Source organism: Paenibacillus sp. ACRRY, assembly GCF_022346995.1.
GTDB lineage: Bacteria > Bacillota > Bacilli > Paenibacillales > Paenibacillaceae > Paenibacillus.
In genome coordinates this window covers 403,701-519,043 of record NZ_JAKRNM010000002.1, presented here as the reverse complement: position 1 = coordinate 519,043, position 115,343 = coordinate 403,701, and the positions used below count along the sequence as shown (strand labels likewise).

At 47.9% G+C, this 115,343-nt stretch carries 106 protein-coding genes, 1 other RNA gene and 1 other annotated feature (2 of these 108 cut by a window edge); of the genes, 12 read left to right on the top strand and 95 right to left on the bottom strand.

Annotated elements, in window-relative coordinates; genetic code table 11:
- The 7 genes from MH144_RS11500 to MH144_RS11470 all read right to left on the bottom strand — a co-directional run.
- On the bottom strand, window positions 1–977 hold the 5' portion of the coding sequence (locus MH144_RS11500) for an ABC transporter ATP-binding protein (protein WP_095289952.1). It extends 793 nt beyond the left edge of the window; only the first 977 of its 1,770 coding nucleotides appear in the window; the start codon lies at window positions 975–977; its stop codon lies beyond the left edge, outside the window.
- A gap of 17 nt (window positions 978–994) precedes the next feature.
- Window positions 995–1,876 (bottom strand): ABC transporter permease, encoded by an 882-nt coding sequence (locus MH144_RS11495; RefSeq protein ID WP_371859956.1) that lies wholly within the window; start codon window positions 1,874–1,876, stop codon window positions 995–997.
- Window positions 1,877–1,923: 47 nt separating this feature from the next.
- The gene (locus MH144_RS11490) at window positions 1,924–2,856 is read right to left on the bottom strand and encodes an ABC transporter permease (protein WP_095289949.1); all 933 of its coding nucleotides are present in this window, start codon (window positions 2,854–2,856) and stop codon (window positions 1,924–1,926) included.
- A gap of 189 nt (window positions 2,857–3,045) precedes the next feature.
- Window positions 3,046–4,746 carry a peptide ABC transporter substrate-binding protein gene (locus tag MH144_RS11485; protein ID WP_239299901.1) on the bottom strand — a complete coding sequence of 567 codons (1,701 nt, stop codon included), beginning with the start codon at window positions 4,744–4,746 and terminating at the stop codon, window positions 3,046–3,048.
- 151 nt (window positions 4,747–4,897) lie between these two features.
- Window positions 4,898–5,272: a DUF3397 domain-containing protein gene (locus tag MH144_RS11480; RefSeq protein ID WP_095359467.1), complete on the bottom strand. Its 375-nt coding sequence runs from the start codon at window positions 5,270–5,272 to the stop codon at window positions 4,898–4,900.
- Complete coding sequence (locus MH144_RS11475) at window positions 5,272–6,234, bottom strand: ketopantoate reductase family protein (RefSeq protein ID WP_239299899.1); 963 nt, start codon at window positions 6,232–6,234, stop codon at window positions 5,272–5,274. Before MH144_RS11475 ends, MH144_RS11480 begins: the two co-directional genes overlap by 1 nt.
- A gap of 141 nt (window positions 6,235–6,375) precedes the next feature.
- Window positions 6,376–7,026 carry an RsfA family transcriptional regulator gene (locus MH144_RS11470; protein WP_239299897.1) on the bottom strand — a complete coding sequence of 217 codons (651 nt, stop codon included), beginning with the start codon at window positions 7,024–7,026 and terminating at the stop codon, window positions 6,376–6,378.
- 313 nt (window positions 7,027–7,339) lie between these two features.
- On the opposite strand from MH144_RS11470, the gene MH144_RS11465 reads away from it, so the two are divergent.
- Both MH144_RS11465 and MH144_RS11460 read left to right on the top strand, forming a co-directional pair.
- Window positions 7,340–7,576, top strand: a complete 237-nt coding sequence (locus tag MH144_RS11465; protein ID WP_095289941.1) for a DUF2626 domain-containing protein — start codon at window positions 7,340–7,342, stop codon at window positions 7,574–7,576.
- 196 nt (window positions 7,577–7,772) lie between these two features.
- On the top strand, window positions 7,773–8,852 hold the full coding sequence (locus MH144_RS11460; protein WP_239299895.1) for a coiled-coil domain-containing protein: 1,080 nt from the start codon (window positions 7,773–7,775) through the stop codon (window positions 8,850–8,852).
- Here MH144_RS11460 and MH144_RS11455 read toward each other — a convergent pair.
- Together MH144_RS11455 and MH144_RS11450 are read right to left on the bottom strand one after the other, a co-directional pair.
- Window positions 8,844–10,127: an extracellular solute-binding protein gene (locus MH144_RS11455; protein ID WP_239299893.1), complete on the bottom strand. Its 1,284-nt coding sequence runs from the start codon at window positions 10,125–10,127 to the stop codon at window positions 8,844–8,846. The two genes, MH144_RS11460 and MH144_RS11455, sit on opposite strands and share 9 nt — an antisense overlap.
- 224 nt (window positions 10,128–10,351) lie before the next feature.
- Window positions 10,352–11,686, bottom strand: coding sequence for a PhoH family protein (locus MH144_RS11450; RefSeq protein ID WP_095289936.1), 1,335 nt, complete (start codon window positions 11,684–11,686; stop codon window positions 10,352–10,354).
- A gap of 241 nt (window positions 11,687–11,927) precedes the next feature.
- Here MH144_RS11450 and MH144_RS11445 point away from each other — a divergent pair, with 241 nt between their 5' ends.
- On the top strand, window positions 11,928–12,623 hold the full coding sequence (locus tag MH144_RS11445) for a YhcN/YlaJ family sporulation lipoprotein (RefSeq protein ID WP_239299891.1): 696 nt from the start codon (window positions 11,928–11,930) through the stop codon (window positions 12,621–12,623).
- Window positions 12,624–12,630: 7 nt separating this feature from the next.
- Here MH144_RS11445 and MH144_RS11440 read toward each other — a convergent pair whose 3' ends face one another.
- The 6 genes from MH144_RS11440 to MH144_RS11415 form a co-directional block, all read right to left on the bottom strand.
- Entirely contained in the window at window positions 12,631–13,083 is a 453-nt protein-coding gene (locus MH144_RS11440; protein ID WP_239299889.1) for a pyridoxamine 5'-phosphate oxidase family protein, read from the bottom strand.
- Between the two features lie 93 nt (window positions 13,084–13,176).
- Window positions 13,177–14,238, bottom strand: a complete 1,062-nt coding sequence (locus tag MH144_RS11435) for an LCP family protein (protein ID WP_239299887.1) — start codon at window positions 14,236–14,238, stop codon at window positions 13,177–13,179.
- 91 nt (window positions 14,239–14,329) lie between these two features.
- On the bottom strand, window positions 14,330–14,626 hold the full coding sequence (locus tag MH144_RS11430; RefSeq protein WP_095289928.1) for a YlaH-like family protein: 297 nt from the start codon (window positions 14,624–14,626) through the stop codon (window positions 14,330–14,332).
- Between the two features lie 303 nt (window positions 14,627–14,929).
- Window positions 14,930–16,777 carry a translational GTPase TypA gene (gene typA, locus MH144_RS11425; protein WP_239299885.1) on the bottom strand — a complete coding sequence of 616 codons (1,848 nt, stop codon included), beginning with the start codon at window positions 16,775–16,777 and terminating at the stop codon, window positions 14,930–14,932.
- Window positions 16,778–16,955: 178 nt separating this feature from the next.
- Window positions 16,956–17,450 carry a hypothetical protein gene (locus tag MH144_RS11420; RefSeq protein ID WP_239299883.1) on the bottom strand — a complete coding sequence of 165 codons (495 nt, stop codon included), beginning with the start codon at window positions 17,448–17,450 and terminating at the stop codon, window positions 16,956–16,958.
- A 289-nt stretch (window positions 17,451–17,739) separates the two neighbouring features.
- Window positions 17,740–18,399, bottom strand: coding sequence for a TerC family protein (locus MH144_RS11415; RefSeq protein WP_239299881.1), 660 nt, complete (start codon window positions 18,397–18,399; stop codon window positions 17,740–17,742).
- 105 nt (window positions 18,400–18,504) lie between these two features.
- Here MH144_RS11415 and MH144_RS11410 point away from each other — a divergent pair, with 105 nt between their 5' ends.
- Window positions 18,505–19,203, top strand: a complete 699-nt coding sequence (locus MH144_RS11410) for a TerC family protein (RefSeq protein ID WP_239299879.1) — start codon at window positions 18,505–18,507, stop codon at window positions 19,201–19,203.
- A gap of 113 nt (window positions 19,204–19,316) precedes the next feature.
- Here MH144_RS11410 and thiI read toward each other — a convergent pair whose 3' ends face one another.
- From thiI to MH144_RS11380, 6 genes are all read right to left on the bottom strand, one after another.
- Window positions 19,317–20,558 (bottom strand): tRNA uracil 4-sulfurtransferase ThiI, encoded by a 1,242-nt coding sequence (gene thiI / locus MH144_RS11405; protein ID WP_239299877.1) that lies wholly within the window; start codon window positions 20,556–20,558, stop codon window positions 19,317–19,319.
- A gap of 6 nt (window positions 20,559–20,564) precedes the next feature.
- The gene (locus MH144_RS11400) at window positions 20,565–21,713 is read right to left on the bottom strand and encodes a cysteine desulfurase family protein (protein ID WP_239299875.1); all 1,149 of its coding nucleotides are present in this window, start codon (window positions 21,711–21,713) and stop codon (window positions 20,565–20,567) included.
- 162 nt (window positions 21,714–21,875) lie between these two features.
- Entirely contained in the window at window positions 21,876–22,631 is a 756-nt protein-coding gene (locus MH144_RS11395; protein ID WP_239299873.1) for a lytic transglycosylase domain-containing protein, read from the bottom strand.
- 224 nt (window positions 22,632–22,855) lie between these two features.
- On the bottom strand, window positions 22,856–23,212 hold the full coding sequence (locus tag MH144_RS11390) for a hypothetical protein (RefSeq protein WP_239300612.1): 357 nt from the start codon (window positions 23,210–23,212) through the stop codon (window positions 22,856–22,858).
- Between the two features lie 98 nt (window positions 23,213–23,310).
- Complete coding sequence (locus tag MH144_RS11385; RefSeq protein ID WP_239299871.1) at window positions 23,311–23,529, bottom strand: DUF1540 domain-containing protein; 219 nt, start codon at window positions 23,527–23,529, stop codon at window positions 23,311–23,313.
- A gap of 161 nt (window positions 23,530–23,690) precedes the next feature.
- The gene (locus tag MH144_RS11380) at window positions 23,691–24,197 is read right to left on the bottom strand and encodes a YpuI family protein (protein WP_095289915.1); all 507 of its coding nucleotides are present in this window, start codon (window positions 24,195–24,197) and stop codon (window positions 23,691–23,693) included.
- Window positions 24,198–24,483: 286 nt separating this feature from the next.
- On the opposite strand from MH144_RS11380, the gene MH144_RS11375 reads away from it, so the two are divergent.
- Window positions 24,484–26,364, top strand: a complete 1,881-nt coding sequence (locus MH144_RS11375; RefSeq protein ID WP_239299869.1) for a S8 family peptidase — start codon at window positions 24,484–24,486, stop codon at window positions 26,362–26,364.
- A 116-nt stretch (window positions 26,365–26,480) separates the two neighbouring features.
- Here the strand turns inward: MH144_RS11375 and MH144_RS11370 are convergent, their stop codons facing one another.
- Window positions 26,481–26,738 (bottom strand): hypothetical protein, encoded by a 258-nt coding sequence (locus MH144_RS11370; protein ID WP_183521851.1) that lies wholly within the window; start codon window positions 26,736–26,738, stop codon window positions 26,481–26,483.
- An 86-nt stretch (window positions 26,739–26,824) separates the two neighbouring features.
- Window positions 26,825–28,345, bottom strand: a complete 1,521-nt coding sequence (pdxR, locus tag MH144_RS11365) for a MocR-like pyridoxine biosynthesis transcription factor PdxR (protein ID WP_239299867.1) — start codon at window positions 28,343–28,345, stop codon at window positions 26,825–26,827.
- Between the two features lie 109 nt (window positions 28,346–28,454).
- Here pdxR and MH144_RS11360 point away from each other — a divergent pair, with 109 nt between their 5' ends.
- Window positions 28,455–29,684 carry an aminotransferase-like domain-containing protein gene (locus MH144_RS11360; RefSeq protein WP_239299865.1) on the top strand — a complete coding sequence of 410 codons (1,230 nt, stop codon included), beginning with the start codon at window positions 28,455–28,457 and terminating at the stop codon, window positions 29,682–29,684.
- A gap of 175 nt (window positions 29,685–29,859) precedes the next feature.
- Here the strand turns inward: MH144_RS11360 and rnpB are convergent.
- The 31 genes from rnpB to MH144_RS11205 form a co-directional block, all read right to left on the bottom strand.
- Window positions 29,860–30,268: RNase P RNA component class A (rnpB, locus tag MH144_RS11355), an RNA gene on the bottom strand.
- 81 nt (window positions 30,269–30,349) lie between these two features.
- Window positions 30,350–31,465, bottom strand: a complete 1,116-nt coding sequence (locus MH144_RS11350; RefSeq protein WP_239299863.1) for a Nif3-like dinuclear metal center hexameric protein — start codon at window positions 31,463–31,465, stop codon at window positions 30,350–30,352.
- Window positions 31,441–32,199, bottom strand: a complete 759-nt coding sequence (locus MH144_RS11345) for a tRNA (adenine(22)-N(1))-methyltransferase (RefSeq protein ID WP_239299861.1) — start codon at window positions 32,197–32,199, stop codon at window positions 31,441–31,443. The genes MH144_RS11350 and MH144_RS11345 overlap by 25 nt, the downstream gene beginning before the upstream one ends.
- 183 nt (window positions 32,200–32,382) lie before the next feature.
- The gene (gene rpoD / locus MH144_RS11340; RefSeq protein ID WP_095289908.1) at window positions 32,383–33,522 is read right to left on the bottom strand and encodes an RNA polymerase sigma factor RpoD; all 1,140 of its coding nucleotides are present in this window, start codon (window positions 33,520–33,522) and stop codon (window positions 32,383–32,385) included.
- A 43-nt stretch (window positions 33,523–33,565) separates the two neighbouring features.
- Window positions 33,566–35,386: a DNA primase gene (gene dnaG / locus MH144_RS11335; RefSeq protein ID WP_239299858.1), complete on the bottom strand. Its 1,821-nt coding sequence runs from the start codon at window positions 35,384–35,386 to the stop codon at window positions 33,566–33,568.
- Window positions 35,387–35,434: 48 nt separating this feature from the next.
- On the bottom strand, window positions 35,435–35,902 hold the full coding sequence (locus MH144_RS11330; RefSeq protein ID WP_431523674.1) for a YaiI/YqxD family protein: 468 nt from the start codon (window positions 35,900–35,902) through the stop codon (window positions 35,435–35,437).
- A 217-nt stretch (window positions 35,903–36,119) separates the two neighbouring features.
- Complete coding sequence (gene glyS, locus MH144_RS11325; RefSeq protein WP_239299856.1) at window positions 36,120–38,198, bottom strand: glycine--tRNA ligase subunit beta; 2,079 nt, start codon at window positions 38,196–38,198, stop codon at window positions 36,120–36,122.
- Window positions 38,191–39,078: a glycine--tRNA ligase subunit alpha gene (glyQ, locus tag MH144_RS11320; RefSeq protein WP_239299854.1), complete on the bottom strand. Its 888-nt coding sequence runs from the start codon at window positions 39,076–39,078 to the stop codon at window positions 38,191–38,193. Before glyQ ends, glyS begins: the two co-directional genes overlap by 8 nt.
- A 237-nt stretch (window positions 39,079–39,315) precedes the next feature.
- Window positions 39,316–39,498, bottom strand: a complete 183-nt coding sequence (locus tag MH144_RS11315) for a hypothetical protein (protein WP_239299852.1) — start codon at window positions 39,496–39,498, stop codon at window positions 39,316–39,318.
- A gap of 89 nt (window positions 39,499–39,587) precedes the next feature.
- Window positions 39,588–40,340: a DNA repair protein RecO gene (recO, locus tag MH144_RS11310; protein ID WP_239299850.1), complete on the bottom strand. Its 753-nt coding sequence runs from the start codon at window positions 40,338–40,340 to the stop codon at window positions 39,588–39,590.
- A gap of 33 nt (window positions 40,341–40,373) precedes the next feature.
- Complete coding sequence (locus tag MH144_RS11305; RefSeq protein WP_175397496.1) at window positions 40,374–40,514, bottom strand: YqzL family protein; 141 nt, start codon at window positions 40,512–40,514, stop codon at window positions 40,374–40,376.
- 101 nt (window positions 40,515–40,615) lie between these two features.
- Window positions 40,616–41,518 (bottom strand): GTPase Era, encoded by a 903-nt coding sequence (gene era, locus MH144_RS11300; protein WP_239299847.1) that lies wholly within the window; start codon window positions 41,516–41,518, stop codon window positions 40,616–40,618.
- Between the two features lie 34 nt (window positions 41,519–41,552).
- A complete protein-coding gene (locus MH144_RS11295; protein WP_239299844.1) occupies window positions 41,553–41,966 on the bottom strand; it encodes a cytidine deaminase in 414 nt (137 codons plus the stop codon).
- 58 nt (window positions 41,967–42,024) lie between these two features.
- A complete protein-coding gene (locus MH144_RS11290) occupies window positions 42,025–42,393 on the bottom strand; it encodes a diacylglycerol kinase family protein (RefSeq protein ID WP_239299842.1) in 369 nt (122 codons plus the stop codon).
- Complete coding sequence (gene ybeY / locus MH144_RS11285) at window positions 42,393–42,890, bottom strand: rRNA maturation RNase YbeY (protein WP_095289891.1); 498 nt, start codon at window positions 42,888–42,890, stop codon at window positions 42,393–42,395. The genes MH144_RS11290 and ybeY overlap by 1 nt, the downstream gene beginning before the upstream one ends.
- A 34-nt stretch (window positions 42,891–42,924) precedes the next feature.
- The gene (locus MH144_RS11280) at window positions 42,925–45,174 is read right to left on the bottom strand and encodes an HD family phosphohydrolase (protein ID WP_239300610.1); all 2,250 of its coding nucleotides are present in this window, start codon (window positions 45,172–45,174) and stop codon (window positions 42,925–42,927) included.
- Window positions 45,175–45,189: 15 nt separating this feature from the next.
- The gene (locus MH144_RS11275; RefSeq protein WP_095289887.1) at window positions 45,190–46,161 is read right to left on the bottom strand and encodes a PhoH family protein; all 972 of its coding nucleotides are present in this window, start codon (window positions 46,159–46,161) and stop codon (window positions 45,190–45,192) included.
- A 6-nt stretch (window positions 46,162–46,167) separates the two neighbouring features.
- Complete coding sequence (yqfD, locus tag MH144_RS11270) at window positions 46,168–47,361, bottom strand: sporulation protein YqfD (protein ID WP_239299839.1); 1,194 nt, start codon at window positions 47,359–47,361, stop codon at window positions 46,168–46,170.
- Entirely contained in the window at window positions 47,358–47,651 is a 294-nt protein-coding gene (gene yqfC / locus MH144_RS11265) for a sporulation protein YqfC (RefSeq protein WP_095289883.1), read from the bottom strand. The genes yqfD and yqfC overlap by 4 nt, the downstream gene beginning before the upstream one ends.
- A 177-nt stretch (window positions 47,652–47,828) precedes the next feature.
- Complete coding sequence (locus MH144_RS11260; RefSeq protein ID WP_239299837.1) at window positions 47,829–48,422, bottom strand: hypothetical protein; 594 nt, start codon at window positions 48,420–48,422, stop codon at window positions 47,829–47,831.
- A 13-nt stretch (window positions 48,423–48,435) separates the two neighbouring features.
- Entirely contained in the window at window positions 48,436–49,443 is a 1,008-nt protein-coding gene (floA, locus tag MH144_RS11255) for a flotillin-like protein FloA (protein ID WP_183521863.1), read from the bottom strand.
- Window positions 49,444–49,605: 162 nt separating this feature from the next.
- Window positions 49,606–50,922 carry an NfeD family protein gene (locus MH144_RS11250; RefSeq protein ID WP_239300608.1) on the bottom strand — a complete coding sequence of 439 codons (1,317 nt, stop codon included), beginning with the start codon at window positions 50,920–50,922 and terminating at the stop codon, window positions 49,606–49,608.
- 357 nt (window positions 50,923–51,279) lie between these two features.
- Window positions 51,280–51,723: a GatB/YqeY domain-containing protein gene (locus MH144_RS11245; RefSeq protein WP_095289878.1), complete on the bottom strand. Its 444-nt coding sequence runs from the start codon at window positions 51,721–51,723 to the stop codon at window positions 51,280–51,282.
- 15 nt (window positions 51,724–51,738) lie between these two features.
- The gene (rpsU, locus tag MH144_RS11240; protein ID WP_005547957.1) at window positions 51,739–51,912 is read right to left on the bottom strand and encodes a 30S ribosomal protein S21; all 174 of its coding nucleotides are present in this window, start codon (window positions 51,910–51,912) and stop codon (window positions 51,739–51,741) included.
- A 173-nt stretch (window positions 51,913–52,085) separates the two neighbouring features.
- The gene (locus MH144_RS11235; protein ID WP_239299835.1) at window positions 52,086–52,448 is read right to left on the bottom strand and encodes a histidine triad nucleotide-binding protein; all 363 of its coding nucleotides are present in this window, start codon (window positions 52,446–52,448) and stop codon (window positions 52,086–52,088) included.
- Between the two features lie 278 nt (window positions 52,449–52,726).
- Window positions 52,727–53,074, bottom strand: a complete 348-nt coding sequence (locus MH144_RS11230) for a hypothetical protein (RefSeq protein WP_239299833.1) — start codon at window positions 53,072–53,074, stop codon at window positions 52,727–52,729.
- Between the two features lie 360 nt (window positions 53,075–53,434).
- The gene (locus tag MH144_RS11225; protein WP_239299831.1) at window positions 53,435–56,854 is read right to left on the bottom strand and encodes an AAA family ATPase; all 3,420 of its coding nucleotides are present in this window, start codon (window positions 56,852–56,854) and stop codon (window positions 53,435–53,437) included.
- A complete protein-coding gene (locus MH144_RS11220) occupies window positions 56,851–58,035 on the bottom strand; it encodes an exonuclease SbcCD subunit D (protein ID WP_239299829.1) in 1,185 nt (394 codons plus the stop codon). Before MH144_RS11220 ends, MH144_RS11225 begins: the two co-directional genes overlap by 4 nt.
- 197 nt (window positions 58,036–58,232) lie before the next feature.
- Entirely contained in the window at window positions 58,233–62,495 is a 4,263-nt protein-coding gene (addA, locus tag MH144_RS11215) for a helicase-exonuclease AddAB subunit AddA (protein WP_239299827.1), read from the bottom strand.
- Window positions 62,492–65,995, bottom strand: a complete 3,504-nt coding sequence (gene addB, locus MH144_RS11210; RefSeq protein ID WP_239299825.1) for a helicase-exonuclease AddAB subunit AddB — start codon at window positions 65,993–65,995, stop codon at window positions 62,492–62,494. The genes addA and addB overlap by 4 nt, the downstream gene beginning before the upstream one ends.
- 182 nt (window positions 65,996–66,177) lie before the next feature.
- Window positions 66,178–67,557: a class I SAM-dependent rRNA methyltransferase gene (locus MH144_RS11205; RefSeq protein WP_239299823.1), complete on the bottom strand. Its 1,380-nt coding sequence runs from the start codon at window positions 67,555–67,557 to the stop codon at window positions 66,178–66,180.
- A 409-nt stretch (window positions 67,558–67,966) separates the two neighbouring features.
- On the opposite strand from MH144_RS11205, the gene MH144_RS11200 reads away from it, so the two are divergent.
- On the top strand, window positions 67,967–68,968 hold the full coding sequence (locus MH144_RS11200; protein ID WP_239299820.1) for a Na/Pi cotransporter family protein: 1,002 nt from the start codon (window positions 67,967–67,969) through the stop codon (window positions 68,966–68,968).
- Window positions 68,969–69,020: 52 nt separating this feature from the next.
- On the opposite strand, the gene MH144_RS11195 is transcribed toward MH144_RS11200, so the two are convergent.
- The 18 genes from MH144_RS11195 to gpr form a co-directional block, all read right to left on the bottom strand.
- Window positions 69,021–69,455, bottom strand: coding sequence for an NUDIX hydrolase (locus tag MH144_RS11195; RefSeq protein WP_239299816.1), 435 nt, complete (start codon window positions 69,453–69,455; stop codon window positions 69,021–69,023).
- 110 nt (window positions 69,456–69,565) lie between these two features.
- Window positions 69,566–70,912 (bottom strand): tRNA (N(6)-L-threonylcarbamoyladenosine(37)-C(2))-methylthiotransferase MtaB, encoded by a 1,347-nt coding sequence (mtaB, locus tag MH144_RS11190; RefSeq protein WP_095289859.1) that lies wholly within the window; start codon window positions 70,910–70,912, stop codon window positions 69,566–69,568.
- Between the two features lie 2 nt (window positions 70,913–70,914).
- Window positions 70,915–71,679 (bottom strand): RsmE family RNA methyltransferase, encoded by a 765-nt coding sequence (locus MH144_RS11185; RefSeq protein ID WP_239299813.1) that lies wholly within the window; start codon window positions 71,677–71,679, stop codon window positions 70,915–70,917.
- Between the two features lie 138 nt (window positions 71,680–71,817).
- Window positions 71,818–72,498: a site-2 protease family protein gene (locus MH144_RS11180; RefSeq protein ID WP_239299811.1), complete on the bottom strand. Its 681-nt coding sequence runs from the start codon at window positions 72,496–72,498 to the stop codon at window positions 71,818–71,820.
- Window positions 72,499–72,501: 3 nt separating this feature from the next.
- Window positions 72,502–73,467, bottom strand: a complete 966-nt coding sequence (gene prmA, locus MH144_RS11175; protein ID WP_239299809.1) for a 50S ribosomal protein L11 methyltransferase — start codon at window positions 73,465–73,467, stop codon at window positions 72,502–72,504.
- A 161-nt stretch (window positions 73,468–73,628) separates the two neighbouring features.
- Complete coding sequence (locus MH144_RS11170) at window positions 73,629–74,021, bottom strand: hypothetical protein (RefSeq protein ID WP_239299807.1); 393 nt, start codon at window positions 74,019–74,021, stop codon at window positions 73,629–73,631.
- Window positions 74,014–74,193, bottom strand: a complete 180-nt coding sequence (locus tag MH144_RS11165; protein WP_239299805.1) for a YfhD family protein — start codon at window positions 74,191–74,193, stop codon at window positions 74,014–74,016. The genes MH144_RS11170 and MH144_RS11165 overlap by 8 nt, the downstream gene beginning before the upstream one ends.
- A 38-nt stretch (window positions 74,194–74,231) precedes the next feature.
- On the bottom strand, window positions 74,232–74,600 hold the full coding sequence (locus MH144_RS11160; RefSeq protein WP_239299803.1) for a hypothetical protein: 369 nt from the start codon (window positions 74,598–74,600) through the stop codon (window positions 74,232–74,234).
- Window positions 74,601–74,835: 235 nt separating this feature from the next.
- Window positions 74,836–75,957, bottom strand: a complete 1,122-nt coding sequence (gene dnaJ, locus MH144_RS11155) for a molecular chaperone DnaJ (RefSeq protein ID WP_239299801.1) — start codon at window positions 75,955–75,957, stop codon at window positions 74,836–74,838.
- A 128-nt stretch (window positions 75,958–76,085) separates the two neighbouring features.
- Window positions 76,086–77,930, bottom strand: a complete 1,845-nt coding sequence (dnaK, locus tag MH144_RS11150; protein WP_175397471.1) for a molecular chaperone DnaK — start codon at window positions 77,928–77,930, stop codon at window positions 76,086–76,088.
- A 151-nt stretch (window positions 77,931–78,081) separates the two neighbouring features.
- Window positions 78,082–78,660, bottom strand: a complete 579-nt coding sequence (gene grpE / locus MH144_RS11145; RefSeq protein ID WP_239299799.1) for a nucleotide exchange factor GrpE — start codon at window positions 78,658–78,660, stop codon at window positions 78,082–78,084.
- Window positions 78,661–78,726: 66 nt separating this feature from the next.
- Window positions 78,727–79,758 carry a heat-inducible transcriptional repressor HrcA gene (gene hrcA, locus MH144_RS11140; protein ID WP_095289841.1) on the bottom strand — a complete coding sequence of 344 codons (1,032 nt, stop codon included), beginning with the start codon at window positions 79,756–79,758 and terminating at the stop codon, window positions 78,727–78,729.
- A gap of 254 nt (window positions 79,759–80,012) precedes the next feature.
- The gene (locus tag MH144_RS11135) at window positions 80,013–80,483 is read right to left on the bottom strand and encodes an N-acetyltransferase (RefSeq protein WP_095289839.1); all 471 of its coding nucleotides are present in this window, start codon (window positions 80,481–80,483) and stop codon (window positions 80,013–80,015) included.
- Between the two features lie 116 nt (window positions 80,484–80,599).
- Window positions 80,600–81,784, bottom strand: coding sequence for a radical SAM family heme chaperone HemW (gene hemW / locus MH144_RS11130; RefSeq protein WP_239299796.1), 1,185 nt, complete (start codon window positions 81,782–81,784; stop codon window positions 80,600–80,602).
- 224 nt (window positions 81,785–82,008) lie between these two features.
- Window positions 82,009–83,823: a translation elongation factor 4 gene (gene lepA, locus MH144_RS11125; protein ID WP_239299793.1), complete on the bottom strand. Its 1,815-nt coding sequence runs from the start codon at window positions 83,821–83,823 to the stop codon at window positions 82,009–82,011.
- A 147-nt stretch (window positions 83,824–83,970) separates the two neighbouring features.
- Window positions 83,971–84,297 (bottom strand): DUF3679 domain-containing protein, encoded by a 327-nt coding sequence (locus tag MH144_RS11120; RefSeq protein WP_239299790.1) that lies wholly within the window; start codon window positions 84,295–84,297, stop codon window positions 83,971–83,973.
- A gap of 36 nt (window positions 84,298–84,333) precedes the next feature.
- On the bottom strand, window positions 84,334–85,623 hold the full coding sequence (locus tag MH144_RS11115) for a stage II sporulation protein P (protein ID WP_239299787.1): 1,290 nt from the start codon (window positions 85,621–85,623) through the stop codon (window positions 84,334–84,336).
- 140 nt (window positions 85,624–85,763) lie between these two features.
- The gene (gene gpr, locus MH144_RS11110) at window positions 85,764–86,765 is read right to left on the bottom strand and encodes a GPR endopeptidase (RefSeq protein ID WP_239299784.1); all 1,002 of its coding nucleotides are present in this window, start codon (window positions 86,763–86,765) and stop codon (window positions 85,764–85,766) included.
- A gap of 173 nt (window positions 86,766–86,938) precedes the next feature.
- On the opposite strand from gpr, the gene rpsT reads away from it, so the two are divergent.
- The gene (rpsT, locus tag MH144_RS11105; RefSeq protein ID WP_024628504.1) at window positions 86,939–87,211 is read left to right on the top strand and encodes a 30S ribosomal protein S20; all 273 of its coding nucleotides are present in this window, start codon (window positions 86,939–86,941) and stop codon (window positions 87,209–87,211) included.
- 169 nt (window positions 87,212–87,380) lie between these two features.
- Here the strand turns inward: rpsT and holA are convergent, their stop codons facing one another.
- The 3 genes from holA to MH144_RS11090 all read right to left on the bottom strand — a co-directional run bounded on the left by holA (window position 87,381) and on the right by MH144_RS11090 (window position 90,479).
- Complete coding sequence (gene holA, locus MH144_RS11100; protein ID WP_239299782.1) at window positions 87,381–88,397, bottom strand: DNA polymerase III subunit delta; 1,017 nt, start codon at window positions 88,395–88,397, stop codon at window positions 87,381–87,383.
- Window positions 88,398–88,656: 259 nt separating this feature from the next.
- Window positions 88,657–89,934 carry an anti-sigma factor gene (locus tag MH144_RS11095; protein WP_239299780.1) on the bottom strand — a complete coding sequence of 426 codons (1,278 nt, stop codon included), beginning with the start codon at window positions 89,932–89,934 and terminating at the stop codon, window positions 88,657–88,659.
- Window positions 89,931–90,479 (bottom strand): RNA polymerase sigma factor, encoded by a 549-nt coding sequence (locus MH144_RS11090; protein WP_095289827.1) that lies wholly within the window; start codon window positions 90,477–90,479, stop codon window positions 89,931–89,933. Before MH144_RS11090 ends, MH144_RS11095 begins: the two co-directional genes overlap by 4 nt.
- Before the next feature lie 440 nt (window positions 90,480–90,919).
- Between MH144_RS11090 and MH144_RS11085 the strand changes: the two genes are divergently transcribed.
- Window positions 90,920–91,222 (top strand): hypothetical protein, encoded by a 303-nt coding sequence (locus tag MH144_RS11085; RefSeq protein WP_153979478.1) that lies wholly within the window; start codon window positions 90,920–90,922, stop codon window positions 91,220–91,222.
- A gap of 87 nt (window positions 91,223–91,309) precedes the next feature.
- Here MH144_RS11085 and MH144_RS11080 read toward each other — a convergent pair whose 3' ends face one another.
- The 3 genes from MH144_RS11080 to MH144_RS11070 form a co-directional block, all read right to left on the bottom strand.
- Window positions 91,310–94,129 (bottom strand): ComEC/Rec2 family competence protein, encoded by a 2,820-nt coding sequence (locus MH144_RS11080; protein ID WP_239299779.1) that lies wholly within the window; start codon window positions 94,127–94,129, stop codon window positions 91,310–91,312.
- A 156-nt stretch (window positions 94,130–94,285) separates the two neighbouring features.
- On the bottom strand, window positions 94,286–94,807 hold the full coding sequence (locus MH144_RS11075) for a deoxycytidylate deaminase (RefSeq protein WP_095289821.1): 522 nt from the start codon (window positions 94,805–94,807) through the stop codon (window positions 94,286–94,288).
- Window positions 94,808–94,917: 110 nt separating this feature from the next.
- A complete protein-coding gene (locus MH144_RS11070; RefSeq protein ID WP_239299777.1) occupies window positions 94,918–95,508 on the bottom strand; it encodes a ComEA family DNA-binding protein in 591 nt (196 codons plus the stop codon).
- A gap of 187 nt (window positions 95,509–95,695) precedes the next feature.
- Here MH144_RS11070 and comER point away from each other — a divergent pair, with 187 nt between their 5' ends.
- Entirely contained in the window at window positions 95,696–96,541 is an 846-nt protein-coding gene (gene comER / locus MH144_RS11065) for a late competence protein ComER (protein WP_239299775.1), read from the top strand.
- On the opposite strand, the gene leuS is transcribed toward comER, so the two are convergent.
- The 17 genes from leuS to spoVAC all read right to left on the bottom strand — a co-directional run bounded on the left by leuS (window position 96,522) and on the right by spoVAC (window position 113,373).
- Window positions 96,522–98,966, bottom strand: coding sequence for a leucine--tRNA ligase (gene leuS, locus MH144_RS11060; RefSeq protein WP_239299773.1), 2,445 nt, complete (start codon window positions 98,964–98,966; stop codon window positions 96,522–96,524). The two genes, comER and leuS, sit on opposite strands and share 20 nt — an antisense overlap.
- Before the next feature lie 71 nt (window positions 98,967–99,037).
- Window positions 99,038–99,301, bottom strand: a binding site (T-box leader).
- Window positions 99,302–99,396: 95 nt separating this feature from the next.
- Complete coding sequence (locus tag MH144_RS11055) at window positions 99,397–100,353, bottom strand: phosphotransferase family protein (protein WP_239299772.1); 957 nt, start codon at window positions 100,351–100,353, stop codon at window positions 99,397–99,399.
- Window positions 100,354–100,522: 169 nt separating this feature from the next.
- On the bottom strand, window positions 100,523–101,293 hold the full coding sequence (locus tag MH144_RS11050; protein ID WP_239300598.1) for a class I SAM-dependent DNA methyltransferase: 771 nt from the start codon (window positions 101,291–101,293) through the stop codon (window positions 100,523–100,525).
- A gap of 112 nt (window positions 101,294–101,405) precedes the next feature.
- On the bottom strand, window positions 101,406–102,311 hold the full coding sequence (locus MH144_RS11045) for a CvfB family protein (RefSeq protein WP_239299771.1): 906 nt from the start codon (window positions 102,309–102,311) through the stop codon (window positions 101,406–101,408).
- A complete protein-coding gene (gene rsfS, locus MH144_RS11040; protein WP_095289811.1) occupies window positions 102,308–102,655 on the bottom strand; it encodes a ribosome silencing factor in 348 nt (115 codons plus the stop codon). The genes MH144_RS11045 and rsfS overlap by 4 nt, the downstream gene beginning before the upstream one ends.
- Window positions 102,656–102,672: 17 nt before the next feature.
- The gene (gene yqeK, locus MH144_RS11035; RefSeq protein WP_239299769.1) at window positions 102,673–103,239 is read right to left on the bottom strand and encodes a bis(5'-nucleosyl)-tetraphosphatase (symmetrical) YqeK; all 567 of its coding nucleotides are present in this window, start codon (window positions 103,237–103,239) and stop codon (window positions 102,673–102,675) included.
- Window positions 103,223–103,813, bottom strand: a complete 591-nt coding sequence (locus MH144_RS11030) for a nicotinate-nucleotide adenylyltransferase (protein WP_239299767.1) — start codon at window positions 103,811–103,813, stop codon at window positions 103,223–103,225. The genes yqeK and MH144_RS11030 overlap by 17 nt, the downstream gene beginning before the upstream one ends.
- Before the next feature lie 13 nt (window positions 103,814–103,826).
- Entirely contained in the window at window positions 103,827–104,117 is a 291-nt protein-coding gene (gene yhbY / locus MH144_RS11025) for a ribosome assembly RNA-binding protein YhbY (RefSeq protein WP_095289806.1), read from the bottom strand.
- 84 nt (window positions 104,118–104,201) lie between these two features.
- On the bottom strand, window positions 104,202–105,071 hold the full coding sequence (gene aroE / locus MH144_RS11020) for a shikimate dehydrogenase (RefSeq protein ID WP_239299765.1): 870 nt from the start codon (window positions 105,069–105,071) through the stop codon (window positions 104,202–104,204).
- 41 nt (window positions 105,072–105,112) lie between these two features.
- Entirely contained in the window at window positions 105,113–106,240 is a 1,128-nt protein-coding gene (gene yqeH / locus MH144_RS11015) for a ribosome biogenesis GTPase YqeH (RefSeq protein WP_239299763.1), read from the bottom strand.
- Window positions 106,237–106,764: a YqeG family HAD IIIA-type phosphatase gene (locus MH144_RS11010; protein ID WP_095359536.1), complete on the bottom strand. Its 528-nt coding sequence runs from the start codon at window positions 106,762–106,764 to the stop codon at window positions 106,237–106,239. The genes yqeH and MH144_RS11010 overlap by 4 nt, the downstream gene beginning before the upstream one ends.
- A gap of 109 nt (window positions 106,765–106,873) precedes the next feature.
- The gene (locus tag MH144_RS11005) at window positions 106,874–109,087 is read right to left on the bottom strand and encodes a transglutaminase TgpA family protein (RefSeq protein ID WP_239299761.1); all 2,214 of its coding nucleotides are present in this window, start codon (window positions 109,085–109,087) and stop codon (window positions 106,874–106,876) included.
- Window positions 109,084–110,319 (bottom strand): DUF58 domain-containing protein, encoded by a 1,236-nt coding sequence (locus MH144_RS11000; RefSeq protein WP_481857349.1) that lies wholly within the window; start codon window positions 110,317–110,319, stop codon window positions 109,084–109,086. Before MH144_RS11000 ends, MH144_RS11005 begins: the two co-directional genes overlap by 4 nt.
- 15 nt (window positions 110,320–110,334) lie before the next feature.
- Complete coding sequence (locus MH144_RS10995; RefSeq protein ID WP_095289796.1) at window positions 110,335–111,291, bottom strand: AAA family ATPase; 957 nt, start codon at window positions 111,289–111,291, stop codon at window positions 110,335–110,337.
- 208 nt (window positions 111,292–111,499) lie between these two features.
- Window positions 111,500–111,850: a stage V sporulation protein AE gene (spoVAE, locus tag MH144_RS10990; protein WP_239299757.1), complete on the bottom strand. Its 351-nt coding sequence runs from the start codon at window positions 111,848–111,850 to the stop codon at window positions 111,500–111,502.
- Window positions 111,851–111,853: 3 nt separating this feature from the next.
- Window positions 111,854–112,870 (bottom strand): stage V sporulation protein AD, encoded by a 1,017-nt coding sequence (gene spoVAD / locus MH144_RS10985; protein ID WP_239299755.1) that lies wholly within the window; start codon window positions 112,868–112,870, stop codon window positions 111,854–111,856.
- The gene (spoVAC, locus tag MH144_RS10980) at window positions 112,867–113,373 is read right to left on the bottom strand and encodes a stage V sporulation protein AC (RefSeq protein WP_239299753.1); all 507 of its coding nucleotides are present in this window, start codon (window positions 113,371–113,373) and stop codon (window positions 112,867–112,869) included. The genes spoVAD and spoVAC overlap by 4 nt, the downstream gene beginning before the upstream one ends.
- A gap of 630 nt (window positions 113,374–114,003) precedes the next feature.
- On the opposite strand from spoVAC, the gene MH144_RS10975 reads away from it, so the two are divergent.
- Window positions 114,004–115,077 (top strand): M42 family metallopeptidase, encoded by a 1,074-nt coding sequence (locus tag MH144_RS10975; protein WP_154895081.1) that lies wholly within the window; start codon window positions 114,004–114,006, stop codon window positions 115,075–115,077.
- Between the two features lie 188 nt (window positions 115,078–115,265).
- A protein-coding gene (locus MH144_RS10970) for a hypothetical protein (RefSeq protein ID WP_239299751.1) crosses the window boundary here: on the top strand, window positions 115,266–115,343 show its 5' end (the start). Its footprint extends 240 nt past the window's final position; 78 of the gene's 318 nt are visible here — the first part of the coding sequence; it begins with the start codon at window positions 115,266–115,268; the stop codon falls past the right edge of the window.

Here is a 115,343-nt window from a genome sequence, read left to right as displayed (position 1 = left end):
CCACATCCGGATTCACCTACAACCCCGAGGGTTTCGCCTTCAAAAATATCAAAGCTGACATCATTAACCGCTTTGAGAATGTTTCCTTTACCCAAATTGAAGTATTGTTTCAGGTTCTTCACTTCAACTAGCGGCTTGTTGGCACCTTTGATAATACCAACCGGAGTCGGTTTTTCTTTCTTAGGCTCGTCCAAACGAGGCAAGGCGTTCAACAATTTGATCGTATATGGATGCTTAGGATTGCTGAAAATTTCAGCTGTCGTTCCCGTCTCCACAACTTCGCCTTCCTTCATAACGACAACCCGATCACACATACCGGCTACTACACCAAGGTCATGGGTAATGAGCATGATGGAAGTTCCAAGCTTTTGCTGCATATCTTTCATAACGTCCAGAATTTGTGCCTGAATCGTTACGTCGAGTGCCGTTGTCGGCTCATCCGCAATCAGAAGGGATGGACGACATGCCAGGGCAATAGCGATCATTGCACGTTGACGCATACCACCGGAAAATTGGTGTGGGTAGTGATTCATGCGGATTGCTGCATTTTTGATACCCACGAGCTCCAACATTTCCAGAGCGCGTTTTTCCGCTTCTTTTTTGGACATGTTTTGGTGTTTGCGAAGCACTTCGGTAATTTGTTTACCGACTTTGATTGTAGGATTCAATGAAGTCATTGGATCCTGGAAGATCATCCCGATATCTTTACCGCGGATCGCTTCCATTTGTTTATCTGTTTTTCCAAGCAGGCTCTGCCCGTGAAAAGTAATCTCTCCACTTTTGACCTTCGAAGGCGGGGAGGGAATCAACTTCATGATGGTTTGGGCGGTAACACTCTTACCACTACCGGACTCACCAACAATCCCCAGCGTCTCTCCTTTGCCAAGTTCAAAACTAACATTTTTAACGGCATCAAATTCACCAGAACGTGTTGTAAATGACACGCTTAGGTCTTTGACTGTTAAGATTGGCTCCATAATCCCACCTCCTATTTCTATTTACGCAATTTCGGATCGAGTGCGTCACGCAGACCGTCTCCGAGCAAGTTAAATGCAAGCATTGTAAGTACCATCAGACCTGCAGGGAACCACATCCGCCAAGGATACAGCGTCCAGCCTGTCAATGCGTCATTGATCATCGAACCCAGGGAAGATTTCGGTGCAGATACACCCAATCCGAGGAAGCTCAAGAATGCTTCAGCAAAGATGGCATTTGGAATAGATAGAGTCAGCGTTACGAGAATTGGTCCTACTGCATTTGGCAGCAAGTGGCGGAACAATTGACGTCCTGTGCTTGCGCCCATGGACCGCGCTGCAAGAATAAAGTCTCTGTTTTTCAATTGCATAATCTCACCACGTACAATCCAGGACATGCTGATCCAGCCTGTGATCGTAAGGGCAATGATGATCGTCGTAAGACTTGGTTCCAAAACAACGAGCAACAAGATTACAACGAGCATGTATGGCAAGGAATAGAGAATCTCGGAGAACTTGTTCATGATACCATCAACACGTCCACCGTAGAAGCCCATAATCGCTCCGTAGATTACCCCGATGACAAGGTCAATCAAGGCAGCAGCCAAACCTACAGTGAGGGATACACGTGCACCTACCCACGTTCTTACCCATACGTCACGACCGAGCTCGTCTGTTCCGAACCAGTGCTCCGCACTTGGCGCTGCATTGGCATTAAGCAAATCATTAGAATAATAATTATAACTTGTGAATAACGAAGTTGGACCAATCAAAGAGAAGATGACAACAAGAACCAGAATGCCCAAACTGATCATCGCGGCCTTGTTGGTTGCAAGTCTGTACATGGCGTCTTTCCATAACGATACACTTTCTTGCGATTTCACCGCTGCCTGACTATCCAGGGCAGTGTTCGCCGTTTCTTTATTGTTATTGTTCGTGCCAGACAACGTTATGCCCCCTTCCGGCTTTCCAGCTTAATTCTAGGATCAATCAGCACATATGCGATATCTGTAAGGAAACGTGCCAACATCAGGAGGATACCATAGAAAATCGTAATCCCCATGATCATTGTATAATCCCGGTTCGTGATACTTTCTACGAATACTTTACCAATTCCCCCGATGTTAAAGATTTGCTCAATAACTACGGAACCCGTGATGATGTTAGCTGTCATCGGACCCACATAAGTTACAACGGGAAGAATACCGTTACGAATAACGTGTTTAAACATGATTGCAGGCCATTTCAGACCTTTGGCTTTCGCTGTCTTGATGTAATCCGCGTGCAGTACTTCGAGCATGCTGGAACGCGTCAAACGTGCGATAAAGGCAATCGGGGATGCAGACAATGCCGCAACCGGAAGTACATAGTCAAGCGGTCCGTCGAATCCCATAACGTTAAACCAGCCCAGTTTGAAGGCGAAAACGTATTGAAGCAGAGATGCGAGCAAGAAGCTCGGTACCGCGATACCAATAACCGCCAGGATCATCGTGACATCATCTATCAGCTTACGATGGTAAACTGCAGCGATAAGTCCTAGCAAAACCCCAACGACGACAGAGATCACGATTGCAAAGATCCCCAGTTTCAGAGATGCTGTAAACGTTTGAGTGATCATGTCGGTTACTTCTTGATTCAGATATTTCATCGAAACACCAAAATCACCTTTGAGAATTCCACCCATATACTTCAGGTATTGTTCATACATCGGTTTGTCCAGCCCATACTTCTCTTCCAGTAGTGCCCGAATCTCAGGCGATACTTTTTTCTCGGATGTAAAAGGGTCACCCGGAATGGCCTTCATCAGGAAGAAGGTTGCTGATGCGAGTATGAAAAGCGATAGCAGCATAAATAGCAATTTTTTCAGCACGTACTTAACCAACCCTTGCACACCTCCAAAAACAATATTTTGTATACAAATCGATTGTAGAATTAGACATGAATAAAGTCCAATCCATTTATCGGAAATTTCAAGAATTATAAGGAAAATCGGTGCACATACAAAAAAATCGGGATATATATGGAATTCCACATATATATCCCGAAGTAATCATATAGACTTCAGAACAACTTATTTCTCTTCCAGATATGCGCGAGTGAAGTCAATTGCTCCACTGAAATCAAGTTGTACGCCTTTCAGGTAAGGCTTAGTCAAAGATACGTTAGTGTAGTAATAGATTGGCATTACAGCCATTTCGTCTTGAATCAGGACTTTCTCAGCATCAGCAAATGCAGCCATACGAGCAGCTGGATCAGCAGATTTCACAGTCTCTTTAACATCTTTGTCATACTGTTCGTTGCTGAACTTGGAATCATTATTTGTGTTACCAGTAGTCCACATTTCCAAGAAGTTGTACGGATCGTTGTAGTCTGCAGACCAGCCTGCACGAGCTACTTGGAAGTTTTGGTTTTGACGGTTCTCAAGGAATACGCCCCACTCTTGGTTTTCAGTTTTCACGTCAACACCAAGGTTTTTCTTCCACATATCAGCAATAGCAAGCGCGATTTTCGCGTGAGCATCACTAGTGTTGTAGATCAATGTAACAGCTGGCAAAGTTGTGTATCCTTCTTCTTTCATACCTTCAGCAAGCAATGCTTTTGCTTCTTCAACATTTTCAGTGAAGTAGTCATCTTTGTGCTCATCACGGAATTCGCCGTTTTCACCGCGGATACCTGGAGGTACAAATCCAAATGCAGGAACTTGTCCACCTTGTGTAACTTTGTCAACGATCAATTGACGCTCGATTGACATTGCGAAAGCTTTACGGATTTTAGCATTGTTGAATGGAGCTTCATTAACGTTGAACTGGTAGTAGTAAGTACTTGCAATACCAGTTGCTTTGAACTCATCCGGCAATTCCGCTTTTACAGAAGGAATTTGGTCAGTTGGAATTTCACCGTTAGGTGCACCAGTGTAATCCAGTTGTCCAGACTTGTAAGCTTGCAGTTCGGAAGCACTGCTGCTTGTCAGGGACATGTTGATTTCAGACAATTTGATGTCGGAAGCTGCGTGGTAGCCTTCGTTTTTCTTAACTACGATTTTTTGACCTTTAGCGTATTGATCCATTACAAATGGTCCGTTAACGATCATGTTTTTGTAGTCTGTGAAGAATTTATCGTTTGTGTCAGCAGATTGATGTACTGGGTAGTACGTGTAGAATGCTGTCAGACCCAAGAAGTAAGGTGTTGGGTTTTCCAACGTTACTTCCAGTGTGTGCTCATCAGTAGCTTTTACACCCACTTGGGAGAAATCTGTGATTTTAGTACCTTTGTATGTTTCGTCTTTGCTGAGGTTGTAACCTTCAGCACCTTTGATGTAGTACAGTTGGTAAGCGTACGGGGAAGCCGTTTCCGGTTTCAATGCACGTTCCCAAGAGCGAACGAAGTCTTCAGCAGTGATTGCATCACCGTTGCTCCATTTAGCATCCGGGTTCAGGTTGAACACATATTTCAAACCATCTTCGGAAATTGTCCAGTCATTCGCAACGCCTGGTGCTTCTTTACCATTCTCATCGATGCGAACAAGACCTTCATACAAGAATTTCAGAACAGTGTTGGTTTGGCTGTCTTTTGCCTGAGCCGGGTCCAACGTAGGAGGTTCAGCTGTCAGGTTGATTTTCAGCACTTGATCTTTTGCGAGACCGCTTTCCTCGCCTGCAGAGCCAGTTCCCGTGTTACTTGTTGTGCCTTCATTTTTCGATCCGCACGCTGCAAGTACGGTACCGAACGCCAGAATCAGCGTCAAAAGGACTAATAGACTTTTCCTTTTCATCTAACACTTTCCCCCTAAATTGATGTGGTTTATGTTTATAGATTATACAACCACCGGTCAAAAAAATCTACATTACTTTTTCAGAAAGTAATGTTTTTTTCAGTTTTCGACAAAATCGACACATTTTTTAGCCGTTTTGCGTTATGTAACCTTACATCTGTTTCATTAAGTATCTAAATAAGCCAAATATAGTAAATGAGACATACCCAAAACTCATCATAACAAAGGCCATGCGCCAAACGGCCCGGAACATTCGACCCCCATCGACCTTTCCTTTCAACCTATTTTGAGCCCCTCCAATCAATCCAAGTGCAATTAGTATGAGTATCATTGTTAAATAAAATCCAAAATTCGAATCAAATGTTAAGTTGAATAACGCCGAAACAGAGAAAATCAGAAAAACCGTAGTTACATCCATCGCGGTGCGAAGTGAAGCTCGTTTATCCTTTTTCCACCCATACATGGCCCAGTACACAATAAGAAACGGAAAAAACGGTAGTATGCTCAGCACGATAAAAAAACCCATTAACTCACTCCTTCCGGCCTAATTCCTTCGATCAGATGAAGCATTAATTCATGTTGCGGAGCAGTCAACCCACACCGATGCGCCAGTTGTACCATTTGCCCACTGATTGATTCCACTTCGGTACGCCGTCCTTGCATTACATCTGCGAGCATTGAGGATGTGTTCGAAGCCGTCGATCGACAAACGGATAGAATTTCCTCCCACATGTCGATACCCACAATAATATCGCTTGCCTTGTAAATGGCTGAAGCTTCATCATATAAATGGCGCATAACCTTTAAGCGATAATCATTCTGAAGCAATTCTCCATTGGGTATTCTCCATATCGCGGTAAGTGGATTAATGACAGCATTGATCAGAAGCTTCCTGTATATCAGCTTATCGATTTGATTCGACGCTGTACAGTTAAATCCTGCCTGCTGCAATAGTGCTTCCAACCGAACTTCTTCCAGATTCCCTGAGGTGTCTTTTTCTATTTCTTTCGTATGTACATCTCTACCAAACCAGGTTTCCCCCTCACCAGCCCGAATAACCCCGTACTCCACTCTCTTGGCACCTTCAGTAGTTACCGCCCGGTATATACTGGACAACGGCAAGGCAGCTTGTATTTTCTCTATATGGCCCATTCCGTTCTGGAAGCAGACAATATTAAGGGTATAATCTCTCATTGTCTCCATGATATGAATAACATCATCTATACTTGTCTGCTTAACCATGAGGAGAAGCCAGTCACCAGGCTGATCATGCCAGTGAGCAGATAATTCGGTTATCGGATAAGGCTGAATATGCTGAGGAAGCAACTTCGTCTTCTTACCTTGCTCTGTAATCGTTAGTCCGTGCACACGCAGTTCTTCCGCTTGTTCAGGCGTCCTTGTCCAAAAACGCACTGCATGACCTGCAGCCCGAAGCTTCCCTCCATATAAAAGACCAAGTGAGCCTGCTCCTACAACGTCGATTACCATGAACATCCCTCTTCCACTCTCAATAATTACTTCTATATATAATAGAACAAATACTTCAAACAAAAAACCCGTCTTACCTGCCGTTTGTAACGGAGATGTGACGGGTCTGATCAAATATCGTCATTCTTACAACTTGATCCGTTATTCAATTCGTTCCAGATTGCCGTTGGCATCCATTTTGAAACGAGTTTTTAGCTCCTCTTCTTCTTCAGCCAGAAAAGCAAGCCTGCGTGCACGATCCATGATCTGAATCAATGCTTTGTAATCATCGTTTACTACACGGTAATCGGTTTGCACTTCATTCACTTCTTTGGATAAACGATCATTCTCACAGCGAAGCTCATGGAGTTCATCTTCTTTTTCACGAAGTTCCTTTTCGAGCATTTTGAGTTGACGTCCATTTTCTTGAACTGTCCCTTTCCACTGGCGCAAAAAGCGAATTACTGCATCAATGGATAGAGAGTCTTCTGAAACTCCATCTGCCTTGTACAGGTTTTCTTCCGTATCAAGTGTAGCTAGAGCTGCGACCTGTGGTCCAAGCAAAGCTGGCTGTTTTCGGAGATAACTTCTCTTTTGACGCTGTGCCTTCGCATTGCTGATCGCAGACTCATACTTTTTACGCACACAGCTGTTCCAGCGAAAACCGCAAGCGGCAGAGGTTCTGCCTATTTTTTCGCCTACTTCCTCGAAGGCCGCGAGTTGTGTGCTGCCTTCCCGAATATGCCGCAAAGTCACCTCAGCCAAGATCAAATCGTCCTCTGTACTCCAAGCATCCTGTCTCACTGCAGTCATGCTATAATACCCTCCTAACAACATCCTAAAATAACCGTCCTCATTACCGGTTTCCCGGTTTGTGAATTAGGTATAAAAGCTGCTTCATTCATTCTTATGCCTCTCATAGAGTTCATAGAATTGATTTCATACTAAAATGTATATCCATATTTGCGAGCACTCATACCTTACATATGGAAAAGATGACCTATTTGCTCACTGTTTCGATAAAAAAGAATTCGCTTTCATATCCAATTCTGTTTACACCTTTTTCCTTTCCCGGTATAATGTTGTGTAGACAATCTATGATCGTACATAGAGAGGAGGACTAACCGTGGCACGCATGTTTCGGGTACTCGGGTTCTTCACGCTAACGATTGGCCTGATGGCTTTTGCGGGAGATTTGGTCGAGATGGCTTTGCTTTTTTTCCTGCAGACTGCGTTTTTCGTCATTTTGGGGTATTTAAAATTTACCGAAAGAACGTACATATTGCTCTTCTGGGGTTATATGATCGTTACCTTCACAGGGTTCAGCTACTGGACTGTGTTCCAAATGGGGTTGCCGCTTTAATCCGCCAACAGCATCAAAGCGATTCGGGCATTTGCCGTTTCGCTTTTTTGTTTTTCCTTTATGGCTGTCTGATTAATGGGTTGTTTTCAGTGTTATGTATCCACTAAGGATATTTCAAGATTTCATTTCATATATTGTCTGGAAGACAGAAGCCTGTACAATGAATATTGTACTTAGAGGAAAGGAGAATGATACGGTGAACCGTCGATATAGCATTTGTGCTCTAATCATATGCATGTTACTATTTGGCCAACTTACATCGACATATGCCTATGGAGAACCTTCACCTGAGGAAACACGTGAAATTTTGCAGAAGAGTCTGTCCATCGTGGAGATTGATCATGAAATTGAACGTATTGCCATAAGGCAGAAGGAACTCAATCAACAGCAGGAAGAATTGAATGTTCAGCTTCAGGAACAGGAAGATCAAATACATATCCAGCAAGATCGGGCAGGAGCTGTGGTTAGGTCGTATTACACTGGAGAACGAGATAGCCTTCTCATGACGGTTCTCGGGGCCAGATCGTTCAAAGACTTGTTTATCCTATTTGACTACTACCAAATTATTATTGGCAGAGATCAGGCAGTGCTAAGCAAATATCAGGATCGTTATCGCAGCATGCAGGAAACTTCAACGAAAATAAGTCAGACTTCGGCTGAGCTGGACGAATTAAAGACCAATTTGGAAAGTCAGCGAGAGCGTGTGGTTGCATTGCAGAAGGAAGTTGATGGACAGGTATCGGCAAGCGGGAACCCGGCAGCCATTCAAAAGTTAATGGAGGAATTGACCATTTATTGGGAGAATGTTGGTATATATGAGGTCAAACGTTATTTCAGAGTACTAGCAACGGCCATGCAAAATCTCCCTGAGTTTATACAAGAACAGAATGGCGGAATTTCCACAACTGGAACAGCTTATACCATTCGCATTGGACAAGAAGATCTGAATCAATTCCTGCGTGAACAGAACCCGATCTTCGAAGATTTTGCCTTTCAGTTTGACGAGGACCGAATTACCGCCTCCGGACAACGTGATCAGTTACAGCTCAGTATTGAAGGTCATTATACGGTAGAAAATGAACCTCAAAATTCGATTCGTTTTCATGTAGATAAACTTGTTTTCAACCAGTTGGAACTACCTGATACGACAAGACGTATGCTTGAAAAGGAATTCGATCTAGGATTCTACCCACAGAAGATTCTGTCCTTCGTGAAAGCTACAGATGTATCGACAAGCAAAGGGGTTCTTGAAGTTAAACTCGCCATATCATTTTGACGATTGCTGTATATTTAAAATGTCATTCGCATACTGATTCGCTGAAATCTTTCCATGAAGAAACTGTTGAACTTTCTCATTGAATTGCAATACTTGCTCCGGGTTCTCCATCACAGCGGTTTCAGATGTTTTGGACATAAACCATTCCTGACCATTACTACTCATCATTTTTTCTTCGACTGAGAGCTTTCGGGACTCTGTGTTCAATTGCTGCTGTTGACCAGGCAAATGATGAGCCTGCTGGTACCAGTCTGATTGCACGGAAGCAGATGTCATGCCTTCAATCCATCGACTGGCCTGCTCTGCTTCATGTGAACCCGACGTAATCACGAAACTCCTGGATGGTACAGGTGCAAGGGGTTTAAACATGATCCGATTCGTTAGACGATCTTCAGTTAATACCAGATCATCCTTCACCAGTTGAGAAAACGGTGTCACAATCATTAATGCTTCTTCCTGCATGTCTTTATCAGCAAAACTCAGATTGGTATTTTGGACCTGGATATAAGGCTGAACTCGGTTCAGCACCTGCAGCGCTTGTTCATATTCCCCGACTGTATGCGACTCCGTTGCCGTTCTTAACGTACTCGGAGCGACTCCAGACCCAAACTCATTTAACCAAGCATCTGCAGCGTAAGCATCATTGATGTTGATCGCAAGTAACTTCCGGCTCTTATTCTCCATTTGATTAATAACCCTAGTCCACTCATCCAGGTTTTGCGGTAACCGTTCCAAACTAGCATCAGCAAGCGATTGGGACCGTGATGCAAGGACGTAAGGGTCAAAATCAAATGGCATTCCCCATTGATAACCATTCCACTCTGTCTTATCCCGTAATTGAGATACCGAGTCACCTAGCGCCTTCGACAACGTTGTTGCATTTAAAGGGTACAGATGCCCTCTTTTGGCGTAACCCTGAATTTCCGCACTATCAAGCAGGATAATATCCCCGCTGTCCCCTACAGCCAACTCGTCATCCAACACCTTCTGATATGTATCCGATTCCAGATTCCGTAGATTGATTTTCACCATCCGCGCAGCAGCTACTTGTTTTGCGATTGTCGAGAACACCTGAAACTCACTTTCAGACATCGAAACGACAATCTCAACCGGCGCCTGTTGATTCTCACTACGCGATATAGCATTGGGAAATGCATCATTCTCCTGATCTTGATCTTGGCTCTGTGGTACTCCTCTAAAATCAAAGCTTGGAGATAGGATCGTCAATGAAAGCAGCAGCACTGCAAATAAAACAACCTGATGTCTACGCTTCATTAACTCTCCTCCTCGCTCCCTATATTTTTCCTGTAAAGTTTATTGTAACAAAAAAGTAGTACTCCTGTCCTATCCTGCCAAAAAACATATTTTTGAGATTTTGCATACTAAGAGAATATATAGTTCTGTGCAATAACTCTTATTAAATATTTCAGCAAAAAAAAGACCGGCTCCAGTGAGCCGATCTTTTTTTATATTTTCCCGGGAAATATATCCGCTTAAACTTATAACAAATCTGCTGCCAATTGAGCCAGTTTCGACCGTTCCCCTTTTTCAAGCATGATATGTCCACTAATGCCCTCTTGTTTGAATCGTTCCACAACATAAGTCAGACCATTGCTCGCAGAATCCAGATATGGATGATCGATTTGCTCAGGGTCACCCATCAGAATTATTTTACTGCCTTCACCTACACGCGATACGATGGTTTTTACTTCATGACGCGATAGGTTCTGGGCTTCATCCACAATAATAAATTGACCAGGTATGGAACGTCCGCGAATATACGTTAATGCTTCCACCTGTATACTGCCCAGCCCCATCAAAATTTTATCGATGTCTCCTGCCTTTTTTGTATCAAACAAAAACTCCAGATTATCGTATATAGGCTGCATCCAAGGTCGAAGCTTCTCTTCCTTTTCCCCTGGCAGATAACCGATATCCTTACCCATGGGAACCACTGGCCTCGCAATCAATAACTTTTTATATTTATGGTCATCCTCCACCTTAAGAAGACCTGCAGCGAGGGCCAGTAACGTTTTTCCTGTCCCGGCTTTTCCCGTAATGGTCACTAGTGGTATATCATCATTCAGAAGTAATTCCAGAGCCATACGCTGTTGAGCGTTTCGAGCGCTAATCCCCCACACGTTATCATTGCTTAGGAACAGCGGCTCAAGTTTGGTTCCCTCCGTGTTCACCTTCAGCAGCGCTGATTTGTTGGTGCCCATTTCATCCTTAAGAATCACAAATTCATTGGGATACAGCTTATAGGACAACTGCAATGGTTTAATTGGCAGAAAACGATATGTGTAAAACTCATCGATTACCGACGGGTGAACTTTCAAGGCCGTATAGCCTGGATATAGTTCACTAAGCCCTGCTGTCCGATCGGACAAGTAATCCTGAGTGAACAGACCGAGTACATCTGCTTTGATCCGCACGAGTACATCTTTGCTAACCAACACAACCTGCCGTTCCACAACCTCTTTCTCATTTTCTTCAATTTGATAATTCAGGGCAACCGCCAGGATTCGGTTATCATTGGTGATTTCACCGAACATTTCTTGTACCCTTACAAAGCTGCGATGATTCAGTTCGACCTTCAGGTTACCTCCATTGGCGAGAGGAACACCACTGTGCAGGTGACCCAGCTCACGCAGACCATCAAGCAATCTCGATACATTTCGGGCATTGCGACCAATCTCATCAGCATTTCTTTTTTTGGAGTCGATTTCCTCCAGTACAACCGCGGGAATGATTACCTCATGTTCCTCGAAGGCAAAAATGGCATTGGGGTCATGCAGAAGCACGTTGGTATCCAATACAAAAATCTTTTTCATTCAATCCCCTCCAAAGCGGCGTCGTTAAAGGCATGGTTTGGAACGTGAACTCAGGAATGCCGGATTAGATCATAGGTTTTCCATGCACAAGCAGTCCTTTTTTTTTCATTCCCAAGTTCATCTGTGATCGTGTGATCTTTCAGCAGCGGCATGGACAATCATGCTCCCATACATAAATGTATTCGTCTCGGACAAAATAATTGCAACCATTCTGAAAAACTCCAAGAAAGGATGAACATTTATGAAATATTGGGTTAGCACACTGCTTCTGATCTTTATACTTACAGGCTGCAACAACACTACACGCAACGCCTCTCAAGAGCAGCAAGGGGCTCATGCGAGGGGTTACGGAGGGAATGTTACAACACGGCAAGATCAACAAAACGGATCCCACATGCTCTATACAGAGGATGATCGAATGAATCCTTCACGCCTTGATCGTTTCAATGAGAATACGGGTGAAGTTCATGAACTGAACGTTGCCGATGATAACCAGACAGGCCGCATGACCAATGAAAATCGAATCACCCATCTCAAGACACTTGCCAAGCAAGTGGAAGGTGTGAAAGACGCCAATTGCGTTATTCTCGGAAATACAGCGGTCGTTGGCATTGATGTAGATGGTGAACTGGAACGTGCCCGTGTAGGAACAATTAAATATTCCGTTGCAGAAGCTTTGCGCAAAGATCCAGAAGGTGTTGATTCTATTGTTACCGCTGATGCGGATGTTACCGAACGAATCAGGGAGATCGGAGAGCATATCCGCCAAGGACATCCCATATCCGGTTTTGCTTCTGAACTAGCTGATATGGTGGGAAGAATTATTCCACAGCTCCCGAAAGACGTCAAGGTCCGTCAAAACCCAGATGATCAGGCTCCTGAAGAGCAGCAAATGCAGCAGCATACCACCGACAAAAAGCAACAAAAAGCCCAGTGATTTCTCACTAGGCTTTTTTCATGGCAGCAAAAACCTGCTCATCTAATTTCTCAGCAGCACGCTGATCGTATATTTTGACATATTGAGGCATAGAAGATAGCTGGGCTCCATAAAACAGGGCATTTCTGACCGCTTCAATGGAGATGTCGAAACAGCACATATTAAAGGGTACATCTGGCAATGGATCCTGTCGAACGGAAGCACGTCCATTGATCGCATAGACCGTTTCTTCTCCAAATACCGTAACCGTAATCAACGGATTTTGTTTCATATTGTTCACAAGACGTGAACGATGATCCAAAGCGACCCGAAGTGTGGACGCATTCTCCGCATAGATCCAGGAAATTGCAGTGGATGTCGGGCCTCCAGATTCAATGTCTATCGTATTCAGGAGTACGAACGTTTCGTTCTTGAATTGCTGCAAAAGAGATTCAGTCAATTGTGTGACGGCTTCGGACATTAAACCAGCCCTCCCTAACCTTCTTTATGCAATTCTTGATACTATGAATGATGTTATTATAACATACCCGGAAACTTGCTTCCAATCCCCCAGCTACTCCGCCGCCGGAGTAGCTGTTACTTTGCCTGAGAGCGTATCCTGTAAGGCTTGCTTCGCATTGGCCAACTCTGTCTCATTCACATAAACATAAGGACTTCTCCAGTCCCCGGTCACAGGCGTATAGTGCACATCAGATTTAGAAATGTTCCAGTACGTCGAAATAAAGTTTTTCATCTGTTCGGATTCCACGTCGGTTGTCATGTTGTCATCAACCGCACCAATTACTTTGCTGATCTTCGTCACACCACCAAGCGACTTCATCTGATCCAGCATGGAGTTCAGTACCTGGTTTTGACGCTTGTTACGGTCAAAGTCATTGGATTCAGCCGTTTTGGGATCACAGTTGGATTTGCGGTAACGCACAAAGTCGAGCGCTTGTTTGCCGTCCATATGCTGGTCACCTGCAACCAGGTTAATATCTGTATTGTCGGCCGTATCCCGGTAACACATATTTTTGTCGACCGTCACATCCACACCACCCACGGCATCAACAGCATCGCGGAATGCCTGGAAGTTAAGCACCGTTGTGTAATTGATATCGACATCAAAATATTTGCCCATCATTTCTTTCATCTGATCCTCGGCATTCTTACCTGAGGTCTTCTCCTGGGCTTTAAACTTAGGATAGTATGAATTCAGTTTGTTTGCCTTATATCCTTCAAGTTCAATCCGCGTATCACGCGGCAAGGAAACAATCGTGGCCGTTTTGGTATCCGGGTTCAGAGCTGCTACCATGACAACATCGGACAGGTACGTTCCTGTTTCAGGGCGGTTATCTGTACCCAACAGCAGCATGGTAATGGGCTTGGTCTTGGCCGACATCCCTGGAGGCACTGGTTTATCAATGCCGGTGTCCGCCACCTGATTATATACCCAGTAGAGATATCCCCCACCTACAATGATGGCAATCACCAAAAGGCTCAAAACGAATTTAGCAAATGTGCGCATTCGCTTTTTCTTTTTGGGTGGCTTACCTTTACTGTTGTTAGACCCTGAAGCTCCGGAATTGGCTGGTACCTGTCTACGCGGAGGCAGTCCGTTCGAATTCGAGTTCATATCTTCAACACCTTTATCACATCTGTTTTTGTCCAAATAAAAGACAACCGCTTTCCCGAAGGAAAACGGATGGTCTATACAGAGACAGATTTTATGAATTTCTGGCGGCAGCTTCCGCCTTTTTCTTTTGACGACCTTCGATGAAATAGCGCACTCGCACTAACAGCATCAAACCAACGGCTACCAGCAAACATTGAATAATCGGGAGCTTATCGATCTGAAAAATAAGAAGCATGAATGTGCCCATCGCCATCAGTAGATAAAGAAAGATTTCCTTAACGAGCGGCAATTTCTGACGTACCCGAAACACCTTATTATATACGTAAGTAATCAGCACAAAGATGACGATGTAGGCTACGATCGGGTGTGATGCGAACCATGCTTGCATGCACAGTCAGCTCCTTTCGTTGTTCATGCTTGTATAAGTAAACCGGTTGATGGTAGTACCCTAGCAGCTTAGAGAGCCAGTACGTGCTATTGTGACCGTTTCGGTTTCAGATCGTTCTTCCAATCGCTGTTATCCCCAGATTTTTTAATCCATTTACACAATGGTAAAATCCGGGGATAAACGCGAACGCTTCGCTTCTTCAGAATCGATTCTGATCCCTACACTACTTTAGCTCCACAAGCTTTCATTACTTACCGGGCCCATCAAACGTTAACTTATACTACTATTTTTTGTTAGTTAAAATTAAGCGTTATTTTGAGCCATTTTGCGTTGTTTTTCTGCACGCTCACGCTCGGATTTGTTCAAGATCTTTTTACGAAGACGAATAGATTTCGGTGTAATCTCACAATATTCATCTTCATTCAGATATTCAAGCGCCTGTTCCAACGAGAAGATAATCGGAGTTTTAATTTTAACCGTATCATCTTTACCGGAAGAACGAACGTTAGTCAGTTGTTTTTCTTTACAGATGTTGACAACGATATCATTGTCTCGTGTATGCTCACCAACGATCATACCTTCGTAAATTTCTGTTCCTGGCTCAAGGAAGAGCGTACCACGATCCTCAACACCCATCATTCCATAGAACGTAGATGTACCCGTTTCAGTTGAGATCAGTACACCTTGGTGACGTCCACCCACTTGACCAGACACTACTGGAGCGTAGCTGTCAAATGCATGGTTCATAACGCCATAACCACGAGTCAATGTCAGGAAGTTGGTGCTGTATCCAATCAGACCACGTGCGGGAATCAGGAACTCCAGACGTACTTGACCGCTACCCGTGTTGACCATGTTAACCATCTCTGCTTTACGTGCGCCCAGGCTCTCCATGACGGAACCCATGCTTTCTTCAGGGATATCAATCAACAAACGCTCAAGAGGTTCCATTTTCTTACCGTCAATTTCTTTGACGATAACTTCTGGTTTGGATACTTGAAGCTCATATCCTTCACGACGCATATTTTCAATCAGGATACCGAGGTGAAGCTCACCACGTCCGGATACGATAAATGCATCTGGGCTCTCTGTTTCTTCAACACGAAGGGATACGTCCGTTTCCAATTCCTTCAACAAACGCTCACGCAGTTTACGGGAAGTTACCCATTTACCTTCACGGCCTGCGAATGGACTGTTGTTTACGAGGAATGTCATTTGCAGTGTTGGCTCGTCAATTTTCAGAACCGGCAAAGCTTCAGGGTTGTTCGGGTCAGCAATCGTTTCACCGATGTTGATATCCTTAATACCCGCGATCGCAACGATGTCACCTGCGCCAGCTTCCTCTGTCTCAACACGTTTCAGACCTTGGAAACCAAACAGTTTCTCGATACGAGCTGTTTTGCTTTTGCCATCACGCATAATAACAGTAACGGATTGGCCTTGACGAATCACACCGCGGTTTACACGACCGATAGCGATACGTCCGAGGTATTCATTATAGTCCATCAGTGTAACGAGGAATTGCAGTGGCTCTTCAACGTTCTCTGTTGGATGAGGGATATGACTTACGATGGTATCGTAGATCGCCATCATGTTGTCATCTTGTTTGGCAGGATCGTCTTCCATGCTGGATGTTCCGTTCAATGCGGAAGCATATACGACAGGGAATTCAAGTTGTTCATCGCTGGCACCCAGTTCGATAAACAGGTCCAGTACTTCATCAATAACCTCAGCCGGACGAGCCGCTGGACGGTCAATTTTGTTTACAATAACGATTGGAGTCAGGTTGTGCTCCAGTGCTTTACGAAGTACGAACTTCGTTTGTGGCATACAGCCCTCATAAGCATCAACAACGAGCAACACGCCGTCAACCATTTTCATGATACGTTCTACTTCACCACCGAAGTCGGCGTGTCCTGGTGTATCTACAATGTTGATCAGGAAATCTTTATAAGTTATAGCCGTGTTTTTGGCCAAAATCGTAATACCGCGTTCACGCTCCAAATCGTTGGAGTCCATTGCGCGCTCCTGTACTGTTTCGTGATCACGGAAAGTACCGGATTGCTGGAGCAACTTGTCGACTAGCGTTGTTTTCCCGTGGTCGACGTGGGCAATAATCGCAATATTGCGAATGTGTTCTCTTGAATGCATGGTTTGTATCCATATCCTTTCCAATTTCAATTCTTATCTACTAAACTTCCCGCATTTCTGCAGGTTACTCACCCAAAATAAGCGTCGGTGATATCCCGACGCATGTCTTTATCCCTTATATTATAGTTGATCATAGCTAAAAATCAAGATATTTCGCTTGGAACAAGGTCGGGCAATGTTACCAACCCTTCCTCCCACGCCCTCGTCCAAGCAGCAACCAGACCCCACCCAAAATCAAAAGGATCGCCAGTACATAAATAATTCCGGTTTGAAGCAGGGTGAATCCGAATAAGACAATGGACAAAGCACCAATGCCCCATGCTGCAGGCAGCACAAACTCAGGTTTATAGCGTTCAACAAGTCCGTACTCGAGTAAGCCAACGGCAATTCCCAGCAATAATGCCGGCCAGAGACTGCTCATCAGCCCTCCGCCCCATGTATTCGTAATTCCGAACAAAATACCATACACCGTCAATATCCCTGCTGGAACAAGGGACCAAGTAGGAGTAACTCTTGCATAATACAGGGCATGGAGAGCAATTCCCGGCAGCAATAGAAGCAAAGGCCAGAAATGGCGTCCAATAAAGCCAAATACCCCAAGTTTACCAAGCAAAATAATGATACCTGCTGCAACAATAAATATGCCGATCGCTTTTTCATTTCTCATTTTCATCTGCAATCACCTCTTATATCAATTAGGCTATGTAGGTTGTAAGCTTCAACGAACCGTTTCATGATGACCAGCTTTTGTAGACCTGCCTCTAGTGTAGCCCATGTTTTTGCAAAAAACTATACTCGATGTCGCATTTCGTCGCCACTCTATTGTGTATTACCCGTTAAGCATTGACCCGTCCCTTATTCCTCAATGTTCACAACATGATAAGATTCAATTCAACAAAAAAACCGTCCTCGGCAGACGGTTGTCTTCCACTCTATTTTTCTGCTGCATACCCAGGACGGAATTACACATTCCGTCTGACAAACTTATGTGCTCCCCCCACTGCTATGACTAGACCAGCCATCGCCACGGGTAGCAGCGTGTGTGCTTCCGCTGTCAAGCTGCCAAGCCACTGACCCAGCTTCGGGTCACTCATGACCATTTCACCTGCCGTGAATGCCAGGATTCCTGAGCCCGCGAATACCAGAATCGGAAATCGTTTCAACAAACCGACAATTAGGCCGCTCCCCCACACCACAATGGGGATGCTGATTGCTATTCCGATGACGATAAGTGCCAGGTCTCCATCTGCTAATGCCGCTATGGCAAGCACATTGTCCAGACTCATTACAAAATCGGCAATCAAAATGGTCTGAACCGCTTTCCAGGTCGTAGAAGCTTCCCGAATATGTACTTCGTCTTCGTTTTGAAGCAGGAGCTTCACGGCGATCCAAAACAATAAAATCCCGCCCGCTGCCTGTATAAAAGGAATTCCGAGCATTAACACCGCTGCAAAAGTTAGCACACACCTTAGGACAACTGCACCAAAAGCCCCCCACCATACCGCCTGCTTACGTTGCTTCTCCGGCAGATCCTTACTCGCGAGAGCGATGACTACAGCATTATCTCCACTCAAAACCAGATTGATCATTAGAATTTCAGTCAACAGCCACAATGTATCCATGTTTCTCCTCCCCCCACTCTTACTTGTATGTCAAAGTTGTCCATGCTATTCTTAACGATTGAACAAGCTTTTCTAGGTTCGGACATATAGAAGGAGTGACAGCATATGGAGCTTTTTAGCGCTGTTTTTTGGCTTGCTTTGGTGAAAATTGTATTTATTGATCTCATGCTGGCTGGCGATAATGCAATCGTTATCGGTCTTGCTGCACGTAATTTGCACCCTTCAGTGCAGAAAAAGGCGATTCTCTACGGGACAGCGGGTGCCCTAGTGATTCGGATTGTTGCCACAGTGGTTGTACTCTGGCTGCTTAAGGTGCCTTGGCTGCTGCTTGTAGGTGGCGTTTTGCTGATCTGGATCGCTTATAAACTATTGGCTGACCAAGGTGAAGAACATAATGATATTAAGGCAGGCAGCTCCCTATGGGTTGCAGTTCGCACCATTGTCATTGCAGATGCCGCCATGGGACTGGATAATGTCATTGCAGTGGCTGGCGCGGCTGAACAGCATCTGGTACTTGTTATCATCGGACTGTTGATCAGTGTGCCGATCATTGTATGGGGAAGCACGCTGTTCATCAAGTTAATCAACCACTTCCCATGGATTATATATCTGGGGGCCATTGTACTTGGCTATACCGCATCCCACATGATTACAGAGGAACACCGGCTTGTGCCGTTTTTCACCGAGCATCCTGCCCTTCGCATTCTGTTTATCGTTCTGGTCGTTGCAGGTGTGGTATTCGCAGGATACCGCAAACGCGCCAGCAGTAGACAAGGTGGAGAGCACCAGCGATCCTATTCGTAAAATAAAGATACACACAAAAAAGGACCAGCCGATTTTCATCGGCCGGTCCTTTTTTTTCTATTACAGGTAACATAGCCCTTATTATGTCATTCTACCAATACAAGGAAAAATAATCAGAACCAGTCTTCCTTAATTTCGTTCTCCGTGTTTTCACTGGTTGCAGGAGTTGCTTCGCCTGCATGCAGAACAATGGTTTCTGTCTGAGCTACAGCTTCATCTACCCATTCAGGCAAATGGCTCATCGTTGCTTCAATTTTGTCCACAATGCGAAGATTCGGATTCGTTGTTGGTGATTTGGGCACGAACAGGGTGCAGCAATCCTCGTAAGGCAGTATCGATATATCATATGTTCCAATCTGTTTGGATAACGTAATAATTTCCTGCTTGTCCATCATGACGAGGGGCCGCAAAAGCGGAAGCTCCGTTGCACGTCCGATGACATTCATACTCGGCAGCGTCTGGCTTGCAACTTGACCAAGACTATCTCCGGTAATTAATGCAAGTGCCCGCTCGCGTTCAGCGAGCTTCGTCGCAATTCGCAGCATGGAGCGGCGCATCAGGGTGATGATGAGATTATCCTGGCCCAGCTGGGTGAATGCCGTTTGGATCTCCGTAAAAGGAACCAGGTGCAATTTGATGGTACCGGCATGATCAGCCAAGGCACGAGCCAGATCGATAACCTTTTCCTTGGCACGCTGGCTGGTGAACGGATAACTGTAAAAGTGTACACATTCCACTTCCAGTCCGCGCCGCATGGAAGACCAAGCCGCTACAGGACTGTCAATTCCACCCGACAGCAGCACCATCGCTTTGCCGTTGGTACCGAGAGGGAACCCGCCGACAGCTGGAATCACTTCATTGAAGATATAGGTTCCCTGATCTCGAATCTCCACGCGCAGTTCAATGTCCGGATGACGTACATCCACACGAAGCTGTTGGAACTTTCTTAATATCGGGGAACCCACCATGTGGTTCATTTCGTGTGAAGAATGAGGAAACTCTTTCCACACCCGGCGAGTATTCACTTTGAACGTCGTACCTTCCTTGAACTCGTTTTCTCTCTCATCCATGAAAGCTACAGCTGTTTCCACGATATCCTCAAGCACAGAAGGAGTTACTTTAACCGGACTGATGGACATTACCCCAAAAACCCGTTTCAGCACTGCGATCAGCTCTGTATGGGAATGACCACCGAGATCTACATATAGCCGTCCAAATTCCTTGCGTAAGCTTGCACCTGGATATGGCTTGAGCAGGGCCCGCACCTGAGTAATAATTGTTTTTTCGAATCGTGCACGATTTTTGCCTTTTAACATAAACTCTCCAAAACGGAGAAGCAGCATATCATATTTCATTTGACTTTACATCCGCCTTTCCAACGGGCGCAGCTGCGCCACCATCTGATGCAGCGCTTGTTCCAGCAAGGCCACATCCTCTTCTGTATGTTCGTTACCTAGACTAATCCGCAATCCTCCTGAAGCGCTCGCCGCATCTCTTCCCATGGCAAGAAGGACTCTGCTGGGCTCCGCAGATCGGGAGGAGCAGGCTGATTGGGTAGATACCGTTATTCCAAGCTGCTCCAGTGTATGAAGCGCCACTTCAGCCTTCATCCCCGGATAGGAAAAGTGAATAATGTGAGGAGCCCCATCCTTCCGGCTGTTCAGTCTAAGTCCGGGAATGGTTTCAATGGTTTCCATAATCCGATCTCTCAGCGCTGTGGCACGTTCAGCAAACGCGAGCTGCCGTTCTGCCGCAAGACGCATCGCTTTCGCCATACCTACAAGCAAGGGAACATTCTCTGTTCCTGCTCTCATGCCATGCTCCTGCGAACCACCAGACAGAAGGGGGGTAAGTTCCACCCCATTTCGTACGTATAGGAGACCCGCTCCTTTCGGACCACGGATTTTGTGGGCAGATAAACTGTACAGATCAGCTCCCCACGAGGCGGGATTTGCTTCGAGTTTGCCAAACCCCTGCACCCCATCCACGTGAAAAAGCACACGCGGTGCGGCACTTTTCAAACGGTTGCCTATCTCTGCAACAGGATGGATGATCCCTGTTTCATTGTTTACATGCATCAAGCTGACAAGAACCGTGTCGGGTCTTAATGCATCCAACACCTGCTGAGTGCTTACACGGCCATCCGAATCCACGGGCAGCCAGGTTACTTCCCAACCCCACTGCTGCAGCTGCAAAAAACTCTCATACACTGAAGCATGTTCGGTAGCCGTCGTAATGAGATGTTTTCCTCGGGTCTGATACTTAAGTGCTGCTCCTTTTATGGCCAGGTTGTTGCTCTCCGTTGCCCCGGAAGTAAACACGATCTCTTCAGGTTTAACACCAAGGGCTGCAGCACAGCCGGATCGTGCACGCCTCAGTAATTGATCCGCTCGTTCTCCGTACCCATGAATGGATGACGGATTGCCATAATGCGCCTCCATAATTTCAGCCATCGTTCGGACCACGTCTGAATCAGGAGGAGTCGTTGCTGCATAATCAAAATATTTCAAATGAGGTCAGACCTCCTTCAGATGTTCTCATAAACCTACAGTGAGCATTGTAACACGATCCCGCCCCAACACAAAAAGACCAATCAGGAACAGGCTGGCTTCCCAAGCATGCTCCTGAATTGATCTCCTCCTGAACTCGCTGTAAAATAATATTCTTTGATTCTAGACCGTATATTTCGACTGTGCTTTTTCCACTTTGGAAATATACGCCTGTGTCTCATCAGGCAAAAGGTTAAGTACGCTCATCAGTTCACTGTCATTAGACACACCCAAACGGGAAACGCGCCCTGGTCCAGCATTATAAGCGGCGAGCGCCATCTTCACTTCGCCACCAAAACGCTGAAGCTGAAGGGAGAGATATTTGGTTCCGGCATCAATACTCTGAGCTGGATCAAAGGCATTCGTAACACCGAGTCCAGCTGCAGTCCCATCCATTAATTGCATCAAGCCTTTGGCACCGGCAGAAGATACCACGTTGGGATTGAATCCGGATTCCGTGTCAATGACAGCCTTGATCAGAGATTCAGGTACATTGTACTTGGCACTTGCCGTTGCGATCAGAGATTCAAAATCGGTTGGCACAGACCCTTTGGCATCAGCACTTACCGTGCTGGTATGTGTCGACAAAGCCACATTCTCACTGCTGCTGGAAGAAGTCACACTTGAATCCGTATTATACAAACTGCCCAGTTGTAACCACAACAAGCCGTCACTAGATCTTTTGGAGATGCCAATTGACGTTGAAGAAGATGAATCGCTGCTGTTCGAAGCGTTAGTACTCGCACTCAACAGCCCGTCCATCATATCGGCGAAGTCTGACGATGAACCTGCAGTTTCACCTGACACATTCGTTTGGTTGGCAACATTGGACAATTGAAGTTCCAGTAACTGCCGTGACCCATTTGGATCAATCTGCATCTGTTTTCCCACTCCCGTATAAATAAACGTATATTATGCCTATATTCTACATCGTTTTACAAAAATCTGCCATGGTTTTCAGAAAAATAAACCCATTTAATCGTTTGTTTGCGCAAATATGAAAAACCTTCACCCATATCCCGTTTTTACGGGAAGGGAGAAGGTAAAGATTTGCCATATTCAGATAAAAGTTATTGCTCTACCACGTATTCGTCAACAAGAATTTAACGGGCAAATGGAATCATGAAGAAATAACTGATCGTAGCGAGTGCTCCCAGTCCAATGGACCAAGCCCCGGCTGTTTTACGCCCATTTACATAAGCGTAATAACCAAGCACAGCTGCAGCCGGACCAAGTACAATAGACCACATAAATAAGGACGCAATCCCGCAAGCTAACCCAATATAACCAGAGACTTTACCGGTTGACTCCATAACGCGATCTGCTTCATGCTTTTCCGGAGCTGCTGCGGCCGGTTCAGCACGTTCTGTACGTACTACAGAAGCTGGGGGGGCTACCTCCGCACCATATTCCTCACGATGTTCACGTCGCGGATAATCCACTCGTTCACGTTTTTTCACATTGGCAGGGGTGGCCGTTTTGGAACGATGAAATGGATAATCCTCTTTATGGTCATTCTTCACTTCAAAGCACCTCCATTATAAATAGGGATGACTGCTCATTTGGGTTTGAATGTGTGACAGCATGTTGCGGAGGAAGTACGTGCATGATCCTGATGATCCGAATCAAACGTTTCTCCCGCAAATTCTTCATGCAAGCGGCGGGTAGCATGTTGGTCAATGTCAATCATGATGGCATCGGCATGGCAGAAGTTGTTTTCTCCCCAGAAATGACAGTTGGACACACTGCATTTGACAACGGGCTTGTCTTGGCTCATATATTTATCACCTCGAGATCTATTGTCTCCCCAGTGTAAATCGGCTATTCTCTGGCGAGATGTCAGATGATGACATGAATTCGGGCTCTCTTTTCTTGTCTGAAAACGCCAAAAAACCGCCATTACTGGCGGTTTCATCCATTTTATATTAGAACACTGAACTATGCGTGATTGCGTTGATTCTGCATCCGGCGCTGGGTCAGATAGTCACTTTCATAAAAGGCCAGATCATCGCGCAATTCTTCATACGTTTTGGAAACTTCAAGAATAACATCGCGCACTGCACGAACCGGCTTGTCACGGAAGCGAATCGCATCCTGACCTGTGTACGCATATCTTCCATCTTCGGAATAACATTCATTTTTGGGATAGAAAAAGCTGTTTACGCATTGATGATACGTATTATAGAGAGCCTTTTCGGCAAAATCGACATCAAAATTGGCACGACGCAGCACAACGCCAAGTTTTTCGTAAGAAACTTCAGAAAAAACAAGCAAATGACGGAGATCCGAAAGAAATCCTTTGTAGAAGGTTGTCGATTCCTCAGTCTGGTTCTGATCCAGTTCAGGCAAGGCATTTTCATTCAAAAATTGTTCGATCCGATCGATAGCAGGTTTTAACTTTTCCCTAGTTGACTCACAAGTTTTCTGTACATTGGCTGCTGACATAAAGGTAGCTCCCCCTTAAATAAGTCCTTACATATAGGTCGGCCACGGTGGTTGTCCCCTGACCTTGGATTCTCAGCTACTATCCTACCATAAAAAGATGACGAGCGGTATCCCTTAATCATCCTTTACATAACCGCCACGATCCGTACCCATTAAGCGAAGTCTGCTCCGTTTTCACCTGCATAAAAATAACCGCTTTTCCTAACGATAGAACTATGCCAAGGACAACGATAATACAGGAAACTCATGACTGCTGTCCAAAATACAAGAGGAGGTTATATCCCCCATGTCCAGACCTAAATGGATAAACTGGGCCATTGCCGCTGGTGCAGGAGCGCTTGCGCTGACCTTGCTGCTTCCGACATCCAACCGTCCTGCACCCGAGCCGAGTGCCATGCCCGATGCTCCTCATGAGGAACATGCGAACAAACAGCGTTTAAAAGTACAGGATGTGAAAGCGACAGATTTGTTGACTCGTATGGATGCCAAGCAGCATCTCAGCCTGATGCTCGAGAAGAGCGCCACAATGAATGAAGCCGAGTTTGGTCGTTACGTTCAGGATTTACAGCGTACACACGATCATATCCGTTCCATTGATGTGCTGGATAGCAAAGGCACAACCCGTAAACATTTCGCTAAAGAATCTGATAAAGGAAGCAAAATAGAGCAGCAAAAACTCGAGCACTCCTTTAACCTTGCGAAAAAAGCGGTTATGAAACGCCAAAGCTTCGAATCTTCCTCATTTCCTTTAGGCAAAGAAAAATATTTCGTAATGGGACTGTCCTCCAAGGATGGGAACAAAGCGGTTATTGCACTCTTTAGCCAAAGTGTCTTAAATGCTGTGGAACAACATCAGCGCAAAAATCTGCGCATGATTCCTTACCCGCGTGAGGGCAAATTTAAAATCGAATCCGTACACCCCGATACCCTCAACGAAGTCACGGTGAAAACAGGTCATGATAATGCCAATGCCAGCCATTTTTACGAAAATGAAATCGTTATTCGTTTCCGACAGGATCCGGGTGAACGGGATATGCGGATCATCAAATCCGATTTGCGTACCCAATCTGCGCGTAAGCTGGGATACACTTATGTTTTTCGTTCAGAACACATGAACTACGAGCAGCTGCATTCCTATTTTGAACGCAAATGGAATCCGCTGTATATGGAACCCCACTACATGTATTTAACCAATGAAGCCGCACCTGAACAAACCGATACGGATGTAACGATTCCCAACGATATTTTGTTCACTGATTATCAATGGAATCTGCCCGCCATTGAAACCAATCGGGGCTGGAATATAACAAAAGGGAAAGAAGACGTTATTGTGGCAGTGGTCGATACCGGAGTGGACTTGAATCATCCGGACCTGAAGGGCAAGTTGCTGGAGGGATATAATGTCGTTGATCCGAAGAGCAAGCCGCTTGACGATGTGGGCCATGGTACACATGTAGCCGGAATCATCGGTGCTATTGTCAATAACAGCGAAGGCGTGGCCGGAATGAGTTGGTATAACAAGGTTCTTCCCGTGAAGGTACTAGACAATTCGGGTTCAGGCACCACGTATGCAGTGGCTGAAGGCATCATTTGGGCTGCGGACCACGGTGCCAAGGTTATCAACATGAGTCTGGGCAATTATGCAGATGCCCAATTCCTCCATGATGCCATCAAGTATGCCTTCGATCGCGATATTGTCCTGATTGCTGCAACCGGGAATGATAACACTGAACGGCCTGGATATCCTGCCGCTTATCCCGAGGTATTCGCAGTTTCGGCGACCGATCCGGATATGAATAAGGCTTCGTACTCCAACTACGGGGATTATGTGGATGTAATGGCGCCTGGCACCAGCATCGCAAGCACCTATCCCAACAATCAATATGCCGCCTTATCCGGTACGTCAATGGCCAGCCCCCATGTCGCTGCACTTGCTGGGTTAATTCGTTCGTTGAATCCGGATCTAACCAATACGGAAGTCATGGACCTGATGCGGCAGAGCGTTATCGACCTCGGTGACCCTGGTCACGACAAGTATTATGGTTATGGTCAGGTCGATGTCTACAAGGCCCTTCAGTCTGCTTCAAGCAACAGTGCACCCTTACAGTTCTGGCCTCAACATGTAAGGCAGCAGATGGATAACACGATGAAAAAATATAACAAGTAGCCATTCGTGGAATGTTTCTCCGATTTTGCTTCGTGTAAAAAAACAAAAGCAGCTGCGCCCCGGGGCGTATGCTGCTTTTTGAGCTGTTCTCTATTTCCCCGGGGCACCCGCTGCGACTAGCGTTTGCGGGACGTTGTGCGGGCTTTGCTTGATTTTTTTACGGATTTTTTCTTGCTGTTATGGCTGGATACATAGCAAGGATCTTCTTCTTTGACAACTACAGGATACAGGTGGTGATGAACCGGCACGCAGTGCGTTTTTTTGATGACTTCAATCGGGTGAATGACAGGTACGATTTGCGGAACGTAGTAATCCTCAACAACCTGGATCGGGTCACATACAATCGGGCAAAGCGGTGGACAGTAATGGTTCATTTCAAAACCAACTCCCTTTCAAGTGATACTATAACGTATTGCATCAGGACGAAAGTGGATTGGATGTATGTCCTTGTTCCGCAAAATTAAATGAGCGGGAGCCTGTCCGCTGTTGTTCCCCCCTGCCTAGGCATGACCTTCTGCATAACTCCGCACAACACACGAAGCCCTTCACACAACCCCTTCAGATTCGTTACCGTAAAGCAGATTCGCAGGCTTGCCGTATCCGTCTCACCTACATAACAAGCAGATCCCGGCAGAAAAGAAACCCCCGCAGCCAGAGACTGACGGTGCAGCTCCCGCATATCCAGACCATCTGGCAGCTGGAGCCACAGGTTTAACCCACCTTCAGGCAAGACCCAGTACATGCCAGGTACACGGCATTCCTCCAGAACATCTGATGCTGCCTGAAGTCTGGCGTACAGCTCTTCGCGTAATCGAACGATATAGGAGCTATACTGGTGCTGAATGAAGGATTGAAGTGCCTTTTGTGTAAGTAAAGGGCTACCCAGATCTGCTGTGGATTTGGCTGCGACCAAACGGGTCAGCACACTCCCTTCAGCGATTGCACAGGCTACGCGGCAGCCTGGAGACAGGACCTTGCTAAAGCTTTTAATATAAACGACATGGCCCGTAGCATCCATCGATTTAATCGACGCAGGAGGAGAATCGCGGAAATACAGATCGGCGAATGGATCATCCTCCAAAATGAGACAGTGATAACTCTGAGCCAGATTCAACAATTGTGCCCGTCTTCTGGCACTCATCGTTACACCTGTCGGATTGTGATATGTAGGGATGGTATAAATTAACTTCGGCGGGTACGTGTCGCAGAGGCGTGTCAACAGATCAATACGCATGCCTTCACCGTCCATTGGCACGGTAATGATTTTGGCTCCCCTGCTCGTAAATACATCAATTGCACCTGTGTATGTAGGAGCCTCCATATAGACCACATCTCCAGGCCCAACGAAGGTGCGAGCAACTAAGTCGATTCCCTGCTGTGTACCACTTGTAATTAGCATCCGCTCTGGGACGACTTGCAGACCCCTTTCGGCAAAATGTCCTGCAAAGGTCTGGCGAAGCTCCCGGTCCCCCTGAAAAGAGCCATACGCTGCCATGCGTTCAGGGTGATCGGAGGATAGCCTGTACGCACTATTAATAATTTCAGTCGTTGGCAGCAGCTCCGGCTGGATGGCTGACATGTGCAGTTCATACTGAACCTGAGGAGAAGCATCAAAATGCCGCCAAAGCTGCGCACGCGGTAAATAATCCACAAGTGCCATCTGCCAGTTCCACGGGGTGTTGTTATCGTGATTTCGCTCGGCTTGCTGATTTTTATCCATACCCTCCGTTTGCTCCATCTCCTGGGCCCCGCGTACATAGCATCCTTTTCCCTGTGAACAGGTTATCAGTTGAATGGCCTCCAGCTCGGCATACGCCTTAGACACGGTAACGAGACTTACGCCCAGATCCGCGGTCATTTTACGTACAGACGGCAGACGTGTTCCAGGCTCAATCAAACCGGAACGGATCCGGTCTGCGAGTGTAAGCGCGATCTGAATATACAACTTGGTACTGCTTCCCCGTTTTAATTCAATGTGCATCTGCCCGCTCCCCCAACTGTTATCATCCACATTTTACTGTTATATCGCATTCAGGCTATTATAGTTTATAATATCAGTATAACAGTGAATAACAGGAGATGAGAACACTATGAGTATCCCTTGGTCCAAAATGGCTTTAAACACCCCGTCCTCTGTCGTTCGCGACATGCTTCAGGCTGCACAGGCGCCTGGAATGATATCCCTTGCCGGAGGTTTGCCAGCACAGTCATCATTCCCGGTGGAAGCTATCCGTGACGCATATCAACAGGTGTTTATGAGCGGCGCCGCTGCCCTTCAATATGCAGAAACGGAAGGCTACAGACCGCTTCGCGCCAAAATTGCCGAGCGTCTGGAATCCAAGGGCATTCCCGCTTCCCCCGATCATATGCTCCTGACTACAGGATCACAGCAATCCATAGATCTGGTCTGCCGAATTCTGCTTGATCCAGGTGACAGCGTACTGGTTGAATCACCAACCTACCTGGCTGCTCTTCAAGTTATCCATTCCTATCAGGCCGAATCTCATGGTGTAGCCTGTGATGAAGAAGGTATGCTTCCTGAATCCCTTGAAGAACAGTTAAAACGGCATCAACCGAAACTGGTATACATTAATCCAACGTTCTCCAACCCATCAGGCAAAGTATGGAGTCGCACCAGAAGACAGCAGGCTGTTGACCTATGTCGCCAATACGGAGTACTCATTCTGGAGGACGATCCTTATGGCGAAATCCGTTTTAATCCGGAACAATTGGATGCACCTTCGCTCGTCGAACTGGATGCAGCGTCCTACGATGGACCATCCAACGTCATCTACACGAGCACATTCTCCAAAACAGTAGCCCCAGGTCTTCGTACGGGTTGGATTCTTGCTTCTGCAGATATTGTTAAGATCGCTGCACGAGCGAAACAGGGAGCCGATCTGCATTCCAGCAGCATCGACCAGAGAGCTCTTCATGCCTTGCTCGAAACGTTTGACCTTGATGGGCATATTCGCAGCATTTCCAAGGACTATGCCAAACGGATGCATACCATGACTTCACTTATGACAGAGAAGGCTTGGGAAGGAATCACTTGGAATTCTCCGCAAGGCGGCATGTTCCTGTGGCTCGAACTGCCTGAAGCGATGGCAGCCAGCAATTTGTTTACTTACGGTATTCAGGAAAAAGTGTGTATTGTACCTGGTGATTCCTTCTATGCCGGAACTCCTGAACTGAACCGCATGCGTATCAACTTCACACATACAGATCCTGAGCTGCTTCCTGAAGCCGTTGAACGTATGGACCGAGCTATTCAGCGCTGGCATGCTTCTGTACAATCCGATACGGCGGTTACACTGTAATAAACTGTCATTAACTGTATTATGACTAGTGTCCATCCACAACTTTAACGAGTAAAAAAATAAGGCGGCAGATCCGAGAATATCGGGTTCTGTCGCCTTATTGATGTTTTAAATTTTTAGGAAGTACAATTGCATGTTCATGTTCAGTAAATAGTCCAGTATATGTTGTTGCAGTTTGGAAAGCTTACCGTAAGCCGGGTTCTGTGCTCTTCGTGGTTCAAACGGGAACTACCCTCCCACCACAAGCGACAATCATCTATCTAGGCCATACATTGCTGCACAGCTCAAGCGACCAACCTAGACACACCTCGGGCTAAGGCTGCCTCCTCCGAAGAGTCGGCTGTGTCCCATTAGGTCTTGCTCCAGATGGGGTTTACCAGGAACGAAGTCACCAGCGTTCCTCGGGGTCTCTTACACCTCGGTTCCATCCTTGCCTGTGCCGGAAAATCCGGCCATCGGCGGTCCATTTCTGTGGCACTATCCTTCAACTCGCGCTGACTGGACGTTATCCAGCATCCTGCCCTGTGGAGCCCGGACTTTCCTCTCGTGGCAACAAGGCCACCAGCGATTGTCTGTCAAGCTTTCCGAACAACATTACATAGTATACAGGGATTTGAGTTTACAAACAAGCTTAATATTACTGGAAACGGGTTATCCCGATAGTACTACATAAACTGGAATACTTCCGTATTGACTTCCGAAGCCGTCACTTGGGTCTCATAACGCTTTTCCGCCAATCGTGTACGCAGCCAGTCTGCTGTTTTGGGCTTCATGATCTTCTCGGCATTATGACCAGCATCTATGATGCACATGCCAGCCATCAGCGCATCATGAGCGGTGTGGTAATCAATATCTCCCGTTACAATGACATCGGCGCCCTTGAAACGAGCAGTCAGGGTATAACGGCTTCCTGAACCGCCAAGGACTGCCGCTTTTTTGATCGGCCGGTTCAAATCTCCTACTACACGAACGTATGGCACGTTTAATTGGGCCTTCACGACCTCTACCAGCTCACCCAGTGTCTTAGGTTGCTTAAGAGGTCCCAGACGTCCCAGGCCGAGTGTACGGCCTTTTAAATCCATCGCATACAGGTCATAGGCCACTTCTTCATAAGGATGAGCCTTCAGCATGGCCTGTACAACCTTGCTTCGTAGGCTCTGCGGTACGATGGTCTCAATACGCATCTCTTCCACACGTTCCAGCTGCCCCTGTTCACCGATGAAAGGCTGTGTTCCCTCTCCTGGTACAAAGGTTCCTGTTCCTTCCGTATTGAAGCTGCATTTGCTGTATTGGCCAATGCTTCCGGCTCCAGCTTCCAGAATGGCCTGAAGCACCTGTTCGTGATGCGTGCGCGGAACAAATACAGCCAGCTTGTACAGATGGTCTGTATGTACATCTTCCAGTGACTCTTTACTCTCAATGCCAATCGCTTCAGCCATCCAATCATTCATGCCACCTTCAGCCACATCCAGATTTGTGTGACTGATATATACGGCAATATCATGCTTGATCAGCTTCTCATACAATTTCCCCATCGGTGTATCTGTATTGAACGATTTTACCGGCCGGAAAATAATAGCATGATGTGCAATAATGAGATTGGCACCGATTCGAATAGCTTCTTCAACAACTTCATCAGTCACATCGAGAGCAATAAGAACATGATTTATCTCTTTTTGCAGACTGCCCAGCTGCAGTCCGATCCGGTCATCGGGTACAGCCAGGTGTTTGGGAGCCAGCTGCTCCATCAATTGAATTACGGTTTGACCTTTGGCAAACATTCGAGTACCTCCTTCAGGTTTGCAATCAGACGTTCCACCTCGGCAGCCTTTTCACGGGAAGAGTCCTGGTCCGATTTTGAGATGGATTGCACAACACCCTTCAGCTTAACGATCTCACTTTCCCATTTTGCAAAGAATACATCTGTTGGTCTGTCCACCAGATATGGACCCATACGCAGCAATAGATCTTGTGTCAGAACGACTCCACCTTCAAGCGGACGGGCGAGATACACTTCCTCATTCGCAATTGGACTGGATGCCTGCGGCATGGCTGTAATAATTTCATAGATCTTGCCATCTTCCTCAAGCAATCGTTCCGCCACAACCACCCATTGATGATCCAGCAGCCAGCGTCTGAGAATATCCTCACCCACATTAGGTTGAAGGATAAGCATCTTCACTTCTTCCAGTTTGGAAAGGCCTCGGTCCAGTATGGAAGCAATTAATGCTCCACCCATTCCCGCAATCGTAATGACGTCTACCTCGCCTGCAGAAACCACTTCAAGCCCGTCTCCACGACGAACGGTAATTTGCTCCTGCAGCCCTGCATCACTCACCTGTTTGCGCGCGGCCTCGTAGGGCCCCGGGTTAACTTCTCCGGCCACAGCACTTGCAGCCTTCCCACTGCGAACAGCAGCTACCGGTAGCAAAGCATGATCTGAGCCTATATCGGCTATACGGCTGCCTTCGGGAATTTGGTCATGTATTTGTTGTAATCGATTCGAAAGTTTCATGAAGCACCTGCACATTCATTTAATTTATTGATTTGCATTGGACAACGAAAAGCGATAAAATGAAATCCAATCAAACATTTCAAGGATTAATTACCAAAACCAAGCAATTAAGACATTCCATTTAAAAATAAAGGAGACCTCGCCGCCGCCTGAGCGGCCTGCGAAAAGTCTCCCGTAGTTCTGTTATTCGAGGAAATCCTTAAGCCGTTTGCTGCGGCTTGGGTGGCGCAATTTACGAAGAGCCTTAGCTTCGATCTGACGAATACGCTCACGCGTAACTCCAAAGACCTTGCCCACTTCTTCCAGCGTTCTCGTCCGTCCGTCGTCCAGACCAAAACGAAGGCGAAGTACATTCTCTTCACGCTCTGTCAACGTATCCAGTACGTCTTCAAGCTGTTCTTTCAGCAATTCATAAGCAGCAGCATCCGCTGGAGCCAAAGCTTCCTGATCCTCGATAAAATCGCCCAGATGGGAATCATCCTCTTCACCAATCGGTGTTTCAAGGGAAACCGGTTCCTGTGCAATCTTCGTGATCTCACGCACTTTCTCCACACTCAGATCCATTTCAGCTGCAATTTCTTCTGGCGTTGGTTCGCGTCCAAGTTCTTGCAACAACTGACGGGATACCCGGATCAGTTTATTAATCGTTTCGACCATATGCACCGGAATACGAATGGTACGCGCCTGATCGGCAATAGCACGTGTGATCGCTTGACGGATCCACCATGTTGCATACGTACTAAACTTATAGCCTTTTTTGTGGTCAAACTTCTCAACTGCCTTGATCAGACCCATGTTTCCTTCCTGAATCAGGTCAAGGAACAGCATACCGCGTCCCACATATCGCTTGGCGATACTGACAACGAGTCTGAGGTTGGCTTCAGCCAGTCGGCGCTTCGCTTCTTCATCCCCGTTTTCAATCCGTTTGGCGAGCTCCACTTCATCGTCTGCAGACAACAAAGGTACGCGACCAATTTCCTTCAGATACATCCGGACTGGGTCATTGATTTTGATACCTGGAGGCAAGCTCAGATCATCATCAAAGTGGAATTCATCGTCTCCCTCTCTGCTGTTGTTTTCTGAGTCATCATTAGGGCGAAGCGTAACCTCTTCATCATTTTCGTTTACCACGTCGATACCCAGGTCACTTAATTGTTCGTAAAACTCATCCATTTGCTCCGCATCCTGCTCAAACGGGGAGAGTTTCTCAATAATTTCCTTGTAGTTCAATGAAGCTCTTTTTTTGCCTGATTCAATCAGTTGATCCTTAACCTGATCCAGCGTCAATTCTGTTTCTAGTTCAGTATGCTGATCATTCGCCATAACTCGACTCCCTCCTCCCTAGAAACATCCAACACACGGACATTTACTGTCTCTCTAGGGCAATCATTTCAATTGCGATTTGTGCTGCGCGTACAAAATCACCTGCACGCTCTGCAGCAATCATTTCTTCTTTTTTTAGATCGTACTCTTTTTTGCGCGGATATTTCAGCACTTCCCTGATACAATCATCGAGTATCTGAACGTTCCATTCACCCGGGCCATCCATCATTGAGATTGAGCTGACGGTTTTCTCCAATCGGTCATCATGCAATGAGGACATAAAACGGCTTGTATCCGGCGATTTGCCTTGCGCATAATAGGCATATAGATAAGCAGCAATAGCTGCATGATCATCCAAGTTAAAAGCTTCACCAAGATGCTCATTCACATACTGTGCAGCCTCGTCATCCTGAAGCATCCAGGCAAGCAATTTGCGCTCAGCAGCATGGTAAGCCGGCAATAGATTGGGTGTAGGCACCTGCCTATTTTGTTGCCTACCATTATTCCACCTTTTCGGGTTATTATCCCCATACTGCTCGTTATTTTTCATGGACTGGCGCTCTTCATTACACTCCTGCTTCAGTGTCTCAAATGACACATCCACTTCGGCTGCCAGTTCACGCAAATACACTTCGCGTTCTGTAGGGGAAGATAATGGCGCGATGAGCTTCACCGCTTCCTTGGAATAGGCGATCAGACCGCCGCCTTCTAGCAGTATATGGTTTTTTTTAAGGTTTATAAGCTTAAATTTTGTTGTGGTCACAGCACCGTCTACAATCTGGTTGCGAAACCGTTCACCACCGTACTTGCGAATAAAATCATCCGGATCAAGTCCTTCGGGTATAAGAGCAACCTTAACCTGCAGCCCAGCCTCTTCCAGAATGGGAAAGTTCTTAAGTGCAGCGGCCTGCCCCGCTCGGTCTCCGTCATAACAGATAATAACTTCGTCGCACATGCCCTTGAGCATAAGTGCCTGATTCTCGGTCAATGCTGTGCCCATGGCCGCTACTCCGTTCTGGATCTCTTGATCCCAGGCGGAGATCACGTCGCCGTAACCTTCGAACAAAATAGCTTGTCTTTGTTTGCGAATCGCATTTTTGGCCTGATGCAGATTGTAGAGAACTCGGCTTTTATTGAATAACCGGGTTTCCGGTGAATTTAGGTACTTCGGCTGCCCGTCTCCCAAAATGCGACCTGCAAATGCAATCGGTTTGCCGCTTCTGCCATTAATCGGGAACATGACCCTGTCTCGGAAGCGGTCCACATAGCCCTGACCTTCATTCCGCTGCGACAGAAGACCGCCCTTTTCCATCTCTTCAAGTGGAAAGTTGCGTTTCTCCAGAAATTGCACCAACGTGTCCCATCGATTCGGCGCATAGCCAATCTGGAACTGGTCAATCAGCTTGTCGCTAAAGCCCCGCGAGCGTAAATACTCCATGGCTGCTTTTCCATGCTCTGTATTTTTCAATAAGAAATGATACAGTTTTGCAGTTAGCTCATACGCTTCCAGCAGACGTTCGGTCTCTGGATTTACATGAGCGGATTCACGCCCTTGCCAGTCCCCCATGGAGATGTGACTTTCTTCCGCCATCGTCTTGACAGCCTCGGGAAAGGATAACCCTTCGATTTCCATCCTGAATTTGATGGCATTTCCACCCGTGCCGCAACCGTAGCAGTAGAAAATTTGTTTCTCTGGTGTAACTGTAAACGAAGGCGTCTTCTCGGAATGAAAAGGGCAGAGGCCTTTCATGTATTTCCCCTGCTTGGTCAGATGCACAAATCGGCTCACCGTATCGACAATATCATGCTGCTGTAACACCGATTCAATAATGCTTTCGGGTATACCGCCTTGTCCGGTACTCATCTCTGGCCACCTTCATCTCTTTCAGCACGTAAATATAATTCGCTAAACTTACACATTCTCCTGCAAATCTTTTAAAAGTTTTGTCAGTTTATGTTGAAAAATTTCCCGATCCTGCTCTGTGAAAGGCTTTGGACCCTTCCCGTAATGCCCTCTTTTCCGTGCTTTGGCAGCAGTATGGCGGGAATCGAGCATAAAATCAATATCACGATCATTAAATTCGCGACCACGAAATGATAAAACATAACAACGTTTGCCAAGCGCGAGTGCAGCCAGTCCATAATCCTGTGTAATGACTACATCACAGGGCTTGATATGATTGGCGATGTACAGATCCGCGCTCTGATCACTGCGGTCCACCTGCACGGTACGCACCCCTTCTCCTCCCTGAAGCAAATGATCAAAGGAAGATACCAGCAATACGGGGATATCAAAACGGCGGGCCGTTTCTGCAATCTCGGCTTTCACCGGACAAGCATCTCCGTCCACAACAATCTGGCGTACATTCAATTCACTCAACCTCAGGATCACCCGGCTTCATAAAATAGCTGCATATTGTTATATACGACTTCCGCCAGCGAAATTCCTTCTGACCAGTCAAGGTAAATCAAAGGCTAAAATACGGAACGGCTGTTAAAAATAAAATTTCACAACCCGTTCCGTATATTTATACCCTCATATATCCTTCTTTAATACTGAATTTAATGCGTATCCTCTAACCCGTTTGGGCGGGATATTATACTAACACCAATTTGGAGAAATCGGCAAATCCTTTCAAGTCACGATCGATAGCTGCAAGCAGAGCCAAGCGGTTAGCACGGACTGCTTCATCTTCAGCCATAACCATTACGGAATCGAAGAATGCTGTTATGGCTTCCTTCCAAGCGGATGCAATCGCGAGTGCTTCCGCAGCAGCATGCCGCGACAAGGCTTTGCGATATTCCTCATTGGTTCTGTTCCATGCTTCATGCAGCTGCTTCTCTCCCTCTTCGGTAAACAGTTCAGGATGAACAGAAGCATTGGATGCTTTGGCAGCTAGGTTACCCACCCGGTTGAACGATTCCACTGTCGTTTTGAACGCATCACCGGTTTGCACAGCGGCCATCAAAGCCTCACCTTTTGGAACAATGGCACTAATATCATCGAATCCAGCAGAGATCACGGCATCAACTACATCATAACGAACAGTCTCGGACAACAGTTTTTTCACACGAAGACCGAAGAAGTCCTGCAAATCTTTACGAACCTCTTCATCCGCACGTTTCAAAAGGTTCATCTGAGCATGCACCTGAAGCGCGACCCCGAACACATCGGAGAGGGTCAGTGGAAGTTGGTGATCCAGCAAGATCTGTACAATACCTGCTGCCTGACGGCGAAGTGCATACGGATCCTGGGATCCTGTAGGGATGATATTGATGGAGAAGCAGCCCACAATGGTATCCATCTTATCTGCAGCACTTACGATTGCACCTACGAGCGAAGCAGGAGATTGGTCTCCGGCAAAGCGCGGCTGATAGTGTTCAAATACTGCTTTGGCCACTTCTTCCTTCTCGCCTGCCTTGCGAGCGTAATCCTCACCCATGACACCTTGCAATTCAGGAAACTCGCCAACCATCAGCGTAACCAGGTCAAACTTGCAGATATCAGCAGAGCGGCTCACCGACTCGGCAACGTCAGCAGAAACCTGCAGCTTGGATGCCAGACCATCCGCAATTTTGCGAATGCGACGCACCTTGTCACCAACGGTACCCAGTTCCTCTTGAAAGACAATGCTCTCCAGTTTGGACAATGCATCCTTGATCTCGAGCTTCTGATCTTCTTCGTAGAAGAACTTGGCGTCGGACAGACGGGCACGCAGTACTTTTTCGTTACCTTTGGCGATAACATCAAGTGAATCACTGCCTCCGTTACGAACCGTTACGAAGTAAGGAAGCAATTGTCCTGCACTATCCAGGACAGGAAAGTAACGCTGATGCTCACGCATCGAAGTAATCAATACTTCCTGAGGGATATTAAGGAATGAAGGATCGAACGTTCCGAACAATACGGTTGGCGTTTCCACCAAAAACAGAACTTCCTCCAGCAAATCTTCCTTGATAGCGATATCCCAGTTCTTCTCGGCTGCCAGTGCCTGAATCTGGGAAACGATCATTTGCTCCCGTTCCTTGATATCTGCAATAACATGTTCGGAACGCAGCAATTCCACGTATGAAGCAGGGTTAGTAATCACGGTTTCCTTACCAAGGAAACGATGTCCCCGAGTTACATTCCCGGATTTCACTCCTGCAACTTCAATATCAATGATCTCACTGCCGAGCAGAGCAACAATCCAGCGAATCGGGCGGACAAATTTGAAATCATATGAAGCCCAGCGCATGAATTTAGGGAATGTCATGGCGTGCAGAATCGACAGCAATCCTTCACCAATTACGGATGAAGTCTCTACACCTTTGCTGCTCTTGGTTGCATAGATATACTCGACTCCGCTGAGTTCCTTAAATGTAAACTGATCCGGATCAACACCTTGACTGCGCGCAAATCCGAGTGCTGCTTTGCTCCAGTTGCCGCTCTCGTCAAGTGCAATTTTACGGGAAGGACCTTTTACTTCTTCTTCCACGTCCTCTTGCTTCTCGGCAACATCCTGAATCATGACAGCCAAACGACGTGGTGTAGCATAAGCGTTTACCTTACCATGTGTTATGCGGGATGCATCCAGCCATTTCACGATACGATCCTGCAGCTGTTCAATCGCCGCGCGCATAAAGCGTGCAGGTACTTCCTCCAGACCAATTTCAAACAACAGATCCTTAGACATGCTCCGCTCCCCCTTTCTTGATCAGCGGGAAGCCAAGCTTCTCGCGCTCTTCCACATATGTTGCAGCCACTTGACGTGCCAGATTGCGGACACGTGTAATGTAACCGGTACGTTCCGTAACACTGATTGCTCCACGAGCATCCAGCAGGTTAAACGTATGGGAACATTTCAGCACATAGTCATATGCCGGAAATACCAGATGCTGTGCCATAGCCTTATTGGCTTCTTCTTCATGCATATTGAAGAGGGTGAATAGCATCTTCACATCAGATACTTCAAACGTATATTTGGAGTGTTCAAACTCAGGCTGCAGGAATACATCACCATAGGTGATTCCCTCTACCCATTCCAGATCAAACACATTTTCTTTTTCCTGAATGTAAGAAGCAAGGCGCTCCATACCATACGTAATTTCGACAGCCACCGGGTTCGTCTCAATTCCACCGACTTGTTGGAAGTATGTAAACTGTGTAATTTCCATACCATCGAGCCATACTTCCCATCCCAGGCCTGCGCAACCCAGAGAAGGATTTTCCCAGTTGTCTTCAACAAAACGAATATCATGTTTATGCGGGTCAATCCCCAAACGTTTAAGACTTTCCAGGTAAATTTCCTGAATGTTGTCTGGTGAAGGCTTAATAATGACTTGGAATTGATGGTGCTGATACAGACGGTTCGGGTTTTCTCCATAACGTCCATCGGAAGGACGACGGGAAGGCTCTACATAAGCTACTTTCCAAGGTTCCGGTCCAAGCGAACGCAAAAAGGTCATCGGGTTCATCGTACCTGCCCCTTTTTCCGTATCATATGGCTGGACAATAATACAGTTGTGCTCGGCCCAGAATTGCTGCAGCGTGAGAATCATCTGCTGAAAATTCATAATCATGCTCCTTTTCAATGGGTTTATTGGCAAGCTTACAATACTTCCGATCGCACAAGCGTCAATCGAAGCCCGGCTTAGAACGGACATACCGCGTTTTGCGAGAGATTTCCGGAATTTATCGACCAGCATTTCTGGAAAATAATTCCACAATCAAAAAAAGCCCTCGCCCTACGCCTGTTGTCCAGACGTAGGGACGAGAGCTATTCCCGCGGTTCCACCCTACTTGGCTTGTGTTCAAAACAGGATAACCTGTTCACGCAAGCCCACTTTTCCGTGTCCATTCATGCTCCCGAGTGCCATTTCACAGACTGATTCATCCCGGCTTACACCATCCCAGGCTCGCTCAATTATCGTAGTCAAGACCGTATGGCCTATTTTACGAGAATAATAAATCAGGTCTCCTACTCTCTCGTTCAATGCATGTCTCCAAAAAGAGAAATTATAGTCCATAATAAATAAAAAAGAGTGCAAAGTCAAGTAACTCTTGTCATCCTCAAAAACACACATTAAATCCCGTATTTCTCCATCTGATCGAGAAAAGAACGGGATTTCAAGTTTAGACCCAGCTGGTGATCCATGAAGGCTCTCATAATCTTCTTCATTTCATCTCTAGTGGCCTCACTTACAGATATATTGCCCAGTCGCTGCAGATCCAGCTGAGCAAATAACCGCAGTAACCTTAGAGCTTTGGGACTTACGGATAACGCAGGTGGATCAAAGTGCTTACAGGCTCTGCACAGAACACCACCGAGCCTTGGACTTACAAACAACTGTTCATCCGGCCGTTCCTGGCCACATGAAATGCATTCATCAAGCGACGGGCCGTAGCCCGCCGATTGTAATATTTTCATCTCATATAGACTCGTAATGACGCTAGGGTCCTTCTCTTCCTTTAACGCCTGAAGACAAGCCTTAAGTTGCTTGAACCAAAAAGCACCTGTCTCCTCATCCTGCAGAACCCTATCCAACAGTTCACATGCATAGGATGCATACGCTGCTTTAACCAAATCTTCCCGCAGCTCATGATATGACTCGATAATTTCGCCCGCATTCAGTGTTCCCAGGCCCGTGTTACGGAAATATACGTATTGACCGTACGTAAACGGCTGCACCAGCGCAGCATGTCGGCTTTTGGGCTTTTTGGCACCACGGACGAGTACGCCTACTTTTCCACCACTTTCGGTGCAAAGCGTAATAATTTTGTTTCCCTCGCCGTAGTCCATGCTGCGGATGACAATCCCTTCCACCCTGTATAGCATGCCTCGTCACCTAACCATTCCCGAATCAGCCAATTAACCTTCGGCTTCTTCATCTTCTATCACTTCCCCTGCAGTATCAGACTCCTGTCCTGTTGAGGCACAAGCCTCGGTATACAACAAATAGGACTCCACATCCCCCGTCATTGCAAAAACCTTCCACGAAAAATCTCGCATCAGAATTTCATCCTCTCTTCGGAAATGACGTCTGCATCTACCAGTTAGGATGGAGTCTTGCAAGGTAAACTATGTGTTGCAATTAATGGATACCTGTTGGATTAAACGTCACGGTGGAAGCCGAGATCACGCAGAACGCGATCCTGATTTCTCCAATCCTTTTTCACCTTAACCCACAGATCCATAAAGATTTTTGAACCCAAAAGGTTCTGAATATCCGTACGCGCACGTTTGCCCACTTCTTTTAACAAGGCCCCCTGTTTACCGATAATGATCCCTTTTTGAGAGTCACGCTCTACAAAAATAACGGCCGAAATGTACACTACCCCGTTGTCCTGAACCTTCATATCCTCGATGGTTACAGCAATGGAATGAGGAACCTCTTCCCGGGTCATTTGCAGAATTTTCTCCCGGATCAGCTCCGCACAAACGAACTGTTCCGGGTGGTCCGTAACCTGATCTTCCGGGTAATATTGCGGTCCTTCCGGCAAATACTTGCCGATCTGTTCGAGCAGTGTATTTACATTGCTGCCAAGCTTGGCAGAGACCGGTACGATTTCTGCAAAATCAAGCAGCTTGCGATATTCCTCAATAAGCGGAAGCAGCGCTTCCGGTTCGATTTTATCAATTTTGTTCATCACCAAAATGACAGGAGTTCGTACATTTTTCAGTTGTTCTGCGATGTAACGGTCACCACCGCCCATTCCTTCGGAAGCGTCAATCAGGAACAAGGCTGCTTCAACTTCCCCAAGCGTATTCAAGGCAGTCTGGTTCATATAGTCACCCAGTTTGGATTGCCGTTTGTGAATACCTGGTGTGTCCAAAAAGACAACTTGCTTGTCTTCGGATGTGTAAACACCATGTATTTTATTACGAGTGGTTTGTGGCTTGTCCGACATAATGGCAATTTTCTGTCCAATAACCTGGTTCATCAAAGTCGATTTACCAACGTTAGGACGCCCAACAATAGCTACAAAACCCGATTTAAATGCTTTTTTCTTCATATGTTCCTCCTCAGGCGCCTAGGCCTGGAATAGTTTATTTTTTGGCAAAATCCAAATCCGACGGACCAAAAGCCCAAGGCAGCAGCTCGGCAACCGTCGTTTCCTGCAGGTCACCCTTCAAGTTGCCCATAATGACTTTCATGTCCGGCTCACACAGCTCAACCATAACCTGGCGGCACACGCCACATGGTGCGATTGGACCTTCCGTATCACCTACAACAGCAATGGCCTTGAAACTACGCGGCTTCTCTCCCCCTGCAATCGCACTGAAAAGTGCTGTTCGCTCCGCGCAGTTGCTTGGTGTATAGGCAGCATTCTCAATATTGCATCCGTGATGCACATTGCCTTCACTATCCAGCAGAGCTGCTCCTACGCCAAAATGGGAATAAGGTGTGTATGCTTTTGCACGTGCCTTAATGGCTTCTTGCATGAGCTGTTGATTATCCATAATCCAAATCTCTCCCTCAGGTTATGACTAAAATAAATTTCTTTTTATAGCAGGCTTATCAATAACCAAGCCAATGTATAACAGGTTTAAAGAACACCATACATCCGATGACTACGGCGAACACCGCAGCCAGCAAAACTGCGCCAGCCGCGGTGTCTTTCGCCGCTTTTGCAAGCGGATGAATATGCGGATGTGCCAGATCTACCGCTGCCTCTACAGCCGTGTTCATTAATTCGGTCACCAGAACCAGAAAGATGGCAGTCAGCACAAACATCCAGTCTGTCCTCGAAATCCCGAAGATAAATCCAGCCGAACACATGATGACGGCTACTCCCGAATGAACCCTTACATTTCGCTGTGTCCGAAAACCGTATACGATTCCTTCTGCCGCATTGCGGAACACCAGACTCCAGGAGCGCCTTTTCATTATCGTGTCAACCCGGCCTGGGCGAGTACAGCTTCCTGTTTACCCATCATCTCGGCTTCGCTTGCTTCGTCCTGATGATCATATCCGAGCAGGTGCAGGAAACCGTGCACAAACAGGAAACCAAGCTCACGTTCAAATGAATGCCCGTATTCTTCACTTTGCAGGATCGTACGAGGGACGGAGATAATGATGTCACCGAGAACATCTGGCATTTCCTCCATCTCTTCATCCTCATCCAGTTCGTAGATGATGTCCAGTTCCTCGTCCATGGTTTCATTCATGGCAAATGACAGCACATCTGTCGGACGATCAATTCCGCGGTAATCGCGGTTCAACTCATGAATCTGAGCATCATCCACAAATGTGAGAGCAACTTCTCCATCTGCCACGCCTTCTGCTTCTCCTGCAAGGTTCAGCAATTGCTCCAGCATTGCAATCATCTGTTCTGTAATTTCTTTATCCTGTTGATCATTATTCCATGCCAGGTTAAGACTCATTCTTTCATAACTCCTGTCTGCTCATATTAGTAAGTCAACCTGCTTCAGGTGAGGTCGGCTTCGGTTTTTTGATCTCTTCCGGGTATTCAATCCGAGAGTGGAAAATTCCCATTACCGTCTCTTTCAAGGTCTTCGCTACGATGTCCAATTCACGCATGGTGAGATCACAATCGTTAAACTGATGATCATCGAGACGCCCCTTGATAATCTTCTCAATCATGGATTCCACTTGTTCCACGGTCGGTTTGCGCAAGGACCGAACTGCTGCTTCAACGCTGTCGGCTATTCCAACAATAGCCGATTCCTTGGATTGGGCTTTTGGACCCGGATAACGGAAATCTTCTTCTGTAAAGTCAGGCTCCACTCCCGCTTCCTCGGCTTGGCGCAGCGCTTTGTGATAGAAGTAATGGAGGAAGGTTGTACCATGATGCTGCTCCGCGATATCCCGGATTGGTTTCGGGAGCTTGTAATCCTTCTGCATTTCCACGCCATCCCGTGCGTGTGCAACGATAATTGATTTACTCAATTTGGGATCGATGGAATCATGCGGGTTCTCCATATTGTTCTGATTTTCAATGAAATATATTGGTCTCTTGGTCTTGCCAATATCATGGTAATACGAACCTACTCGGCAGAGAAGACCATTCGCTCCTATAGCCTCGGCCGCGGCCTCGGACAGGTTTCCTACCATCACACTGTGATGATACGTGCCCGGTGTTTCCGTCAGCAGTTTGCGCAATAACGGGTGGTTCGGGTTAGACAGCTCCACCAGCTTCAGTGCTGATAGTATACCAAACGATGTTTCAAAAAATGGCATAAGGCCAATAACGAGAATCGCCGTTAATACACCACCTGCAAACGCAAATCCAACGCCATACAGTGTTGTTGTACGGTTCCAATCCCCTGTATCAATCAACGATAGTGTAAAGACAGCAATCGAACCAAACAGGCAGACCATGATGGCCCCCTTTAAAATGGTGGATCGCTGGCTTGCCCGGTATGTGGCAAAGATGGCGACAAATGACACCAGCACCGCAAAAAAGCCGAGCTCAAAATCAAAAATCTGACCTTGATGCGTATTCAAGATGATACTTGACAACATGCCAATGATGATCGAGCAAACAAATGCAAGCGATGTATCCAGCAATAAGGCAATCAACATCGCCCCCACTGCAACTGGTGCAAGGAAGCCGACATATGACCTGTCTGCTGTCTGGATGAATGCCGTCACATGCATAAGCACAATCGTAATAATGAAAATGAGTACAAGCATCAACAACTGTGCATTATTATATTTGAAATGCGTTCCGCTGAATTGCTGAATATACATCAGAATTGCTGCTGACAGCAGACAAGAAAGCATGAGAAGACCCAGCTGCGGCCAGTAGTTCACTTCGTTTTTCAACAAATCGTTCTCATCAAGAAGCGCGTACATCTCGGGAGTTATCATCTCGCCCTTCGCAACTAGTGTATCACCTTGCTTGATAAAGACCGTCTGTGTATTTTCACGGGCCTGCACCTTGGCTTCTTTTGTCCCCTCTTCATCATAGAAGCGGTTGGACGTTACTACAAGGCGGGCAAGCTCCTGAACAACCTCACGCTGAGTACGCTTGCTAAGGGAACTTACACTGACCATTTCGGCTACTTTAGCACGTGCTGTCGTAGCATCACTGATCTGATCCGTCATCAATCTGGACACGATATCCCGTCCAACGGACTTCATCTCCTGGATATCATCCGAGGTCAAGCGAGATATCTTGATATAGGTTTCTTCCGGAATTCGGTAGCTTTGCTCCTGCACCACGTTTCTGATCTCTTCCAAAAGAGTTTCGGAATATGTACCCGCTTTCCGATTGTTATTGATAAAGTTGGACACAAAATCCTTCTGCCGCTGCGGAATCTCATCACGATAGATATCAATCTTGTCCTGACTGGAAATCTGGTCATCCTGATTCAGACGATCAATACGGTCCAGCAGGGTGGTCATCAGATTTTCGTTTCGCAGCTGCACAATCTGATAGATCGGCTGTACACGCTCAGCAGCTTCTTCCTGTGCTTTCAGCGTAGCCTTTGTGTTCGGAATCTGCATGGGCGCAGCAATATCTACTTCGCTTCGTGTGCCTTCCTGTATATCATACCGCTCGGGAAGCAGCTTGGAAGCCAGACTGAAGTAGAAGAGAATCACCAGAAACAAAAACAGAAGATAGCGTGCCCACACGCTATACTTCCATCCTGTGGTTCTATTCTGAAAAGATTTGCCTTTTGACAGTTCCTTCGAGGTCACTTTAGACAATCCCTTCTATTCTTGATTTTCTGCGGCGTGGTTGTATGCAACGATAATTTTTTGGACGAGGGAATGCCGTACAACATCTTGCTCGGCAAAATAGACAAATCCAATTTCTTCGACTTCACTGAGTATCGTTTTTGCTTCCACAAGTCCAGACTTTTTGCCGCGAGGTAAATCAATTTGCGTCACGTCTCCGGTAATGACCATTTTGGAGCCAAAACCAAGACGGGTCAAAAACATTTTCATTTGTTCAGGCGTCGTATTCTGAGCTTCGTCCAAAATGATGAACGAGTCATCGAGTGTACGCCCCCTCATATATGCCAGTGGCGCAATTTCGATCAAACCGCGCTCCAGTGCCTTGGCCGTTTGCTCTTGTCCCATTACGTCATACAAGGCGTCATACAAAGGCCGTAGATAAGGGTCAACCTTTTCCTGCAGGTCACCAGGCAAGAAGCCCAGGCTCTCTCCGGCTTCGACAGCAGGCCGTGTAAGCACGATGCGCTTGACGCTGCCTTCCTTGAGAGCAGCAACCGCCAGTACAACGGCCAGATAGGTTTTACCCGTACCGGCTGGACCGATACCGAATACAACATCACGTTTCTTAATTGTCGTTACATAGTGTTTCTGTCCAATGGTTTTAACACGAATCGGTTTGCCCCGGTAGGTGGTCGTAATCTCACCCTTGAACAGATCAAGCAGCTGGTCTGCACGCAGATCCTTGGCCAGTTCAATGGCATAGCTGACGTCTCGTTCGGTTAGCACATACCCGTTACGCACCAATTGCAGTAACACATCGAATAATTGTTCAAGCGATTCCACATTCTTTGTATTGCCATGAATGACAATCTCTGCTTCGCGAGAAGCGATCTGGGCGGGAATCTCGGATTCAATCAGTTTCAGAAATATATCTTGGGGTCCAAAAAGAGATTGACCCTCTCCCGCACTCTGGAGGGAGATTCGTATGCTGCGTGTTTGTTCTGACAAATAGCCTCATTCTCCTTGACTATGGACTAACGGAAGTTCTTCCGCAATGCTTTCTTCCACTTCAAATAATACTTTCATATAAACTTTACCATTCTCTTTCTTCTCATGCAAAATTTTTTCACTTAAAATTTTTGTTCCTTTGCCGTTTTTGGCGATAATATCGTTTCTGGCCCCCTCCAGTCCTTTCGTTCTGGCCCACTCAACCGTCTTTTGTTCCTCTTGCTGCGTGGTCTCCATATCGGTCTCCGTCAACCATCCCATCGGAAGCGTGAAGGATCGCCACGTCAGTGGCTTATGGTCACTGGCCGTATTGAAGGAACTGAAAGGTGTCTTCCCATATCCCCAGAGCTGAACAGCCCAATCCCCAAGCACAACATAAAAACGTTCCTTACTCTCTCCTGTCATGGTGTTATGCTTCTGCACGAGAGGCACTTCCACCTGATATTCACGCCATACGAGTCCACGAACCTCGCCTTTGGCTACAACATTCTCAGTATTCTCTTCATCACCCAAAATACCCGATATTAATACCTGACCTTTCTTAACACGCATATCCTTCTGCACGACGGGACGCCCCTGTTCCGCGTATATCTGAGTAACGACTGCATCCGATTTGCTCACCAAGTGCCTTGGATTCAGCAGCGGTTCACGCTGAGGCTGTGCAGACTCTACAACCTGAATGGTAATGGTTGTCCCCTCTTTGCTCACACCGATCCAGGTTACGTCGGGAAGTGCCAAAGCCATCTGTCTGGAAAGCTTGTCCTGGCTCTGGAGCCTGAACACCCACTGGAAAGGATATATCCCTTCTTTTTTTGCTGCAGCAAGCACCACATCGGTGGGGATTTTCACATTCCCCTTCACCTCAACATTCCACACCATTGATGATAATGCAAACATGGCTATCACAAAGAGCACCATGCCCCCAATGAAGAACTTTCTTTTCAATAATCTGGCCATAAAAAAAGGAATCCCGCTGCGGTGTGTCACCTTCACCCTGCAGCCTGTCCGCTTCAACAAAGGACGCAGCCTAAAAAAATGCGGCAGCAGAATATTCATCTCTGCCTTGCGTCCATCATGGGCACGCAGGTTCCACACTTCCAGTCCCTGCTCTGCCACCATGTTGATCAGCGCTTCGATGTCTCCCCCAGTGACCGTTATTCGGACTGCACCTCGCAGTTTGTACAGACTGGGCTGTTTCATCCGTTTCCCTCCGCTCCATTCATATGTATATCCAGAATTGTTCCTTCCACCGCCACTTCATCTGGCAAAATATTGCGAATCATCAGATCAACACCTTTAATCTCGAGCTGACCCTGGGTCAAAGCCAGAACAATGCGATTCGGCGTAAAATGGATCACACCGCGATGATTTTCGATATACAATTGCTTGCTGCCGATCAGGGTTAACCGTGGCATATCATAAAGCACGTCCTGCGGCAAATCCAGCACCTCACTGGTCCATCTGCGCAGCTTGCGGCTGATCCGGGTCATACGAAGGTCTTCCCCCTTCCTCTACAGTTCAACTTATGCGGAGAAACATGATTTTATGAAAACTACAGCTTCTGTTAGATCATTAATTCTTCAAAAAGACGCACAACACAAAAAAGCCGTCTCCGGCATATTGCTCACCAGAGACGGCTCTTTGCTGTTTATGATAGGAATCGCATCCTACAACTTACCTCTTGTTCCAAAAGGCTGTTTGGAACGCGGAGCCCCCAGAACTTCGGCCCACAAAACACCAGTACGGATATCCTCCGGACGAAGTCGAGACGTTCCAGTTTCACCCGATGCGCTCTCATCCCAACTCGTGTTAGATACAATCGGCGTGTCCGCAGAAGAGATCCGATTCAACCTCTCCTGAATCAGGCGCTGCTGCTGCTCCATTTCTTTCATTTGCTGTTCCAGGGAATTTTCCATTCCCATTGAGCTGCGACTTCCAAAATCGTCCTCTCGACGAGACGATGCCGCAGGCTCCGAATACGGCTGATCATATTGATCATCATATGAATCGTCCTCATACCGATCATCGTCATAAGACTCATCGTAACGGGTATCACCCGCAGATTGCTGGGTAGTTGTTTGCGACGGGGATCGCTCACTACGATCCCGCTCTCCGCTTCCTCCGAACGTAGGCATCCCGTTTCCTGGACGCTTCTTGTTTGGATCGACTGATTTGGCAGCTTTTCCAAGGAAGGAGAAGAGTGCGAAACCAATAACCGCAACAATGTACAGATTATCAAATATCCATTCAAATAGGCCCATATGCACTCACCGCCTATCTTCCGTTTTTGGAGTCACCCTGATCGTTGTTCGAATTGTCACCAGGTTTTCCCAATGTGTTACGCATTTGAGTGTCAGCCTCAATATTTTTCAGGTTCATGTAGTCCATAACCCCGATTTTACCGCTACGAAGCGCTTCGGACATTGCCAAAGGTACTTGAGATTCGGATTCAACCACACGCGCTCTCATTTCGACTACGCGCGCTTTCATCTCTTGCTCTTGGGCTACGGCCATTGCACGACGTTCTTCCGCTTTTGCCTGAGCGATTCGTTTGTCAGCTTCTGCCTGTTCGGTTTGCAAGAAGGCACCAATGTTTTTACCTACATCCACATCCGCGATATCAATGGACAGGATTTCAAAAGCTGTACCTGCATCAAGACCCTTGGACAATACAGTACGAGAGATCAAATCTGGATTTTCCAGGACGTCTTTGTGAGAATTGGAGGAACCATTCGTACTTACGATACCTTCACCGACACGGGCGATGATTGTTTCTTCACCGGCACCACCGACGAGGCGATCAATGTTGGCACGAACCGTTACCCGCGCTCTAACTTTAACTTCAATACCATCTTTGGCTACCGCAGATACAATTGGCGTTTCAATAACACGTGGGTTAACACTCATCTGTACGGCTTGCAATACATCACGACCAGCAAGGTCGATTGCTGCAGCACGTTCGAATTCGAGTGGAATGTTGGCACGCTGTGCAGCGATCAAAGCGTTGACTACACGGTCTACATTACCGCCGGCAAGGAAGTGACTCTCCAACTGGTTAATGGTTAACCCAAGACCTGCCTTGGTTGCTTTGATCAAAGGATTTACGATACGACTTGGCGTTACGCGTCTCAGTCTCATGGCTACCAGGGTAATAATTCCCACGCGTACACCGGATGCAATGGCCGAAATCCAGAGCATTACCGGGAAGAAGCTGAAGAATACGCTCAATACGATAATGGCAACTACCGCAACGAGCAAAACCGTAATCAAGGTTGGTTCCATAGTGAAATTTCCTCCATTTACGCTATAATTTTGTAAAAATACATTTTAACAGACCTTGAAACATTACGCTGCTATTTTGAATCAGACCACTCGGCAGGCAGCACAGCCATAATGGTTATGTACTTTGCCGAAGCTCGAAGAAGCTCCGGCAATACAAGCGGCTTACACCGGCAAGGCTTGTTGAACTACAATCCGGGTACCTTCCGCTTTAACCACAATAATCGGTGTATCAATGGGAATAAAATCTCCGTCAGTCACAACGTCAACACGCTCGCCATCAAACATCGCAGTTCCCGATGGACGAAGAGGCGTCAAGCTAATCCCTTGTAACCCAATGAGTTCCTTACGCTCCGTTGCCGAAGAATATCCTCGGTCAGAAGACAAACTGTCGTTCAAAATGAATCGATTCCATATGCCTCTGTCCTTAAACAGAATTACCACGATGGCAATGACCACGAGCGCAGCCCCAAAAGCAATACCCAATGATACAAAAGCATCACTTGTGTCATATGCAGCACGCACGACACCGGCAACAAGTGCAATGGACCCCAGGATGCCCAGGATTCCAAAGCTTGGAATGAACATCTCCAGAATCATCATGATGAGTCCTACCGTGAACAACACCCAAGTTTCTGCTCCTGCAAATCCAGCAATGTAGTTCCCTGAGAAATACAGGATAAAACAGACGATCCCCACAATACCAGGTACTCCGAATCCAGGTACAATCAGTTCAATGATTACGCCCGCAATTCCTAGGAACAAAAGTATAGTCATCACCACAGGATTCGTCAGAAAAGAAGATATATTCTCTGCTGCGGTTCTCTCAACAGTAAATACATCGTCCTGACCATAACCAAGCCACGCTGCTGCCTCTTCCGGAGTTGAGCTGATGTGGTCCGCATATCCCACTTTCAGCGCTTCCTCGGCTGATAAGGCAATAATTTCACCCTTTTGCTTCGTCTTGTTGATCTCTGGCATCTCCACAACCATGTTGACATCTGTCATTCCGGCAGCAATACTGCCATCTCGGCCGCCTTGTTCTGCCGCTCCCTGCATTTTGCTCTTCCAGAATGCAACCAGCTTCGGATCATCGACATGATTACCTGTGCTGTCTACCATCGCTGCCGCACCAATCATGCTTCCTGGCGACATTACGATCTTATCTGCATTCAAGGCCAGAAAACTTCCAGCCGAAGCAGCATCTCCGCGGACAAAAGCAACGGTTTGAACAGGACTTTCCTTAATCAGGGTACCCAGTTCTTCTGCCGTATCGACCCGTCCTCCCGGTGTATTGATATCGAGAACTATCAGGCCAGCATTCATTGATTCAGCTTCCTTGAAGCCACGCTCCATAAACTTGCCTAACCCCTGCTCGATTGGTTTATCAACCGGAATAATATATACGGCGCCGCTCTTTTCAGCTGCATGTGCAGACGGCGATCCAACCCAGAGAGGAAGCAGCAACGTCAGCAGCATCATGAGCAACAATGGCCCCGCAAGCCTCTTCCGGCGCTTTCCCTTCACAATAATCCCCCCTTTTCCATTATTGTTATACTGTCCAGCTTATGGTATTTATTACGTACAATGCAACATTTCGTTTCAAAATCTTAAAATTATATTTGAAAGCCCAAGCAATTGCAAGATTTTAAATCTAATTTTATGAATAATAACCATTTTAAAGTAAAATTCTTGTCTGTTTTGAAAATTGTACTGTCTTACCAACCTTTACATCGAGTTCTTCCATGCTAGATCTAATGAAGACTGAAGTGTTGATTCGGTAACATGCAAACAGGAAAAAACACCCCCTGACAAGTCAGGAGGTGTTCATTGATTGCTTTATTGCAGAAATTGTTGAACTGCTTGATTAACCAGTTTGCCGTCCGCTTTGCCTTTAACTTTCGGCATAAGGGCCGCCATGACTTTCCCCATCTCGGCTTTCGAAGAAGCACCGGTTTCCTGGATGGTCTGCTGTACAATAACTTTAATTTCTTCTTCGGTAAGCTGTGCGGGAAGGTACTGACCAATTATATCAATTTCCGCTTTTGCATTTGCCGCGAGTTCTTCACGGCCCGCTTTGTCAAATTCTTGGAGGGCATCTTTGCGCTGTTTGATTTCACGACTCAGGATATCAAGCACTTCGTTGTCATCCAAAGTTCTTTTCAAATCTATTTCAAGATTCTTGATCGTCGAACGAATCAACCGAATGGTGGAGAGCTTGAACTTGTCCTTGCTCTTCATCGCTTGCTTCATATCTTCGTTCAATCGTTCGCTAAGATTCATGTTGTTCAAATCCTCCTAAAACTTTCTCTTACGAGCAGCCTCGGACTTTTTCTTGCGCTTTACGCTTGGCTTCTCATAATGCTTACGTTTCTTCACCTCAGCCAAGACGCCATCTTTAGCGATGGAACGTTTAAAGCGACGAAGTGCAGCATCAATAGTCTCGTTTTTGCGAACTTTAGTTTCAGACACCAGTTTTCCCTCCCTCCGACCAGACCGTCCAAGAGCAATAACACGGTTCATCACCTTTCATTATAGGCGAAAGGTAATAAAGGTGTCAACCTTAACGTAATGATCACTTTATTTATGCGAATCACAGTGCTTCTTTTTCTCCATTGAATAGGAAATGAATAGCACAGGATCCATTATGATTTGTGTGAATCCGATAGGCTTGTAAGCGCACCGAGTCTGGTACCTCCAAGCAGATGGTAGTGCAGGTGATGGACGGTTTGTTCTCCATCTTTGCCGCAGTTATTAATCAAACGATAACCGGACTCATCGACCCCAAGGCGTTTCGCTGCTTCCTGTGCTGCCAGATGAACCTCACCAATCAGCGCTATATCATCTGCCGTCACATCATTCATGGAAGCAATATGTTTCTTCGGAATAACGAGGACATGTGTCGGTGCAGCGGGCTGGATGTCGTGAAAGACAACCACATGGTCATTCTCCAGAACTTTATTGGAGGGAATGCTGCCCTCTACAATTTTGCAAAACAAGCAATCCATTGTTCATACCCTCCTTTGGTTTGCAAGATTTATGTATGCCTCTCTATCATACCGGAAGTGAAAAGTGACGTCCAATCTCACATGAAAAATAGTTTTACTCAATAAGCTAGCCCTATGCTAGCATGCCAATAATTACTCCGTACGATCCTCATTATCTGTTCGTTGATGAATATCATAAAAAAAGACCTTTCTACATCCAGATAGGCAGCAGTCTGCTATCAGGATGAGAATGGTCCGTAAGATTGTTTTGAATCCTAATCCGCCATGCATTCACTTCATCAATAGTATGGCAGCAATGTTAATGCAGTCAGCCCAATCAAGGGAAGCACCAGTCTGTTAAAACGTCTGCGACCGTAACCATAGTATGGATAGGGATATGGATACGGGTAACCGTATCCCGGATAAAATCCACGAGCATGAGACACGGGATAGCCTGCTCCCGGCATCGCGTTTGGTCCCCAATTTGCATGATGCGGTGCTTCAGGACCGACAGGCACTGCCAAATAAATCATGTCATCATCCACATTTTCTATAATACCGTCATAATGGCTTCCATCCTTCATCTGTACACATACATATCGATGAATGTGTTCCTTACAGATCTTCTTCGCTTCCACCTTCTCCACTTCAGTACGCCTCCCTTATCGTGCTTCATCACCCTTTCATGGTATTCAGATCTGGGCGAATTGACACTAAGGAACAGGGCAAAAAAAAGAAGCACCCCATGAGCGGATTCCGAATGAAATCAGCTGCCGCGGACGTCTGACCGGGAAACTTCCTGATCAAACGTCCGCCGGGGTACTTAACATAAGGTATGTCGGCTTGACTGTAGTATAACAGCTGGTTGAACCTGTATCTGTGAGGTAACTCACTCCAATTTAAAATCCCTCTTGTTTTACACTGGAATCAAGTCAATATCGATTCTCCTGCTGGCAAAGTCAGATATCTATATATCTCTTTCGGAGCAGCCAAATAAAAACCGTATATTAGAGACTCTCCAATACTACCCGGGAACCGCCTCCTGCTTCGCTCGCAGGAATAACAACCAGCTTGCGCGGCAGACGAGCCCGCAGTTCCGGTACGTGGCTGATGACCCCGACAGCCAAACGGTCATCATGCAATTTCTCCAATGATGTAATGACAGTGTCCAGCAGATCCGGGTCCAATGTTCCAAACCCTTCATCCAGGAAAAAGAATTGAAGTGGGTACTGGCCGCGCAGCTGAATCTGTGCGGACAAGGCGAGTGCCAGAGACAACGAGGTCAAGAAGGTCTCTCCACCGGATAAAGTGGATACCGGACGTTTAACTCCGCCGTTGGCATCATCGCAGATGACAAATCCACCACCCGAATCTACCTCGAGTGAATAGCGCTGCTTCGTAAGAAAACGCAAACGCTGTGAGGCAGCTTGGCTAACCTGCATGAGCTGCTCTTCTGCAATATACTCTACAAATGCATTACCTCTGAAGGCAGCCTGCAGTTTGCTGAGCTGCTCCCCGTGATGACTAACTTCTACCCGTTTGTTCTCCAATTCGGTCCAGCGAACGTGACGCTGCTGAACATCTTCCAGATCACGTTCTGCACGAGCCTTCGCACTTAGCGCAGCTTCATCCTCAGCCCGTCTTAACTTCAGACGTTCTGTGCAGGCTAACCACTGCTCCTCGGACACTTCTGCTCCATCCAGCTTTTGCTCCAGTTCCCGCAGCTGGGATACCAGCTCACGTTCCCTTTCACGATGATGCTGAATCTCTACTGCCAGTCGCTCAGCCTCGTCTGCAGGAATCGCCGCTTCCAGAACGGCTTGTTCAGAGTCAAATGGAGATTGATCAAGCAATTGATGCCAACGTGCCTGCGCCTGCTCCAAATGTTCCGATACTGAAGTCAGGGCTTGTCTGGCCATAACGTCTTGCTTGGCAGACTCCTGTTTCAGGTTGTCCGCTTCCTTGAAGCGCCGGGCCGAGTCAGCTGCTGCTTTTCGCAGCCCATCCAGCTGTGATTGCGCGACAGCGATGAGCTCCTCTACACGTTGTTCGCCCACCCACTGGCGTAGCCGTTCTTCCTTCTCAGCCAGCTGTTTACGGTTTCCCTGCCACTCGGTCTGCCACTGGATCAGCTGTTTGTCCAGTTCAACCAGCTTTTGTTGGAGAGACTGCACGGACTGTTCCTTTTCTTCCAAAAACGTGACACTCTTGTTCAGCCGTTCCTTGATGTCTTCGGCACGTGCATCACGTTCCTGCATCGCCTGATGAAGAGCGACAGCCTCCTCCGGGGCGATGCCGGGCAGTTCTGCGGCCCAGCGGCCTTGCAATGCAGCCGCTGCTGCCTCGCTTTCGGCCAGCTTGCGCTCCGCCTGGACGAGACCGGCACGGCCGGCTTCCTGCGCGGCTGCCGCCTCCATGCGGCGCTGCTGCGCACCCACAGCCGCCTGCTGCAATGCGGCGGCTTCCGCTTGCACTTGCGTCGCGGCGTCAGCCAGCGAACGCGCGGTCTCGCGCAGCGCAGCGGCACGCGCCGCCCAGTCCGCCGGTGAGTGCCCGTGTGCGGGCGAACCGGCGGGCTCTTGCTCCGCTGCCGCAGGCGCGGCCTCGGCTGCGGCCGGTGCTTCGCCGGCCGCGGCGCCAAGCTGCGTCAGCAGGCTGCGACGTTCGTGCAGCTGCTGGCGAAGCCCGAAGCGCAGCTCCTGCAGCTCTGCCTGCAGGCTGCGCAGCAGTTCCAGGTCCGCATCGCCTGCGTGCGGACCTTCTCCCGGCGGCGCAGCTGGGAGCGGGTGGTGTGCGGAGCCGCACACCGGGCATGGCTCGCCGTCACGCAGCTCGGCGCGCAAGGCGGAGGAGAGCCGGTGCAGCTCCTGCTCGCGCATCGAGCCGCGCAGCTGCTCCTCCTCCCCGGCCAGCAGGCTTTGTTCACGGCCGATGTCCTGCTCACAGGCAAGCATGGCCTCCAGACCCGCCGACGCCTGTTCAATCAACAGCTTCCGCTGTTCGTTCAGGCGTTCCTCTTCGACTGCCGCCGCCTGAAGTTTGCTTTCTGCCAGATTCGCAGACTGTTTGTACGTTTCCATCTCGGTCTGATTCTGACGCAGCTGCTCTGCTGCAGTATCCAACCGATGCCGAAGCTCCAGCGCAGCTTGCAGTTGTCTTCGCTCCTCTGACTTGACTTCATTTGGCTTCAGACTTTCCTGCAATTCTTCCCGCCGTTTACGTCCACGCTGCTGTAGTTCTTTTTCCTTTTCCAGCTGCTGGCCATGAACCTCCTGCTCAGCCTGCCCTTTCTCCAAAAGCAGCTTCAAACGTGCGCTGTCCTCCTGAAGACTGTCTCGTTCCCGCTGCAGCTCTTTGGCCTGTTCCAACTGTTCCAGCCGAAGCAGCAGCTTGGGTTCACCCTCAGCCAGCTGTACACGTGCCGTTTCAGCCTTTTCTGCTTCAAGCACAGATAATCGTTCGTGTTCCAAGGCTTGTTCATGTGCAGCAGAGGATGCAGTTTGTCGCAGCTTCTGCTGGGTAACTGCATCCCGCATCGTCTGAAGCGCGGGCAATATGGCATCTGCTGAGCCCGCCTGTTTCAAGCGCTGCTCCCCTGTTTCGATCTGCGGTTCGAGAGCTTTGAGCTTATGCTGTTCATCCAGACGCTTCTGGCGTTCATGACTTAATTCACGTATTTTACCCAGCTGTTCTGCTTCCTTCGCAGCTTCATCCAGTGTCTGACGGGAGAGCTCCGCATGCTTCACCGCCTCTTGCACAAGGCGTTTGGTTTCTTCCAGTGTCTCTTGGCTTGCATTGCCAAGACCCTGCTGCTCTGCCAAGAGCGCTTGATGAACCATATCGTTGTCCTTCACACGCCGGCTGAGCTTGATGGCAAGCTGATCCCCGTACTTTTCCAAATGAAATAACCGCTGCAGCATCTGGCGTCGTTCGCTGCCTTTCAGCGATAGAAACTCAGCGAATTTCCCTTGAGGAAGCACTACGGCTCGCGTAAAATCATCCATTTTGAGGCCGATCACTTCTTCCACACAGCGGTTCACATCGGCTAGCTTGTCAGCGAGCACCTGTTCCTCTCCGTTTACGGTCTCAATAAATTTGCTGATCGTATTGCTTACTGATATTTCGTTATTACGCTTAAAACGCCGTTCCACCCGAAATCTTCGCGTTCCTTCAGCTGACGACAGTTCGAAGGTAAAAGCGACTGCCAGGGCATCCTCAGCATGATTCATAATCCCCTGAGTTCCGTTAACCGCCCGCTCCACTTTTCCGTACATGGCAAGAGTAATGGCATCCAGCAGGGAAGACTTTCCGCTACCCGTTGGGCCGAAAATTCCGAATAATCCGGTTTCGGTCAGTACCGTAAAATCAATCTCCTGAGCCTCACGATAACTTTGCAATCCGGCCACTTTTAATAAAATCGGCTTCATCTACCTTCAACCTCCTCACGCACGCCTGGCTCGTCTTCGTCCACCAGTTCAAGGAACAACTGTACCAGACTGTCTTCCGGCTGAGCCCCACCCGTCTGACGCTGGTAGAACTTACGGAACAATTCATGCACAGGCAGCTCGGAACGCTGCTCCAGCAATCCGGCAGCGGCCATCTCCGGATACACCGGACGGATATGAATAATGCCATCATGTGACTTGCGCAGCTGCTGGATCTCTTTGAGTGACATGGCATCGTCCAGCCACACTTCCATGTCAATGAATGCTTGGGCGTCTCTTCCCTCTTCCAACCAGCGATACACTTCAGCCAGACCTCCGCGTGCCTTCCAACGCACAAGGGGGCGTCCACAGGATAATAGCACTTCTTCTACATTCGGAGTTCCGCCTGGTGCCAAATCCACCATCGTTACAGATTTGCTTTGTCCTGCTTCGGAGAAACTGTAGGCCAGCGGGGATCCACTATACCGAATCACGCCGTCCCCCTTCACAGCCTGAGCGCGATGAAGGTGTCCGAGTGCCGTATATTGGGCACCGATCGATAGTGAAGATGGATCTACGGTGTAAGCTCCCCCCACTTGAATTGGGCGCTCCGAATCGCTCTCAACCCCGCCCAGCACATAAATGTGACTCATCGCCAAATTCACCGTATCCGGACCAAATGAGTCAGCCAGACGCTGCATGAGCATGCCAACCCGGCGGCTATAAGCTTGACGAAGCACGTTTTCATCACCATCCGTGGTGAGGACTTCATTAAGTCTCGCCTCTGAAGGATAAGGCAAAGCAGCAATTTTGGCAGTCTCGCCTGTTCTAGGCGCATGAATGGTCACCGCTTCCGCCGTCGGCATACCCACAAGTGTAATCCCCTGTCTGTTTACAAGTGGTGTCACTGAGGCTACCCGTTCTGGCTGATCGTGGTTACCTGCAATGACCACCAGTGGTCTTCCTCGCTCGGTAAGCCTGGCTGCCGCCTCGTAAAACAGCTGCTCTGCCGATGCAGGCGGATTGACCGAGTCATACACGTCACCAGCCATCAACACTGCATCAGCCTGCTGCTCATCTGCCAGTTTAACGAGTTCATCGACGAAATCCTCCTGCTCACGCAGCCTGCTTCTTCCTTCCAATGTTTTTCCCAAATGCCAGTCCCCGGTGTGCAAAATACGCATATTCCGTTCATCCCCTCTCCCTACAAAAACTTAATCATAAGAGTGCCCTGTCCCCAATCTTGGCAGCTCATATCCTAATGGCACTAGCCAATGCGGAAACAAAGGGGACACCATCGTTTCTAAGAACCGATTCGTCCCCTTCATGACTTTCGTTGCAAACACATATAGCGAATATATCTTCGGTTTCAACCGTTCATTTAAAGCTCTACAGCATGTCCACCATCAAAGAAGTACAGCCACTTCCGATCTACCTTGCGCCCCAAAATATCTTCAATCGCCCGGCCATACAGCTCCAGCTGAAAACGATAGTTTCTGGTCAGTTCATTTACTCCTCCGCGATGTTCCAGCACCCGATCCGTTTTGTAATCCAGCAGCGTAAGCTCTCCGTCCACCTCGTAGAGACAATCAATGATCCCCTGCACAAGTACAGTTTCATTATCCAAAGAAGCCTGTAGTCCGCTGTCTTCATCCAGGGATTGCATTCCTGCATTCGATGACAGCTGCTGCAGCCATTCGGCGGGAGATTGCTCTGCTGGAAGTCCATAGATAAAAGGGATCTCCCGTTTTACCCAATCAGCACGGAGTAGCTCAGTACCTGGTCCCGTATGAAAGAATTTAGCCAAATGTTCAGGTTCAATTACTTCTGCCTGATGAGGCAACAAAATCTGAAGTTTGGTCAGTCTTGCAAGCGTCTGTTCAACAATTGAGGCATCGACATTCGCTCCATCCAGTGGTAAATGCTGCATCAGCGTGTGATACACGGTCCCGCGCTCAGCTCCCGTCAATTGTTTCTCTTCCATAAACTTCGGGCGGCGCAAATGCAATTTGAAGGAGTGTTCGTTCGTGACATCCGTCCGATCATGACGTGTTTCACTGATTTGATCTTCTGACTGCGGGTTTTCGAGAACCTCCGCATCATCCATTTGTCTTTCCAACTCTTCCATTACATGGAGAGGCTGATGGTCCTGAATCGCAAGCATTGTCTTTAATTCTGAGACGGATGTGCTCGCTGCTATCCGGGTTGCCGCTTCATATGGGTATGTCCATGATAGGCGACGCTCTACGTTTTGCATCCATTCGGTTTCCGTTACGACCCGATCAACCTTCACGTCTTCTCGTGAAGGTTCATCTTGCGAATCTCTATCCATCTCGCCAGTGATTGTGGAGGGGTGTAAAATTACCGGTTTCACAGCTTGCAGCGCGTTCATTCGCTCTTGGCGAGCTTCTGCCAATTCGTCTTCCTCATCATGTTTCGAATCCACAAAGGTCTCCCTGGATACCCAATCGGCAGACATGATGGAAATGCTCCAGCATGATTCATCATCCATCAGACAAGCAGCATAGGAGTCTTGTACACCAGCCAGTTCGCGTAATGATGCTGCCGACGGATGGCGAATTAGAGACGGTCCGATCCAATCGAGATAACTTCGTCCTGCCGCGAGCAGATAATCCGGCAGAATCAGTTCCGAACTGTCTTTGATCTGTGACCAGGCGGCTGCTTTTTTGGCAGCATCCTTAACCGTCCCAACCAGAATCATTTTCTCCTTGGGCCGAGTCAGTGCGACATATAGCACCCGCATCTCCTCAGCCAGCAGCTCAAACTGGGCTCTGCGTCGAATCGCTAGATTAGCCAATGTGGGATAAGCCACCCTATTTTCCCGATCCACAAATCTTGGACCGAACCCAAGCTCCTTGTGCATCAAGAACGGTGCATTCAAATCCTGCTGGTTGAACATTTTGGAGATGCCAGCCACAAATACAACCGGAAACTCCAACCCTTTACTCCGGTGAATGGTCATAATTCGGACAGCATTATCCTGTTCGCCTGATCCGGCCACTGTTCCCAGATCCCCACCATTCTCACGAAGTCTGGAGACATAGGTCAAAAAGCGGAACAACCCCCGATTCGACGTCGCTTCTTCATATTGACGTGCACGGTCATACAGGGCTTTCAGGTTACTTTGACGCTGTATACCTCCCGGAAGACCACCTACCCAGTCTAAATAGCCGGTCTCCCTGTATATACGCCAAATGAGCTCACTTAGGCTGCCTTGACGTGCCTCAAGCCTCCATTGCTCCAGCTGGCTCATAAAACGAATTAGTTTCTGCTGCAATTCCGATCCTGCACTGGCTGAGTGCTCTTCTGGATCATGATTACCTTCACTTTCTTCATCCTCATTCAGAAATTGCTGTTCAAGCACCTCGGACTCTGCTGTAACAGCCGCTTCCCGCTCTGCCTGTTGAATTTCTGACCACACTTCCGGCCATTGCATCTGTACCGCTGACGAATCATCATTGGGCACTTGTCCGATCTGGACAGCAGATACCACTGCGTCATAGAAAGACTGCCTTTTATCCCCCAGACGGATTTGTGCCAAATCCTCTTCATTTAAGCCCAAAATCGGTGAACGAAGGACTGAAGCGAGCGGAATATCCTGTCTTGGGTTGTCCACGATCTGAAGCAGGGATAACATGATCTCCACTTCCGTTGCCTGAAAATACCCCTTGCTCTGCTCCCCACCGGCCGGAATTCCCTGTTGCCTGAATTCTTCGATCATTAACGGAGCCCACATTAAAGCAGAACGCAGCAGGATCACAATGTCGCCGTAACGGACAGGACGCATTGTTTTCAACGCCTTATCGTACACATTCAGAGCTGGCTGATCGGTATCGCCAACCATCTCCCGAATGCGCCGAGCCATAGCCCGTGCTTCCAGTTGAGCCGTTTCCAGTTCGACACTTTCGAGTTCAGCCGACGCCAGCTGATCTCCATTTTCATCTACACTCTCGCCCAGATCCGGTCCCCCGCCTTGCCGGTCAATCAGCAGCAGCTCCGGTGTATAGGCCTCATCTCCCTCGGTTTCCGGTGGAAACGAAGCTCCGTAGGCAAGCTGGGCCCGTTCGTCATAAGCGATCTCAGCTACGCCCTCATTCATGAGCTGCCGGAACAGCATATTTACCGAATGAACCACCTCAGCACGACTGCGGAAGTTACGTGCCAGGTCAATGCGTCTGCCTGCACGCCGCTTGCTTCCTTCTCCTTCATCGCTTTGGGTGCCAGAGTTGTATTGACGGTATTTATTCAGAAATAGTCCCGGCTCAGCCAAGCGGAAACGGTAAATACTCTGTTTCACATCCCCTACCATAAAGCGATTGCCCGGATTCTCCCTGGAAATTAGCTTTACGATATCTTCCTGAACGGTATTGGTATCCTGATATTCATCCAGCAGCACTTCATCGAAACGCGCTCTATATTCCATTGCAGCATTTGAAGGCATGGAGAGCTCTGGCGTGGAATCCTCATGACGCAAAATGTGAAGACAATAATGTTCCAGATCGCTAAAATCAACCTGCCCACGTTCTTGTTTGGCCAGCTTGTAACGTTCGCCGAACTCACTTACAAGTTTGGACAGTTCCTGCATGAGTGGAGCAGCCTGCTCCAGCTCCTGCCAGAAGGAAAATGCACTCCGGCCAAAGAGCGAGCCTTTCAGATCGGTGATTGCCTTTTTTGCTGCCTCCCGCAGTTCCTTCACTTGTTCCTGCAGCGCCGGATCGGTTTGATCCTTTTTGCAGGGTTTCAGCTTGCCAAAAGCTGCGGGCTGAAAAACTTCAGGCAGTCTCTCCCATGGCATAACCTCCACTGCAGACAGAAGCTCCTCCACCATGGCCAGATCTTCCTTAAGTGTATCCGCGTAAGGTTTAGGCCCTTCCGGCTGCATCGCAATGCCGATACCTTGACGCAAGAGCCCCGCTGCACCACTCAGGGTAAGTGCGGCATCACGTAAAATGCTCTGTACCCATGGTGAATGACCAAGGGCCTCTACGCTTTCAACTTGAAATGCAGACGCCATTTCCGATAACCAGTGATCCGGCCAGGAGTGACTGCGCGAGAAATCATACAGGCGCTGTACAAGCCGGTGCATGGCATCATCGTTCCTTTCACCACTGAACCAGTCCACAAGCTCACGAAATGTGCTGCCTTCGCCTTCTTCTCCGTATTTATCTTCAAAAAGTTCTTCCAGGAGCTCCTGACGCAGCATTTCGGCTTCATTCTCGTTCAATATCCGGAAAGCCGGGTTAAGCGGAATTTGCTGATAGTAACGGCGGATGACTTCCATACAAAATGAATGCAGCGTTGTAATTGAAGCTCGTCCAAGCAGCGATAACTGTTTGCGCAAATGCTCTTCCTCAGGCTCTTCCTCGAGTGCACGTTCAAGTGCTTCCCGAATACGCTGCTTCATCTCAGCAGCCGCTGCCTTCGTAAAGGTAGCCACCAACAATCGATCCACGCTGAAGCCACGAGAAGGATCGGCTATTTTACGAATAATCCGTTCGACCAACACAGCTGTTTTACCCGACCCCGCTGCTGCAGCAACGAGAATGTCTTCACCGCTCTGGGAAATTGCACTCCACTGGTCATCGCTCCAGAAACTGCCTTCCGGTTTTGGCATATTCGTCATGACGTCTCCCCTCCCTTGTTGTGTGACAGCATGTCCCAGATTTGCTGTTTGCCCGGTTTGGACAACAGATTATATTCATTGCCTTCAATATTCTCATCAAATTGACAGACAGGTTTAAACGGACAGAATGTGCATGCAACCTCCTGCTGAATACGGTAAGGCTCTATGGCCACATCCCCATCCGTTATTCGGGTCCCGATCTCACGGATATTGCCTCGAACCGATGCGAGCAGCGTGTCCCACTGGTCTGGCGTAGCTACGGCTGCGCTGCTGTAGAAACTGCCGTCCGCCTTGAGTGCAACAGGAATGATGGCCGAGTAGCCTTTATCCAGTGTGTTATCCATCTGTGCGATGGCATCACGATCTGCCAAAAGCAATCCCTTCATTTTGAAGCGTTTCAGCAGTTCCTGTCCCGCCTGTTCTGAGGTCATGCCGTTCGCAGATTGCAGCAATGGGTTATGCACATGAAAATACAGTGTTCCTCCAGGCATTGCCGATTCTCCCAGCCACTCTTCGGCAGCACTAAGCAGCACTTCCAGATACGTAAGCATCTGCAGGGACAGTCCGTAGTACACTTCATGCAATTTGAGATCCGTCTGGCTTGATTTATAGTCAATAACCCGAAGCAAGAGTCCATTTTCGCCCTCTGCCACATCAACTCGGTCAATCCGGCCCACAATCTCCATCACACACCCGTTCTCCAGTTCGAAGCGAAGAGGCGGCAAAGGTTTGCCTGGCCCAAAGTCCAACTCAAGACCAATAGGTTCAAAACTCCCCCGTCTGGATTGCTCACCCAAAATGACCGAAGCCCGGCTTACAATGTCCTTCAGTTTGCGGAAAATGTAGCCGTAACGCTTTGTGCTCAGCAAAATTTCGCCCTGAAGCTGCGGTGCAATCTGATCCACCGTTTGCTCCGCTTCCTTGCGGCATTGTTCTGGAGAGAGGCTTCCCCAGCTGCGGTTCTCTTCACGCAATCGTATAGCCAGCTGACTCAGCGCAGCATGGAACAATTGACCGATGTCCGGAGCCTGAAGACGATATAATTGACGCTCCTTCAATCGCAACCCGTGTGAGGCAAAATGGGAGAATGGACATGCCACGAATCGTTCCATTCGCGAAACACTTGTCCGCACCTCCGTGCCATATAATCGGCGACTTGTTGAAGTACGCAGTGGTAATGCCCGATTGCGATAGAAAATGGAGCCCAGCAATCGCTCCAGCTGAGGTCTGAGGCTCTCATTGGAGCAGTGCCAGTTGTAGACCGACCACCAGAGTTCAGGAATCTCTTCACCCCTGCGCCATCTGCGGAGCTGCCCAATCAGAACCGACAGACTCTGCTCTGGATGAATAACGTAAGACCAGTGAGCTTCTTCCAAACCCGTTACTGGCGGCTGCGCAAGAAGTGGCACTTCATTCAATCCGAACATCTTTCGTACATGTCTCACAATTTCCGAAGCCAAAAGCATTTTGCCCTCATCATCAGCCACAGGGTAACTTAACCACAACTGCTTACTTGCAGCAGTCAGCGCGGTATAGATCAGAAAACGCTCGTCCAGCATCCGTCTTGTTGTTCCAGGTCCAAGACCGAGGCCTCTTTCGGTCAACAGTTCCCGCTCCTGCTCCGTTAACACGCCATCTTCCTGGGGCACAGCCGGCAGTTCACCGTCAACGGCTCCCAGGATGAATACATATTGGATATCCTGCAGCCGCGTCCGGTCCATGGAACCGACCAGCACCTGATCCAGCGCCGGCGGGACAAGTCCTAGCTTCAGCTCGGTCAAACCCGTCTCCATCAGGCCCGCGAACAAATCGATGTCCAGTCGTTCGGCTCCCATCATGTCCACCATCTGGTCCAGCAGATCCAGAACAGCTCCCCACATCTGACGATGTTCCCGCGAACGCTCCGGGTCGCCCTGAGCTGTTGCCTCAGCAGACATCATTTCCAGCTTCCAGGGAATTTCTGCGTCTTCGAGTAGTCCATATAATGCAGCACACTGTTCTCTTGCCGTCTTGGCTTTGATCATGCGTTTCTCAAACACAGCCATCGGATCCGTAATGACCGTTCGGCATTTTTCCATGAGCGACAGCATTTGTTCCCGCCCGCGGCTTCGGCCGTCCTGTCCATTGTCTTCCAGAGACAGACTCGGGACGTATTTCCAAGGCTTACCGTCGGTCCAACGGTATCCGTGGATTCCACAGGCGAGTATATAGTTTTCGAGCTGGTCCATATCTTCACGAGTGATAGAACCATCACGAGGAAGCAGCAGATCTGTTTTGACACAGCGAAAGACATCTTCGTAACGCCAGCGGCGACGAACGACATCAATTGCAGAACGAATAAATTCGGAGAGCGGATGATGAAGCTCACTTCTTCTGCGATCTAGGAAAACGGGCACATCATAGTCCCTGAATAGCGGCTCGGCAATATCGGCATAGGCATCCAGCTGACGAACGAGTACGGCCATGTCCCGGTAACGCACGCCTTCCTCCTGAGCCAATCTACGCATTTCACGCAGTGCACCTTCCATCTCAGCCCTGCGATTTTCGGCTGCGAATAACTTCACGCCCGCATCGCGGCCATCACTTTTCCAACGAATCCGTCGGTCGAACCCAGACTCCAGATGGGCCAAACCAGGGCTGTGCTCATATCTTGGCAAAACATCCGGCTGCAGCACTGTTGTTTCGCTCAAGACTCCCAGATCATCAGCCATACCTTTGAGCCTCGCATATGCGCTCGCTGTTGGATGGAACAGATCCAATTCGCTGGGCAGTGCCCCGTGATCATATGGCCGATCCAAGGTCAACGTAATGGTCACTGAAGAGGACTGAAGCATCAGTCTTCCAATCACGCTCATTTCCTGCGGTGTAAAGCCCTGAAAGCCATCAATCCAGATTTGTGCATCCTGAAGAAGCTCACTTTCTGCTAAACGGTCGTTCAGTTCTGTCAGTGTGTCTTCATCATCGATGTAGAGTTCCGTTAGTTCCTGTTCATAATCTCGATATATAAGAAGCAAATCATGTAATTTATCACCCAGGATCGGTGCCGAAGAAGACGTATTCCAATTAGAGAGGCCTTCTTCCAACAAGCCGGGATCTAGTTCATAACGCTTAAACTCACTGTATAAATCATTTAAGTGCCCTATAAAACCCAATTGATTGCCCGAAGCACCAAAAAGCTTCAACTCTTCCTTGCGCCGCTGAAGTACTTTATAAAGCAGCATCTTTTTCCCCTCGGCTCCGATTGGAATTCGAGCAGAACCACCCGCTTCCTGCATGATACGATAGGCTAATCGGCGAAAACCCAATACTTCTGCACGCATGGTGCCTTTGATCGCGCCAGAAGAAACCAGAGCCTGCTCGGTGCGAAACGAGCTTTGTTCCGGAACCAACCATATGAGTGGTTTGCCTTGAGGCTCCTGTTGAAGCAAAGACGTAATTTCCCGGGTAATCAGCGTCGTCTTGCCGCTGCCTGCCCGGCCAATAATAAAGCGTACAGACATGTCTAATCCTCCAAACCATCACGAACAAGATTTTAATTCCCAGTATAACATAACTGACCTGGTTCGGAACATACGTTTGCCACAATCCGGTAAAGACAGAATGATTTCCTGTAACACGAAACAAGCCCACAGCTTTTACACTGTGGACTAGTTTCTTAACGTCATTTTTTAACAATGGCAGATCAGTTTGTTTTGCTGCGCACTTCAAAAATTGCAAATTTTAAGTAATGCCCTTCATCCACACCCAAAATTTGCAGGTGATCCTTGCCGGCAGCTTTCCATTCAATCAGTCGCAGTACCTTACCCGCATCTTCAGCTGCATCCGCAATCGTTTCCAGGAAGAGATCAGGACGCATATGATACGAACAGCTCGCCGTTACCAAATACCCACCTTCATTAACAAGCTTCATGCCATGCAGGTTAATATCCTTGTATCCACGGCAGGCGCCTTTGACTGCTGATTTGGTTTTGGCAAAGGCAGGTGGGTCAAGAATGACCACATCAAATGTTTTCCCGCCGCCAGCTGCAAGCGCTTTGGAGGTATCCACTTTCTGTTCGGCTGCCCGTGCACGTACGGAACGCTCTTCTACTCCCTTGACCTGCTCACGCAAATACTGGAAAGCATCAGCGACAACAAATTCTACCCGATCCGTAAAACCATTCAATTCTACATTGGTGCGGGCACTTTCAATAGCATGCTCTGAAATATCTAGGCATGTGACTTTTTTGGCTCCATATTTGCAGGCGTTCAACGTGAAGCTGCCGGTGTGCGAGAAGCATTCCAGAACAGTAGCCCCATCCCAATAGGGGAAAGTCACCACTTTACCGCTTTTATTTACAGGCAGCAGCTGAAGGCTTCCCTCTTGTTCCACTTCCTGCAAAGCAATCCCGCTTTTATAGCCCCAGCCCTTCATAAGCGGTTCAATCGCCGCCCGATTCTCACGCTGGTCGAAGAAATAGCCTGTTTTCTGGCCTTCCACGATATCCACTTTAATAAGCAATCCATTCTCGGTAACTGTAACATGACGTGGGCACTCCCCGTACAGCGGTCCTTTGGTCTGCTCCAGTCCTTCCAGCTCCCGAATCGGCACATCACTGCGCTCATAGATTCCCTCTGGCTGCATCAATTCGATCAGAGCCTGTACGATGGCTTCACGGCAGCGATCCATTCCCAAGGTAAGCAACTGTACAACAAGAATACTGCCAAAACGATCCACGATCAGACCCGGCAGAAAATCAGCTTCTCCATAAACCAAACGGTAGGCCTCTCCATCCTGGATAAAACGCTCCCGGTGACGCAGACAGTCGCTGAAGCGAGCGGCAAAAAAGGCAGTGTCCATCTGCTCAAACTCCAGCGGTTGATATGAAACGACTCTCACTGTAATCTGTGAAGCCGGGTTATAGTATCCTGTCGCCAGATAACGACCTTGATGATTCAATACGTTGACCAGATCTCCCGGTTCAGGGTTACCGTCAACCGAGGCAATTTCGTTGTTATATATCCATGGATGTGCATGTTCAAGCCGCTTTTTGCGACTGCGTTCCAGTGTAACCGATGGCAAGGTAAATCCACTTCCTTTGTAGTTAGTTAGTTTGATTGAAAAGATAGGTTTAGTGCAGAGGGAGACCGCTACGTGGACGGATTGGTCTTCCGATCGCTGTTATCCCTGGATTTTTTTGATTCCCTTCCTACAAAGGGAAAATCCAGGGATAAACGCGAACGCTTCGCTTCTTCTGATCCAATTCCGTCCCCTCCGCTCCGTTTGCACGAATCACCGTATCTTTTGAATTATGAGGTGAGTAGGTTAAGAACAACCCTAAATTACAGAAATTGTGAAGAACAAGAACATATTGATGAATCAGTCTTCTGATCCAATTCAGTTCGCATCAATTATCTCCGGCTGTCATGGTTGTCCTCTCTTATTCATAAGATGAGATAACGACTAGGCACGGAAGGAATGATGGAACGAGATGTTCAGAGACATTGTGCTGCCACTTATATATGGGCTGATTATCTTTTTTGGTGGAATGAAACTGATGGAAACTGCTCTGCAGCGAATGGCTGGGCCGATGCTGGCCGGATGGCTTAACCGAGCTACCTCGGCTCCATGGAAAGGCATGGCTTTCAGTGCAGGAGCCACGGCAATACTACAGAGCAGTACCGCCGTTACGGTGCTCACCATTGGTCTCGCGAATGCAAGATTGATTACCTATGGTCGCACACTTGGCATTATTCTGGGCACGAACATCGGTACATGCCTGACAACCGAGTTGATTGGGTTACAGATTGGACGTGCTGCCCTGCCCCTGCTAGTCATTTCCCTTATAGGTTGGGCTGTCTTTGTTGTTCTTAGTGAACGCAATCATGCAGCCCCCGAACACACCCGAAGATTCCTAATTAACTCACAGTACAGCTTTCTTGCAGCTGCGGGTTTTGCTCTGGTGATGACCGGTATTCAAGTCATGCAATCCATCGCCGTCCCCCTGCGCAGCATGGGTGTATTTCAGTGGTTTTTGGATCGCTCGGCTGACAGCTTGTGGTGGGGATTTTTGGCAGGTGCCTGCCTTACAGCCCTCATTCATAGCAGTGCAGCTGTCATCAGCATGGCGATTACGCTGGCGGCTACAGGAGTGCTGCCTGTTGAGATCGGTATTGCCATCGTGATCGGGTCCAATGTCGGGACCTGTATCACGGCTGTCATTGCAGCCGCAGGCGGAGCGTCCGCAGGCAAATTCGTTGCAGCCTCCCATGTCGTATTGAACATTGCGGGAGCCTTGCTTTTTATGCCGCTGATCGGTCAGCTGCATGCAGCTTCAGCATGGCTGTCAGCGGACTACGGGGCACAGATTGCGCATGCCCAGACCCTTTTTAACATCATTAGCTCACTGCTTGCATTACCCCTATGCTATCTGCCCATCTGGCACAAAAAACCACCGGCACACGCCCCATCAGCGAAGTCGCCCGCGGCTTGATGCTTGGCTCCTCTTCTTGATAAGAACCAAGCATCACTGTGTTCGGCAAGTATTATACGTTAATGCCCAGCTTGTTCAGTGCCACACGCAAAATGTTATCGTTGTTGTCGTAACCGTTCTGCTGCTGTCTTGACCAGGCTTCTTCTGGTGCGTACCAATCGACACCCTTGATCTCTTCGATCTGCGGCTGCAGGTCTCCGCTCTCTGCTTCAACCAGATAATAGTGAACTTCCTTGTCTACTGGACCAAACTCAACGTGCTGATATGTGTAGGCAATGATATCGACAGGCTCCACAATTCGACCGACCATGCCTGTTTCTTCCAAAATCTCGCGCAAGGCGGTTTCCTCTACCGTTTCTCCTGCTTCCATCTTGCCTTTAGCAAGTGTTGTTTTGCCATAACGATCCACAATGAGCTGAATCTGAAGACTGCCGTCTTCCCCTTTACGATAGACTACACCACCTGCGGATATTTCCTTTTTGTTCATTCTGATTTCCCCCGTTCACAGATATGTCTTGCCTTTAGTTGAAAAACAAGGACCTCATCTCCCCGGGTACGCTCCCCAAGGAAATGAAATCCTTGTTTTTGACGCCACGATTACATCGCTGCGGACTTCAGATTGTCTTCCAACACTCGAACCAGTGTAGCCTGGCTTTCGTTCACACCAGCTTCGGTCACTTTAACGCGGCACACTTTGCCGATCATGTCCGTAGAGCCATCAAATACGAGCTGGATATAGTTATCGCTATAACCATGCAATTTTCCGCTGCCTTCACGGCCTTTTGCTTCACCTTCCGGAATGACATCCAGAACCTGGCCTACAAACTTCTGCGCATAAGCCAGCTGCATTTGTTCAGACAGGTCGATCAGTTCATGCACACGGGCATTCTTGACTTCTTCATCCACCTGGTCTTCCATCCGGGCTGCCGGTGTTCCTGTACGTTTGGAGTACGGGAATACGTGCATCTCCGAGAAACCGATTTTTTTCATCAATTCATAGCCATTACGGAACATTTCGTCTGTCTCACCCGGGAAACCAACGATAACGTCCGTTGTAATAGCCACATCCGGCATTGCTTCGCGAATGCGAAGCATTTTGTTATAAAACTCCTCGGTTGTGTACTTGCGGCGCATGCGTTTCAATACCGTGTCATCGCCTGCCTGCAGCGGAATATGGAAGTGGCGTACAAGCTTGTCCGAACGTTTGATAACGTCGAGCATCCGATCATCGATCTGGCTGGCTTCAATGGAACTGATACGGATCCGTTCCAGCCCTTCCACTTTATCCAGATCCCACAGCAGGTCGGTCAGATCGTAGTTCTCCATATCGTCACCATATCCACCTGTGTGAATGCCTGTCAGGACAATTTCCTTGTAACCGGCATGTACAAGCTGATGGGCTTGCTGAACAATGCTGTTTGCTTCCCGGCTGCGGGAGAGCCCGCGTGACCATGGAATGATGCAGAACGTGCAGAAGTTGTTGCAACCGTCCTGAATTTTCAGGAATGCACGCGTACGATCCGCGAAGTCCGGCACGTCCATTTCCTCAAATACACGAGTTTTCATAATGTTCCGTACGGCATTGACTGGCTGGCGGGACTCCTGAATTTCGCGAACGTAAGGTAAAATTTTGTCCCGGTCCTGTGTTCCGATGACGAGATCCACTCCAGGAATGTCGAGAATCTCTGCTGGCGAAGTTTGGGCGTAACAGCCCGTAACCGCTACAATCGCATCCGGGTTGCGACGAATGGCACGACGGATGATTTGACGGCTCTTTTTGTCCCCGGTATTCGTTACCGTACATGTATTAATCAGATATACATCTGCTGTCTGTTCATCGAAGTCTACTTGATCATATCCTTCATTTTTGAACAATTGCCAGATCGCCTCTGTATCATAAAAGTTAACTTTGCAGCCCAAGGTGTAAAACGCCACGGATGGCATAATTACATTCCCCCCATTTCTCCGGATTCATATAAAACACAAGTCAGCGCTGCCATCCCTGCGGTCTCGGCACGCAAAATTCGCTTGCCCAGCCCTACGGATACCGCGCCTGCCTGATCGGCTTCCAGCGTTTCTCTCTCGGAGAACCCGCCTTCAGGTCCAACCACAATCAACACGTCTGCAGCCGCATCAGATGCGAGCTGTTCAATAAACGGCTTCAGCGCATCGCGCAGCTGCATACCGTTCTCCTTTTCATAACAATAACATACTAAACTGTAGCCCTCAAAAGAAGACAGCAGCCCTTTCCAGGAAAGTGGCTGCTCGACGGATGGAATGCGATTCCGATGACTTTGTTCAGCGGCTTCCTTGGCAATTTTGCGCCACCGCTCCAACCGTTTGCCTTCTTTCTTGGCGTCATATTGAACAATCGTCCGTTCCGAGAGGAAAGGTACAAAGGCTACCGCTCCGATTTCGGTACATCTCTGAATAACCGTCTCCATCTTGTCGCCCTTCGGCAAGCTCTGGGCCACCGTTACGCGAATACGGGCTTCATGGTCCATTTTCAGAGATTCCACGATATTTGCCGTTACCTGGCCAGCTTCGATACTTTCAATCTCCACCAAAGCCTCACGACTCTGTCCATCACTGACAATCAGTTTATCTCCAGGCTTGCCACGCATCACTTTACCGATATGGCGCGCATCATCTCCCAGAATGACAACAGAATGCTCTGTAAGCTGTTCTGCAGATACAAAATAACGCTGCATGGGTTTATCCACCTATTCTTTCCTGTTATGACTGGCATTCACCCTGCCTTGCGGCAGGCATGAATCCAATCGCCACAGATGATCATACAACTTTTATGTCCTTCTGACTAGCATTTCAGTCCAAAAAGACGAGCGATATTATCGATATAATCCAATGATTCCTTTTGCCAAATTAACATACATATTCTGCGCTAATTCATATAATGGCTGAATTGTAGCGTTCTGCAGCGGAGGAATAATCAGAATTAAGAGAAAAATAAAAATGGACCATTGTTCAACGCCTTGCAGTTTGCGGCTAACCGAAGGTGGCAATACATCTTCAAGAATCCGGTAACCATCCAGTGGCGGCAATGGGATCAGGTTAAAGAGGAACAGGAAAAAGTTTGTCAGATTGAAAATGGAGAAGAACATGGAGATCGCCGTGAATAACCGTTCATTCTCAATTCCACCTAAAACTCCCGAACCTACAAGAGAAGCATAGATAATGGTCCCCACAATAGCCAAAAGCAAATTGCTAAGCGGTCCAGCAAACGATACAATAACTCCCATTAATCTGGGCTTATCAAAATTCGCACGATTGACCGGAACAGGGCGCGCCCAACCGAACCCGGCAATCACAAGCAGCAGCACGCCAAACAAATCAAAGTGAACTGCCGGATTAAGGGTGACCCGACCCAGCAGCTTGGCGGTCGGATCCCCGAATTTATTGGCAAAGTACGCATGTGCAAACTCATGTACAGTGAAAGCAATCAGAATCGTCAGCAGGAAAAACGGGAGCTGATCAATGGGATAACGAAAGAACGAATTCAGAAAGTCCATCCGTTACCTCTTTCTGGCAACGTAAGCCAGCCAGTCCTCATCACGGTGGACCGCACTAATTTCAAAGCCGGAAGCAACGAGTGCATCATGCACAACCTGCTCTTTGTTTTTCCAGATACCTGAAGCAATATAGACACCGCCTGGTTCCAGTGCATTGTATACATCATCAATAAATAGCATAATAATCTCGGCCAAAATATTGGCTACGATTACTTTCACAGGCAACTGAACACCCAGTGCAGGATCCTGGCTTCCAAGAACAGATAGGAGATCACTCTCTTTAACCGTAACTTGCTGCTCCAAGCCGTTCAGATGCACGTTCTCCTTCGCACTCGAAACGGCGACCGGATCAAGATCCAGTGCCAGAACATGCTTTGCACCCAGCTGAATGGCACCAATCGCCAATATACCCGAGCCTGTACCCACATCGATGACTTCCTCACCACCCTGGATTACCGTTTCCAGTGTCCGCAAGCAAAGGGAGGTTGTCGGATGTGTACCGGTACCAAAAGCCATACCTGGATCCAGTTCGATGATCTTCTCTTCCGGACTTTCGGGTGTGTAGTCTTCCCATGTCGGTTTGATCGTCAAACGATCAGATACGCGGACGGGCTTGAAATACTGTTTCCAGGCATTAGCCCAGTCATCTTCATCCACCGTACGAACCTCATACCGGATCTCACCTGCATCAATATCAAATTCGGAGAGCTGCTCAATTCTAGGGTTAACCTCGGCTTTAAGGGATTCCATGTCCGTACCTTCCGAGAAATACCCTTTAATAACAGCCAGACCTTCCGGAATATCATTCAAAGGCAGCTCATACCACTGGCCATAAGACGTATCACGCTCTTTATTTAATGTGCCAGATTCTTCGATCGAGACCCCTCCAGCACCTGCTTCATGCAAAAAATTCGAGATCATTTCCACAGCTTCTTCTGTGGTATGTATTGTTAGTTCATGCCATAACATACTTGATTTTTCCTCCTCATTTTTCAAACATCCCAATCATTGTACTACACAAGGGAGCAGGAGCACAAAACCGTTCCTGAGATTTAAATCAAAAAAACAGGACATCCGCAGCTAACTGCTCGGATATCCTGTTTCGATTGTGCCAAGAAAAGGGAGAGCTCTCAGCAGAAACGTCCACCGTTCTGGGTAATCATCTCAGCCGCTTGAGGGAGATAGTCACTAGGTACAGAAACGGTCAACAGTATTTCTTGCTTCGAGGGAACAGATGCACGCTGTTCTGTATTATCCATGACCTCGCCATTGGACAAGATCTCTGTCTCGTCACTGATGAGTGCAAGTACATTCAGCTCCCCACTGAATCCCCCAGTCAAGGCAGTAGGTGCTTCATCCATACGCTCGTGCGGTTCTGCGCTTCTGGAAAAGGATTCGCTCGTAAGACTCTCGATGCTCAACTGATTCGGATGCAGCAATGCCAGAGCTCTTCGTGCAGATTCTGCTTCAGTCCAGCTGGTGAAGACCGCCTCGATGGTTACAGCCGAGCGTTCTTCATTCATGAAGCTCCCGTCCCTGACGACGATCAGCCGCTTCACTGCGCCGCAATGCCTCTACGTCATCATGGTCCGCAATCTCGGCGCTGAATTCAACATCTTCGTTTTTAGCGGATTGCATCCGTTTCATCTTTTCCGTTTTTGTCAAAATCTTGCCTGGGCGTTCGTGCTCAGCCATCGTTATAATCCTCCTTCAAAATAGGTTAGTCCACTTCCCTAGATCATTCCACCAGCTTGTTCAATAATGGATAACGCCCGGTGATGTACAGCTTCGTCAACCACAACCGTTAACAATACATCTCTACCGGTAGGACCTTCTTGTCCACCATCACTCATACCACTCGCAGAGGGATCTGCTGCGGCCATGATTCCCGCTGTTGCATTCGTACCAAGCGCACCAGGTACCCATGATGAGAAGCTGCCAGAAACCCCTGGCGTATAGGAAGCGCCACTGGGTCCAATCCCTGCATAACGGCTGAAACGATTAATGGACAGGCCTTCCACACGCAAGGCTTCCAACTTTTTGGCTGCCCCCTCGGCCTGCTCCGGACTATGAAAATAGGCCAAAATGTTTTTTTCGGTCATTCGGTTCACCTACTTCCCAATATTGCGCATACAGTTATGCATGATCATTCTCGCCTTGCTATCTTTCCGCAGTATTGCTCATATTATGCAGGATTCTCTCACGTGGAACACCTCTTATGGAGAGCTTATATCATGTAACTTAGTAGCAAAAGTCAAGCTTGAATCCTATATATGTAAAAAAGGACACCACGCGATTTATCGCCATGGTGTCCTTAAACATATTATATGTTGATGCTTAGTCTCCGCGGAAAGCCCGTTTCACCCGGTCAAAGAAGGATTGCTCATGTTCATGGGTTTGCTCTCCATCCAGTGCAGCGATTTGACGAAGCAGATCTTTCTGCTCATCATTCAGCTTGCTTGGTGTAACAACAACCACTTTTACATGTTGATCCCCTTGGCCCATACCACGCAGGCGTGGAACCCCTTTGCCTTTGAGACGGAAATACGTTCCGGTTTGTGTACCCGCTGGAATTTTCAACTTCACTTTTTCAGTCAACGTTGGAATCTCAATCTCGTCACCCAATGCTGCCTGAGCAAATGTAAGTGGAATTTCACAGTAGATATCATCGCCTTCACGCTCAAAGAAATCATGTGATTTCACACGAATGACGATATACAGGTCTCCTGCTGGTCCACCTCGCAGACCACCTTCGCCTTCACCAGTCATGCGCAGTTGAGCGCCGTCATCCACACCTGCCGGAATGCGAACATGAATTTTGCGCTGCTTGCGGACTTTACCACTGCCGCTGCATGTTGTACATTTTTCTTCAATGATTTGACCAGAACCATTACAGTTCGAACAAGCACGACGATTGACCATGCGGCCAAATGGTGTGTTTTGCACGACTTCCTGTTGACCGCTACCTTGGCAGACCGAACAAGTCTTCGGCTTCGTACCCGGTTTGGCACCTGAACCATGACACGTATCACAGCTTTCGGTACGCGGAATGGTAATGTCGGTTTCTTTGCCGAACACCGCTTCCTTGAACTCAATGGTCATGGTGTACTGCAGATCATTTCCCCGTTGCGGAGCATTCGGATCACGTCGTCCGCCGCCACCACCAAAGAACATATCGAAGATGTCGCCAAATCCGCCGCCGCCGAAATCACCGCCACCGCCGAATCCACCCTGATTCGGATCGATATGACCATACTGATCATACTGAGCCCGCTTCTGGCTGTCGCTGACTACATCATAAGCTTCTTTTACTTCCTTAAATTTGGCTTCCGCATCTTCTGCCTTGTTTACGTCAGGGTGATACTGACGGGCAAGCTTACGGTAGGCCTTTTTGATTTCCTCGTCGCTTGCATTTTTGCCAACGCCGAGCACCTCATAATAATCACGTTTTTCAGCCACTCTTCCACCCCCATAACATTCACCTTATCGCACATCGTGACAAAAGGAAAGTCAAAGCACGGAAGACCCGGCTATGACTTTCCCCTCGATCCGAACGTCACCGATGATTAATCCACAAAAACCACAGATTAGTTTTGTTTTTTATCTTCATCCACGACTTCGTAATCAGCGTCTACGACGTTGTCACGTTTAGCGGAACCTTGTTGCTCTTCAGCACCTTGAGCTGCTTGCTCTTGTGCTTGTGCTTGCTCATACAGTTTAACGGACAGTTGTTGCACAATCTCTGTCAGTTCTTCTGTAGCTGCTTTGATATCTTCCAAGTTGTCGGAAGCCAGCACGCCTTGCAGTTTTTCTTTTGCAGCATTGGCTTTCTCAACTTCGCCAGCATCTGCTTTTTCGCCAAGATCTTTGATCGTTTTGTCCACAGAGTAGATCAGTTGATCTGCACTGTTTTTCGCTTCAACGAGCTCTTTGCGTTTTTTATCTTCTTCAGCGTGCAGCTCAGCATCTTTCATCATTTGTTCAACTTCAGCATCGCTCAAACCGCTGGAAGAAGTGATGGTGATTTTTTGCGTTTTGTTCGTACCTTTGTCTGTTGCAGATACGTTAACGATACCGTTGGCATCAATATCGAAGCTAACTTCGATTTGCGGAACACCACGTGGAGCCGGTGGAATATCTCCCAGCATGAAGCGTCCGAGCGTTTTGTTGCCAGCTGCCATTTCACGTTCCCCTTGCAGGACATGGATCTCAACGCTTGGTTGGTTGTCTGCATATGTGGAGAACACTTGGGACTTGGATGTAGGGATCGTTGTGTTGCGCTCGATCATTTTGGTAAATACGCCACCTGCAGTTTCGATACCCAGGGACAGTGGAGTTACGTCGAGCAATACAACGTCTTTTACGTCACCTGTCAGTACGCCCGCTTGTACAGCTGCACCCAAAGCTACAACTTCATCCGGGTTAACGCCTTTGTGAGGCTCTTTACCAGTCAGTTTCTTGATCGCTTCCTGTACTGCAGGAATACGTGTGGAACCACCAACCAGAACGATTTTGTCGATATCATTAGCAGTCATGCCAGCATCGCTCAATGCACGTCGAGTTGGTTCAAGCGTACGCTCAACCAGACCAGCAGAGATTTCTTCGAATTTCGCACGGCTCAGGTTCAACTCCAAGTGCTGAGGAACGCCGTCAGCTACAGTGATGAACGGCAGGGAAATCGTTGTAGTCAATACGCCGGAAAGTTCTTTTTTCGCTTTTTCCGCTGCATCTTTCAAACGTTGAACTGCTGCTTTATCTTTGCTAAGGTCAATGCCTTGATCTTTTTTGAATTCACTTACGAGATAATCGATGATAACTTGGTCAAAGTCATCGCCACCCAGTTGGTTGTCACCACTAGTTGCTTTAACTTCGAAGAAGCCGTCACCCAGTTCAAGGATGGATACGTCGAATGTACCGCCACCCAAGTCATATACGAGAATGGTTTGGTCTTCGGATTTCTCCATACCGTATGCCAAAGCTGCTGCAGTTGGCTCGTTGACGATACGCAAAACTTCCAAACCTGCGATTTTACCTGCATCTTTGGTTGCTTGACGCTGGCTGTCATTGAAGTAAGCCGGTACCGTGATAACCGCTTGTGTTACCGTTTGGCCAAGGTAAGCTTCGGCATCGGATTTCAATTTTTGCAGGATGATGGCAGAGATCTCTTGTGGAGAATAATCTTTGCTATCGATTGTTTCTTTGTGGGAAGTACCCATGTGACGTTTGATCGAGATGATCGTACGATCCGGATTCGTGATTGCTTGGCGTTTAGCTGTTTCACCAACAACGCGCTCTCCATCTTTTTTGAAACCCACTACAGATGGGGTTGTACGTGCACCTTCCGGGTTAGGGATAACGACAGCCTCGCCGCCCTCCATTACCGCTACGCAAGAGTTGGTTGTTCCTAAGTCAATACCGATTACTTTGCTCATCGGAAAATTTCCTCCCTCAACTATTTAAAATGGATCAGGTTGATCCTTATTTGCAATTCATCCTTATCGTGCTCTATGTGTGTAAACCTTTATATTAAACTTCGTCACAGCTTACATCCCAATGGAGCGAGCCCAGTATTCTGAAACAAAATTATGAGCTGACTTTAACCATGGCAGGACGAAGTACTTTATCCTTCAGCATATAGCCTTTTTGGACTTCCTCCACAACGGTACCTTCTTCATACTCGTCGGACTCCACTTGCATAATGGCTTGGTGGAATTCAGGATTAAACGGCTGTCCAACCGTGTCCATTGCAGTCAGACCTTCATTGTTCAGCACCGTTTCGAGCTGGCGGAAGATCATTTGAATGCCTTTGGAGAAAGATTCGGACTCCGTACCTTCCGGCACAGTAGCCATGGCACGTTCGAAGTTATCAATAACCGGCACCAGTTCGGTGACCAACTTCATTGAAGCATACTTCGCCAGTTCCTCTTTTTCCTTTTGTGTACGGCGACGGAAGTTATCAAAGTCAGCTTGAGCACGGACAAAGCGCTGCTGTGTTTCCTCAACCTCTGCCTTCAAACGTGCGAGCTCATCTTGCCCCTGATCTGCCATCTCCTCAGCTTGCGCTTCTGCAGCTCCTGCTTCGTTAACAGGCCCCTGGCTCTCGGCCGCTGTTGTTTCCTGCTGTTCCTGTTCTTCTGCTGCGAATGATTGCTCCTCTTTCAAGATGTTCACCTCCTTATACTAATGAATTCGTTCAATCCCGTATCCTTATGGCTTGCAGCATGTTTCCTATTTGAAGCGATGCGTTAGCATAGCCGTTAAATCACGAGATAATGTATTTAAAATATGAATGACACGTGCATAATCCATCCGTGTGGGTCCCAGTATCCCGATTGATCCCAAAGCTTCTCCATCCAATGAATAGGATGCTGTAATCAAACTGCAGTTGGCGAAGGCTTCATGATCATTCTCGGTGCCGATACGCACCTGAATACCTGATCCACCCGGTACAGGCATCATTAATTTCATGAGTGTTGGTGTCTCATCCAGCAGGTCAAGAATATCTTTTACCTTTTCGACATCTTTGAATTCCGGTTGGGTTAACATATTCGTTGCACCACTAAGGAAAAGACGGTTATCATGTTCGTTGTCAAAAGCACTGTTCAGCACCTGCATAACTTCCTCGTAGCGTGAAATGTGCCGTTCCATCTCTTGCCCCAGCTCGGTGTAGAGACGGGATTTTAATTTGTAGATAGGCACTCCTACCAGTTTGGCGTTAAGCAAGTTAACCACTTTCTCCATCTCGGCTACCGAGATCTCTGGAGGAATTTGAACAGTCTTATTCTCAACTTGACCCGTGTTGGTCACAATAATAGCCACGGCCGTATTTTCATTTAGCGGAAGCAGTTGAAAGTGGCGCAGCGACGTGTGAAACACTTCGGGTCCAAGCAGGATTGAAGTATAATTGGTCATGTGCGACAAGATGACTGATGCATGTTGAATCACTTGCTCCATGACATTCAGTTTTTCGGCAAAGAATGATTTTAGATCATCCAGCTCTTGCGGCTCCACCTGATTCCAGGGAACCAAATGATCGACATAGTATCGATAGCCTTTATGCGAAGGGATACGGCCTGCCGAGGTATGCGGCTGTTCCAGAAAACCCATATCTTCGAGATCCGCCATTTCATTACGGATCGTAGCCGGACTGTATCCAACATCTCCCCTTTTGGAAATGCTTCGGGACCCTACGGGCTCAGCTGAACGGATATAGTCATCCACTATAGCGTTCAGAATCATACGTTGACGCTCTGTTAACATGGTGAGTATTCCCTCCTTCTGACTGTACTGTCCCATGTCGTTAGCACTCCGGTTAGATGAGTGCTAAGCGGTAATACAAAAATACCAAACTGACGTGAAGATTGTCAAGTCAGTTTGATGAGTGCAATCATCTATTTATAGTATAGACCATTCTTGGCCGGTCATAACACCATTAGTCACTAATGACTATAAAAGAAAAGGACCCTGCTCAGACGAAATTTCCATTCTTCCGAAGCATGCGGTCCTTCATTATTTTATGCAGATACATTCAATTCCTTCAGCACCGCGATCTCATCACAGCAGTCCTGCTTGCTGCAATGAACGCAGTCTGTCCACACTTTTTCCGGGAATATCTCTTTGTTCACCACGGCAAAACCATTTTTGAGGAAAAAGGAAACTTCGTATGTCAGTGCCATGACCTTGGGAATTTGCTGCTTCTCAGCTTCCTCCACCAAACGGTCCAGGAGCAAGGAACCAATACCCATACCTTTGTGTCCTTCGGAGATGCCAAGCGATCTAACTTCCACCAGATCATTACCCAGACGGCACAGCGAGCCGCAGCCCACCACCTCACCGTTCACTTCGGCTACAACAAAGTGTTCCAGCTGCCGATGCAGTACTTCCCTTGATCGCGGAAGCATGATCCCACGTTCAGCATATCCCTTAATCATTTCAAACAATGGTTCAACATCTTCCGGCACGGCTTTTCTGCATATCGCCGACATCCCGCTCTCCTCCTATACAAGCTTTCCAGAGGAAAGCTGACTTCGTAGTTGTTATCCAAACACGCTCTGTAAAATCAATATGAATAAATATACAACAGAGTGTATGGAATTTCAAGCTACGAATTCAGCGATATTGACCCGATAAACTCGGCAAAAACGTCGTTACCGAACAGGATCCCCTGTTCACTGAGCCGGAAGCCGTCTGACGTCCGTTCAAGCAGTCCTGCATTCAGCATTTTGCCAAGCGGCTTAGCAAACACGTCTTCGATGGATTCACCAAACTGTTCACTGAACCGCGAAGCGGATGCGCCCTCCAGCATTCGAAGTCCAACCATCAGATAATCTTCCATGGCTTCCGCACGGCTGATCTCAAAATGATCCAGGCGAGGCAGTCCCCGGCGGGAAGCTTCAACATAAGGATTTATACCTTTAATATTCATATGACGCTCACGGCCCACGTAACCATGCGCACCAGCTCCAAGACCATAATAGTCCTCATTACGCCAGTACGTAATGTTGTGCCGACTCTCGAATCCGGGTTTGGCAAAGTTACTGATCTCGTATTGGCCGTACCCCGCTTCTTTCATTCGCTTCATTAATAGAAGATACATCTGCAGCTCATCATCCTCATGAGGGAGCGGCAGTTGATTTTTTTGATACAACGTATGGAACAGCGTATTCTCTTCCACTTTCAAACTGTATATGGAATAGTGAGGCAAATCGAGCGCAAGCGCCTTATCAATACTCTCATTCAGCATTTCCACGGTTTGATTTGGCAGGCCAAACATCAGGTCGATGGACAGATTCGTCAATCCTGCCTTGCGGGCATTCTCCAGACTACGGTATACATCGTCCGTATTATGAATCCGACCAATGCCTGTCAGCAGGTCATTTTGAAAAGCCTGTACGCCGAAGCTGACGCGGTTCACTCCGCCTTCTTTCATCACGGCTAGCTTCTCGGCATCTGTCGTCCCCGGGTTGGCTTCCATCGAAAATTCAATATCGTCCGCCCAATTCGGGAAATACGTTTTAACTGACCGCAGGAACACGGCCATTTCGTCCGGCTTCAAAGCCGTAGGTGTGCCACCACCCACAAAAATGGTTTTGATCTCTCCTGGTGGATTGGCCTTGACGGTATGCTCCATCTCCCGCTCCAATGCTTCAAGGTACTGCATTACAGGCTGGTCCTTCAGTACATAGGAATTGAAATCACAATAGAAGCATTTATTTGTGCAAAAGGGAATGTGAAGGTACACCGCTTGGGGTGCACCTGTTTTCCGGCTGTGTGCTGCCAATGTCATGGCAAGTCCCCCTCTATTTGAAAAAAGGAAAGCCATCCGGCTTCCCTTTCAGCTTGGTTTATTTAGTATTCTGCAATTCACTTTGATACACACACTCTGTGATGTACCTCAAATTAAATTGGTTAACGCATTCTCTGATACACAACGATTGATGTCCCCAGAGATTGCGTTATTAATTCAATTTTCATACGAACAACTCTGTGCTGTACTCAAAATTGAATTGTTTAGTCATCAATTTTCAGCACCGCCATGAACGCTTCCTGCGGCACCTCAACGTTACCAACCTGCTTCATCCGCTTCTTACCTTCCTTCTGCTTCTCCAGCAGTTTCCGTTTCCGCGAGATGTCACCGCCGTAACACTTGGCAAGTACGTTTTTACGCATAGCTTTTACAGTTTCACGTGCAACGACCTTTGTACCTACGGATGCCTGAATCGGCACCTCGAACATTTGCCGTGGAATCAGCTCGCGCAGCTTCTCACAGATAATGCGGCCGCGGTTGTATGCACGGTCACGGTGAACGATGAAGGAAAGGGCATCGACCTGTTCACCATTAAGCAGGATGTCCATCTTCACCAAATTGGACTGACGATAACCGGACAGTTCATAATCGAAGGATGCATATCCTTTTGTACTTGATTTCAATTGATCGAAGAAATCATATACGATCTCGGACAACGGAATCTCATACGTAAGGGTAACCCGAGTGGTATCGAGATATTCCATATTCACGTATTCGCCGCGTTTGTTTTGACAAAGTTCCATAATGGTACCTACATAATCATTCGGCACGATAATGGAAGCTTTTACATACGGTTCCTCAACATAATCAATCCTTCCCACCTCAGGATAGTTGGATGGGTTGTCGATATGCAGGACTTCACCATTAGTCAATGTGACGTGATAGATTACGCTTGGTGCCGTCGTAATCAGCGGAATGTTGAACTCGCGCTCAATCCGCTCCTGAATAACATCCATATGAAGCAATCCCAGGAATCCGCAGCGGAATCCAAATCCGAGCGCACTTGAAGTCTCCGGTTCAAAGCTGAGGGATGCATCGTTCAGCTGCAATTTCTCCAGCGCTTCACGCAGATCCACATAATCGGAAGTCTCAATTGGGTAGAGACCGCAATAAACCATGGGATTGATTTTACGGTAACCCGGCAAAGGTTCCGGTGTTGGATTTTTCGCATCGGTTACGGTATCCCCGACTTGGGTGTCACCTACATGACGGATACCTGCAACGACGAAACCAACATCGCCGACGTTCAGCTCGTCCACAATGGTCATGCGTGGTTTGAACGCGCCTACTTCAATAACATCAAACGATTTTCCTGTTGCCATCATTTTGATTTTGGAACCCGACTTAATTTTGCCGTCAATGACACGGATATATACAATTACGCCTTTGTACGGGTCATAGTGCGAGTCGAAAATCAGCGCTTTCAGCGGCTGGTCAGGATCACCCTGTGGTGCAGGCACGCTCTGTACCACCTGTTCCAGGATCTCTTTGATCCCGATGCCTGCTTTTGCCGAAGCCAATACTGCATTACTCGTGTCCAAACCAATAACATCTTCAACTTCCTGCTTCACCCGATCCGGATCTGCACTTGGAAGATCGATTTTGTTAATGACTGGTAAGATTTCAAGATCATTGTCCAATGCCAGATACACATTTGCCAGCGTCTGCGCTTCAATTCCCTGAGCCGCATCCACAACGAGAAGAGCGCCTTCACATGCAGCAAGGCTGCGAGATACTTCGTATGTGAAGTCTACGTGTCCAGGCGTATCAATCAGATTAAGTAAATATTCTTCACCATCGTCGGCTTTGTAGTTCAGGGCAACAGCCTGCAGCTTGATCGTAATACCACGTTCGCGTTCAAGCTCCATTTGGTCCAGTACCTGCTCCTGCATTTCCCGAGTGGTGAGCGCACCTGTGTACTCCAAGATCCGGTCCGCAAGCGTTGATTTGCCGTGATCTATATGTGCAATAATTGAAAAGTTACGAATTTTACGTTGTCTTGCCCGAATGTCAGTCATTCCTTACCCCCAGAAACAGCCTAGTGTCAATCACTTCATTATAACAGTTGATGCAGGGTGCATCAATCCCGCGTTGTCTCAACTTTATAATAATCATCACGTTTTGTGAATCTCCAGGGGTTTATTTTACCTATACCGAGCAGCTTTTTATTCAGCAACCCCGCTAAACAAGGAAACGACCCACTTAATTCCATTATGAGACAGATTTTGTAGCAGCCCAGCGGTTTTATCTGCAAGTACATCCACGGGTGCTTTGTTCTGTTCAGCCCCAAGTACCTGACTCGGCGTTTGTACAGGAACAATCGGTGTCTCTTTTTCTTCCTGTTGCACGGGAACAGCAGGCTCCGATTCGGCAGCGGGCACCTCTGGAATGTTACCCACCTGAAAGTTACTTCCTGCCAGCTGCATCCCCAGCAGAACCCCTAATAACATGAGTACAATAACAGTTAACATTTTTTTGCCGAATCTGGACACATGCTTCCCCTCCTATCAGGTTACATTCTGAAATAATCAACTGCCCTGTGACTTGGTCCCCGTACTGGCTTTATCCACGTTCTGATCTTCCCAATATACTTCGGCAATCATGTCTGCAAGGACTTGTGAAGTTCGCTTGAGCTCAGCGCCTGTATTGTCGATCCCTCCGATTTCAATCAGAATGCTGTTGGGTGAGAGGGTTTGATTGTACTCGCCATTATTTGCTCCTCCGCCATCCTTGCCCCAGACTCCTCTGGAGACACCTGGATATTTTGCTTCGAGTTTCTTGTGTATCTTTGCAGCGAAGGCTTCATTTTGTTGCCAGTTCGGATTCTCATGCCCGATGATGAAATATACTTTGGCATATCCCTTGCCATCAATGGTTGTGGTTGTTTTGTTATGACGCTGGGAATCCCGGTGAATATCAATGAGATAGGTTAAATCATCATTTTCGGCGAGGGCAGCCTTTACAGTCTGGCGCGAATATTTATAGGAATAGTTCCAGTTATAGTCCTTCACTTTGGTCGGGTAATCGTCCGTTGCATGCTCCACTCCCACACCAAGCTTTTGCAAACTGTTGGAAAGGTACGTCCCTACTTGAAAAACGTTGCCTGTTGCTTTTCCGGAGGAAGGGTTATCACTCTTGGTGCCAAGCAGCGGATTGTATCCTTCACGGGGATGGGAATGATAGATCAGCACGGCTTTTTTACCCGTTGTAGCTTCACCTGCCTGACCACCGCTCTTCGGAGGAGGATCTTCTTTTACTTCTCCACCCTCAGGCTCGTCCGTTTCGGAATTATCCGGGTCATCCTGACCTGGGGGAATATGCAGTTCGCCATCTGTTTTGCCTCCTCCAGCAGATGCGGTATCCGTCAGCCCTGGTCCTGGTTGATAATCTTCAGGCGCTTCGGCCTTCTCGTTTCCTGAACCTGGCCGGAGCAATACCGGTTGATTGCTGCCCATGCCAGGCATTTCTCTTGCAATTAGGCTTTTGGGGTCCTGTGGATTAACATTCGTAAGAAGTTGAAATACAAATGTAGTCAGGTTTTCGCCGGAGAATGCCGAAGTTTGCTCCTTTTGGGTCAAGTGGGGCATCTCCATGCCGAGCATATCCACAAAAAAGCGGCTGGATACAGCACTCGCAAAACCTTTCATGGAAGAAACCGGCGAGTTGTTCAACCTTTTCTCTGCCATGCCCCCCAGACCAAGTACGACAAAAAACAACGCGGATATAATCATAAGCAGCAGCAACGTACGGCCCATGGCCAGCACGTGCAGACATCTTTTTTTCCACTTTCCGATATTCCAGGCCAATATTTTGTTCATTCTTCTGTCTCCTTCCCTGCTGGACAACTCTTATACTTCAACTCTATGAGCCTGCAAGATTTGATAGAACAGAAAGTAGAAGAAAGACAAAAAAAGAAAGTCCGATAGATTCGGACTTTCTGCCTGTGATGGTTTACTGTTTAATGAGTATACGCCGCAACGTTATCCGGATTCACCGCATCATGCAGGGCAGCATTCAAGCCTGTCGCAATAACGTTGGCAATTCCCTCGATGAATTCATCAATTTCCTTAGGAGTAACGATCAAATCGTGACCGAGTGGCTCCAACACCTCTTTCACCAAACTTAAACGATCCTGCTCACCGATATCGTCCAGCATGCCCATAATCTGCTTCGTTTGATCCGTCTCCTGACGGAAGTGTGCACTCATCATTTCAATGACATTATTTACTATAGTAGAAGCGTAGCACACTGTTGGCACACCGATGGCAATACATGGTACGCCCATAATTTCTTTGGTAAGTCCGCGCCGTTTGTTGCCGATACCTGAACCAGGATGAATCCCGATGTCAGCCACTTGAATGGTGGTGTTGACACGTTCAAGTGAACGAGAAGCCAGTGCATCAATGGCAATAATGGCATCCGGTTTGGTCCGATCTACGATTCCCTGCACGATGTCGCTCGACTCAATCCCTGTAGTACCAAGCACACCAGGGGCGATGGCACTGACTTCACGATATCCTGGAGCTACCTGATCCGGTACCAATTCAAAGTACTGACGGGTTACCATCAAGTTCTCGACCACTAATGGACCAAGCGAATCAGGAGTTACGTGCAAATTACCAAGACCTACAATAAGCACTTTGGATGTCTTGTTAACTCCCGCCTTGGTCAGAAAATCCTCCATCTCCCGCGTGAATTCCGCTGCGACACGTTCCTGAAGTTCGGTGTCCCCATTACGTAGTGACGGAACTTCCAGCGTGACGTAATGTCCTTTGACACGTCCGATGGTCTTTGCAGCAGCCTCGTTCAGCACATCAATCCGTGTGATGGTTATGCCGTCTTTTTCTTCCACGTCTTCCCGCAGCCCGGGAATCGTTTGTTTCTGTGAACCCTGAGCCATCTCCTTCGAGTCGATTGCCAAGTCAGTGCGAACGGTATAGTTCTGTAAATCAAGCGTCATCTGTTCCTGCCTCCCTTACCGCATTTGAGCATATTGTGTGGGGAAAAGGGGTTCTTTATGCAATGCCGAGAACACTATAGAATATTTGTTGCATTTTGCATGCTAGCGTGCTAGAATATTTTAAGTTGTGAAACGTTTGTATTCATGCGAATGCCTTACAGGAGGTGAATGTAATGCCAAACATCAAATCCGCTGTTAAACGCGTAAAAACGAGCGACAAGCGCCGCGCACTCAACGCTTCCCAGAAATCCGCACTCCGTACAGCTGTTAAAGCTGCTGATGCTGCTCTGGTAAGCAACGAAGTTGATACTGCAAAAGCTGCGATTCAAGCTGCTTCCAAAAAGCTGGACAAGGCTGTAACTAAAGGTCTGGTTCATAAAAATGCTGCAGCTCGCAAAAAGTCTCGCTTGGCGAAAAAACTGAACGCTCTTTCCGCACAAGCGTAAGAAGCGTTACTTATACGATCCAATGGAAAAATCCTGAACAGCACCGTGCTTTCAGGATTTTTTAGTATCTGGTCTAATAAGTATCCAAATAAAAGAACCCGTAACCGGTGTCTGACGACCGGATACGGGTTCTTTTATTGCGAATCGATTCTATCTTACGGCGCTGCCTTTATGCTCCAAGTCTAAGCAAGAACAACTCCAAACCAAGCACTTTATCGACTGCACCTGTCTTCATCTGGTAATCCAGCTCGCTAAGATGACTCAGAATGTTTCTCAGCCGTTCGGGCTGAAATTTGCGAGCCTGCTCTCCTGCAATTTTAACAGCGTACGGATGCAAACCAAGCTGGCTGGCAATTTGCTGCTGCGAATAACTTTGCTGCCCAAGCTCTTTCACTTGTATCATGATTCGGAACTGACGAGCGATCAGTGCTGCAATTTTAATGGGCTCTTCACGCTGTTTCAGCAGTTCATAGAATAGTCCCAGCGCTTTCTCCAGACGCAGGTTGGCTAATTCCTCCACCAAGGCAAATACATTCTGCTCGGTACTGCGCGCAACCAATGACTCAATGTCGGCACGGCGGATGGTTCCTCCGTTACCCGCATACAGGCACAGCTTGTCTACTTCAGCAGACAGTGTCTGCAAACCTGTCCCCGCAAAACTCACAAGCGTATCAGCAGCCCCAGCTTCAAACGACACATCGCGCTGCTTCGCAAGCTTCACGATCCAATTCAACAATTCTTCTCCGCTCAGTGGAGCGAAGGCCAGAACAACGGCCTGTTTCTTGACTGCCTTCACCAACTTCTTACGCTCATCCAGCTTGTCTCCCTGCGCGAGGAAAACAATGGTACTGTAGTCAGCCGGATTATCCATATAGGTAAGCAGACGATCCACCTGGTGATCAATCTTGGATTCTTTACCTGCCGTAAACAAGCTCGCATCTCTTACAATAATTAATTTCCGAGGAACCAAAAAGGGAACCGTCTCCGCTTCCTCAATAACTACCTCTACAGGTGTTTCGGACAGATCATACGGAATAATCGCAAAATCCCGATGCTCTTCCTCGATTACCTGTTCTTTTAACATATCCGTAAATTGCTGTATCTGGTATTTCTCCGTTCCGTACAGCACATATATCGGAGCCGTCTCCCCATTTCGTATCGCCTTTGTTGCACTTTTCACATCCATCACGGTGCCCCCTATCCCTACTATCCTACCAGAAAACAGGACAGACAACAAAGGGACCTTCATCCTTTATAACGAATGAAGGCCCCCTGGTCCTACATCTATATAAACGAGGACACCAGCGATTCTAGAAATAGCTGGGCCCCGGTCATACGACGTCAGTTGTTTCAACTGAGATAGGACGTTATTGATACGTTCAGTATATTCTTGCCAAGCTTGAAATGTTCTGCTGATTCGAGAGAGTAGGCTCACATTCTCCGAATTATTTTGCAGACGTTTCACCCGAAGCTGAAGGTACAGTAAATGAATTCTTTACCGTAGTTCCATCCTTGTCTGTCTCGTAGTTAAACGAGGTACTGTCGCTGGACCAGCCGGCTGTCTTCAATGTACCTTCCAGATTGCGCTGTTCCACCAGATTAAGAATGTCTGAATCCGCAGCTGATTTGGAATACACACTTAATTGGTTGTCGATCAGCATCACCACATAAGATCCATCAGGTGAACTCCATTCCTTCGACGTCATGGTAGAGGTTATCCCTTGATCCGGTGCAACAAATTCTTTGCTGCCACTCGTTGCCGCAGTTCCCGAATCGGTACCAGAAGACTGATTGTCTTCAGTCGATTCCTTCGTATCTACCTCAGGGGCGATCCCCTGTGTGTTGTATGATTCAGGATTTCTACCGTCACTTGTTTCTGTTGTTTCTTTTTCATCTGCACCTGCAGGCGGCACCATAGCTGTACTTGAATCCTGATTTTTGGGCTGCGTATCCTGTCCTTGATCCTGACTCTTCTGACTATTGGAAGCATCGGGAGTGGAGGGCGTATTTCGCGCTTCGGTACTATTATCCGTTTCAGACGTTGTGCCTGACTGGTTTGACGTTTGGTTATCTGTCATCTTAGGTTCCTGTACGTTATCTGATTCATTTTCATCAGGAACAATCTCTGGATCCATCTTTTCTGCCATGGAAGACTTATTCTCAGTATCATCCACGAATGGACCGTTATTGCTATCAGGCGGTAAGGATTCGTCGTTCTCCAGCTCCCGACTTAGCGGATTTTGTTCAACCGCACCAGTTTCCTGAGTGCTGCCCGAACTCAACATCATAGACTCGGCATTCTCCACCTTTTCAGGTTCATAGCCCCAAATCGCCACGCCCAGCACCACAGCCGCAGCTGCAGCACCCATTGACATCCGGCCGACCATGGAGTTTAGCCACTTCTGCTTCGGTTTGCGCTCACTTGAACGTTGTAAATTCTCGAATGCAGCAGGGACAGGAGTCATTTCCTGTATTGTACTGCTTTGTTCCCTACGCGCTTCATCAATTGCATCCAATTGAGGCATAATAGCATCAACCAAACTGAATTTTGGGGTCACTTGCGGCAAATCTTCCAATTCTCTGGAAAGAGCTCTAAGCAAACTAAAATTCTCGGCGCACTCCGGGCATTGGGCCACGTGCTGTAGCATCTGCGCAGTTTCCGCGTCGCCCAGATCATGATCCAGATACCGGTGCATCCATTCCACCACCTCTTCGCATTTCATCCTGTCACACCACCTTTCTGATACTCCTGAAGTAGATTTTGCAATTGCTGTCTGGCTCTGAATAAATACGATTTGACTGTATTCAGCGGAAGATCAAGACAATCCGCAATTTCGTTATACGATAAATCCTGCAAATATCTTAGTACGATTACCGTTCGATGATGTTCTGGAAGCTTGTTGATCGCATCCTGAATATCTTTGGCAACATACGTGGACATGACTTCAAACTCCACATCCTGATTATCCTGAAATACCATCTCATGCTCGTCAATGGAGACCGAGGGCTTGGTTCTTCTGAATTTATCAATACAGATATTCGTTACGATGCGCTGCACCCATGTTTTGAATTGGGCTTTTTCTTCATAGGAATTAATTTTGGTATAGATTCGGATCAATGCTTCCTGAGCAGCGTCCAAAGCATCCTGTTCATTATTTAAAATGTAATATGCGGTTCGGTATACATGCTGTTCTATGTCCCGCAATAGGGTAATTAGAGCGTCGCGATCGCCCGATTGAGCGGCTCTGATGAGTTCCGGCTCTACCACAAAGGATCCCCCTCTCCCTGCAACCTTACAGACGTGTTCATCAATAAAATTGTTGCAAAGTTAAGTATTTTTTTAGACAGAAAAGGTAAAACAATGGAACATTCACACTTGTTATCGCTTACTAAGCTCAGCATGTCCCTAGAATACGGTACTAGATGTGAATATTACCACAACAAAATAACGGCTTATGTATGAAGGGCCGCTGAAACTTATCTTAGAATAACAGAAATTGCATACTGAGTCACCACGCCGCTTCAACCAGCCATTCCATTACTTACACGACTCAATTCAATTGCAATGGCATACATTATAGATAAGCGCGTGAAAGTTTTCAAAAATAAAAAAAGTCGAAATTTGTCCAAATTTAAGCTCTTTTTAATGCAATTTTCATGAAAATAGTGTATTGTAAATTTACATTCATAATACGAGGTGATGAGCGCATGCCAGCTCTTGCGAAAATTCAATTATTAAAAGAACAAATGCCGAAGGAATATCAAAGCATTTCTCATTTTGTAGAACATGCACTGCAATCCATTGATACTTTGGTTGAGGAACACCGGAAATACACCGCTGCACAGGCGTTATACGGCGATAAAATCGTCGGATCGGAAGAACGTCTGTACAGAGAAACTGTACTTGATGTCAGAGAGCAGCTTCTCCTCACATTGGAAAAAACAGTGGAAGACCTTTTGCACAAAGGTGACAAACATTGGAACAAACATTTTAAGGACGGCGTTGAATAATTATTTTTCATTAATAAATGGCCCGTTTCGGCTATACTCCATCTGGGAGACTAGCCGAAACGGGCTTTTTGCATTAATAAATACTAATCAGTTTAACTCATCCATAATCAATTTTTGACGTACCTCAATCTTGCCGTCCTTTATTCTCATCTGGATTTCGCCCATCTGATCTGTTCGGTAAATCTGCGAACCTACAGCTTGCAGGCGTTCGAGTACACCGGGGTTGGGATGCCCATATGTATTGTTGGCTCCTGCCGAAATGACCGCTGATTGGGCATTCCAATACTCCAGCCACGCTTCGGTCGACGAAGTTTTGCTGCCGTGGTGCGCCACCTTCAGTACATCGACCGCCGCTCGGGTGGAGGAAGGCAAAGAAAACGAATTACTCTCTTGTTTGAATGAAGCTGCAAGAGATCCGTCTTGAATTATATATAATAGATTCTGTTCTGCCGCCGCATCCATGTCTCCTGTGAACAACAGGGAAGCCCCTGCCATCTCCAGTAAAAATACAACCGAATCATGATTCTGGTGTTCAGACACAGGCAGCCTGTCTCCTTCATTTACTGAATGATCCAGATCCGGTGATATGAAATGAAGCTTGGTCTCTGCATCAGGTGCATATGACATTCCTTGTTGAATGGCATATAACGGTATATGTCGTTCTACGGCTGTATCCAGCAACTTTTCGAAATTGTCTTTGCCACTTGTTGTACCGTTAAACATGAAGCGCTCAACCGGAATCTGCTCAAGCACGGCCTGCAAGCCCCCGGCGTGATCCTGATCGGCATGAGTCAGAATGACCGCATCCAGTCGGTGAATACCACGTTTTTTCAATAAAGGTACAACCACTTTAGCTCCCACTTCGTAAGGATCCCGCCGAATTTTCCAGGATTCCTGGTTGCCAAAATGAACTGTGCCACCGCCATCCACCAAAATATGTTTACCTCCAGGCGTAGTAATCAGTGTGCTATCTCCTTGGCCAATATCCAGAAACTGAACGACTCCAGTGCCGGGAGGCTGTGGAGTCCGGTAAGCCCAGCCCAACCCGGCAACAAGAATCAGAGCCAGCAAACCACACATCCCTTTATGGAACAAACTCATCCGTTCACCACCATAGTAGCCTGCACCTCTTGCCGTAAACGCACTGGTATATTCAGGCCACACAATACTTGCACTCAGTGTCGTCATCGATCCAGATTTATTACCGAGAACCTGGTTACTCCTACGTTGATCTTCCGTCGGTGTATCGATCACACCAGGCTGAACCATTTCAGCCAAACGACGTTCCCCAGAAGCATGACTCAGTGGTACCGTGTCTCCTTCAACGTTCAAGGCATGCTGCATGTCTCCTTTTCCACGATGAAGAAGGTACAAAAGTAGATATAAAACCGCATAATATGCAGCAATCCATAACAGGGAAGGGGTAGCCCAGATGAGTACAAAACCCGGCAGGCTGTTCATCCATTCCACGCTCACAAATGTCAGTTTGTTTAGTAAAATCGCAACCCAGGCAAGAGGTTTGGCCAGAGGCATCCATAGGAATGACAATAGAAGTGCGACCGTACCAAGCGGCAGTACAACAGCGCTAATTAAAGATACAAGCAGAAAATTGGCGACGAAGGAAAGCAGCGAAAACTGGTTGAAATATAAAATAGTCACTGGAAAAGAAATAAGCTGTGCGGTTACCGTCACCGAAGCTGTCGCTGCAATGGCTTTGGGCCATCCGTTGAATAACCGGTTTATAAGAGGCATATAGATCATCAGCCCTGCAGTCACAAGAAAGGAGAGCTGAAAGCTCACGCTGAGCAAGAAGTAGGGATTCCACCACATCATCATCAAGGCAGCTGCGCTGATCATCTGCAGTCCGTCCCTGGCCAAACCTCTTCGGGCCATATACAAACCGATCATGGACATAATCCCTGCACGAATAACTGAAGGCGAACCCCCAGATAACAATACATAGGCAGGAATTAACAACAAGACTATGGTAAGTGATGTTTCCCGGGTTAGCCTCAACCACGACATCAGAAGTAATAGTGACGCCACATACACCGCAACATGCGTACCCGAGATGGCCAGTATATGCGTAAGTCCCAATTGTGAAAACTGACCATACGTATCCGGATCGATGTCGCTTGCCATACCTATAATTAGCCCTTTCATATAACCTGCGTGTGGTTCCGGAAACAGTCTGTCTACCGCAGTGCCCAATTGGTTTCTGACCAAGTCATTCCAGCGAAGTATATTAAACTGCCCAAGCCCTTCAGGAGAAGTGGCTGTTACCGAACTGGCTCCCTTTACTTTGAACAACCAGTGGATGTACTGTGTCTTTAGATAATTCCGATAATCAAAACCGCCAAAATTCCTCGCTTCTCCAGGCAGCGCCAGTGAACCAGTCAACGTGATTGCATCACCTCGTCGCCATGCTGCCGCTACCTGCTGTTCTTGCTCTTCAGCCAATCGTACCTGCACCATCAGACGTTCTTTTTTGGTGGGCAGCTGTATAATCTCTGGATCTGTCCCGGATTGGTCCTCTACCAAAGGTTCTATGGAATCAAGCTGAACCTGAAAGTCTGCCCGGTCACCATCAATCCGGACGTCTGAATCCAATGTTCCATGAAGCGCTGCAGCGTACCCATCCAGCTCTTCAACTGCCATATGAGTAACCTCGGGCAAACTGCTTACATTCCGGGCCTCATTCCACTCCCAGTGCACAGCGCCACCTATTAGCGACGCAATTAACACCAAGATGGACCAGCCACGCATTCCAATCCACCGAAGCAGGAACGGCAAACAGGCAATAGCACCGATCATCCCCCAAAAGAGCGTCCATCCTGTCAACGCACAAGCCAACCCGCTGCCGCATAACCAACAGACGGTGAATACTACCAAAGGTCTGCCCTTCACTAACTTATTCCTCCCTCCACCCTAAATAAATGAACGCAAAGAACCCCCGGCAGCTGAAACAGCTAAACCGGGGGTTCTTCCCCATAAATGCACGAAGCAATATTTTTTTAAAAAGTCCTGCCTATGTTTACGATATTTAGTCACATTAGGTAATCACTAATCACTAATCGTCATCATGGTCTCTCGCGGTGGTTGGTAATTCTCCAACCTGCGAAACGTTATCCCCTTCTGAGCCATCATACGTGTTACTTTGCCTGTATCCTTAGGATACGGGCGGTGAAAAACAATCTCCGTAATGCCGCTGTTCGCCAGCATATTGGAGCAAGTCCAGCAGGGTTCATCCGTCACGTAGACGGAAGACCCTTCACGGTCATTCCGATCGGTGAACAAAAGCAGATTTTGCTCCGCATGTATCGTCCGTATACACCGCTGCTTTTTGATCATTTCTTCCTGACCATCCGTTACCACCAGCTCATACTCTTCAGAAATCATGCATCCCGCTTCGGAGCAGTCGGGAACGCCCATGGGTGCACCGTTATACGCTGTTCCAAGCAATTTTTTACCTTGAACCAGTACGGCTCCCACATGGCGCCGCGAACAGCGGGAACGGGTTGAGACCATATAAGCGATGTCCATGAAATAAGTATCCCAATCTTTGCGTACGTCTGCTGTACTCATGTTCGTTTCCTCTCCCGTTCGTTAATAAGTTACACTTTGTGCAATGCATATTTAATGACTTAACATAAGAAAACTTTGGTTTACTGCTCGTAATCATTTTATTAAAGCAATTATCGGATCTGAACATAGGGGGCCATTTTCTCCAACATTTTCATCCCAATCCCCTTGACCTTTGTCAGATCACTCACTTTGGTAAATGGACCATGGGCATTTCGATAGTCGATGATGGCCTGGGCTTTTTTCTCCCCTATGCCCGGAAGCTCCGTAAGTTTGGAAGCAGGTGCTGTATTGACATCAATTTTGCCATTATCGATATCCTGTGCAGGCTGAGCAGTTTGGTTATTTTCTTGTGCAGCTTCCGCAGCAGGTACCGTATCAGTTGCAGTTGATGAAGGTACCTCTGATTGGTTTGATGCGCTATTTGAATCGGCCTCTTCAACAACGGGTTTTGCCTGTTCAATCTGCCCCGCAACAGCGACATCAGCAGCTTTCTTAGCTTTTTCATCCGCAGTAACGTTTGCTTCGCCTTGACCCAAAACAGCCGACTGCACAGCAGAGGGTTCCTGCTCTTTCGTCGGCGTCTCGGTGCCGAGCTGTATGGGTTCCCAGCCAGAAGGTGGCTGTTCACTTTTGCCCGACCATAATATTAATAGACTTCCTAGTACCGCAGCAGCAATGGCTACTCCCTGTTTCCATTTCATGTCTTCCACACCTCTCCCTGTCTTCAAAATAAATATTCTGAACACGGGCGGTGCTTCCGAACCGTTAAATGTTGCTGATGAAATCAAAGCTTTGCTTTTTTCATGTCATGTCATACAAGTCCTGGTGCATAGACTAGAAGGAACGAACTGCGCCAGTACCGTAAAGCATGAAAGGAGGCCTGAAACAATGAAGGTTGGATTTATCGGAACCGGCAGCATGGGAAGCCTGCTGATCTATGCCATGATTCAATCCGGAGCACTCGAGCCCCGGCAGATCGCCGCAAGCAATCGGACCCCTTCCAAAGTGCGTCAGTTATCCCTCCGTTATCCCGGTCTGCATGAATCACAGAGCAATCGGGAAACGGTCATCCGAAGCAACATCATATTTCTATGCGTGAAACCACTCGAATTCAAGCATGTTATTGACGACATTCTGCCTGTTGTAAATTCCAATCATATCATCGTCTCGATTACAAGTCCCGTGCAGCTGCGCCATCTGGAATCTTCACTTCCTTGCAAAGTCTCCAAGATCATCCCCAGCGTTACACACCAGGTCGGCAGCGGAGCATCCCTGTGCATTCATGGCGAACGCATGACCCCTGAAGACCGATCCGTTCTGGAGGGACTTCTCAGTCACTTCAGCAGACCTTACCAAGTCGATGAAGCCTGCACCCGGATCACATCCGACTTTTCCAGCTGCGGACCTGCATTCATATCCTTCTTCCTGGAACAATGGATCGAGAGTGCCGTCAAACTTACAGGGATCAAACGCGCAGACGCCTGTGCTCTTGCAGGTGAAATGCTCCTCGGAACAGGCAAGCTGCTGACGGAAGGAGGATATACACCCCAAGAACTTCAGGCTCGCGTTGCCGTTCCCGGTGGTATTACCGCCCAGGCACTTGCTTTAATGAAGAACAGCCTGGACGGTGTATTTGACAGCCTTATCCATACAACCCACGACAAGTACGAAGAAGACTTGTTGAAGCTGGATGAAGTATTTAGAGCCGGTGAAATTAACCGGCAACAATATTAACGAGTTTGCCTGGAACGGCAATGACCTTGCGAATGGTCTTGCCTTCCAGAGCCTGTTTGACAGGCGCCAGTTCCATTGTAAAGTCTTGCATGCCCTGTGCATCGAGATCTTTAGCAATCGTTGCACGAGTTACAATTTTGCCGTTGACCTGTACAACAATCTCCACTTCAGCATCTACCGTCATGGATTCATCATACTCCGGCCAAGCTACGTAGGAGATTCCTCCTTCGTGTCCAAGACGGCTCCACAACTCTTCCGCCATGTGCGGTGCCAGTGGGGACAAGAGCTGTACAAAGTTTTCCATCGCTTCACGTGGCAATGTATCGGCTTTGTAAGCATCGTTGATGAAGATCATCAACTGGCTGATCGCTGTGTTGAAACGCAGATGTTCCAGATCATCCGTAACTTTTTTAATCGTTTTGTGAGCTGTGCGTTTGAATTCTTCCGTTCCGCCATCCACAGTAATCTTGTCGTTGATTGCTCCAGTGTCCTCGTTGATGAAGAGACGCCATACGCGTGACAGGAAGCGGTACATGCCCTCTACCCCGTTAGCGTTCCACGGTTTTGTAGCTTCCAGAGGTCCCATAAACATCTCATAGAGACGCAATGTGTCGGCTCCGAATTCATTCACAATTTCATCCGGATTAATGACATTACCACGGGATTTACTCATTTTCTCGTTATTGGTTCCCAGAATCATACCTTGGTTCACCAATTTGTGGAATGGCTCTTTGGTATTAACCACGCCCAGATCATACAATACTTTGTGCCAGAAACGAGCATACAGCAGGTGAAGTACGGCATGCTCGGCTCCCCCAATGTACAGGTCAACCGGCAACCACTGCTGCTGTTTCTCCTGGGAGATCAGCTCTTTGTCGTTGTGTGGATCGATAAAGCGCAGATAATACCAGCAGCTTCCCGCCCACTGTGGCATCGTATTGGTCTCGCGGCGTGCTTTCATTCCCGTTTCTGGGTCCACCGTATTAACCCAATCCGTTACGTTCGCCAGTGGTGACTCCCCAGTACCTGAAGGTTTGATCTGGTCGATATCCGGCAGCAGCAAAGGAAGTTGATCTTCCGGTACAGTCTTCATTGTGCCATCTTCCAGGTGCAAAATTGGAATCGGCTCACCCCAGTAACGCTGACGACTGAACAACCAATCGCGCAAACGATACGTTGTTTTACCTTCTCCCTTACCACTCTCTTCCAACCATGCGATCATTTTTGCAATCGCTTCTTCGTTATTCAGTCCGTTCAGGAAGTCGGAGTTCACATGCGGTCCATCGCCGGCATACGCCTCTTGTGTTACGTCCCCACCCTGGATAACTTCAATGATGTCCAGACCGAACTGTTTCGCAAATTCCCAGTCACGACCATCGTGACCCGGAACCGCCATGACCGCTCCTGTGCCGTATCCCGCGAGCACATAATCCGCAATCCAGATAGGCAGTTTTGCACCATTGACCGGATTAATCGCATAGGCACCAGTGAATACGCCTGTTTTCTCTTTGGCCAGATCCGTACGTTCCAGATCACTCTTGCGAGCAGCCTGCTCCTGGTAAGCCTTAATGGCTTCACGCTGTTCCGCTGTCGTAATTGCATCAACCAATTCATGCTCAGGAGCAAGAACGGCAAAGCTTGCACCGAACAGGGTATCCGCACGTGTTGTAAATACTTTAATAACTTCTTCACTGCCCTCAATGGCAAATACAACCTCTGCACCTGTGGATTTGCCAATCCAGTTACGCTGCATATCCTTGATGCTCTCGGACCAATCCAGCTCTTCCAGATCTTCCAGCAAGCGCTCAGCATATTCTGTGATTTTCAGTACCCATTGACGCATCGGTTTGCGCACAACCGGATGACCACCGCGCTCACTTTTGCCGTCAATAACCTCTTCGTTAGCCAGTACCGTACCCAGCGCTTCACACCAGTTAACCGGCACTTCATCTACATATGCCAGGCCTTTTTTGTACAGCTGGATGAAGATCCATTGTGTCCATTTATAGTATTCAGGGTCTGTTGTGCTAATCTCACGATCCCAGTCGTATGAGAAACCAAGAGACTTGATTTGACGACGGAAATTGTCGATGTTGCGGAATGTAATTTCCCGCGGGTGCTCGCCTGTGTCCAGAGCGTGCTGCTCAGCAGGCAAACCGAAAGCATCCCAGCCCATCGGATGCAGCACATTATAACCACGCATACGTTTGAAACGGGAAACGATGTCCGTTGCCGTATACCCTTCCGGGTGACCTACGTGCAGACCTGAACCGGATGGATAGGGGAACATGTCGAGTGCATAAAACTTCGGTTTACCTGGGTCCTCACCTGTTTTAAACGTTTTGTTCTCATCCCAGTACTGCTGCCAACTTTTCTCCATAACCTGCGGCTGATAGCCGTGCTTCGGCTGGTGATTCTCACTCATCTATTGTTCCTCCTCTTGGTTATTCACATTTATTGCAACAAAAAAACCTCAGCATCCATAGCGTTTGCAGCGCTAGGGACGAGAGGTTGAATTCCCGTGGTACCACCCTAGTTAGCGGACGAACGTGCTTCGTCATCCACTCCCTTTGGACCTGTAACGGCGGTTAACCGATGCGGATTTCCATTCCTGAACGAATGCCAAACATTCAAGCCAGGATGGTGTAATCACCGCATTTCTCCAAGGCGAGTTCGTGAAATACTGTCAATCGGCTTGCACCAACCGCCGACTCTCTGTCATGTACAGGACCCACTACTGTTCCTTATCATCGAAATATGTATACAATATCGGGACCATTATATAAAAAAGCAAGACTAAAGTCAATATTGCGTGGTTTTTTGACTATATATAATGCTGTTCTTCCTCATTCGGCTCAGGACAATCGAAATCGCTCGATTCCTTCTTCCAAGTTATTAAGCGCCCACTGGATGTGTTCCTTGTTATCATATTGACGATATTCGCATTCGATCCACAGGATCAGATCAAAATACAAATCGTACAAGCTTCTTCGTTTTCGTTCACTATCGGTTGTGATGGCCCTGCCATAACCCTTCACAAATCCTTTTGTATAATTAAAATGACTGAAATAGTGCTCCATCAGGGGATCCGCCCAAAGGCAGCGCTCAAAATCAATAATAGCTGTAATCCGTCCCTGTTCGACAAATACATTGCCATCCCACAGATCCCAGTGAATGAGTACCGGTTCGTTGACATCACTCAGCACATCCGACTTCTCGCTAATCAATTGGGCAAGTTCATCATAATCCATAGGAAGTTTTACGCCAGCCTCTTTTCCATCGGCAAGCAAATCATCCATCAGACTCAGAAATGCTTCCTTCCAGGTGTTATACTTTGGTTTCTTGTCTGAAAAATAACCAAACTTTTCACCTTTGATCTCGTTGATCCGGCGATTGAATGCACCAAGCTGCTCTTCAATCTCTTCCTGCTCTGCTGCACTATACTGATCTTTCACCTTGTTATAAGGCGTGCCGCGCATATATTCCATAATAAAGTACTCTGCCGGAGCAAGACTGTATGTTGTATCACACGCCATTACACGAGGGACAGGTACATCTCGAAGCTCTTCCACGAGACGAAGTGCCTGAACTTCTGCCATCAGGAGATCCTGCTCACAGCGCAATGGTTTATCTACCTTGGAAGGAGCGATTTTGAGCACTACCTCTTGCCCGTCACCAAGCGAGATAGAATAAGCATGGTTGGCCCATCCGTCAATCATTTCCCTATATTCCTTGATACCTGTATTAAAATGTTGCTCGGCAATTGCATTCAGTTGTTCTGAAGTCAGCCTCGTTTTATATGTACTTTCCATTCAGCACCACCTTTTTATAAGTACGAACTCTATCCATCAGGATCTGGTAAGCGTTTCCTATTCTCGTCCATTATGGCTCTCTCCACCCTTGCTGACAATGCATTTCATCATAAAAAACAAGAAAAAACCGCCCTCACTGTTACAAGGACGGTTCCCTATTTCTACAATCCTACTTCACCGCGACGTAAAATAGCCGCTGCGCGCCTTCTCCAGCTTCTTTCCATGTGAAATCAGCATATACACGGACATCCCTGAATCCAGCTTTGGTCAACTCCAGCTTCATCCATTCCGGGTCGTATGCACGCTGAACGTGTACCTCTTCAAATCGCTGGTACATGTCCTTGCCGCTATCATCCACCCGGGAGAAGATGCTGAGATGATGCTCAATCTCACACCGTTCACGATCCATGTCGCAGGTCCAGATATAAGATACGGAGCGTTCATCCAGAACAAAAGGCTGCTCTTCTTCATAACGGATCAAGGTGTCAGGATGGTGTACATCAAACAGGAATGTCCCTTCCGGCTTCAGCATCTCGTAGGTACGCTGGAACGTACGAATGACATCTTCCTTTTCTAGCAGATAATTAATGCAGTCACAGAAGGAGATTACCGAATCTACTGGTTCAGGCACTCTCCAATCCCGCATATCCTGCTGAACCCAGCGAACACTGCCTTCCCGGTACAATCGATGACCTTGAGGGGTTCCCTCCATTTTGCTTCGCGCTACAGATAACATATCCGCAGACAGGTCAATACCCGTCACTTCAAACCCCGAGTTGACCAGCGGGATCGTAATTGACCCTGTTCCACATCCAAGTTCGGCTACGCTCTTGGGCATGCCGTGCTGCTCCCAAGCTGTTCTTGCAAACCTTATCCAGTCCGGATAAGGCATATCTTCCATTAATTCATCGTACACATAAGCAAATTTACGGTAAGACATGTCAGGCACCGCACTTTCAATTTCATTTTCCGATTCCAAAAGAAAAAGCAGGGGCGTCCGGAGTTCACCCAGCCTTGCCCTGCCCTTCCTCATTCCAATATGTCGTTAACGATTACTTGTCTTCATTCGATTCCTTGGGAGCCGAGTCCGCCAAGTACGTCCAGTTTTCCTTCTGCGTCACGAGTCCGTCTTTCATCAGCTTGCCCAAAGCACGCTTAAAAGCAGACTTGCTGATTCCAAAGCGCTGCTTGATGATATCCGGCGGAGTGGCATCCGAATAAGGCATACCGCCCATAGGGCGTTCTTTCATAAACGCAAGAAGTTTGTCCGCATCTTCGTTACGGCCTACCTCTTTGCGAGGGGACATGGCCAGGTTAACACGCCCGTCTTCACGAACCAGCGTTACCCGGCACTTCACTTTCTCACCCAGCCGCAGCATTCTGTTGCGCTCAGATGAATGGATCATACCGATAGCACCGAAGCCAAGTACTCCACCTTCTACAAGCACAAAAGTCCCCATCTGCAATGGTTTGTACACCGTTGCTTCCACCCATTCATTCAACCATGATGTTGGAGCGTGGAACGACAGGGGAGCAAGCTCGCGTTCCCCGGCCAATTTGGCACGAAGACGTCCCTGCTTGTCATGTTCCATAATAACAAAAACTTCATCGCCCACGTGTGGACGTAGTTCTTCCAATTCGGGCAATTCACGGATGGGGAGCAGCAACTGCCGTCCAAGTCCCATCTCAAGGAAACAGCCAAGGCGTGGGTGTATATCTGCCACAACCAGTCGTGCCATTTCGCCGAGCGTGAGATGTGGTTTTTTCATCGTTGCTGCCAAACGGTCCTCTGTATCAAAGAACAAAAAGACCTCAAGCGTCTCCCCAATTTTGACATCCCGTGTGAGTTCCGTATAGTGAAGCAGTACATCTTCCGATCCGGTCGTCAAAAAGTATCCAAAGGGCGATACTTCGCGATCAACCGGCAGGGAGATGACCGTGCCTGCAATCAAACTCATACCGTTTCCACCACTTTGGCGTCAGACCATAACCGTTCAATGTTGTAATACTCGCGCTCATCACGATGGAAAATATGCACAACCACGTCGCCCATATCCATCAGCACCCAACGTGCGGAATCCATGCCCTCGATTCCTTTAATGTTAACGCCAGCTGCATGTGCCTGTTTGCGAATTTCTGTTGCAATGGACTGTACCTGTGTATCGGAATTACCGTGACAGATTACGAAATAGTCTGCAACCAGAGAGATGCCTTTCAGATCGAGTGCTACAATGTTCGATGCCTTTTTATCGTCAGCGGCGGTTACCGCCATATTCATAAGTTCTTTCGATGATACTGTCATGAACCAACCTCCATATTTTATAAGTGTGCAATCAGATCATTCCGCGACAACATCGTTAGCGGATAAATGACGCGGCGCTGCGAGATCAGCAAGCTGATCGTGGAATCAAAACCGGCAATCAGTCCCTCTTCCAAGCTGCGCTCTGCCTGCTCACGAATGTGATCTACGCCTGGGAAATCTCTTCCCGGTTCAATATAGTCAGCAAGACATACGACCTTATCGAGCAGACTCATACCTTCACGCCCGGAAGTATGCCAGCGGATTGCGTTAATGATTTCCGGATCATCAATACCATAATCACGCTGTGCCACGAAGGCACCTACTTCAGAGTGCCAGAGCTGCTTGTCATGCTGTAACAGTTCTTCGTTCAATCCGTTTTCACGGATGACCGCTTCCATCTCGGATACAGGCCAGTACTTGGCGACGTCATGCAATATGGCTGCCAGATCGGCTTTGACGGGATCCGCCCCATACTTCTCTGCCAACTGGACGGCCTTTTCCATCACGCCAAGCGTATGCTTCCAGCGCTTCTCCGGCATCTGACCGGAAACGGCCTTAATTAATTCTTCACGGCTTAGTCCCATATAAACCGCTCCTTACAATATATTGATGAACTGCATCAGGGATCATGAACCTTACCGAATGCCCCTTAGCGAGTCTCCTGCGAACAGCTGTGGATGAAATGTCCACCAAGGGCATTTCGGCCAGCAAAACGCTGTCCTGCACTTCTTCCGGCAAGTCATCCAGATGCAGCTGAAACCCTGGCCGACCCACACCGATAAAGGTTAATTTCGCTGCCAGTTCTTCAATCTGTTCCCACTTCGGAAGATAGTTCACCATGTCCGCTCCGATAATGAAATAAAATTCATGCTCCGGATAACGGCGCCAAAGTTCCTTCATCGTATCGATCGTATAGGACACACCACCGAGTTCCATTTCGATGCCCAGTACTTCATACTGTTCTACACCTTTTACCGCAGCCTCAGTCATATCCAGCCGCTGCTGTCCCGAAGCTCCAGCTCCACGTTTATGGGGCGGAACATGGGAAGGCATAAACCAGATCTCATCCAAGGCATGTGAATCTCTTGCAGCTTCGGCTGCGAGCAGATGTCCCATGTGAATCGGATCAAACGTCCCGCCCATGATACCAATCTTCACCCGTGTCACCGTCCTAAGGAAGTTCGATTTGTTTGTTGTCGCGTGATTCCTTATACAGGATGATCGTGCTTCCGATAATCTGCACCAGTTCGCTGCCGGTTTCCCGGGCCACTTCTTCAGCGATTTCGTTTTTGTCATCCAGACAGTTGTTCAATACTTGCACTTTCATCAATTCGCGTTTCTCAATTGCCTCTTCGATATGACGGAACAGATGATCATTGGTGCCCCCTTTACCGATCTGAAATACAGGGGTCAGATGATGTGCTTGTGAGCGCAAAAAGCGCTTTTGTTTACCGTTTAACATAATTACTCCAAAACTCCTTAAGCCCGGCAGGCCACTATAACAGCTTTATCGTCTGTCTGTTGCCTGACCGTTCAATGATATTTTTCACTTATTAAAACTATCCAATACAGCGCGTCTCATTGTCTCAACTGGCGCAGGAATGCCGAGCCAGTGTTCAAATGCGACCGCGCCCTGATACACAAACATGCCTAGGCCGCCGTGCACGATGCATCCACGCAAACGTGCTTCTCGGAGCAGGCGTGTCTCCAGCGGATTATAGATTAAATCACTCACGGCCGCACCTTCCCGAATCAGCTCCGGGTTCACAGGTACATCATCGATATGCGGATGCATGCCTGCCGCCGTAGTGTTGATAACGATATCAGCCGAGGCTAACACAGCTGCAGCTTCTTCCATGCCGCTGCCCGTGATGTCCCCCAATCCGTGCCCTCTCAAATCGGAGGCAAGACTCTCTGCTCTCTCTGCTGTACGGTTCAAGATGCTAATCCGTTCCGGCTTCTCCAGTGCCAGAGCATAGATGACGCCTCTTGCAGCGCCTCCTGCCCCAAGAACTGCAATCTTCTTGCCTAAGAGTTCCGGTACTGCTTCTTCCTTCAACGAACGAACATAACCAATACCATCAGTATTGTACCCCGTCAGTTTACCATTATCGTTGACGATCGTGTTAACAGCACCAATCAGCCGCGCACTTTCATCAATGACATCGAGGTATTTCATTACTTCTTCCTTGTGAGGGATTGTTACATTAACACCCCGATATCCCAAGGCAACAATGCCTTTAACAGCTGCTTCCAGCTGCTCTGGAGGAACATGAAGCGGCATATACAATCCGTTCACACCCGCTGTCGCCAGAGCCGCATTATGCATGGCAGGTGACTTGGAATGTCCAATCGGATCCCCAAAGACTCCAAGCAAAACAGGAAGTGAAGTACAGGTATTCTTTTGTTCTGACATGCGTCCGCCCCCGATCTATTGAGAATCAATTTGCCATATAACTAGATCAAAGATGGACGAACCAGCACTCGAATACCTTTTGGTGCATGTACAGCGACAAGCGCTCCATTGTCACCATTGACCTTGATCCAACCCAGACCAGATATAAACACATCGGACTGGCTACCACGTTTGATACGGAACTCATGCCGTGTCCATTCAGGCATGTCCGCTGCATCCTCACGGCTTGGCGGGGACAGCAGTTCTCCGGCGTGGTCACGATACAGATCGTCTGCACGCTCCAGTTTCGTCCGGTGAATATCGATTGCATTGCTTGTATAACAAGTGAAGGACTGGCGATCACCTTCAATGAAATCAAAACGAGCCATGGCACCAAAGAACAGCGTCTGACCGGCATTCAATTGATACACGGCCGGTTTAAGCTGCTTGTCCGGCATGATGGCTGCCAGATCCTTGCGTGATACAATCTCACTAAAACGCCATGGATACACGATTCCCGGCGTATCAATAATATATTTGCCATCATCGAGTGGAATGTTGACCATATCCAGCGTCGTTCCCGGATAACGGGACGTTGTCAGTTCCTGCTCCAAATCGCTGTAGTCGCGGATCAGACGGTTAATCAACGTCGATTTGCCCACATTGGTACCGCCTACCACGTAAACGTCACGATCCTCGCGATACGTACCAACAAGTTCCAGCAGACGATCGAATCCCTGATTTTGCTTGGCACTGCACAGTACGATATCCACCGTACGCAAACCTTGCTCCTTAGCCTGCTTCTGTACCCAATTACGAACCTTGTTCCAGTTGGTTACTTTGGGAAGCAGGTCCGTTTTGTTAACAGCCAGCAGAACCGGATTGTTGCCTACAAAACGCTGCAAACCGGAAATGATGCTGCCGTCAAAGTCAAACAGATCAACGATATGGATGACAAGTGCATCCTTATCCCCGATTTTGCTGAGAAGAGCCAGGAATTCGTCTTGATCCACCGTGACGGATGATGACTCATTGTAGTTTTTGATCCGGAAACAGCGTTGACATATGACCGGTTCACGATCCAGCGCTTTCTCCGGGATAAATCCCGGTTTGTCCGGATTTTCCGTTTGCAGATGCACTCCGCACCCACTGCATCTTACGGCAGGATTGCCGTTATGCGTTTCTGTCATTTCTTCTTTTCCTCCTCGAGCCATAAGCCTTTCTTGCGCAAACTGGTTAGAGCAATCCGTTCCACGCGACGATTGAAGCGGGTCATGAAACCTTCATCACCAATGGAAATGGGCAGTACCAGAACTGTATAAAGTCCCAGTCGGTTGCCTCCATATACATCCGTAAGCATCTGGTCGCCTACAACAATCGTTTTTTCTGGAGTAAGCTCCATCATTTTCATTGCTCTACGAAACGGTGCATTCGATGGTTTGCGTGCACTATGCACAAACTGGATATCCAGCGGAGTCGCAAACAAAGATACACGGTTCAAATTGTTATTGGACACGATCATCAGCTTAAAACCCGCCTCTTTCACACGCGCAAACCATTCAATCAGTTCCGGCGTGGCATCAGGAGCTTTGGCACCGACAAGCGTATTATCCAGATCAGTTATAATTCCACGGTAGCCTTGAGCGTACAGCTCTTCCAGATTTATGTCAAAAACCGTGTCTACTCGCAGCTTGGGCATTAACATTTTAAACAAAGAAGTCACCTCAGTTTCATACGACACACTATATCACAAATCCGTCTTTCCTGAAAATGCATACAGTGCCTGATGGTATGGGAAAAACGAAAAACGGGACGGGCACCCTCTATGCCCGTTCCGCTTTGAGTTCCTTGCGCAGCTTCGAGGCCGTCTCATAGACTGCCTTCCAATCATCCGAAGTCACGGAAGCCGGGCTGTAACGCGTGCGTTCAAACATCGCCAGCAGTTCTTGCAGTGTTGCTGCCGCAGCCGGTTTGGCCTGACTCCATCGGTTGACAGACTCGCGAAGGGTCTCGTCTCCGCTTCGGGTCAATCCTTTTCGTTTCACATAGCGAATCCAGCGTTCCGTCTCTGCGACAACTTTCTGCTCTGGGGTAAGCGGTCCGCCGGTGCGCAGACGCAGAATCCAGAAACGGAGTGAGAAGCGATTCCGCCAGAACATATAAGCAACCCATAGAGCAAGCACAGCCACCGCTGCCCAGATCACAAACGCGGGAATGCCGGATGCTGCTTGTTCAGGTGCAGGTGCTTGCTCTTCTTCAACAACCTGTTCTTCTTCTGGTTGTTCTTCAGGCTCGTCTACCGGCTGTACATCAGGCTGTTCCGTCAACAGAGGCATATCGAAGCCAGGTGTCGCTTCAACCGGAATCCATCCGTATTCACCAAAGTACACCTCAGCCCAGGAATGAGCATCTGCATTAGTTACGGTATACGTCGTCTCAATTTCAGAACCAGGCTGTCGTGGCGCCTGCATGTCGGAATTAAGAGACATCTGTCCAGGGGCATATCCTTTTACCCAGCGGGCAGGAATACCTTCCGAACGTGCCATCATGACGAGCGCCGTAGAGAAATAATCACAGTACCCCTCACGGATGTCAAACAAAAATCCTTCAACAAAATCATTGCTTACTTTTCGGGATAAATCGGGATTGTTGGTGTAATTAAAGTTTTGTTGTAAGTAGTTTTGCAGTAATGCCACTTTTTCATACGGCGTATTTGCCGCAGCCGTGATTTCGGCCGCAAGCTCTATCACCCGGTCCGGAAAGCGAGAAGGCATTTGCAGGTACATGTCATCTGCGGGATTGCTTCCATATAGATCGTCAAACGTCTTGGTACGGAGCTCATCTTCCACAATGACTGGTGCCTCGGATACAACCGTATACGTTTTCGGGAATTGCGGCTGCTGCCGATCTGTGACAATATGCAGCTCTGCCTGATTCGCATTCCACAGCATCCGGCCTGATTCGTTCTCACCATTGACCGAACTCACTTCGGTTATGGAATACGCACCAAATAGGATTGGATATACACTATCGTTCAGCATGGTTACCTTTTGCGTAACTTGCTTGGTATTTACGTTACCCGCATCCTCATTCTCCAGGGTTTGTCCAATCTCTACATCTTCTGAGGACACCCGTCTGCGGTCATCCCACCCTGTGCCGGTGTACTCTTCCCGGGTTTCACCCCGCCAGTAACTCCGTTCATTGGTCGTTACCGACATGACAGGTGTGTAGTCAAAATTGAATCCACCGCCCAACTGGTTATCTTCACGGCTGTATCCGGACTCTGTAGAACTTGGAATATCCAGCGTTCCGTTGCCGGTCTGGCTGGTAGAGCTTCCGGTATAGTTACGCCATGCCGTATAAGGATCTGTCAGCGTAGGCGGTACTTCAGGCATGTTAACACTCGCTACAATAATCAGAGAAAAGATAATTGCGATGTTGGCCAGTATTTTGTACGGATAACGGATCAGACGTTTCCAGCCCTGTGGATAGTTCAGTTGGAAATTGCGGAAGTGCTGGCAAACGAGCCACCCCATCCCGGCAAACATGACCCAGGCCACTTCAATCCAGAGCGGAATCTGAGTGAAGGAATCCAGGATTCCCATCGAAACGATGTTCACACCCAGAAAAACAAGAATACGGCGTGTTGTCGTCACCAGACGAAGAGCCGCTTCGAGCATGACCCATGCGCATAGGGAGAACCAGATGTACGGGGTCAAATGCATCAGAAATTGCTCCGTGCGATCGCTCAGTGTACCGTAAGGAATGTACACAGAGTAATCAATGAGCGTTTTATGCAAAATATAAATAAGAACAATAGCCTTGATTATGTTACGGTATATCGTTTTGAAAGGTAAAATAATCTCCAGTACACTGACCGCAGCCAGCGTCCATAATACCAATGATGTCGTCTCGGTGTACCAGGATTCCTGTGTAAACGAAATCCACTGCATCCCAATCAGGAAAATCCAGAGCAGGGACGCTGCATGGTACCAGGATCTTTTCCCCATCGACTGTTCTCTACTAATTGTACTCATACAGAACCTCCCCCCATAACCGTTGGAAGCTCCTGCAGATGGGAAACAACAAAGGATCTCGTGCCTCTTCCTCGCAGCATGGCGGCCCATTCGGCACTCTGACGTGACTCCTTGGTGTCAAGGATAATATGGCAAGGAGTCATCCCACGAGTATCAGCCCACCGCAGCAATTCCAGTACTTTTTCATCCTTCTGGGGAGATATGACTACAAAATAAGCACCCTGCGGCAGCTGCCGCGCAAGCTTCTCAATCCCGGGCACCAGCCTTTTATCCTGACCATTGTGCTGAACATCCACCAGATGATGCATCATCTTCTGCCGTTCAAGCAGGCTTTCGCTTGGAGGAAGCAGCTTCGTTTGGTCAGATAGCGTCATCAGCCCCATACCCATCCGTTCTCTCGTACCATACTCCAGTAGCGATGCCGCAGTGGAAACCGCCAGCTCAAATGTTTCTCCCTGCTCGTAACTGCCCGCCAGAGCGTCAAGTACCAAAATGGTTTTGGGCACCGACTCATGTTCAAACTCCTTGGATTTCCATGTTCCTGTCTTGGCCGTAGCATTCCAGTGAATCCGGGACAGCCTATCGCCATACACGTAATCACGAACACCATTGATTTGAGTCGTTTCCCTACGGGAACGCGTCTGCGCGGTCTGCGGTCCAGACAGTCTTGATTTACGATCGTACAGCTGCCAGTACGGTATGAATACGGTGCGAGGCAGCACCCTGAACTCGCCCTTGGCCTTGAATTTACCACGGTGCTCAATCAGGCCAAAGATATCCTCGCTTGCACATTCCGTTTCGGAAAACGCATATTTACCGCGCTCCAGCGGCGGAGTCTGAAAAGACAACTCTCCATTGCCTCGCATGTTCGGAATCAGGCTCTCCCTGAAGGACCAGGATTCCCCGTTATGACGATGCAACATTTCACGGACAACCACGTAAGGCAGTGGCAAAAATCCGGGAATGGTCAGCCTGAGCTTCACCTGGACCTGGTCACCGGCATGCAGCAACTCTTCATGGTCCTGACCTGATGATAGCATTCGTACACCGCGTGCACGTCTTACACCACTGAATCCGGCAATGGCAAGATACAGACAAAGGAGGGTCACCATCGAGAGCAGCATGATGGATGTCTTCCCGCCCTGGAATAACACATACGCCAAGCAACAAATCCACACCGCCGCGATACTCCATACGCGAGGGTGGCGCATTCCTCTTCTGACATTACTCAAAAGCGGCTTCATGAATTATTGCCCCATGGAGACGGGCACACGAACCTGCTGAAGTACAGAATTCAGTACGGCTTCAGAGCTCATGCTGTCCAGTCTCGCTTCAGGACGCAGTACAATCCGGTGGGAAAGGACATACGGCGCCATCGTTTTCACGTCATCCGGGAGCACATAATCACGTTCCTGCAGGAAGGCAAACGCCTTCACCGCCATCATGAAAGAAATGGCTGCACGCGGGCTGGCTCCCAGCAGCACGGACGGATGCGAACGTGTATTGCGAACGACATCAAGCAGGTAGTCCATGACCGGATCTCCGATAAAGACTTCTTTGATCTCCTGCTGAATCGCCGATATCTGGTCCATATGAGTTACGGACTCCAGTCGGTCCACGGGCTGACCTGACTGATGCTGCTTCAGCAATGTTCTCTCGATATCCTTGTCCGGATAGCCCAGACTTATTTTCAGCATGAACCGGTCAAGCTGTGCTTCCGGCAATGTATACGTTCCCTCAAAATCGATTGGATTCTGTGTAGCACAGAGCATGAACGGGTGCGGCAGATCATAGGTATCGCCATCTACCGTTACACTGCGCTCTTCCATGACTTCCAGCAGGGCTGACTGAGTCTTCGTAGTTGCCCTGTTGATCTCATCCGCCAGAAGTATGTTGGTCATGACCGGACCGGGACGGAAATAAAAGCGCTCGTCACGCGGGTGGAATACGGATACACCTGTAATATCACTTGGCAAAATATCAGGATTACATTGAATGCGGCGGTATTCTCCGCGCATGGATTTCGATAATGCTTTGATCAACTGCGTCTTGCCTGTTCCGGGTACGTCTTCGATCAGAACGTGTCCGCCTGCAAGCAAAGCTGTGAGCAAAAGTTGAATTTCAAAGGATTTCCCCATTATGCAAGATTCTAGATTAGAACGAACTGCTGAAATGATTTGGATCGACTCTTTGCGCACAGGCATGTGGTCTAACCTCCTAAAAAAGCATACAGATTTCCTTTTATTGTACATGAACAACGGGCGCGAGTACACTCGAAGAGAATCACAATTTGTTTCCAGCCGTCAGATTGGCCACCATTCTCGCATGATCGCGACAAAAAGCCCCGGATATTAAACATCCGGAGCCTCTTAGTGCATACATATATGGTTAAAACAATTTGACTGTGCCTTGTCAGCCCTTCGGCCGAACCACCAGCGCGGCGAGAAAGGAGAAGATAATCGCGGCTGATATCCCTGCTGCCGTCAAATCAAATATCCCGGTAATAACCCCGATCCATCCTACTTTCTCAAGCTCGGTCAATGCCCCGTGCACGAGTGAATTGCCAAAACTCGTAATGGGAATGGATGCTCCAGCTCCTGCAAATTCTACCAGTGGATCATACCATCCAAGCGCATCCGCAACCGCTCCTGCCACAACAAGTGTACTCATGGTGTGAGCCGGCGTCAGCTTGACGCCATCCATCAGCAGCTGACCCACTACACAGATCAGACCGCCAACAATAAATGCCCATAAAAATTGCATCGTTTATCCCTCCTTTTCAATGGCTACGGCGTGTGCAATACACGGGATGCTCTCGCCCTGCTGGTAGGAAATCGGTGACAGCAGCGCGCCCGTGGCCACAACCAGTACCCGTTTGAGATCGCCTTTTTGCATCCGGTTCATTATGTGTCCGTACGTTACAGTCGCTGAGCAGCCGCAGCCGCTGCCGCCTGCTACAACGAATGGCTGCTTCTCCCGATCATAAATCATGAGTCCACAGTCATTAAACGTCGTTTGTTCCATGGGGATGCCTTCCTTTTGCAACAGTTCTTTCGTGATGGGGTGTCCAACCGAGGCCAAATCTCCAGTGACGATCAGATCGTAATACCCTGGTTCAAGCCCCGTATCCCGAAAATGAGAGACGATGGTATCCGCCGCTGCTGGAGCCATGGCTGCCCCCATGTTAAACGGATCCTTGATGCCAAGATCCATGACCCGTCCAATCGTTGCCCGCGTGACAACTGGACCTTCTCCAGAGCGGGAGACTACGCCGCAACCAGATCCGGTCACGGTGTACTGAGCATAAGGAGGTTTCTGGGATCCATACTCGGTCGGGTAGCGGAACTGCTTCTCCACTGTGCAGTTATGGCTAACCGTGCCGGCCAGGACATAATCACCTGCACCTGAATCGACAATTAGGGATGCTAATGCAAGGCTCTCCATCGAGGTCGAACAAGCCCCAAATACACCGAGGTAAGGAGCTCCCAGTTTCCGAGCCGAAAAAGAACTGCTGATAATCTGGTTGAGGAGATCACCACCAATGAAAAACTGCAGCTCTTCCTTTGTGATGTTTGCATTGATGAGTGCCAGCTGCGTAGCTTGTTCTAGCAGCTTGCGCTCCCCCTTTTCCCATGTTTTCTCGCCAATCTCCAGATTGTCATAGATGTAATCGAAATCGGCGGACAGCGGTCCATCTCCCTCCTCTGGCCCAACAACCGCTGCCCTGCCAATAATTCGAGGACCATTCTCAAATTGCCAGGTTTGGCGTCCGACAAGCTTCATAGATGTCCACCTCCAAATCCAAGAATGGCGTAGATAATACCTATGATAAAGGCAGCCACGACGCCAAATACGATAACCGAGCCAGCTAGCTTAAACATGTTTGCTCCGACGCCAAGGACAAGCCCCTCAGCCCGGTGCTCCAATGCTGCCGAGCACATCGAGTTGGCAAATCCGGTCACCGGAACCGCTGTTCCTGCTCCGGCCCATTGAGCAATTTTGTCGTAGACCCCAAGGCAGGTGAGGATAACTGAGATCAGGATCATGACCGCAACCGTAGGACTTGCTGCTTCCTTGGAAGTCATATCGAAGCCTGCCTTGAATGCTTCCTGGATAGCCTGTCCAATGATGCAAATGAATCCCCCGACAAAGAAAGCCTTAATGCAATTTGCAAGGATCGGACGAGCCGGCTCATGCTTTTTGGCTACCTTCTTGTAATCCTGTTCACTGATGGACAGGGATGATGACTTTTTTCCGTTACCGGATCCTTTAGTTTGAGCTGGCAAGATTCAGAACCTCCTTAGAAATCGAATGGGTCGCACAGCTTGTCGCTGCATATCGTGTGAAATCCTATGTTCATTGTTTGTTAATCATGGGAAGGTTATGTATCCGGCGAATTGCAACAATTGTTTCCAGTTGGGGGGGAAGAACGGTTCAGCAGCCTAAATCCAATACGCCGGATCAGAGAGAAGTTGATTTAATCGTATGAACAGTCAAGTGTGAAGCTTTTTTTATAAATAAAGAAGTACGATGACGAGCAAAATAAAAAGGACGATAAAAAGGATATCTTCATTGCCTTCATGAGGTGGCTTCATCTGGTGTCCCAACTCCTTCCTGTCGTCAGGCAAACGAATAAGTATCTCCAGTAACGGGAACGCAGGTGCGTCTCAACTCATGCATATTCAATCATCCTGTGAAAGGCGTGAGGGTAAAGCCCAATTCAAAAGCAAACTTTCACGTTCATTGTACTAACGGTCCCTAAGATAGGTGACACAGACATGGACAATTAGGTGCACAAGGTTCATACTATAATGTGACCAGTGGTTAATAATGTCCTTTACTATTAGATGGAGGACAACAGTCCGCAGCCGTTCTGTCGAGACTGTCATACATACGATTAGAGGAGTTGTCGACACATGAATGAAAAAACAATGGAGATGTTTCGTACGTTAACGGAATTCCCTTCCGCTTCCGGATTCGAGCGTGAGCTTCGCGGATGGATGAAGGAGCAGCTCTCCCAATATACAGAGGAATTTGTCCAGGATCGTCTGGGAAGCCTTTTTGGCGTACTGCGCGGTGAAGAATCAGGCCCCAAAGTTATGGTAGCCGGACACTTTGATGAAGTGGGCTTCATGACAACAGGCATTACGGAAACAGGCATGGTTAAATTCCGACCACTTGGTGGATGGTGGAGCCAGGCTGTTCTGTCCCAACGTCTGCAGATCATTACTCCGGATCGCCGTATTACGGGCGTTGTAGGTTCTACGCCTACTCACTTGCTGGATGAGTCCCAACGGAGCAAACCGGTTGATCTAAACCACATGTATCTGGATATCGGTGCGGATAACCGTGCGGAAGCCGAATCTTGGGGTATTCACCCAGGCATGCAAATCGTGCCAATCTGTGAATTCACACCAATGGCGAACCCGAAAAAAATCATGGCAAAAGCCTGGGATAACCGCTACGGAGTCGGACTTGCCCTTGAATTGGTTGAGGCACTCCACCAAGAAAAACTTCCAAACACGCTGTATTGCGGTGCAACAGTTCAGGAGGAATTGGGGCTTCGCGGTGCGCGTACAGCTGCCAATCTGATTGAACCAGACATCTTCTTCGCACTGGATTGCAGTGCAGCAAATGACATGACAGGTGACAAACAGTCCTTTGGACACATTGGGCAAGGGGCTCTGCTTCGTATTTTCGATCCAGGCATGTTCACTCATCGCGGCATGGTGGAATATGTGCAGGATACGGCTTCTTCGAACCAGATCAAGATGCAATACTTTATCTCCCCTGGTGGCACGGATGCTGGACAAGTTCACCTGAGCGGAATTGGTGTACCTTCAACGGTCATCGGAATCTGCGCTCGTTACATCCATACCTCATCTTCCATCATTCACACGGATGACTATGACGCTGCCAAGGCGCTGCTTGTCAAACTGGTGAAGGGTCTGGATCGTACAACCATGAACACTATTATTGAAAACGCGTAAATACTGGAGCGAGTCACAGGATTGAAAACTCTGGTTGACATCCCTCTAGATAAAGAGGCATTCCGACTTTGGTTGGAGTGTCTCTTTTTTTTACGCAAAAAGAGATTAATAGTTCGAACATTACAGGAAATAACACATAAGATACAACAACGAAAGAGAACAAAACACCAAGCAGTGGAGGACCTGTTATGGCAGTGGGAAGGAATGGAAAATCGAATAAAGGCTCCAAAAAAACAAATGCCGCAAACTCCCTTCTCAATGGCAAC

Bases quoted from the DNA above. Each gene is read 5' to 3' on its own strand.
- dnaG (WP_239299858.1), bottom strand. From the start codon at position 35,386: ATGAGTACCGGACAAGGCGGTATACCCGAAAGCATTATTGAATCGGTG.
- leuS (WP_239299773.1), bottom strand. From the start codon at position 98,966: ATGAGTGAGAATCACCAGCCGAAGCACGGCTATCAGCCGCAGGTTATG.
- recO (WP_239299850.1), bottom strand. From the start codon at position 40,340: ATGCTATACAGGGTGGAAGGGATTGTCATCCGCAGCATGGACTACGGC.
- MH144_RS11115 (WP_239299787.1), bottom strand. From the start codon at position 85,623: ATGAACAAAATATTGGCCTGGAATATCGGAAAGTGGAAAAAAAGATGT.
- MH144_RS11350 (WP_239299863.1), bottom strand. From the start codon at position 31,465: ATGTTTGCCAAAGGTCAAACCGTAATTCAATTGATGGAGCAGCTGGCT.
- MH144_RS10975 (WP_154895081.1), top strand. From the start codon at position 114,004: ATGAATGAAAAAACAATGGAGATGTTTCGTACGTTAACGGAATTCCCT.
- MH144_RS11470 (WP_239299897.1), bottom strand. From the start codon at position 7,026: ATGACTGCAGTGAGACAGGATGCTTGGAGTACAGAGGACGATTTGATC.
- MH144_RS11160 (WP_239299803.1), bottom strand. From the start codon at position 74,600: ATGACCGAAAAAAACATTTTGGCCTATTTTCATAGTCCGGAGCAGGCC.
- floA (WP_183521863.1), bottom strand. From the start codon at position 49,443: ATGGAACCAACCTTGATTACGGTTTTGCTCGTTGCGGTAGTTGCCATT.
- addA (WP_239299827.1), bottom strand. From the start codon at position 62,495: ATGACGAATATGCCAAAACCGGAAGGCAGTTTCTGGAGCGATGACCAG.
- MH144_RS11195 (WP_239299816.1), bottom strand. From the start codon at position 69,455: ATGAACAAAAAGGAAATATCCGCAGGTGGTGTAGTCTATCGTAAAGGG.
- MH144_RS11480 (WP_095359467.1), bottom strand. From the start codon at position 5,272: ATGGGTTTTTTTATCGTGCTGAGCATACTACCGTTTTTTCCGTTTCTT.
- MH144_RS11185 (WP_239299813.1), bottom strand. From the start codon at position 71,679: ATGCAGCGTTATTTTGTATCTGCAGAACAGCTTACAGAGCATTCTGTT.
- MH144_RS11290 (WP_239299842.1), bottom strand. From the start codon at position 42,393: ATGAAAAGGCGCTCCTGGAGTCTGGTGTTCCGCAATGCGGCAGAAGGA.
- spoVAD (WP_239299755.1), bottom strand. From the start codon at position 112,870: ATGAAGCTTGTCGGACGCCAAACCTGGCAATTTGAGAATGGTCCTCGA.
- MH144_RS11440 (WP_239299889.1), bottom strand. From the start codon at position 13,083: ATGTCCGAAGCCGTCACACAATTGACTGAATCTCTTTTGCAGCAATTC.
- ybeY (WP_095289891.1), bottom strand. From the start codon at position 42,890: ATGAGTCTTAACCTGGCATGGAATAATGATCAACAGGATAAAGAAATT.
- addB (WP_239299825.1), bottom strand. From the start codon at position 65,995: ATGTCTGTACGCTTTATTATTGGCCGGGCAGGCAGCGGCAAGACGACG.
- aroE (WP_239299765.1), bottom strand. From the start codon at position 105,071: ATGTCAGAACAAAAGAATACCTGTACTTCACTTCCTGTTTTGCTTGGA.
- MH144_RS11485 (WP_239299901.1), bottom strand. From the start codon at position 4,746: ATGAAAAGGAAAAGTCTATTAGTCCTTTTGACGCTGATTCTGGCGTTC.
- hrcA (WP_095289841.1), bottom strand. From the start codon at position 79,758: ATGTTAACAGAGCGTCAACGTATGATTCTGAACGCTATAGTGGATGAC.
- MH144_RS11095 (WP_239299780.1), bottom strand. From the start codon at position 89,934: ATGAAATGCGAAGAGGTGGTGGAATGGATGCACCGGTATCTGGATCAT.
- rpoD (WP_095289908.1), bottom strand. From the start codon at position 33,522: ATGGCGAATGATCAGCATACTGAACTAGAAACAGAATTGACGCTGGAT.
- MH144_RS11220 (WP_239299829.1), bottom strand. From the start codon at position 58,035: ATGCGTATTTTGCACACCGGGGACTGGCATTTGGGAAAAACATTGGAA.
- MH144_RS11435 (WP_239299887.1), bottom strand. From the start codon at position 14,238: ATGAACTCGAATTCGAACGGACTGCCTCCGCGTAGACAGGTACCAGCC.
- lepA (WP_239299793.1), bottom strand. From the start codon at position 83,823: ATGACTGACATTCGGGCAAGACAACGTAAAATTCGTAACTTTTCAATT.
- MH144_RS11180 (WP_239299811.1), bottom strand. From the start codon at position 72,498: ATGGACTTTCTGAATTCGTTCTTTCGTTATCCCATTGATCAGCTCCCG.
- dnaK (WP_175397471.1), bottom strand. From the start codon at position 77,930: ATGAGCAAAGTAATCGGTATTGACTTAGGAACAACCAACTCTTGCGTA.
- glyS (WP_239299856.1), bottom strand. From the start codon at position 38,198: ATGTCTAAGGATCTGTTGTTTGAAATTGGTCTGGAGGAAGTACCTGCA.
- rpsT (WP_024628504.1), top strand. From the start codon at position 86,939: ATGCCAAACATCAAATCCGCTGTTAAACGCGTAAAAACGAGCGACAAG.
- MH144_RS11070 (WP_239299777.1), bottom strand. From the start codon at position 95,508: ATGAAATGGAAACAGGGAGTAGCCATTGCTGCTGCGGTACTAGGAAGT.
- MH144_RS11450 (WP_095289936.1), bottom strand. From the start codon at position 11,686: ATGAAAAAGATTTTTGTATTGGATACCAACGTGCTTCTGCATGACCCC.
- glyQ (WP_239299854.1), bottom strand. From the start codon at position 39,078: ATGAATTTTCAGCAGATGATTCTCACGCTGCAGCAATTCTGGGCCGAG.
- rsfS (WP_095289811.1), bottom strand. From the start codon at position 102,655: ATGACAGTATCATCGAAAGAACTTATGAATATGGCGGTAACCGCCGCT.
- MH144_RS11245 (WP_095289878.1), bottom strand. From the start codon at position 51,723: ATGAATCTTAGCGAACGATTGAACGAAGATATGAAGCAAGCGATGAAG.
- MH144_RS11455 (WP_239299893.1), bottom strand. From the start codon at position 10,127: ATGAAGCGTAGACATCAGGTTGTTTTATTTGCAGTGCTGCTGCTTTCA.
- MH144_RS11135 (WP_095289839.1), bottom strand. From the start codon at position 80,483: ATGTCGGCGATATGCAGAAAAGCCGTGCCGGAAGATGTTGAACCATTG.
- MH144_RS11395 (WP_239299873.1), bottom strand. From the start codon at position 22,631: ATGCAGATTGATCCAAATGGGTCACGGCAGTTACTGGAACTTCAATTG.
- MH144_RS11045 (WP_239299771.1), bottom strand. From the start codon at position 102,311: ATGAGTTTGATTGCAGGCACGGTCATCTCCCTGCCGGTTGATCGCGAA.
- MH144_RS11410 (WP_239299879.1), top strand. From the start codon at position 18,505: ATGGAGCTTTTTAGCGCTGTTTTTTGGCTTGCTTTGGTGAAAATTGTA.
- MH144_RS11165 (WP_239299805.1), bottom strand. From the start codon at position 74,193: ATGGCTGAGCACGAACGCCCAGGCAAGATTTTGACAAAAACGGAAAAG.
- thiI (WP_239299877.1), bottom strand. From the start codon at position 20,558: ATGAAATATGATATGCTGCTTCTCCGTTTTGGAGAGTTTATGTTAAAA.
- MH144_RS11375 (WP_239299869.1), top strand. From the start codon at position 24,484: ATGTCCAGACCTAAATGGATAAACTGGGCCATTGCCGCTGGTGCAGGA.
- spoVAE (WP_239299757.1), bottom strand. From the start codon at position 111,850: ATGCAATTTTTATGGGCATTTATTGTTGGCGGTCTGATCTGTGTAGTG.
- yhbY (WP_095289806.1), bottom strand. From the start codon at position 104,117: ATGTTAAACGGTAAACAAAAGCGCTTTTTGCGCTCACAAGCACATCAT.
- MH144_RS11430 (WP_095289928.1), bottom strand. From the start codon at position 14,626: ATGCAAGCATGGTTCGCATCACACCCGATCGTAGCCTACATCGTCATC.
- MH144_RS11075 (WP_095289821.1), bottom strand. From the start codon at position 94,807: ATGAGTACAGCAGACGTACGCAAAGATTGGGATACTTATTTCATGGAC.
- MH144_RS11085 (WP_153979478.1), top strand. From the start codon at position 90,920: ATGCCAGCTCTTGCGAAAATTCAATTATTAAAAGAACAAATGCCGAAG.
- pdxR (WP_239299867.1), bottom strand. From the start codon at position 28,345: ATGCACATTGAATTAAAACGGGGAAGCAGTACCAAGTTGTATATTCAG.
- yqeH (WP_239299763.1), bottom strand. From the start codon at position 106,240: ATGACAGAAACGCATAACGGCAATCCTGCCGTAAGATGCAGTGGGTGC.
- MH144_RS11055 (WP_239299772.1), bottom strand. From the start codon at position 100,353: ATGGAAAGTACATATAAAACGAGGCTGACTTCAGAACAACTGAATGCA.
- yqeK (WP_239299769.1), bottom strand. From the start codon at position 103,239: ATGGGACTAAGCCGTGAAGAATTAATTAAGGCCGTTTCCGGTCAGATG.
- MH144_RS11250 (WP_239300608.1), bottom strand. From the start codon at position 50,922: ATGATGCTGCTGACGTTGCTGCTTCCTCTCTGGGTTGGATCGCCGTCT.
- typA (WP_239299885.1), bottom strand. From the start codon at position 16,777: ATGCATTCAAGAGAACACATTCGCAATATTGCGATTATTGCCCACGTC.
- MH144_RS10995 (WP_095289796.1), bottom strand. From the start codon at position 111,291: ATGCCTGTGCGCAAAGAGTCGATCCAAATCATTTCAGCAGTTCGTTCT.
- era (WP_239299847.1), bottom strand. From the start codon at position 41,518: ATGAAGAAAAAAGCATTTAAATCGGGTTTTGTAGCTATTGTTGGGCGT.
- gpr (WP_239299784.1), bottom strand. From the start codon at position 86,765: ATGACGCTTGATTTACAGAACTATACCGTTCGCACTGACTTGGCAATC.
- hemW (WP_239299796.1), bottom strand. From the start codon at position 81,784: ATGACATTGGCAGCACACAGCCGGAAAACAGGTGCACCCCAAGCGGTG.
- MH144_RS11305 (WP_175397496.1), bottom strand. From the start codon at position 40,514: ATGCGAGATTTTTCGTGGAAGGTTTTTGCAATGACGGGGGATGTGGAG.
- MH144_RS11360 (WP_239299865.1), top strand. From the start codon at position 28,455: ATGAGTATCCCTTGGTCCAAAATGGCTTTAAACACCCCGTCCTCTGTC.
- MH144_RS11370 (WP_183521851.1), bottom strand. From the start codon at position 26,738: ATGAACCATTACTGTCCACCGCTTTGCCCGATTGTATGTGACCCGATC.
- MH144_RS11170 (WP_239299807.1), bottom strand. From the start codon at position 74,021: ATGAATGAAGAACGCTCGGCTGTAACCATCGAGGCGGTCTTCACCAGC.
- MH144_RS11295 (WP_239299844.1), bottom strand. From the start codon at position 41,966: ATGGATAATCAACAGCTCATGCAAGAAGCCATTAAGGCACGTGCAAAA.
- prmA (WP_239299809.1), bottom strand. From the start codon at position 73,467: ATGTTATGGCATGAACTAACAATACATACCACAGAAGAAGCTGTGGAA.
- MH144_RS11260 (WP_239299837.1), bottom strand. From the start codon at position 48,422: ATGGGCCTATTTGAATGGATATTTGATAATCTGTACATTGTTGCGGTT.
- MH144_RS11420 (WP_239299883.1), bottom strand. From the start codon at position 17,450: ATGAAAATGAGAAATGAAAAAGCGATCGGCATATTTATTGTTGCAGCA.
- holA (WP_239299782.1), bottom strand. From the start codon at position 88,397: ATGGATGTGAAAAGTGCAACAAAGGCGATACGAAATGGGGAGACGGCT.
- MH144_RS11050 (WP_239300598.1), bottom strand. From the start codon at position 101,293: ATGTCTTACCGTAAATTTGCTTATGTGTACGATGAATTAATGGAAGAT.
- MH144_RS11415 (WP_239299881.1), bottom strand. From the start codon at position 18,399: ATGGATACATTGTGGCTGTTGACTGAAATTCTAATGATCAATCTGGTT.
- MH144_RS11380 (WP_095289915.1), bottom strand. From the start codon at position 24,197: ATGTCAGCAGCCAATGTACAGAAAACTTGTGAGTCAACTAGGGAAAAG.
- MH144_RS11200 (WP_239299820.1), top strand. From the start codon at position 67,967: ATGTTCAGAGACATTGTGCTGCCACTTATATATGGGCTGATTATCTTT.
- yqfD (WP_239299839.1), bottom strand. From the start codon at position 47,361: ATGAAACAGCCCAGTCTGTACAAACTGCGAGGTGCAGTCCGAATAACG.
- comER (WP_239299775.1), top strand. From the start codon at position 95,696: ATGAAGGTTGGATTTATCGGAACCGGCAGCATGGGAAGCCTGCTGATC.
- yqfC (WP_095289883.1), bottom strand. From the start codon at position 47,651: ATGACCCGGATCAGCCGCAAGCTGCGCAGATGGACCAGTGAGGTGCTG.
- MH144_RS11475 (WP_239299899.1), bottom strand. From the start codon at position 6,234: ATGGTAATCGACGTTGTAGGAGCAGGCTCACTTGGTCTTTTATATGGA.
- MH144_RS11235 (WP_239299835.1), bottom strand. From the start codon at position 52,448: ATGGATTGCTTGTTTTGCAAAATTGTAGAGGGCAGCATTCCCTCCAAT.
- MH144_RS11445 (WP_239299891.1), top strand. From the start codon at position 11,928: ATGAAATATTGGGTTAGCACACTGCTTCTGATCTTTATACTTACAGGC.
- MH144_RS11225 (WP_239299831.1), bottom strand. From the start codon at position 56,854: ATGAAGCCGATTTTATTAAAAGTGGCCGGATTGCAAAGTTATCGTGAG.
- MH144_RS11005 (WP_239299761.1), bottom strand. From the start codon at position 109,087: ATGAGTACAATTAGTAGAGAACAGTCGATGGGGAAAAGATCCTGGTAC.
- MH144_RS11385 (WP_239299871.1), bottom strand. From the start codon at position 23,529: ATGAGCCAAGACAAGCCCGTTGTCAAATGCAGTGTGTCCAACTGTCAT.
- mtaB (WP_095289859.1), bottom strand. From the start codon at position 70,912: ATGCCATCCGTGGCGTTTTACACCTTGGGCTGCAAAGTTAACTTTTAT.
- MH144_RS11345 (WP_239299861.1), bottom strand. From the start codon at position 32,199: ATGAAACTTTCGAATCGATTACAACAAATACATGACCAAATTCCCGAA.